We start from the raw sequence: 108,446 nt of genomic DNA, 5'->3' as shown, positions 1-108,446 counted from the left end.
GTTTTTGTGATGAAAGTTATCGGCTCTCTAAGCTACACAACGAAGTGCTTTCAAGGGACGAGACGAGATGCCGATAACGGGTTGTGTTGCTTAGTTTAACTCATTTGAGATATACAAGGGACGGGCCCTGTGCCCGTCTGTCGCAAAGATATTTTTCGGACAGGCACAGGACCTGTCCCTACAGGATAGATTACTATGTCAATTAAAAACGAAAAAATTGCAGTGTTATTTGGTGGCGTTTCTCAAGAACGTGAAGTTTCGCTTAACTCAGGTGCAGCAGTAACAGAAGCATTAAGAAGTCTAGGCTATGATGTTGAAGGTATTGATACCAAAGAGTTTCCGATTGAAAAGCTAAAAGAAAAAGGTATTCAACGTGTATTTAATATTTTACACGGTGGCATTGGCGAAAATGGCGTGCTACAAGGTGCATTAGAGCAAATGGGAATTCCTTATACAGGCTGTGGCGTGATGGCATCAGCAGTAACACTAGATAAATTCCGTACCAAATTATTATGGAATGCGGTCGGTTTGCCAACCGCTGATATGGTCGTAGTTCAACGTGGGCAAGCGGTCGATTTTGATGAAATTATTGCAAAATTAGGTTTACCTGTATTTGTAAAACCATCTTGCGAAGGTTCAAGTGTGGGGGTTTTCAAGGTAAAAATCAGAGAAGAGTTAGAACCAGCTATTCAAGAAGCATTAAAATTTGACTCTATTGTGTTAGTAGAAGAATTTTTAGCCGGTAATGAATATTCTGTGCCCGTGCTAGATGGTCAAGTTCTGCCTGCGGTACAAGTGATCCCAGACGGAGAGTTTTATGATTATCACGCAAAATATGTGTCTGATAATACTCAATATGTTGTGCCAGCTTTGAATAATGAACGTCAAGCTGAAGTGACACAATTAGTGAAAGCTGCTTACGATGTCGTTGGTTGTCGTGGTTGGAGCCGTATTGATGTGATGGAAGATGGTAACGGTAAATTCCGTTTGGTGGAGGTTAATACTAATCCAGGTATGACAAGCCATAGTATCTTCCCTAAATCAGCCGCAACGGTGGGGATTTCATTTGAAGCATTAGTTGAGCGTGTATTGGAGTTAAGTGCTTAATGGGGATTTTCCGCAAAAAAAACAGCACAAATGTGCGGTTTAATGTTATTAACCCAAAAACGTCGGTTTCTTCTCGTAAATGGTTAGTATTCATTAAACCATTAATTGTGTTATTATGTACACTATTTCTATTTGGTGTGTATAGTAATTGGCAAAATATACTTGAAAGTTGGGATAAAACCCCGATTCGAGCCTATGCTCTGACCCATAAAACACAATTTACAACAAATGCGGATATTCGTGAAACTTTATCTGGAGAACCTGCTCTAAAAGGGTATTTCGGGCAAGATATTCAAGAGGTCAAAAATAAACTTTTATCTATCCCTTGGGTCAAAGATGTGGTCGTTCGTAAGCTTTATCCTGATCGTTTAAGTATTACCTTGTTAGAGCATAAACCTGTTGCAGTATGGAACGATGTTAATTTCGTGTCGGATCAGGGTGTTGTATTTAGTTTACCGAAAGATAGATTAGATAAAAATGGTTTGCCTTTATTGTATGGGCCAGATTCACAGGGTAAGAATGTATTAGAGGCTTGGAATAAAATTCGAGCTGATTTAAATGCCCGTAAATTAGACCTGACCTCTGTGTCTGTCGATAATAGAGGCTCTTGGACGATTAAATTATCTAATCAAGTCGAGTTGCGGTTAGGTAGGGGAGAGTGGACGTCTAAAATTGATCGTTTTGTAACAATTTTCCCTGAAATTAATATTCCTGAGGGTAATCGATTGGCTTATGTTGATCTGCGTTATCCGCACGGAGCGGCAGTTGGATTTAGCCCTATAAAAAATTAAACGTTTAGTGAATATAAAATAATATGACAAAAGCAGCAGAATCAAAAATTATCGTGGGTCTCGATATTGGCACATCAAAGGTGGTTGCCGTTGTTGGCGAAGTATTACCTGATGGTGTGATTAATGTAATGGGAGCAGGTGTTTGCCCTTCTAAAGGAGTTGATCGTGGTGGTGTAATCGATCTTGATGCCGCCGTTAATTCTATTCAACGAGCGATTGAACAAGCTGAATCTGTTGCGGACTGTCAGATTATGGGCGTAACTCTTGCGATTTCAGGGCAACATATTGTTGGCTTAAATGAAGCCGGTTCATCAACATTATCGGGTGGAATTGTTACTCAAGATAATATTGAAAGTGCTGTTGATATGGCAAAAGCCATTAAATTACAAGATGGTCTGGAAACATTACATATGATTCCACAGGAATATCACGTAGATAGATTACCTGCGACTAAAAACCCAATTGGGTTATCAGGTATGCGTTTACAAGTTCAAGCCCATTTAATTGCTTGCCATCAAGCGTGGCTTAAAAATTTAAAAAATGCAGTAGAACACGCAAAATTAAAAGTCGATCAAGTTGTTTTCTCAGGGCTTGCATCAAGTTATTCTGTTTTAACAGAAGATGAAAAAGAGTTAGGTGTTTGCTTAATTGATATCGGTGGCGGTACGATGGACGTATTGGTTTATACCGATGGAGCGTTAAGATACAGTAAAGTTATTCCATTTGCAGGAAATAACATTACAGATTATTTAGCTCGTGTATTTACTACATCTCGGCCAGAAGCGGAAAGCCTTAAAGTAACTTATGGTAGTGCGATTTCTCCTCCAACTCATAATGCAGACAAGAAAATTGAGGTAGCAGGGTTGGGTGGACGTATGGCAAGAACTTTTACTCGAGCTCAAGTTGCAACGGTAACATCACAATGTTACAACGATTTATTGAAAGTAGTTGAAGATGAACTTATGCAGCTACGCAATGAATTATTCCAAAAAGGGATAAAGCAAGAACTTATTGCTGGTGTTGTTATTACAGGTGGTGGCTCACAAATTGAAGATATTGTAGAATGTGCTAAATCTATTTTTGGTTCGCAAGTGCGTGTTGGCTATCCTCTCAATATTACAGGTCTAACCGATTATGTGAATAAACCTCAGTATGCAACAGCATTAGGGCTTTTACAGTATAGCCATTATAATTATACTGAACAAAGTACAAATAAAGATTCTAATGAAGATATCTTTGCACCAATTGGGCGTGGTACCAAGAAAATTATCGATTTCTTCAAATCAAAATTTTAATAGTGTTACATAACACGCAGGGAGATAAAAATGTTTGAACCTATTATTGAACAAACGCAAGATGCTATCATCAAGGTAGTGGGTGTTGGCGGCGGCGGTGGTAACGCTGTGGACAGAATGTCACGTTCTGCTGATGATATTAAAGGTGTTGAATTCTTTGATGTAAATACTGATGCTCAAGTATTAAGAAAAAGAACAACACGCCAAACTATTCAAATTGGTGCAGCAACAACCAAAGGCTTAGGTGCAGGTGCTGATCCTACTGTCGGTAAACAAGCGGCTGAAGAAGATCGCGAAGCTATCGCTAATGCATTAAAAGGTGCGAATATGACCTTTATTGCTGTTGGTATGGGAGGGGGGACAGGTACAGGTGCTGCTCCAGTTGTTGCTCAAATTGCAAAAGAACAAGGATCTTTAACCGTTGGGGTTGTAACGAAACCTTTCCGATTTGAAGGTCCTCGCCGTATGCGTTTTGCGGAACAAGGTATTAAAGAACTTTCTCAATACGTTGATTCTCTAATTATCATTCCAAATGATAAATTACGTGGTTTAGGCAAACAAACAACCGCAGTAGATGCTTTTGCTGCAGCAAATGATGTATTAAGTAATTGCGTACTTGGTATCACTAATATGATCACCAGTTCCGGTGGTTCTACTGGTGCTGATATTAACGTAGACTTTGCTGATGTGCGTACTGTTATGTCTGGTAAAGGACACGCAATGATCGGTACTGGTTTTGCTGAAGGTGAAGTAGGCGAAGGTCGTGCAGAAAAAGCAATGAATGATGCCATTTCAAGCCCATTACTTGAAAATGTCGATATTTCAGGTGCAAATGGTATGTTGATTAATATCAGTGCAGGGACAGATTTCTTATTAGAAGAAGTTTATGCTATGATGGATTTAATTTATGGATTTGCAACTGAAGATGCAGCTATTGTATTTGGTTGTAACTACTATCCGGAAATGGACGGAAAAGTAAGTGTTACTCTTGTTGCTACAGGTATTGGGCAGCCGGAAGAAACATTGCCTAAAGTTCCACCGTTATATCAACCGCCTCTAGTGAATAGAACACCACCACAGGTATTGCAAGATCCGTTTAACCAACAACCTTCGGACTTTACTCAGCCACCAGGTTATGGTCAACCTAACCAATTAGATGGTCAGCCACGGGTACAACAACTGGCTGCACAATCGGTTGATACAGCACAAATTTTTAACCCTAGATCAATTCCGGGTTTTATGAGAAATAGTCAATAACTTCCAAAATTTGGAAAGTAAGGACACACTATGATTAAACAAAGAACATTAAAACAAGCAGCAAAAGTAACAGGTATTGGCTTGCATAGCGGTAAAAAAGTAACTTTAACGTTACGCCCTGCACCGGCAAATACTGGGGTTATTTATGCCCGTACCGATTTAGAGCCTGTTGTTTATTTCCCTGCAAACGCAGACTCTATTCGTGATACTAAGCTCTGCACTTGTATGGTAAATGATGATGGCGTTCGTATTTCAACTGTAGAACATCTAAATGCAGCAATATCAGCATTAGGCTTAGATAATGTGATTGTTGAAGTAGATGCGCCTGAAATTCCAATTATGGACGGTAGTTCAAGCCCATTCATCTATTTATTATTAGATGCAGGCATTGAAGAGCAAGATGCACCGAAGAAATTTATTCGCATTAAAGAAACGGTTCGTGTTGAAGAAGGCGACAAATGGGCAGAATTAAAACCTTATGATAAAGGGTTTAAACTTAATTTCACGATTGACTTTAAGCACCCATTGATCTCGAAAAATGTATGTAGCTATTCAATGGATTTCTCGGCTCAAAACTTTATTCAGCAATTAAGTCGTGCAAGAACATTTACATTTATGAAAGATGTTGAATATCTTCAATCTATTGGTCTAGCATTAGGCGGTAGCTTAGACAATGCAATTGTGTTAGATGACTACCGAATTCTGAATGAAAATGGCTTACGCTTTAAAGATGAGTTAGTTCGCCATAAAATGTTAGATTCAATCGGCGATTTATATATGTGTGGCTACAATATTCTTGGTGAGCTTACTGCGTATAAATCAGGGCACGGCTTGAATAATAAATTACTGCGTGCAGTGCTTGCAAATGAAAATGCGTGGGAATTTGTAACCTTTGAAGATAAGCAACAGATCCCACAAGGTTATCAAGTTCAGCAAGAAATTTTTATTTAATTTAGTGAATGATAGAAAAGACGAACAGAAATGTTCGTCTTTTTCTTTTGTAAATTTTTAGACACAAAACGCATTGTGTTTTGAACATTGGATTTGCCAACGGCTCCGTAGGAGCGAACAAAATTGGGAACAATTTTATGAGTAATAACCACCGTTTGTAACTGTGTAAATTTCCAGTTTTTTTATTCTTTTCTCTTTACTGTTCAAAAAAACAGTTGTACTATATGCCCATACAGTTAATTTGTGCAGGGTTTAGTATGCTAACTCAACTTACTATCAATAATTTTGCGATTGTTCGCCATCTTGTTCTTGAACTAAATGAAGGAATGTCTGTAATTACTGGCGAAACAGGAGCGGGTAAATCCATTGCTATTGACGCATTAGGATTATGCTTAGGCTACCGTTCAGAAAGTGGAATGATACGCAACGGTGCAGATAAAGCCGATATTACCGCTACTTTTTTGATGCAAAAAAACAGCCCGGCTTATTTGTGGTTAGAAGAACACGAATTGCTTGATGAAGATAACCCACAAGAATGTATTTTACGCCGTATGATTAATGTTGATGGGCGTTCAAAAGCCTTTGTAAATAATCGAGCATTGCCTGTTTCGCAGCTGCGAGAACTAGGGCAATACCTTATTCACTTAAATGGTCAGCACGCTCCTCAACTACTATTAAAGCAAGAGTATCAGCTTGAAATTGTTGATAACTACGCTTCCATACAGCCTCTATTGGCTAAAATGGCAAAACAATATAGCACTTGGAAGGACTTGAACAAGCAGGTAAGAAATTTCCAGCAGCAATGCCAAGAAAATGAAGCTCGTAAGCAACTATTGCAATATCAAGTCGAAGAATTAGATGAGTTTGTGATTAGAAAAAATGAATTTGAAGAGATGGAAGAAAAATATAATGTGCTGTCTTCTTCCGAAGAACTGACCGAGCTTTCTGATGAAATAATGAATTTGCTCAGTAATGATGGCATTAATGCAAATGATCTGATTTATAAAGCAATACGCAATGCGGAAAATTTAGTGGAAGTAGATAGCCACTATCAAGGTGTGTTGGATATGCTTAATGAAGCCCTAATTCAGGTGCAAGAGGCGAGTTCCGAAGTCGCACAATTAGCGAGTAAAATCGAGCAAGATCCAGAATTATTACACGAATTAGATAATCGTATTGCTCAAGCAATCTCGCTTGCTCGTAAGCATCATATTCAACCAAATGAATTATGGCGATACCACTCAAAATTAAAAAACGAGTTACAGGCGTTACTTGATTTTGAAGATAATGAAGAACAGCTTATCCAAGATGAAAAACAAGCTCATCAGCAATGTTTAGCATTAGCTGAAGAAATCTATCAAAAACGAACAGAAGCAGCAAATAAACTGGCTCAACAAGTTACAAAGCAAATTAAACATCTAGCGATGGAAAATGGCGAGTTCTTTATTAAAGTGGAACATAATGTGAAGAAGCTATCGCCAAATGGAGCAGATTTAGTGGAATTTAACTTATGCAGCAACTTAGGGCAGCAAGCTCAACCCTTATCTAAAATCGCATCAGGGGGCGAACTTTCCCGTATTTCTTTGGCTGTACAGGTATTGACTGCGAATAAGCTCTCGACACCAACTATTATTTTTGATGAAGTGGATGTTGGAATTAGTGGCTCGGCCGCAACAACGGTAGGTAAACTATTGCGTGAATTAGGCAAAAAATGCCAAGTGTTATGTGTTACTCATTTACCTCAAGTGGCAAGTTACGGGAATCAGCACTTCAATGTTCAAAAATATGTTGAAAATAACCAAACTGAAACGCAGATGACATTACTCTCTGAAGATAAGCGTATTCACGCCTTAGCTCGATTATTGGGTGGAAGTAAAATTACTGAAGCCGTATTAGCGAATGCGGAAGAAATGTTAAAGTTGGCAGGAAATAGCTGATTAGAAAACAAAAATCGCATCAACATTTCTGTTGATGCGACTGGAATTTGGGGGTAAACACAACTAAACTAAAGCGATTTTGTATTGAAAATAAAGAATTTTCCATTTTGTTAAATCTTATTTGGGTACTATTTTGGGTACTTTTTTACAAAATCAAACGGGTTTAAATGAATGCAAATGAACGCATATATTAAAAAATCTATGAAACAAAGTACAATCAAACTTTATTAAGTCCGCCAAATTCAACATAAAACAACATAATCCCGCATTTTTGCTATAACACAGTAGGAACGGCAAGGCACAAGCCGAAAAATGCAAAATAGCCCCATTTCGGGGCTAGTTAAGCGGAATTTAGCGGGTCAAGCAATCTTTGATTAGGTAGCCTGCCGATTTACCGACTAAGTGCGGTTTGTGAATGTCCGTGCAACGGATAATTTCAACTTTTCCGCCTTTTTCCTTGTAGGTATCTACAAACAATCCGCCTTTACGGCGAACGGTATAGCCGTATGATGGTTCGTAGATTTTGCCTTTCTTCTCAATCGCTAACGGGGAAACGTAAGCAAGAATAACGCAATCGCTCCAAATTTTCTTTAATTCTCCGCTTTCTTCCTTCATCGCACCGCCAATTTTAACGTATTTCACGCCGATAAGTTCAGCGAACACTTCGGGCGTTAAAATCGCCGTGCGTGTATATTTGATACGTTCTAATAGTGTCTTATTCTGTTTTAGCATTTCCCATACATCGCCGGCAATAATGCAAACGTTGGGCTTTCTACCTGTACCGGTTGAAATAGCATTAATAGCGGTATCAAACACAGGGATTGGGTCGGCTTCAAGGTTGGAGAATTTCGCCTTAGCCGCTAGGCTGATTTTATTCGCCGTGTCGTAGTTATCGGCATTCTGTGCAATGCCTGCAACTTCTAATTCACGCCCTAATGCGATTACATCTTGCGTGACGTTTAAGGCGTATTCTTTCAGTTGATAGCTTGCCTCTTGTTCTTCACGGTAATCAATCGGGTATTCAATATCGTGTTCTTCCAGCTCTACGTTGATAGTTGTAATATCTTCCGGCGTTAAGCGGTTGCTATCGCCGTGCAACTGTCGAACGGTGGATTGTTGGCGGAATGCCAAACGCCCAAATTGTGGAATTTTGCCCGCTTCTTTCGGAATTTCCACTACTGGCATTAACATATCCGCCACTAATTCAGCGTTATGATAGCCTTGTGCAAGCTGATTTAAAATCGGGTCTTGAATGCGGTGTTTTGCGGTTTCTTGTGTCATTAATTAGCTCCTTGAGTAATCATTTTAAATGCAGTGCGATAATCTACGTTTTTGGCGTTCATATACGCCTTGATTTGCTTATCCAGCTCAATCACTTCAAACGGAATATCTTCCGCATAGTCTGCCGTTTCTGTGTGATTTGGGTCACTGCCAAAAGCTCGTTCAGGCGTTGCATATTCGCCAAAGTGAAGAATTTGCGGTTGAGCTTCTAAGAAGGCTTTCACTTTACCGGTTAAGCTCTCGCCCTCATTAAAATCTAACGTTTCCCCATAATCGTAGGCTTCAGCATAATTAAGCAATTCAACGACTTTATCTCTTGCCACAGGGGCTAGAATGCCTTGTGAAATTAGCTTCCCTGTGTAGTCGTGAATATCCGCCTTAGATTGCTCTCTTAACTGCTCCTTTAATTGGAGGTTTTCAGCCTGTAGGCGGTCAATTTCTTCTTGTGTCATTGTGGTTCTCCTAATGGTTAAAAATATGGTGAATAGCCTCTCTATAGCTCATTCCTGTGAGGTTTTGCATATATATGGCTTTTTCGTGGATAGCTTGGGCGGTGAGTTCTTCATTGAAAAACTGCATGCCGTGCTGGTTAAAATTGATATAATCGCCAAAATTGGCGGCTGCCTCTTTGATTGCCTCAATAGGTTTCGGTAAGCCTTTAACGGCTGGGGCTAACGCCCCTAAAAATCCAACGTGGCGTAAATAATAACGGTTCGGCATAGGGCTATTATTTGAGGTTGGCAAATAGAAAGAGGCTGAAATATTGTTATATTCTCCGCTTAAAATATGCCGTTCTAATTGCTCGTTCACTTGGCTTTCTGCAAATAAAACGCCGTCTTGCACAAACATTTTATTTACTTCGCCATAAGCGGGGGCATTATGTTCTGGGTGTCCTAAAACAAGTGGAGCGGTAAAAATGGCTTTGTTGTAATTCTCCGCAATTTGATTTAATTCACTTTCGCCCCAAATGGTTTTTATACCGTTGGCGGAAATATGCGTACCTGTTTTAAATATGGCAAAAATGGCGGTTTTCATTTTAATTTCTTCTTGTGTTTATTAATGATGTTATAAATTGCTTGTAAAGAAAGCCCATATTTTCTTGATAATTCAAAATGATTTGAGCCGTTAAACTCTTCCAGAATTAAAGAATTTCTAGCACTTATTTTAGTGGTGTTTTCGATGGGGATATAAATAACCGTCCCCCCTAGATATTTATATATTCCATTTAAAATGGCGTGTTTGATTTCATTCAAGTTACCGCCTTTTTGAAGTCCTTCCTCAATAGCAACTCCTACTTGTTCAATAAAAAAAGAAAATATTTGTGGGCTATTTTCTTTACTACCTCGCATTTTCACCTCTTTATTTTTCAGCTTTCTATAATAAGCACTTTAAAGCATTTTAAAGAAAATGTATTTTTAAACTCCTTTAAAGAAATTCCCGTTTACAAGCGGTCAATTTTTCTAAAAATTTGCAAAATTCTAAAAAATAAAAATTTGTTGAAAAAACTTTCCCTAATTCCCTAAAAGTGTGTCAAAGCCTTTTCGGATAAGGCTTTAGTCTTGGGGAAAGTTTCAGGGAAACATAGGGGAAAGATGATTTTTAAACTTTCCCTAAACTGTTTTTAGCTACTCAAAGGCAATAAAAAAGGGGCGGAATAGTCCGCCCCTGTACTCTGTTTTTGTTTATCCCTGCCACTCATTTAGCGTGGCTTCTCGATTTTTCCATTGAACATTTATTTTTGGTGTCCCGTTGGTTTTTAGCTGTACTATTTCGCCTTGTTCTCCTGTTTCCCTTAATGCTTCGGGGAAGGCTGTTTTAAAATAATTTAGGTTTAGTGTTTGCTTTAATCCAATACAGTCGCAATAATGCAAATAGGCTTTATATAGTGCATTGTTCACCGTCGTTTTACTGTTTGCATAATTGCTTCCCCATTGTAGCCCTTGTGTGCAACTGCCGATAATTTTAAACGCCTTAGCAAATTCTATTAAGTGGTTGGCTTCCCGTTTCACACTATCGCCCTCTCTGCTTGCTTGATAGTTTTCAAGGAGCTTTCTTGCTGTTTCAGGTTCAGGAAAGAGAGAAAGCAATTTATTTGTAATGCCGTAAATTTCGCCTTTCACTTTGTCAATAAAATTCACGTCTTTTTTATCTTTAGGAATAGCCCTTTCAAACGGAATAATAACCCGTCTTCTGGCTATTCCGCCGTTTTGGTCTCTAAAATCAATCGGGTAGTTTGTACTCATCATAAATACAACAGTCGGCGTAAAATCTTCAAATCCTTTATAATAGATTTGGGCTTTTAAGGTATCGCCACCGGTAAGGCGTTTTAGTCCGTCTGCCGTGCCGGTGTATTTGGCTTGGTCGGGGCTATATGCGAAAGTTTTTCCCATTAAGCCGGCAATGATTTTAGGTTCTTCAAGCCCTTTTATATCAATTACGCTCGTGTTGAACCGCCCGTTTAAGATCGTAGCAATTTCACCAAATACGCTTTTACCTGCCCCTGCTTTGCCGGTTGCTTCAATAAATAGCCCCCACTGATAGCGGTTAGTCAATACCATATAAAGCCCTGCTAAAATGGCATTTCTGCGTTCTGTACTGTCGCTTGATACAAACGCTAACCAATCATCAGGTGTATCTTGGCTTTCGGTATTCAGCGAAAAATCCTCTAATGCTCGCAAAAAATGCGTAGGGCTATGCGGTAAAAATTGCCCGGTTTTCTTATTAAGCACGCCATTCTGAAAGCCGATTAAATCCGGATTTTCAGGCGGTAAGCGTTCTATTTCTAAAATGGCTAAATCGGCTATTTTGCTGATTTTATGCGGCGAGTAATTGCGATCATTTGCGGATTTTAGAAAATTAGCAATTTCCCGCCTAAATTCTTCTTCATTTAGGCTTATCCACGCTTTGCCGTCTTGTAATCTGTAGGTTTCTCGCCTTAATGTATCACGTCTAAGCGGTTGTTCTTGCCATTCTAAAAACGCTTCTACAATATCAAGCGTATTGAGGCTTTTATCACTTAAATCAAGGGCTAAAGGTTGGCGTTTTCGGGTTTCCTCCGCCACCGTTTCCGCTATTGTTTCCCCTGCTCGGGTGCGTTTGATGTAATCGCTTGCGTTTTCCAGCGTTTGCCCTATATTGTCGTAAAATAGCACGGTTTCCGCTTGCGTGTGCTTTGCAAGGTTCGCACAAATGGCGGTTTTATGGGGCTCGCTTAATCCGCCAAACTGATAAATACTAATCACTTTGCGATTTTCAGGGGCTATGCGTAGGCTGTGCAATTCTTCTAGCTGTTTTTCGCCTAAAATTATGGGCGGATTTTTGCTATCTGCCTTTTCTAAATCAATTTCCGCCCATTCAGCTTCTACAGCTTCGTTTGGGCGAACCATTGTTAAAAGTTGGAAATGAATTAGGGCTTTTGTGTTTAGCTGAATATTAGCCTCTGCTATTGTTTGCAGTAGTTCCGGTATTTCTTCAGTTTTAACGTGCGGATTATTCTGTTTTTTGACTTTCTTGAGATTCTTCCCAATTTTAACGCAAGGATTGAAGGGAATAAGCCCGCCATTTACTGCAAAATCAAGAATATTATTGACATAACTCGCCAAACGGTTAGCCATATCATACTTTTTTTGAGCTTCTAATTCTTGCAATGGAACACTAACAAGAGTGGGGACTATTTCGTTGATTGGGTACATTCCTAGAGAGGGCAATAAATGAAGCTCAATACTTCCCCAATATTTATTAATGGTTTCATTTTCTACCTCGCCTTGCTTCTTCGCCCGCCATTTTTCCGCTATGGCTTGAAAGGTGTTTGAGTTGGCTAGCTCTTGTTCTTTTTCTAACTGCTTAAAATGCACTTGCGGATCTATCCTTTGAGCAAGTAAAGCATTGATTTCATCACGTTTAATGCGTGCTTGTGCAATGCTAACCGCCGGATAGTTGCCGATAGTGTGTTTTGTTCGTTTCTTGGTTTGTGGGTGGTTGTAACGAAAACGCCATACTTTTACACCGGAGGGATAAAGCTGTAAAAATAGCCCGCCCCCGTCTGTGTATTCATTCTTGCCGTTTTCGCTATATTTGAGGCGTTCCACTTGCGTATTTGTTAGCTTGTTACTTGCTCTTGCCATAGTTCCCAATTTCTCTAAAAGTACCCAAAATTTTAGGCATTATATCGCTTGGGTACTGTTTTGGGTACTATTTTACAAAATCAAATGAATACAAACGAACGCAAATAAACGCATTAGAAATAAAAAAAGCCTTGAAAATCAAGGCTTCTAAATGGGTTTCAGTTCAAATAAATTTAACTGAATTTATTAATTTGGTGGAGGTAAACGGGATCGAACCGATGACCTCTTGCATGCCATGCAAGCGCTCTCCCAACTGAGCTATACCCCCGATATGGGCGGAATAATATGCTTTCCGCTTGAAGATGTCAATGGCTTTAGGTAATGATAAAGCTGATTGATTAAAAACTAACTATTCGTTTGAATAAAGTGGATTGCTTTTTCAAGGCGGGTTAATGTTTTCTCTTTACCCACTAATTTAGCTGTAATATCCATAGAAGGCGATTGCCCGCTTCCTGTTACCGCTAAACGGAATGGCATACCTACTTTACCCATACCAATTTCAAGTTCAGCCGCTGTTTGGTTCATCGCTTCGTGAATATTCTCAACCGTCCAATCATTACAAGCGGTCAATTTTTCCAATAATTTTCCAAGTGGAGCAACCGCTTCCGCTTTGAAGTTTTTAGCGGTGGCTTTTTCGTCATACGTCTCAAACTGTTCATAGAAATAACGGCTGCTTTCGGCAAGCTCTTTTAAGGTTTTACAACGCTCGCCCAGTACAGGGATAATTTCTTCCAATTTTGGACCGCTTGTGAAATCAATGCCTTGAGCTTGCATATGCCATTCAAGATGTTTTGCCACATAACTTGGGTCAAGACTGCGAATATAGTGCTGGTTCAGCCACTGCAATTTTTCGGTATTGAATGCACTTGCCGATTTGCTTACAGAATGAATATCGAAAAGCTCAATCATCTCTTGACGTGAGAAGATTTCTTGATCGCCGTGCCCCCAGCCCAAACGCACAAGATAGTTAATTAAGGCTTCTGGTAGGTAGCCGTCATCACGATACTGCATTACACTCACTGCACCGTGGCGTTTGGATAATTTTTGACCATCATCTCCGTTGATCATTGAAACGTGAGCATAAGTTGGTACAGGAGCTCCAAGCGCTTTTAAAATATTAATTTGGCGAGGGGTGTTATTGATATGATCTTCACCACGAACAACGTGGGTAATACCCATATCCCAGTCATCAACAACCACACAGAAGTTATAAGTTGGAGAACCATCAGTACGGCGGATAATTAAGTCATCTAATTCACTGTTGCTGATTTCGATACGACCACGCACCGCATCATCAAATACCACAGAGCCTTCTTGAGGATTTTTAAAACGCACAACGTGTGGTGCATCTACCGAATGGGGATGATCGCCTAAACAGTGGCGGTCATAGCGAGGTTTCTCTTTGTTTGCCTCTTGCGTATTGCGTAATTCTTCCAAACGCTCTTTTGAGCAGTAGCAGCGATATGCCGTACCTGCTTCAATCATCTGGTCGATCACTTGGTTGTAGCGGTCAAATCGTTTTGTTTGGAAATAAGGACCGTGCTCCCACGCTAAGCCAAGCCATTCCATACCTTCAAGAATAGCTGCCGTTGCTTCTGGGGTTGAACGTTCCAAATCGGTATCTTCGATGCGTAGTACAAATTCGCCATTATGATGTTTTGCATATAACCAAGAATAAAGTGCGGTACGAGCACCTCCAACGTGTAAATAACCTGTTGGACTTGGTGCAAAACGAGTACGAACTTTTACATTTGGATCTAAAGGGAAAAGAGTTTCAATTTTCATTTTGTATTGCCTAATTATTATTAGTAAAATTTTAAGAAAAACTTGTCTATTTTACTACGCTTGAGGGCGAATAATAGTAAAAAGTTACATTTCTGGAGTAAAAAATCAGCAAACAGGGCGAAAAGCGTAAAAAGGGTTTGACGAAAGAGCAAAAATCTCTATAATTCACTTCCACAACAGCGGGCGATTAGCTCAGTTGGGAGAGCACCTCCCTTACAAGGAGGGGGTCACTGGTTCGAGACCGGTATCGCCTACCACTTCAACTTTAAGTGTTCTGTTGTTGTAACAATCTAGTTATTTGAAAATGGGCGATTAGCTCAGTTGGGAGAGCACCTCCCTTACAAGGAGGGGGTCACTGGTTCGAGACCGGTATCGCCCACCACTTCAACTTTAAGTGTTCTGTTTTCAAATTCCCTTTGATTTGAAGTCTTACATAAACAATAATTTTTGTTTAAAGTGGGCGATTAGCTCAGTTGGGAGAGCACCTCCCTTACAAGGAGGGGGTCACTGGTTCGAGACCGGTATCGCCCACCACTTAAGACTAAAATCATAAACTTCAAACTGCGATTATTCGTATCTGAAGGGCGATTAGCTCAGTTGGGAGAGCACCTCCCTTACAAGGAGGGGGTCACTGGTTCGAGACCGGTATCGCCCACCACTTTTCTTATTAATCAATTTTATAAATAAAAAATCCCTTTCAAGCTGTAACTCAAAAGGGAAGTGTATTATGCTTCTTGCTGCATTTGCATAAATGCTTTTCTGCGTGAAGCAACGAGCCTTTTTCTGTCCTTAATTTGTTTGATCTGGCGTAGGCGTAGCTTCCTCGTTGGTAGGCTTTTCTTTTTCTTCAGTCTTCTCATCAGTCCTATCCTCCTGTTTTATATGACTATCAGATAAATTTTTTTGTTCTTGCTCTAGCTTTTTCTGTTCTTCAATGCGTTGATAATTGATGATACTACCATAATAACGGCGGATGTTTTCAACATATTGTAATGCCTCATAGCCTCTCGCATAGCCATATTTCAGATTAGTATAATAGCGTTTTTCGGCGAGTAGTGGCAGATTTTTTTTCACATCTAACCAATTATCCGGATCACCGCCTAATTGTTTGGTTAATCGACGTACATCTAATAAATGCCCTAATCCCATATTATAAGCAGCTAAGCTATACCAAATTCTATCTTCTTGTGGAATAGTTTCTGGCATCTGTCTCATCAACATATGCAGATATTCGGAACCTGCTTTTATACTCTGAGCAGGGTTAGTTCTATCTGAAATTTTCATTCTATCAGCGGTATCTTTTGTTAGCATCATAATACCACGCACACCCGTTGGCGAGGTTGCATTGGGATCCCAATGAGATTCTTGGTAAGCAATAGCCGCTAGCATTTGCCATTCTAAATCGCCTTTATGGGTCCTAAAAAGTAGTTCATATTTAGGCAAAATGGCTTTAATTGCTCTTAAATAGCTCTGAATATCAACATAATCAAATTTTTCCAAATGATTAAAATATTTCTCCTCAATGCGTGAAATAAGCCCATTCTCTACAGAATCGGACATAAAATCTAATAAAGCAGCTTGTAATTCGCTGTAAGAACTATTTGCTAAATACCATAATACAGGATTTTCATCTGTCAAATCAAAGCCTACTGCGAGATTAGGGTTAATATGCTGTACGGAAGAAATATCAACTGACATCGCTATAGTATGTGGAATTTCGCCTTGAGCGACTTTTAATAACAGCTCTTCTTGAGTAAATTTATCTGAAATTTGCCACTTTAATTGAGGATTTTCTTGCTTGAGCTGATTAAGTATCGGAATAACTGCAGAGCCATTTGGAATAATGACATTTTCTTGTAAATCTGAGAGTCGATATGGTCTTGTAGTGCCTTTCTTATAAACCACTTGCCAAGAAGCAGAGTAATACGATGGTCCGATTTGGAAGGCTTCATTTAATTCTGGATGATAGAGTAAACCTGCGGCTGCAATATCAATCTCATTATTTTTTAATGCTTCAAATAATTTTTCACTACTATCGTAACTTTTTACTTCAAGATTAACCTTTAGATATTGTGCGAAGGCTGTTGCTAAATCATATTCAATCCCGCTTTTACCTTCAGGACCGACAAAATAGGAAAGAGGGTGGTTGATCATTCCCACTTTCAAGTTTTTACTTTGTTGAATTTGCGTGTAGTGATTAGCTTCTGAATGAATAATTTTTTGCCAAGGGAAAATCATATCCCAAGCCCAAAGCAAGAGAGCTATTGCGATAAAAAGGCGAGCAATTAATCCTTTCAATTTAAAATCCTCATTTATTCAACTAAGAGCTAAGTCTAGCTGAAATTATAGCTTAACGGAATAATAGTTTAATTAATTTAGTAATAGAACGGAGAAAAAGAAAGAATTTAAATGAAATGGCGCACCCGAGAGGATTCGAACCTCTGACCGCTCGGTTCGTAGCCGAGTACTCTATCCAGCTGAGCTACGGGTGCGTATTTGAAGATTGTGAGAATTTAGTTTATCAGCGACCATTTTATTTTAGAGTGGAAATAGAATGGCGCACCCGAGAGGATTCGAACCTCTGACCGCTCGGTTCGTAGCCGAGTACTCTATCCAGCTGAGCTACGGGTGCGTGATAAAGTAAATGGCGGTGAGAGAGGGATTCGAACCCTCGATAGAGCTTTTTAACCCTATACTCCCTTAGCAGGGGAGCGCCTTCAGCCTGCTCGGCCATCTCACCACTCACTGTGTCTGTGGGCGACATATTACTAGAATTTAAAAAGATGTCAAATTCTTTTTCCTGAAAAAGTTAAATTCTAGTGTGTTTGCCTATGTAATAAGCAAAACGATGATTTTTTAAGTTTTAGCGGATAAATATTAAACATTTCATAATCTTATAAAAAAATAGAGCGGTAAAATTTTCTGAAAATCTTACCGCTTGTAGTTTAAATCCTATTTTTTCTTACTTTGAGGTTTCTCTTTGTTTTCATCTTCTGCAATAGTTTTTACACAAAGATGCAAAATTTGCTCAACACCATTTTTAATGTAGTCATCGCTGCGCACTTCATTTTTTTGTAAATCTAGCATTGCATCGTGAATACCTTGCGTCATACTTGTTGATTGTACTAAATCCCAGCAGTTTGGATCTAAATGGTTGAAATTACCTTGTAAATCTGCAGCATAAAGCACCCCACTATAATAAGCATAAACATTATGATCTAGCATTCTGTTTATCGTCATTGCACGAATTTGTTCAACAGGTAAGGAAACTTTTTTGGTATACCAATCATTTACGCCATTCATAAATGAATTAATATCATAAGTTTCGTTTACTCTATCTTTATAGGTTTGAGCGGTTGCACCATAAGCAATTGCATAAGATTTTTGATCTACTTCTGCTTCATTTAAGCGCGTCCAACCACCTTTATTTGATGAACAAGCAGCTAAAAATGCCACTACGGTAATCATTAAAATAGATTTAATTGCTTTTTTCATATTTATAACTCCTTATTGTGTTTGTCATAAAGTTTTAGCTATTTTACCGAATAAATGGCAAAATTACTTAAAAATTTTATGAGGGTCAATATGAAACAGTATTTAGATTTATGCCATCGTATCGTAAATGAAGGAAAATGGGTAGCGAATGAACGCACAGGTAAGCGTTGTCTTACGGTGATTAATGCAGATTTAATCTATGATGTTGAGAAAGGCAAATTCCCATTAGTGACTACTCGTCGCAGTTATTGGAAAGCCGCGATCGCAGAGCTTCTTGGCTATATTCGAGGCTATGACAATGCCGCTGATTTTAGAAAACTAGGCACGAAATCGTGGGACGCAAATGCAAACGAAAATGCTGCTTGGCTTGCTAATCCTTACCGTAAGGGTGAAGATGATATGGGCTTAGTTTATGGAGCAGTTGGGCGTAATTTCCCAAAACCTGATGGTGGCTCTGTGGATTTACTTCGTCAAATCGTCGATGATTTGAAAAAAGGCGTGGATAATCGGGGCGAAATTTATACTTTCTATCACCCAGGTGCATTTCATATGGGTTGCTTACGTCCTTGTCTCCACAGCCACCACTTTTCATTGCTTGATGGTACACTTTATCTCAATAGCACTCAGCGTTCGGCAGATGTTCCTCTTGGCTTAAACTGGAATATGATCCAATGTTACACTTTCCTTGCGTTAATGGCACAAATTACAGGGCATAAAGCAGGGAAGGCTTTCCATAAAATTGTAAACGCTCATATTTATGAAGATCAACTTGAGCTAATGCGTGATGTGCAGCTAAAACGTGAGCCGTTAAATGCACCGAAATTAATTATTAATCCTGATATCAAATCACTTGAAGATTTAGAAACTTGGGTAACTTTAGATGATTTTAAAGTGGAAGGTTATGAATACCACCCATCTATTCAATATCCATTCTCTGTTTAATAAAAAAGCCTAGATATATTATCTAGGCTTTCTTTCGGATCGTTAAAAAGAATTATTTTACTAAGTCTTTTAATGCTTTACCTGAAACGAATGCAGGTACTTTAGCTGCTGCGATTTTGATCTCTTCACCAGTTTTTGGATTACGACCAGTGCGTGCTTTACGCTCATTTACTTTAAATGTACCGAAGCCGATTAATTGAACAGGATCGCCTGCTTTTAAACTTGCAGAGATTGCATCAAGAGTTGCTTCTAATGCTGCTTTAGCATCTTTCTTAGTTAAGTTTGCACCTGCTGCGATAGCATCGATTAACTCAGTTTTGTTCATAGTTTTATCCTCTAAGATAGTGTTTTGAATAAATGACGTAAAACGTCTGAAAAGTTATTGAAACCTTGCCATAGCTTAATTCAAAGTTGAGATTTGTCAAAGTATTATTATGCAAGATTTTGTAAATATTTATGTTATTGATTAATATTTAAACCAATATTGCTAATGCCACTGCTTCTGATTTCGTCTTTTAGCTCAAAAATGATATCTAGATCACGGTTTTCACACTCGTTAAGCAATCTATAGATTTGCCATTGCACATCTAACTCTTCTTGAATTTCCTCTGAATTTTTTAACTCTTGCTCGTTGAGTTCTTTGTCTTGTTGCATTTCCAAATAGCTTGCTACTGTGCCTAATGAAATTTGGCTGATACGAATTGCTTGCTCTAACGTTGCTCCTGCAATAATACTATGCAGTAATTCCGAAAGTGCTTCGCAAGCTTCCTGTGCAGGTAAGACACCAAAAAACTCATATTCGTTCACATCAGGGATAATTTCTTCTAATTTTTCCAGCTGATTGTCGAAATTAATTTTTGCCCCTTTTACAGTTAAATATTCCCATACCAAATTTAAAATATTTTGGAATATTCTGGCTTTTTCGGGCTGTTCAGTAACTTCGCAGAAAAGTTGATAGTTCGGGTACATTCTTTCGCATAAACAAGCCATAAAGGTTACGTTCTGCCAAGGCTCGAAGCGTTCCATACGTTTATGAATCGGGTTTCTCATTTTATTTTCTCTCCATACAAGCGACCATTTTATTGCAAATTTTTACACTTTTTTGACCGCTTGTTTGAGTTATTTATGATAGGGTTTTGAGTAGTGATGAATTGCATCAACAAACACTTTCGGACTTCCGACCGGTACGTCTAAGTGAATGCCGTGTCCTAAGTTAAAGACGTGTCCGCTACCATTTCCAAAACCGGCAAGAATGTTTTTCACTTCTTGTTCGATACGTTCAGGGGTTGCATAAAGCACACTAGGATCCATATTGCCTTGAAGGGCTACCTTATCGCCGACACGTTTACGTGCGTCGGCAATATCGACAGTCCAATCTAAACCAATAGCATCACAGCCTGTTTCAGCAATCGCTTCTAACCATAAACCGCCGCCTTTGGTAAAGAGTGTAACTGGCACTTTACGACCTTCATTTTCACGAATTAACCCATCAACAATTTTGTGCATATAACGTAAAGAGAACTCTTTATAATCATTGTGTGCTAATACACCGCCCCAAGTGTCGAAAACCATTACTGATTGAGCACCGGCTTTGATTTGGGCGTTTAAATATAAAATTACGCTATCGGCTAATTTATCGAGTAATTTGTGCAGAATGTTTGGATCAGCGTAAAGCATTTTTTTAATTTTGGTAAATGCTTTACTTGAGCCGCCTTCAACCATATAGGTTGCTAATGTCCAAGGGCTACCAGAGAAGCCAATTAACGGCACTTCGCCTTTTAATTCACGGCGAATGGTACGCACAGCGTTCATCACATATTGTAATTCGCCTTCAGGATCTGGAATTGGGAGATTATTTACATCAGCAAGTGATTGTACAGGGCGAGCAAATTTCGGGCCTTCGCCTGCACCAAAACTTAAACCTAAGCCCATTGCATCTGGAATGGTGAGAATATCGGAAAAAAGAATAGCAGCATCTAATTCATAGCGGCGCAAAGGTTGCAAAGTCACTTCGCAAGCTAAATCTGCATTACGGCAGAGCGACATAAAATCGCCCGCTTCGGCACGGGTAGCTTTATATTCAGGTAAATAACGCCCTGCTTGACGCATCATCCAAACGGGGGTCATATCCACAGGTTCACACAAAAGAGCTTTTAAATAGCGATCGTTTTTTAATTCAGACATTGGTTTTTCCTTTGATTATGAAACGGTCGTTTTTATTGAAAAGTTTGTAAAATATAGATGAAATTTGACCGCTTGTATTTATTAATTTAATTAATGTAATTGTGGCTTTTCTTCTGTTTTAGGCACGCCCAAAGCAAAATGGCTATGTAAGAATAGGGCTAACACTCGTAAGTATTCCAACACTTCTTCGCCTGCTTCAAGCAGTTCTTCGTTGTTATCGTCCTCATTGTACCCTAATTTTGCGATTTCATCTAAATCATCAATAGCCTCGCCTACTTCATCAGTTTCTTGTTGAAGTTTAGGTTGAGCAACGCCTAAACCGAGTAAGAAGTTGTTTGTCCATTCAGAAATACCATCAGCCAGAGCAAAGCCATCTTCTTCGTTTTCAGGTAGCCATAGGCTAAATAGCGTATTGGCTTGAGAAAAACTTTCAGTAAGTTGTTGATAAAATTCGGTGAGTTGTTTTAACGGCTCAACTAAAAATGCGTGTCCGTCATTGGTAAATTGGTAGGTTAAGGTTTTCCACGAATCATCTTGAATACCACCTGCAATCAATCCGCATAAGAAGCCGTGAAACTCCGCAGGAGTGTCTTCAATTTGTAATTGTGTGATGAGTTGTTTAAATTCTTGAGAAGTTGTTATAGCCATAATTGCATTATTGTGATTTTGCTAAAGAATGGCATAATATAGCAAAAATTTTGCGATAAAGTGAGGATTTCGTATTTATGTCGGTAAATAATATCGAACTACAGATTTTCGGGCAGGTATTACGCTTACAATGTCCTGTCGAACAACAAGAAAATTTATTGGCATCAGCACAGCGTTTGGAAGAACGTGTAGCGGTATTGAAAGAGCAGTCCGGCATTATTCAACTTGAAAAGGTGCTAGCGATTGTAGCACTGAATTTAAATTATGAATTAGAGCAGGCTCAACGCCAAAATGCAGAAAATAAGAATGTATTAGTTGCCTGTATTGAGCAGTTAGACAATTCGTTAGGTAAATTGCAATCAAATAGCTGATTTTTAAGCTAAGTGATTAGGAATAGAGCTATGAAATCGAAAATTTGCAATTTATTTGATTAAAGACTAGGAAAAATCATTAAATTCCGCTACTATAAATCTTGCCTGGGGTGTACGTTATTGGTTACGTCCCTGAGCCGATAATTTGAAACTTTGAGTTGGACATCTAATTGTTGGTGAGCAAGCTTGCCTTAAGCTAAAACTTAAGAGTAAGAAGCCTAAAAACGGTTAAGTTTGACTCCCTTGAACCGACTGGTTCAAGGACCATTACTGGTAGCGGCACTTCGGGTACTTATTATGGATAATTCATTAATCTTTTTTCGTCATCAGCTACGGCAATCAATGCGGGCTAAACGCCTCAGTTTAAGTGAAAGCCAGCAAGTTCACTCTTCTCATTCAATTATTCCACACGCAATTTCTCTTATCGAATCTTACCAAGCCTCACATATTGCCTTTTATTTGCCTTTCAACGGTGAAATTTCTCCTCTCCCTTTAATGAATAGCTTGCTTGAACAAGGCAAAAAACTCTATTTACCTATCCTCCACCCTTTTACAAGCGGTCAATTATTGTTTGTAAATTACCATTGCAAAACGTCTTTAAAATTTAACCGCTTGGGCATTCAAGAACCAGTGCTAGATGTCAGAAATATCATTCCATTGCAAGAATTAGAGATGATTTTTACACCATTAGTGGCGTGCGATAATGCAGGTAATCGGCTGGGAATGGGGGGCGGTTTTTATGATAGAACCCTTGCTCAAGCACCGCATATTATTAGCGTGGGATTAGCTCACGAATGTCAGCAAGTCGAACAATTACCGATTGAAAGTTGGGATATGCCGTTAAATCATATTATTTTGGGAGCATCAAAATGAGTGAAAAGAAAGAATCCGCAGGAAACCAAAGTTTAATTCGAGGCTTAACGCTTTTAGAGTTATTGGCAAAATTCCCAAATGGCTGTCCGTTAGCTCACTTAGCGGAGCTTTCAGGCTTAAATAAAAGTACGGTACATCGTTTATTGCAAGGCTTACAGCAAGAAGGGTATATTCGCCCTGCACCCACCGCAGGTAGCTACCGTTTAACCACAAAATGTTTGGCGATTGGGCAACGGGCTTTAAGCTCTATTAACATCTTACACATCGCCGCACCGCATTTAGAGGCGTTGAACTTAAAATTAGGTGAAACTGTTAATTTTGCGATGCGAGAGAAAGATCACGCAATCCTCATTAATAAATTAGAAGCTACTACAGGAATGATGCGTACCAGAGCTTATATCGGGCAGCAAATGCAACTTTATTGTTCTGGTATGGGAAAACTTTTCTTGGCTTATGATTCCGAAGAGTATATCCCTCAATATTGGCAAGCAAAATCCTCTATAATTCAAAAACTGACAGTAAATACCATTACCACGATTGATGGAATGAAGAAAGAGCTGGAAACCATTCGCAAACAAGGCTTTGCGATGGATGCAGAAGAAAACGAATTAGGCGTTTCTTGTGTCGCTTGCCCGATTTTTGACCATCAACAGAAAGTGTACTATGCGGTTTCGGTCTCACTTTCAACCGCTCGTTTAAACCAATTAGGGCGAGAAAATTTACTGCCAGCTATTCAAGATACAGCAGAAAAAATTTCAGCCGAACTAGGTGGACGATAATTTGGTATTGCCATTTTGATTATTTCAGGTAATCTTGCAGCCTTTAGATTAGAAATGATATTTTATACAATTTTGAGGTTCATTAATGTTTGGTTTTGACCCAAAAACAATAATGTTTGTTGTTTATATCTTAGGAATGATAGCAATTGGATTTATTGCTTATCGTGTCACAAATAATCTCTCAGACTATATTTTAGGTGGTCGCCGTTTAGGCAGTTTTGTAACGGCATTATCGGCGGGGGCTTCAGATATGTCGGGCTGGCTGCTGATGGGATTACCTGGAGCAGTTTATGCAGGTGGTTTAATTGAAGGCTGGATTGCCATTGGTTTAACTATTGGAGCTTATCTGAACTGGAAATTAGTAGCAGGCAGATTACGTTCGCACACCGAACACAGCGGCGATGCTTTAACCTTACCCGAATATTTCCACAACCGCTTTGGTGATAAAACAAAATTAATTAAGATTTTATCAGCGGTCATTTTTTTACTCTTTTTTGCAATTTACTGTGCATCAGGCGTAGTAGCTGGTGCGAGAGTGTTTGAAAACCTCTTTGGTTTACCTTACCACCAAGCAATTTGGTATGGGGCAGTAGCAACTATTCTTTACACCTTTATTGGTGGATTTTTAGCAGTAAGCTGGACGGATACCATCCAAGCCTCATTGATGGTTTTTGCCTTAATTCTAACGCCTCTGTTTGTAATGTATAACTTAGGTGGTTTTGATGAAATGCAAGCCTTAATCGATCGTGCAGGCGAAATGGCACAAAAAGATTATAACGATATTTTTACCGGCACGAGCATTTTGGCCGTTATTAGCTTGATGGCGTGGGGATTAGGCTACTTTGGGCAGCCACACATTGTGGTGCGTTTTATGGCAGCGGAAAGTGTGAAATCGCTCGAAAAAGCTCGCCGTATTAGTATGACGTGGATGATTATTTGCTTAGTTGGGGCGATTGGCATTGGCTATTTTGGTATGGCTTATTTCTTCGGTAATCCAGAGCAAGCAGGAAATGTGAGCCAAAACCCAGAGCAAATTTTCATTGAATTAGCAAAATTACTCTTTAACCCTTGGGTGGCAGGGATTTTATTATCAGCCATTCTTGCTGCGGTAATGAGTACACTTTCAGCTCAATTACTGATTTGTTCAAGTGCGGTTACAGAAGATTTATATAAAGGCATTTTACGTCCTAACGCAGCGGATAAAGAATTAGTTTGGCTAAGCCGTTTAATGGTGCTTGCGGTAGCTGCTCTAGCCATTTATATCGCCCAAGATCCGAACAGCAAAGTATTCGGTTTAGTAAGAAATGCGTGGGCGGGCTTTGGTTCAGCGTTCGGGCCTGTAGTGCTACTTTCCCTTTTCTGGAAACGTATGAACGGCTTCGGGGCAATTGCAGGAATGCTAACGGGAGCGTTAATCGTTCACTTCTGGGCAGATATAACACTTAAGTTTGCCTTGCCTGAGGTTTATTCGATGATCCCAGGCTTTATTGCTGCAATGGTAATGATTATTGTGGTATCGCTAATTACGCCAGCACCAAGCAGAGAAGTGCAAGACACCTTTGAACGTGCAAATAAAGCATATTTCGATGAAGTAAAATAAGATAAAAGTGGCTTAGGGCGATCCTTAAGCCACTTTTTTGCAAAATTTTTAGTAAAAATTATTCACAATCCTTGTAAGGATTGTTCACAGCTTCGCTGCCGTTGGCTGAGCCAACGTTCAAAAAGCGATGCTTTTTGTAACCGCTTGTAAACACTATGACAAACCTCCTCCTTGCGATTATTTATCTCTGTTTTATCAGTTTAGGCTTGCCCGATGCTATTTTAGGCTCGGCGTGGCCTTCTATGCACCAAGAGCTTGCTGTGCCGCTCTCTTATGCAGGTGTCGTTTCAATGATTATGTCGATTGGGACCATTACCTCAAGTTTGATGTCAGATAAGCTGACCTACCATCTCGGCACAGGCAAGGTGATGGTCATCAGCGTGGCTTTAACGGCTCTCGCCTTGTGGGGCTTCTCCATTAGTGATTCTTTCTGGATTTTGTGCTTGTGGGCAATTCCTTACGGCTTAGGGGCAGGAGCGGTTGATGCTGCATTAAATAACTATGTGGCAGTCTATTACGCTAGCCGACATATGAATTGGCTACATTGTATGTGGGGCGTTGGGGCATCTATTGGGCCGCATATTTTAGGTATCGCTTTATTGCAAGGCAGAGGCTGGGAAGGTGGCTATTACACGATTTCTCTACTACAAATCGGGCTAACGATAATCCTGTTTTGCTCTCTGCCTTTCTGGAAATCTCGCAAGAAAACCACAGCAGAAATGAATGAATCCGCAAAACCTGTCAGCCTAAAAGAAGCGATTAACATTCCGGGCGTGAAGTACGGCATTTTAGCCTTTATCGGTTATTGTGGCGTAGAGCAAACCGCTGGGCTTTGGGCGAGTAGCTATTTTGTAATGGTAAAAGGTGTCGGCTTAGAGCAAGCGGCTGCATTTGGTAGTATCTTTTTTATTGGCATTACGGTTGGGCGAGGCATTAGCGGATTTCTAACATTAAAATTGAACAATCATCAGATGATTAAACTGGGCTTTGGCTTGATTTTGCTCGGCATTGCAATGCTTTGTTTGCCTTTCGGAAAATATGTTACCCTTGCTAGTTTGATTATCATCGGACTTGGCTGTGCCCCGATTTTTCCGTGCTTAATTCACTCTACACCTGATTTCTTCGGCGAAGACAAATCACAATCTGTTATCGGCATTCAAATGGCAAGTGCTTATGTTGGTGTACTATTAATGCCACCGCTTTTTGGGTTAATAGCTAATGCGATAAGTATTAAATTACTGCCGCTTTATTTGCTCGTGATGTTTGCCCTAATGGCTTACGCCTACAGAGGCTTATTACGCAAAACCGCAAGATAAGCTAACAAGCGGTGGTTTTTTGCAAAAAATTAGCAAAAAACCACCGCTTGTATCTATTCAAAATGCTCTAACCCATACTGATACAACGCATTCTTTTTATAGCCGAAAGTTTCTGCCACAATGGCGGCGGCTTTTTTCAAAGGCAGTTCTTGGCAGAGGCGTTTAAGTAATGTAATTGCTTGGCTGGAAAATGCTTCCTCGAGATTTTGTTGTTTTCCTTCCACAATCAGCACAATCTCGCCTTTAATGCGGTTGCTATCCTCATTCAGCCATTCGATTAAATTACCTAGTTGTTCACCGTAAATGGTTTCCCAGGTTTTGGTAATTTCACGAGCCATTACCACATAACGCTCGTTACCAAAGATTTTTTGCATATCCGCAAGGGTGTCTAAAATACGGTGGGTGGATTCATAAAAAATCAGCGTGCGAGGTTCATTTTCTAATTCGGTTAATTTATCGCAACGGGCTTTTGTTTTGGCAGGCAAGAACCCTTCAAAGCAAAAACGGTCTGATGCAATGCCTGATGCACATAATGCCGTAATTGCCGCACAAGCACCGGGAATAGGAACAACTTTCACACCAGCTTGACGACAATGTCGAACAAGATGGAAACCCGGGTCGCTAATGAGTGGCGTGCCGGCATCTGAAATTAACGCAATATTGTCGCCTTTTGCTAATTTTTCCACTAAAACGACCGCTTTCTGTTGTTCGTTATGGTCGTGTAAGGCAAAAAACGGCTTTTTAATGCCGTAATGGCTGAGCAATAATCCGCTGTGGCGAGTGTCTTCAGCGGCAATTAAATCAACAGAAGATAAGGTATCTAATGCACGTTGGGTAATATCGCCTAAATTGCCAATCGGAGTGGCTACAATATATAAAATTCCGTAGTCTGGATTGATTTCAGATGAATTTTGTCTGTTTTTCATTTGCTTTTAGCTCATTTGATAAGTAAGATTTCACATTAAATTTAGCACATTATATTCTATCGAGGAAAATACAATGGCAACTATTTTAAATTCAACGATGAAAAAGGCGTTTGTGCCTACTGCTATCGCACTCTTCATTTCTGCCTGTACATCAGTAAACCCTATCACCGAATCTATTAAAGATGAGGCTTATTCAAGCTCAGAATTTTATATCAATAAAGCGGATCAAACTAAAGCCAAAGAAGATAAAATTTCATACCAGCTGCTTGCAGTGCGTAAATTAATTGATGAAAACAAAGAATACGAAGCACAAAATACCTTTAGCGAAATTCAAATCGCTGAAATGAATGAAGTGCAGAAATTAGAGTATGAGTTAGTGTCTGCTCAGCTTGCAGCATTACAAGGTAAGAACGAACAAGCAACCAGTCAGTTAAGAGAAATTCAACAGCCATTATTAAGTTCTGCCCAACGTTTACGTTATATTCAAACCCAAGCCCGAATTGCAGCGAATCAAAATGATGCGATCGGCATCGTGCGTGCAAGATCGCAGTTGAATAGTTATTTTAAAATGAATCGTGAACGCCAACAAAATAACGATATTATTTGGCAAACCTTGCGTGATGCTAATCGTGGTATGTTAGAAAAAACAGTGCCTGAAGCGGGCGAAATGGAGCTTGCAGGTTGGTTAGCGTTAATTAATCTCTATAACCAAAATGTGACTACACCTGCTCAAATGCCACAGGCAATTAATAACTGGAAAAATCAATACCCGAGCCACAGTGCAGTTGCGGTTATGCCGACAGAATTACAAGGTGTGAATAACTTCCAACAAACCCAATTAAATGGCGTTGCCTTGTTATTACCACTAAGTGGCGATGCTCAAATTTTAGGCGATATTATTCAGCGTGGTTTTAATGATGCGAAAGCAGATGACCTAACGCTCGTTCAGACGTTTGATACAAGCTCATCTGATGTAAATTCATTAATTGCCCAAGCAAAACAACAAGGGGCGAATATTATTGTTGGGCCATTGCTGAAATCTCGTGTCGATGAAATGCTATTAAGCCCTGAAATTCAAAATATTAACGTATTAGCATTAAATGCAACAGAAAACGCTCGCAATATTGCTCAAGTTTGCTATTACGGCTTATCGCCAGAATCTGAAGCTCAAGCAGGTGCAGAAAAAATGTACCGTGATGGTCATCGAGTGGCTATTGTAGCTGCTCCGCAAGATGATTTCGGCCATCGTTCGGCAGAAGCCTTTTCAAAACGCTGGCGTCAGCTAAGTGGCACTGATGCTGATGTACGTTACTACAACCAACCGCTTGATTCAGTGGCTTCTATTCAAAATGCAAGGGTAACTAAAGCTGGCTTGTATGTATTAGGTGGTGCGGAACAAGTGGTGGAAATTAAACAAGGTATTGATACTTCTAATTTAAAAGATCGCTTGGCAATTTATACTTCATCTCGCAGCAATTCACCAAATAACGGCATTGATTTTTATACTGCAATGGAAGGTGTGAAATTTAGCGAAGTGCCATTATTGGCAGATATGACCTCCAGCGAATATCAAAAAGCGGAAAATTTAGCCAATAGTGATTTCTCAATGATGCGTTTATATGCAATGGGGGCTGATGCGTGGTCTTTGGCAACGAAATTTAACGAGTTCCGCCATATTCCGGGCTATAAAATTTCAGGCTTAACAGGCGAATTAAAAGCAGGGCAAAATTGTAATATCGAACGCAGTTTATCTTGGTTGCAATATCAAAATGGGGCTATTCAACAGGCTTATTAATAGCCAAGTTGTGAGTAAACGGCAACAAGGCTCTATTTATGAACAAAAAGCCCGAGCATTTTTAGAACAGCAAGGGCTTCGTTTTGTTGCCGCTAACCAACATTTTAAAGGCGGAGAGCTAGATCTCATTATGCAAGACGGGCAAACCACTGTTTTTGTGGAAGTCCGCCAGCGTAAAAGCAATCGCTATGGTTCAGCCGTTGAAAGCATTGATTACCGAAAACAACAGAAGTGGCAAAATGCGGCGAATATGTGGCTACTCAAGCAAAATCAAAGTTTAGATACCGCAAATTGCCGTTTTGATGTAGTGGCTTTTGAGGGCAATCAACCCCCATTATGGATTCCTAACTTTTTAGGTTAGATTAAGATGTTAAATAAAATCCAAGATAGATTTACCGAAAGTATTCAAACTCAAATTTCGGCAGCAGAATTATTACCGAATAAATTAAGTGAAGCTGCAAACCGCATTGTGGCGTGTTTATTGCGTGGTGATAAAGTAATTGTGTGCGGACACGGGCGTTCTTACGGCAATGCGGCACTATTGGTTAGCCACTTAATTCATCGCTATGAACTGGCAAGACCGAGTTTTTCAGCGGTGCAATTACAACTTAATGGCATATTAGCAGGCGTTTTTGCACAAGATAATGAGCTGGATTCCGTTTATAAAAAACAGTTACAAGCTGTTGCAAAAGCAGGTGATCTCTTTATTGTTTTTTCGCCTGTGGGTAATGAAGAATGTATATTGCAAGCTATTCATACGGCGAAAAATCAACATTTAGATTTAGACATTATTGCACTTACGGGTAGCAGTAATGACCACACACTCGGATTGTTAGATGAAAGTGATATTGAAATTTCAGCCCCTTCAACCAATGAGTTGAGAGTGATTGAAAGCCATCATTTTTATACTAATTTACTCTGTGAACTTATCGACCATTTACTTTTCTCGTAGGGAGAGATTATGACACATTTAGCAAAAAAACTACTTAAAGCAGGTTTGCTTACTCTAGGTTTTCTGTCTTTACAAGGCTGTATTACCACCGCAGTAGTCACTTCAGCGGCAGTGGCAACCAAAGTGGCGACAGATCCACGCTCAACAGGCACACAAGTTGATGATGAAATTTTAGAAGAAAAAGTGGCTTACAACATCAATAAAGACGAGCAAATTAAAGAAGAAGCCCGCATTAATGTAGTCGCTTACAACGGAAAAGTGTTATTAATCGGGCAAGCACCAAGTATGGACGTAGTAGAAAATGCCAAAAATTTAGCCGCAGGAGCGGAAGGGGTAACAGAAATTTATAATGAAATCCGACAAGGCGAAAAAATCGGTTTTGGACAGATTACACAAGATAGTTGGATTACCACCCAAGTGAAATCCAAACTGCTGGTAAATGGCGAAGTAAAAGCCACCGAAGTGAAAGTGGTCACCGAAAACGGCGAAGTCTTCCTAATGGGCAAAGTAAGCCAAGCTCAAGCTGATGCTGCCGCAGAAGTAGCTCGTAATGTAGGTGGTGTAACAAAAGTTGTTAAAGTATTTAGCTATGCACAGTAATTGATAAGGCGAACCTCAGTGTTCGCCTTATTTCGTTGATTTGTAAATTTTTAGGGAAAATTAACCGCTTGTATTTAAAATCTTAGAGGGAAAATTATGAAAAAAATATCATATTTTTAAACTTTCTGCTATTTCTATTGCTTTATTAGGAGCTGCTTCACAAGGATTTACTGAGGATTGTGGGCTTCCTCTATTGATAGAAAAAGAGCAAAATGGCAATTTGAAATCGTGCATTGTAAGTAAGGAATTAACATCGAATTTCTCTTTAGGACAGCAATCCTTATTAGATATCAGAAATTCCAAGCTAAGACTTGAAGATTCAGATCTAACTCTTTCTGGCGATTTTCAAGGCGATGTTATAGCTATTTCAGATTCTGATGTAGAGATTAAAAACAGCAAAATCACTCGTAAGAATATAGCTGATGGAAATTTCTAATCAGATACAATACGAATCTCAGAAGGAGAAAGTGGTATTTCTAAACTTACCCTGGATAATGTTTCTTTAGCATCAACAGGTGAAGCTCATACTATATCTATTCACGCTACAGAAAAGCAAAGTTCTCTAGCCTCTATTATTGCTAAAGACTCTAGTATATCTTCCGAAGATTCTATTTTTGGCTCTTGGTGGTCAACAAGTAGGAAAGTCAAACAATATGCAAATTTTGATATTAATTTAGAAAACTCTACTATAAAAGCCCCACTGATTATAGCTGTAGGGATACCAAGTGATGATGAAGATGGAATAATTGCTGATGATAAAGTCAATATTGTAGCAAATAACTCTAAACTTTCTGGCCCTATAATTACTCTTGCTGATAGTTCTGGAATATCTAAAAGTGATATTAATCTAACTTCTTCATCTTGGTTTGTTCCAATTGCTAAAGATCCAGTAAGTGGAGATGTTACACATAATAGTGTATCTAATCTTAAATTAGATAACAGCCAAGTTACGTTAGATGATAGTCAAGGTTTTCAAACTTTAACTATTTATGAAAATCTATCAGGCAACGGTCATTTCGATCTCAACACCGATCTTGCTAACCAACAATCTGACAAAATTGTGGTAAAAGGCGATGATAGCGGTAATTTCACATTAGGTATTAAAGATAGCGGAAATGAGCCAAATGCTGCGAATGGTAAAGTAACACTTGTTGAAACGCAAACAGGTCAAGCTCAATTTAGCTTAAAAGATCGTGATTATGTTGATGCAGGGGCGTATCGTTATCGCCTAAATAAAGAGGGAACAAACTGGGTATTAGCAAACCGCCAAGCTGAAAGTGTTACAAATACACCTGTTCAGCCTACGCCCCTTGCCAAGCCTGTAACGCCAGCACCTACTGAACCAACCCCACCAGTTGTTGTTCAACCAACACAACCTCAACCAACACAACCTCAACCAACTCAGCCAGTGGTTCAGCCAAAACCTGTTGTTCCAACTCCGCCAGTTGTTGTTCAGCCGACACAGCCTCAACCGACACAGCCTAGCCAACCTGTTGTTGCACCTGTATTGAAAGCATTAAGTGAGAAAACAAACGCTCTTGTCTCTCTCCGCCAAGCTCAAGGTGCATTGCTTAGCCAAAATTTACAAGGTATTCATCAACGTTTAGGCGAGTTGAAAACCGATAAATTAAGCAATGTGTGGGTAAAAAATAACAATAGCCGTAGTGAAGCCAAAGCCCAGAATGTGGCGGTAGATAGCCGTTCTTCAGGTTTTGAAATGGATTCTCACAGCCTACAACTTGGGGCAGATCGTGCTATTAATGACAACCTTCGTTTAGGTGGATTTGTCGGTGCAAGCCGTGCTGATGTCGATTTTAATGGCGAATACAGCAAAGGTAAATTGCGCTCACAAGCGGTTGGTTTATACGCAACTTTTGCAAATGAACAGGGTTGGTATTTGGATAACATCGCAAAATATGAACATCTAACTGCTAAGTTTGTTGATGAAAAACGTAAATACAATGGGTTTAGCCTTTCAAGCGAAATCGGCAAACGTTTTGCGTTGAGCAATGATTGGAGCGTTACACCACAAGCTCAGCTTGCCTACCATACCATTAACGGCAAAGCCGATGAGAGCCGTTTAAATCTCTTTACTGCCCGTGCAGGTGTGCGTGTAGCAAAAGGTTTTGCATTGAATAATGGTTGGAATCTACAACCTTATGCGGAAGTAAATGCGATTGCGGAAAAAGCAAATAATGCGAAAGTGCGAGTGAATCAATATCAATTTGATGTGGCAGAAAACAAAGGCAGAGTACAAACCGCATTAGGTTTAACAGCAGGCAACAGCAACCACCGCTTAGGCTTAGAGGCTTCGGTTACTTCGGGTAGTAAATTTAAGCAGCCACTTAGTGTATTAGCGAATTATCGTTATCAGTGGTAATAATTTGCAAAAAATCGGGTAAATTCTACCGCTTGTAAAAACATAGGGGCAAATTGTAATTTGCCCCTCTTTTTATCTTATCGACAGAAATGATAAATCAACTTTGTTAATAGCTCTTTTGTCGGTTCAATATATTTGGTTTCTAAAAACTCATCAGGCTGGTGGGCTTGTTCAATCGAACCCGGCCCTAACACCAGTGTTGGGCAGAGTTGTTGAATAAATGGAGCTTCAGTGCAGTAGTTTGCTGAACCACATTCTTCGCCGAGTAGCTTTTCAACCACCTGCACGATTTGAGCAGAATGCTCGCATTCATAGCCTGGAATGCCATCGTGAATTGGGCGGATTTCAATTAAATCGCCATATTGCTCAATCATCGGTTTTAAGTATTCATCAACCATTGCGTATAAATCAGCTAACGGCATATTTGGCAATGGTCGCATATCAAACTGTAATTCACAGCAAGCACAAATACGGTTAATGGCATCGCCCCCACGAATGTTACCGAAGTTCATTGTTGGGTGACTTACTTGGAAAAGCGGATTATGGTATTTCGCTTTCAGGTCATCACGCATTTTCATCAAATAACCGATAGATTCGTGCATTAGCTCAATGGAGTTAATGCCTTTGCTTGGGTCGCTTGAGTGTCCGCTTCTGCCAGTAATTCTGACCGATTCGCCCATATGCCCTTTATGAGCTCGAATTGGCTTGAGTGAGGTTGGTTCGCCGATAATCGCACAATCTGGGCGAATGTGAGTGTGCTGGGCGAAAGTTTTTGCCCCGAGCATTGTGGTTTCTTCATCGGCGGTAGCAAGAATTCGGATCGGCTTTTTGATTTGTGAGAAGTCAATTTGGCTGACCACGTCCACCACAAAGGCGAAAAAGCCTTTCATATCTGCTGTGCCTAAGCCGTAAAGTTTGCCGTTTTGCTCGGTTAGTTTGAACGGATTGAACGTCCATTTGCCATCATCAAACGGCACGGTGTCGGTGTGTCCTGCTAGTAATAATCCGCCTTCGCCCTCGCCGTAGGTGGCAAGCAAATTATATTTATTACGGCTGCCTTCAACTGCTAAAATTTCAGTTTTAAAGCCAAAATCGGCAAGCCAAGTGGCGAGTAGTTCAATTAATGCACGGTTTGATAAATCGTGTTCTGCCACTAAACTGGAAATGGTTGGTAACTCAATCAATTGTGCGTAGCGATTAATAAATGGAATGTTGTGTTTCATAATCTATCCTGTTTTATTCTATATGTTGTGTTAAGGACGGGATTTTTCTTAACCGTTTGATAATGGCAAAACCGGCTAAAATTTCCCACATCATAATGGTGTAAATGCCAGCTCGCTCAATTAATGGGCTGAAAATCGTCGGCAGGAACATAGTAACCAAAATACAAATTGCCCCGATAATACCTGCCGTAATGCTAAAACGTTTGAAAAAACGTATTGTCGGGTGGTAAATATCGAGCCCTGCAATAATTAGCGTTAAGTTGCCAATAAAGAAAGTAATGCTTGCCCCTAAATTATAAATGCCAAATTCGCTGCGTGAAGTAGGCTGAATGCCCGAAATTAATGAGCAACCAATCGCAAAACCGAGAGCTAAGATTAAGCCGATAACACGCAGCTTATTGTGGGTAATGTGGGTAATGCCGATTGCATAAATAAAGAAAAAAACGACCGCTTGTATCACAAACATTGTCCGCATTACGATGGAGAGCGGCGAAAGTTCGGTAACTTTTCCGTCAATCATTGTGCCAACAGGCACAAGCAATTCTAAAGTGCTATGGTGGAAATAGGTGGTAAGCGATCTTTCACTAAATAAAATCGTGATATGTTCTGCCAACAGATAAAATACACCGCTGAAACTAGAAACAATCGCAATGATAGATACTAGAAACGCACAACTTTTGCGAAAGCAAGGGTGCATTAGAAACGGGTAAAATTTCACCCCAAATGAACCGCTGGTAAAATAGTTTTCCACCGCTTTTGAAATTGCGATTAATTTTTGTACGAAGTTTTTAATCCACTCTGTTTTCATAACAACCTTTCATTAATGAGTTGCGTGGGTAATAGTATTGGTTCGCACATCGAACACGTCCATTCCACCGCTAAGGGCAGCTTGTACGCCCAAATCAGCATCTTCAAATACCAAGCAACGATGAGCAGGCACGCCCAGTTTTTCAGCACATTTTAAAAATGTATCAGGGGAAGGCTTGTGGTTGATTACATCGTCGGAATCTACAATAACCGAAACATAATGGCGTAAATTAAATTTTTCATCTAATAATTCCACCATTGCACGGTGCGATCCGGTGCCGATTGCCATTGGCTTTTTGCCGAAATTGGCTTTCACAATCTCAAAAGCGGGCAGTAGCGTGGCATTTTCAGGAATTAATTCCATACCAAATTGGCGTTTTAATTTCACCACTTCATCAAAATAATGCTCAGGCATATTAGCACGCTTCATTGTTTCTCGGGCAATAATAAAGGTGGTTGAGCCGCTAAGTTTCATCATAGCATCAGAAGTGAGCGGATAACCTAAAACGTCACCCACCATTTCCCACGCTTTGGCGTGGCTTGGTATTGTGTCGATTAATGTACCGTCCATATCAAAAATGAGGGCATCATATTGGTCAATAATGGCTTGATCTAACATTGTTTTCCCTAAATTTTGGTTCTAAATTCTGGCTTTAAGTCCACCAAATTCTTCAATCATTTTGGCAGTAAAGGTTTTGAGTTCTTCTGTCATTAGTAAGAAATTGGCATCAAAACGTTGAGCAACATCTTCTTTCAGAATATCGTCATTTTTCTCACGCACTTCATCGGCAAATTTCAGGCGAGAAAGGGTAGCATCTTCATTAAGCACACAAGAGAAATGAGCTTCCCACTCAATGGCAAGTCTTGTGATAAATTTACCCGCTTGTAAGTGCTGGGCGATTTCTTCGGTTTCTAGATCTTGGCGTTTGCAGCGGATAACGCTGTCGGTATCGAAGGATTTCAGCTCTGCTTCTTCTAATAAAGTTAGCCAGCTTGGCGTATGCCCTTTTGCCACCCAGTTTGTCATTACCTCTGCAGGCGGTAATGTGAATGAAATAGGCACAACAGGCAATGAGCCAAGCGTTTTACGCAGTAAGGCAAGCGTGTCTTCCGCTCGTTTGCTTGAAGCGGCATCAACATACACGAGCTGATTGTCTAAATCCAACCAAATAGCGGTAAATTGATGTTTGCTAAAGGCACGAGGCAGCAGGTTCGATACCACTTGATCTTTTACCGCTTGCTTTTCCGTTTTTTTGAGCTTGCGAGCTTCTTTTTCTTCTAATTCTGCAATGCGTTGCTCGGTTTCCGCTTTAACAACATTTGCAGGCAGTAATTTATCTTCTTTATGTGAAACCAGCAAAAATTGGTTACCTTGTGAAAAATGAAGTAAATCAGAGCCTTTCAACGGGCTAGACCAGCCAAATTTACTCATATCAAATTGCGTGCAAGGGGTGAATTTTGTCTCTTGCTGTAAATCATCAAGGCTTTTGCTATCAAGCGAAAGCTCGCTGGTTAATTTATAAATCATCACATTTTTGAAGAAAACCATTTTTGCCTGTCCTTTTAGAGAAATCTTTTAAGGTGTAGAATAGGCTATTCTAACAGAGCCAACCCAAACACAGTAGAGGATTTGCGTATGAACAGTAAAAAACTTGCTTTTATCGGCACAGGTAATATGGCATTTGCGATTATTCAAGGTTTATTGAAAAGCGGTTATCCAGCTTCTCAAATCATTGCGTGTAATAAGAGCAATCTTGCTCGCAGAGAGGAATTACAAGCGGTCGGAATTTTCACAAATTTTGCAAATCGTGAAGCAGTGGAGCAAGCAGAGGTTGTTGTGCTGGCGGTTAAACCGCAGATGATGGCGGAGGTGTGTGCGGAATTTGCTGATGTCGATTTTTCAAATAAATGGGTGATCTCTGTGGCGGCAGGGATTTCAGTTCAACGCTTGGAAGAATTATTATCAACGGCGAAAAATATTATCCGCACAATGCCAAATACGCCGTCCTTGATTGGCGAGGGAGTGACTGGGCTATTTGCAAAAAAATCAGTAAATTCGACCGCTTGTGAATTTGCTCAAACATTGATGTCTGCGGTGGGAAAATGTTATTGGGTGGAAGGAGAGGAGCAAATCAACCACATTATTGCGATTACCGGCTCAAGCCCGGCGTATTTTTTCCGTTTTATGGAGGCTATGCAGCAAAGTGCGATGCAAATGGGCTTCTCCGAGCAAGATGCGAGATTGCTTGTGCAATCTGCGGCACTTGGAGCGGCAAAGCTGGTGGAGGCAAATCCAACCGTTCCACTTTCAACTTTACGAGAAAATGTAACCTCCAAAGGTGGCACAACGGCAAAGGCTTTAGAAGTATTTGAACAACAAAATTTAACTGAAACTGTAGATAAAGCAATGTGGGCGGCAATTTACCGAGCTGAGGAAATGGAGAAATCCTTATGATAGCGGTTTCGCCGTTTAAGTGGACAGCATTTAACTATTTCGGCTTTTTCTGTGCTTATGGCGTGATATTACCGTTTTTGCCTGTTTGGCTAAAACATCACGGCTATTCTACGGAAATTATCGGCTTATTAGCGGCAGTAGGTTATCTGTTTCGCTTTGGCGGCAGTATGTTGGCTTCGCAGTGGGTAAATGCGGTAAATCAGCTCATTCCAACCGCAAGAGCCTTAACGTGGCTGAATATTGCAGTTGCCATTGTGTTGGCATTTTCAGGCAATTCAATTTGGCTGATTTTTCCTGTATTAATGCTGTTTCAAATGTTCAATTCAGGGGCGATGCCGATTGCAGACAGTATTGCGTCTATCTGGCAACGGCAAATCGGTTTAGATTACGGAAAAGCCAGACTTTTCGGCTCAATTGCCTTTGTGGTTGGTTCACTTTGTGGAGGCTATTTTATCGGGCAGTTAGGCGAAGATGTGGTGGTTTGGGTGATTATCGGCTTTTTGGTCTTGTTTGGTATCGGGCAATTCGCTACGCCTACTGTTGGTTTTGAAGACAAAAATGTAGTAACTAATAGCTCTACTGTTACTTATTTAGCCTTATTAAAAGAGCCGTCCACGTTGCGAATGTTGGTTGCCGTCTCGTTAATTTCCGCTTCCCACGCAACCTATTACACTTACAGTACTATTCATTGGTCAAATGCAGGTATTTCAACGGAAATGGCCAGTTTGTTTTGGGGATTGGCGGTGGTATCCGAGATTTTATTCTTTTTGGTCTCTAAGCAGCTGTTTAAGTCCTGGAAAATCAGCCATTTAATGATTTTATCTGCGGTGTTTGCTGTTATCCGCTGGGGAATTATGGGGAGTAGCACAGAGATTACATTGATGATTTTTGCTCAACTTCTACATTCAGTTACCTTTGGGGCTTCTCATATTGCGATGATTCGTTATATTTCAATGCAATCAGCAGAACATATTACGAAGTTACAAGGTTTATATTTTGGTTTAGCAAGCTGTGCATTTATGGCGATATTTACTTTTGTAGCAGGTATGATCTACCAGAATTCGCCAAGCTTAACCTTCTGGTTAATGGCGGCTTTTGTTGTGCCGGCAATGTTTATTGTGCCGAAAAAATTTGACGTGCAGATTTTGAAGTAAGTATAAAAAATGCCGACATTGTGTCGGCATTTTCGTTGAAATCGTATTAATTAGATTGTTTTCACGTTTACGGCTGATGCACCACGTTCTGAATCTTGGATTTCAAATTGAACTTTTGCACCATCTGCTAATGTGCGGTAACCATCGTTTGCTTCAATTGCAGAGAAGTGAACGAACACATCTTTGCCACCTTGATCAGGGGTGATAAAACCAAAACCTTTAGTTGCATTGAACCATTTCACTGTACCAGTAACTGCTGACATAGGATTTTCCTCATATAAATGTAAAAAGTGATAAAAGATAGCTAAACGGGATATTACAGGCGTATCTATCAATCACTTACCCAATATTTATTGAAGAAAATAACTAAAAAGATTCAACTTTAATTAACGCACGAACAGCTTTTGCCATTAGAGCATTTATTCATTTTTTAATCAAATTATTTTTATACTTTTCTGAACATTCAAATGAAAAATAGTCTATCGTTTTTATAATAGGAATATGCGATTTATATGGACGAAGCCTTATAAATCAAATATAGTATCGAGTTAGATTTTAACTTAGCAAATTCTCGAATTTTTATTAACGGAACTTATTATGTCGGAACAACAAGTAGAACAAACTCACAATAAAACAAATCCAAGTACAAAGGAAGTGATTGCGTATTTAGCAGAGAAATTTCCACTTTGTTTTAGTGTGGAGGGTGAGGCAAAACCATTAAAGGTAGGACTTTTCCAAGAGTTAGCAGAAGCGTTAAAAGATGATGAAAAAGTAAGTAAAACCTTATTACGCCAAGTGCTTCGCAACTATACAAACTCTTGGCGTTATTTAGCGGCAAGCCAAGCGAATGTTGCTCGTGTAGGATTACAAGGCGAAGAAGCAGGTGTAGTTACTGAAGAAGAAGCAGATCACGCAGCAGATACTCTAGCAGCAGCCAAAGCTGTTGTTGCAGAACGTAAAGCACAAGAGCGTAAAGAACAACGTAAAGAATTCTTTAAACAAAAAGCTCGTGAAGAGAATGCTAAAAAACGTGCAGAATCTAAAGCGAACAAAGCAAAATCAGATAATTCAGCTAAGGCATCAGAGGAAAAATTAGCGGCTTTAGCAAGTAAATTTGGTCGTAAATAAAATGTGGGGCGTAGTAAATACACCCTTTGCTAATTTTTGTCATTTTATGACCGCTTGTAGATTGGAATAGAAAATGAAATTAAAAAAATTAAATACGATTTTTGCAGTTACATTAGGTTTCTTCGCCGGTAATGCCATTGCTGTGCAACCTGATATGAAAGAAAGTGCAATCGTTATCCCAAAACCAACCGAGCAACATAGCTTATCCACAAAGCGTGTAACGGCTCGTTTAACGCAATCTCATTACCATAAATTCCAGTTAAATGATGAGTTTGCACATAAAATTTTTGATCGTTACATTGATTGGCTTGATGCTTCTCATAATACTTTCCTGCAATCCGATGTAGAAGAAATGCGTAGCAAATATGCAGCGTCTTTAGATGATGATCTTTATGCAGGTAAATTAGATGCCGCATTTGCAATGTATGAATTGATGTCGAAACGCCGTTACGAGCGTTATAGCTATGCGTTGTCTTTGTTAGATAAAGAACCTGATTTGAAAGGTAGTGACCAAATTGAAATTGATCGTGAAAAAGCGCCATTCCCAACTACAGTAGAAGAAGCTAATACACTCTGGGAACAGCGTGTTAAAAATGACATTATCAATTTATATCTGAAAGATAAAAAATGGCCTGAAATCAAGAAAACTTTAACCAAGCGTTATAACTTTGCGATTAAGCGTTTAACACAAGTTAAAGCAGACGATATTTTACAAACTTACTTGAATTCATTTTCTCGTGAGATCGACCCGCATACCAGCTATCTTTCACCTCGTGCAGCTAAAGCATTCCAAGAAAGTATGAACCTTTCATTAGAAGGGATTGGGGCAACGCTTACTCAAGAAGATGATGTAACCAGCATTCGTTCGTTAGTGCCAGGGGCTCCGGCTGCACGAAGCAAGAAACTTGTTGTGGGCGATAAGATTATTGGTGTTGGTCAAGGTGAAAAAGGAGCTATTGAAGATGTTATCGGCTGGCGTTTAGATGATGTGGTCGATAAGATCAAAGGTAAAAAAGGCACAAAAGTTCGTTTAGAAATTGAGCCGGAAAAAGGCGGAAAAACCAAAATTATTACTCTTGTGCGTGATAAAGTACGAATTGAAGACAGTGCGGCTAAATTAACCGTTGAGAAAGTTGATGGTAAAAGTGTTGGGGTAATTAAAATTCCAACTTTCTACATTGGCCTAACTGAAGATGTGCGTAAATTATTAGCAGATATGAATAAGCAAAATGTAGAAGGCTTAATTATTGATCTGCGTGAGAACGGCGGTGGTTCATTAACGGAAGTGATTAATTTAACAGGATTGTTTATTAAAGGTGGACCAGTGGTTCAAGTTCAAGATGCTTTTAACCGCATCAAAGTACACAAAGATCCAGAATCAAAAATCGTTTATGACGGTAAAATTATGGTAATGATTAATCGCCATAGTGCGTCAGCTTCTGAAATTTTTGCTGCAGCAATGCAAGATTATAATCGTGCAATTGTTGTTGGTCAGCAAACTTTCGGCAAAGGAACAGTGCAACAAAGCCGTTCATTGAATTTTGTGTATGACTTAGATAAGGAACCGTTAGGTTTTATTCAATATACAATTCAAAAATTCTATCGTATTAACGGTGGTAGTACTCAGTTGAAAGGGGTTGATGCGGATATTAAATTCCCTGAAATCATCAATGCGGAAAAAACTGGTGAAAGTTTTGAAGATAACGCACTGCCTTGGGATAAGGTACTGGCAGCAACTTATCAAGAAGTGGGAAATGCGCGTAATGCAGTTTCAGCGTTAAAAGCTAAACACGAAGATCGTATTGCAAAGCACCCGGAGTTCATTGTGTTAAACGAAAATATTACAATTCGTAAAGAGCGTGATGGGCGTAAATTCTTATCGTTAAATTTGGAAGAACGTTTAAGAGAAGAAAAAGCTGATGATGAAAAACGCTTGAAAGATATCAATGCACGCTTTGCAAGAGAGGGTAAGAAAGCATTGAAAAATATTGATGATTTACCAAAAGACTATGAAGCTCCTGATTTCTTCTTGAAAGAAGCGGTACAAATGGTTATCGATTGGTCAGAAATTGATAAAAAGCCATAAATATGGTTATAATATACGCATAAATATTACCGCTTAGGTAACTAAGCGGTCTATTTTTTATAAATAATATAATAAGAGGAAGAGTAGGTTGAGAACCTTTAAATTATTACCTATTATGATGGCGCTTTCAGGTGTAGCTTTAGCTGAAACAGCAACAGTAACACTTACTCAGGCTGAAGCACCTTCTGTGCAAGATAATATTTTACCGCAACTAAGTTTTGCTGTCCAACAAGCTCGAGCAGCAGAATTAGTGAAGCAAGCCGATTATGCGCTGGCACAAGAACAAATTCGCCAAGAGCGAGCAAGAAAATTTGCAGAAGCGGAAGCACGAGTAAAACAAGAAATTGGTGCAAATTCATTATTGCTTAACCAAGCAACAACTAAAGTTTATTTAGAGAGTGAATTCTCTACAATGTGGAATGATAAAGCAGCAGAAAAAGTATTTTTAAAAGAATATGCTCTGTTTGCTGCAAGTGGTGTATCGGCTAAATCAGCAAAAGCGTTACAACAAATTTTAAATCAACCTGAAGGTTTAGGGCGGGATATTTTACTGACAGATGGCTTTTTAGATTATCTCTACTACAACAAAAACGTATTTAAAAATGCGAATAGCTGGTTGTATAACTTAGGTAGCTACTCTCCTAAAGCCCCATCGGTAGAGCAAATCGGTAAATGGGTTAGCTCGGTCAAAAATGGTTCTTCAGGTCAATTTGTAACGAATTTAGTGCCTAGAAATCATTTGTATCGTGATACTGCAGATAGAGTATTAGCGATGGCGGGTGAAACATCTTCAGGTAAAACGAAGAAAGGTAAAACAGCAGCAGAAAGTGCTAACGGTTCTTCTTTTTATAAACTGGCATTGAATGCACAGCGTTTACGTATTATTCCAAGTTTTAGTAACGGTATCTTTGTAAATATTCCAAGCTACCAATTATATTACTTCCGTGATGGTCAGCTAACATTACAATCTAAGGTAATTGTTGGACGGGAAGATCGTAAAACACCGGTAATGTACAGTAAATTAAGCAATGTGCTTGTAAATCCGCCTTGGAATGTGCCAACTAGCATTATGACAAAAGATATTGTGCCAAAATTAGCTCGTGACCCTGGTTATGCGGATAGAGCGAGTTTTGAGATTATTGATGGCAGTGGTAATAAAGTAAATCCCCGTAGTGTGAACTGGTCTCAATATTTAAATGCTAAAAGTACTCCTTATCGCATTCGTCAAAAAGCAGGAGATGATAGTGCTTTAGGTCGTTATAAATTTAATATGCCAAGTTCAGATGCTATTTATTTACACGATACACCAAATAGAGGATTATTTGGTAAAACAAACCGTGCTTTAAGTTCCGGTTGTGTGCGAGTCGCTAAGTCGGATGAACTTGCTACTATTCTCTTAAAAGAAGCCGGTTGGAGTGTAGATAAAAAGAACCAAGTATTAGGTAGTAAGAAAACAACATCAGCACAAATTCGCTCAGATAACCCGGTTTACTTATATTATGTAACCTCTTGGGTTGAAGGTGGAAAGGTGCAAACACTCCCTGATATTTATAACTTTGATGCCAAAATTCCTCAATACTCGATTAGTTGGGGTAAATTGAAAAGTATTATTTAATTGATTAAATATAAATTTCCAAGAAGATTTCGATCTTCTTGGAACTTTTTTCAAATTTAGTTTACATAAATTTACGATTCTAAATTTTAGCTGAATATGGTGTATAGAAATTCGCTCAGAATGGAACGACTTTCTATAAATCATTAGCTAACCTATGAGGTAAAAATGAAACAAATTGATGTTCAACGCCGTAAGTGGTTATCACTTGGCGGACTTGTTTTAGGGGCTAGCCTTCTGCCGGGTCAAGTAATGGCAGCACTTTCTACGCCGGCTCCGGTAGCATTGCGTTTTCGTAATGTGAACACGGGTGATACTTATACGGCAAAATTCGGTGCAGCAGGGTTAAATAAGCAGGATCTCGGGCAATTAAACTATTTAATGCGAGATCGCCATATTAATCAAGTTAAGGCGATTGATCCAAAATTATTTGTAAAACTTAACCAGCTACAGCGTCGGTTAGGTTTCCGTAATGCGGAAATTTTAGTGTTAAGTGGCTATCGCTCAGCACAAACAAATGCAAAACTTCGCCGTAGAAGCCGTGGTGTGGCAAGTCAGAGTTATCATATTCTTGGAAAAGCGATTGATTTCCAAGTTTCTGGTGTACCGTTAAATAAAGTACGACAGGCAGCAGAAAGTTTAAATAACGGTGGTGTAGGTTACTATCCACGCAGTAATTTTGTGCACGTTGATACTGGTCCTGTTCGTACTTGGAAAGGCTAACAAGCGGTCATATTTTATGTTTAATTTGCAAATTATTCCTGTTAGCCCATTTCAGCAAAACTGTACTGTTATTTGGGATAACGATAAAAATGCAGCGATTATTGATGCCGGCGATGATGCCGACCGAATCATTCAATTCGTGGAATCTCAAGATCTAAAGGTGCAGAAATTACTGATTACCCACGCCCATTTAGATCATATTATGGCGGTTGAGAAGGTAAGAGATCATTTTAATGTTGAAGTATTTGGTTCTCATATTGCAGACAAGCCGTTATTTGAACATTTACCTGAAATGTGTCAGCAATTCGGCTTGCCAGCAGTAAGTGGATTTTATCCAGATCACTGGCTAGAAGAAGGCTATGTGGTTGAAGTAGGGGCATTGAAATATCATATTCGCCACTTGCCGGGACACGCACCGGGTCATATCGGTTTCTTTGACTTTGAGAATAAAATCGCTTTTAGTGGCGATGTTTTATTCCAAGACAGCATTGGAAGAACCGATCTCTATATGGGAAATTATGATCAACTTTTAGAAACTATTCGTACTAAAATGTTTGATTTAGATGATGATTTCATCATTGTTCCCGGACACGGGTCGCATACCACCATTGGGCGAGAAAAGCAAAGTAATCCGTTTTTGAAATCTTAGAGATACAAAAAGCAGAGTTTTTACTCTGCTTTTTTACTATCTTGCACCGCGTAAATAAAGTCGATAATTATGACTTTCTTCAGTAGGCTTAATTAATGCTACTGTTTGTTTTTGTTTTGGTTGTAGCCATAAAGTTTGCCAGCCAGAGCTTTCAGAGATACCGCCAGGCGATTGGGTTACGCCATCTTTATCGTACCAAAATAGCTTGTAAACCACATTAAGCGGAAAATCAGTTAAGTTTGTGGTACTAAAGGTTTTGCCGTTGGTATTGAGCTCAACTTTTTGTGCAATATCTTCCTCAATATTCACGATCGGCTTTGAGCCTGTGGGTAAATAACTTACGGGCTTACTGGCACAAGCGGTCAAAAAAATCGAGAAAATTGCAAAAGTAAAATAGGATAAACGCATATTATTTCGCCACTAGCGGCCCTAATTTCTGCCCACCAAGTAAGTGCATATGAATATGAAATACTTCTTGCCCAGCGTTTTTATTACAATTCATAATTAGTCGATAGCCATCTTCGGCAATACCTTCTTCTTTGGCAATTTTTGCCGCAACGGTAAATAAACGTCCTAATGCTAACTCATCTTCGGTGATAACGTGATTCACAGTTGGAATAAATTTATTCGGAATAATCAGAATATGGGTTGGTGCTTGTGGAGCAATATCACGAAATGCTGTAACAAGCTCGTCTTGATAGACGATATTTGCAGGAATTTCTTTATTAATAATTTTAGTAAAAATGGTTTCTTGATATTCTGTTGTCATAGAATTTTCCTTCTAATCAATTAAGCCTAATACTTTTTTCACTGGAGCAAAACTTTTGCGATGATAAGGTGTTGCTCCAAATTCAATTAATTTCTCAAAATGTAATTTAGTTGGATAGCCTTTGTGCTTGGCAAAACCGTACTGTGGAAATTGTTTATCCAATTCGTCCATTTCTTGATCTCGTGCTACTTTGGCAATAATCGAAGCTGCACTGATTTCAGCCACTAAACTATCGCCTTTAACTACCGCTTGTGCAGGCACAGAAAATAGCGGTGGTCGATTGCCATCGACTAAGATGAAATCAGGCTGAATATGCAGTCCTTCCACCGCACGCTGCATTGCCAGCATTGTGGCGTGAAGAATGTTTAATTCATCAATTTCAGCAGGTTCAGCTCTGCCAAGTGACCAACTCAAGGCTTTTGTTTTAATCTCTTCTGCTAATGCTAGGCGTTTCTTTTCTGATAGTTCTTTGGAATCCATTAAACCTTCAATAGGATTATTTGGATCTAAAATAACCGCAGCGGTTACCACTGCCCCAACCAAAGGGCCTCGCCCAACTTCATCAACACCTGCAATCAATTTCGCATTTGGATAGATAAATTTACTCATTATTATACTTCTTCTTTTCTAAAATGGCGTTGGCTTTTGGTTTCAGAAAGGCTTTCGATTAAGCGATGGTAATTTTCAAACCGAATTACAGAAATTTGACCATTTTCGACCGCTTGTCTTAGTTCACAGCCCGGATCATTTTTATGCTTGCAATCACGGAATTTACAAGTACCGAGTACAGATTGAAACTCACGATAGCCAAGTGTAATTTGTTCAGGCTCTAAATGCCATAAGCCAAATTCACGAATGCCCGGCGAGTCGATTAATTGACCGCCTTGTGCTAAATGATATAAACGTGAAGCGGTGGTAGTATGTTGCCCTAAACCTGAATTATCGCTCACAGAACCTGTTAGTGCATTAACCTCTGGCAGAAGCTGATTGATTAGGCTCGACTTCCCAACGCCCGATTGTCCAACAAAAATAGACGTGCCTTTTGCAAGATATTGGTGCAATTCTTGCATATTCTCGCCTGTATCGGCAGATAAGCACAGGGTTTCATAACCAATATCTTCATAAATTTTTAACTGCTCTTGAACTTCTTGTCGTTCTGTTTCATTAAGTAAATCAATTTTATTCAGCACAATAAGAGCAGGGATATTAGCGGTTTCGCAAATCACTAAATAGCGGTCGATAATATTGAGCGAAAGCGTAGGCAAAACTGCGGAAACGATGATGATCTGATCGATATTTGATGCCATTACTTTAATGCCATCATAATAATCTGGGCGGGTAAGCTCATTTTTACGAGGGAATACCGCTTCAATCACTCCACTAATACCCTGTAGCTGTTCGCTGCCTTTACGCCAAGAAACCTGATCGCCAACGACTACATTTTTTAACGTACGACGGATATTACAACGAAAGATCTCACCGTTTTCCATTTCAACATCAGCGTGTTTGACGTGTCGGGTTACAACTATGCCTTGCTGCGTTTCGCCCAGCATATCATCTTGCCATTCCACCTCTTTTTTATTGATGCGCTTATGATGATTAGATTTTATTCTACGTTGCTGATTGTGGGTTAGTTTTGGTTTACTCAAAGGAATACTCTGCTATTAAAAATAGTTATGGTACTAGGATACTATAAAACCTATTTTTATAACAGATGAAAATGAAAGAATAAAAAAGCATAAAAGCTAGAATAAATATAACGAATAATATAGAATGGCAACCAATCTTCTATAGTTATTTTAGATAGAAAAAACCGCCCAAAGTGGGCGGTTATAAACCAATACGGTTCAAAATATACAGGAAGTGAAACGAGTAACTTTCGTTACTCTAGTCTAGTTTCCTAGACCAATATGCAAACACAACATCATACTTAAAATTTAGAAATAGAATAAATTCTACGACCATCCATTAAGTACGGAGAGTATTCTATTGTTTCTACTTTCAGCTATCAACCGAATTTTTTTAATTTTAACCATCAGAAAAAATAATGGAATTGCTTTATCTTAGCAGTTCATTATATTTAAATATTATGAACAGAAAACTTCCACCACTCAATGCACTTAAAGCATTTGAATCTGCCGCTCGGCATTTGAATTTTACCAAAGCAGCAGAAGATCTCTTTGTAACTCAAGCTGCCGTTAGTCATCAAATTAAGTTATTGGAAGACTTTTTAGGAGCTTCGTTATTTCATCGCCGTAACCGTTTATTAGAATTAACGGAATTAGGAGCACAATATTTCTACGAGGTGCAACCTTTATTGGAGCAAATTGCATTGGCAACCGATAAAGTTCGCCAGCAAAGTAGCCGTCAAATTCTCACTATCAGTGTTCCACAAACCTTTGGTATGCACTGGCTTGTACCTCGTTTAGCTGATTTCCACGAAAAATACCCTGAGGTTGAAGTTCGTATTAAAGGCGTAGATCAAGATGAAGGATTACTTGGCAAAGAAACTGATGTAGCAATTTATTACGGTACAGGAGATTGGCAAGACTTAGAATCTATCCGTTTAACAGAGTCTCGCATTGTGATTTTAGCCTCGCCAGAGTATTTATCGCAAAATCGTATTCAGTCGAAAAATGATTTAGTTGATAAGCATTTACTACATTCTTCTACTTATAACAAATGGAAGCGAATGGTTGAGCATCTCAATATTGCTGATAAAGTGGATGCAGAAACAGGTTCTATTTTTAGTCATACGTTTATGGTGTTACAAGCAGCTATGCACCAGCAAGGCGTTGCGATTGCGAATAAGGTATTAGCTCAACACGAGATTGAAAAAGGTACGCTAATTGAGCCGTTCCCAACATCACTGTTTGATGAAAAATCGTTTTATGTGGTGTATCCACCGCAATCGGCTCAAGTACCGAAAGTGAAATTTTTTGTAGAGTGGGTACAACAAAAAATGACAGAGTGCGAATAAATCGCCTTATTTGCAAATTTTTTAACAAACGCTTGCGTTTGAACGTTGGCTCTGAGCGGCTCCATAGGAGCAAGCATAGCGAGTAAAAGGAAGATTATGAGATACCAATGGATATTATTTGATGCCGATGAAACCTTGTTTTCGTTTAATTCTTATTTAGGCTTGAAAGCAATGTTAGCTCGTTATCAGATTGATTTCAGTGAGCAAGATTATCAAGATTTCCAAGCCATTAATAAGCCACTTTGGGTGGCTTATCAGAATAATGAAATTACGGCACAAGATATTCAAATCCGCCGTTTTACAAAATTATCGCAACAAACGGGCGTTGAACCATTAAAATTAAATCAAGAATTAATGGCAGAAATGGCATTGGTTAGCCAGCCATTAGTAGGGGTAATTGAGACATTAAATGCCTTGTATGGCAAGGTAAAAATGGGGATTATCACAAATGGTTTTACCGAATTACAGCAAAAACGTTTAGATAACACTCAAACCGCCCATTTTTTTGATATTGTTGTGATTTCAGAACAGATTGGAGCGGCTAAGCCCGATCGCCAAGTGTTTGATTATGCTTTTGCCTTAATGGACGAATTCGACCGCACTAAAGTGCTGATGGTGGGCGATACTCTCGCTTCCGATATTTTAGGCGGAAATAATTCGGGCATTGATACCTGTTGGCTCAATACATTCAATTTGGAAAATGATACTGACATCAAGCCAACTTATGAAATCAACGCAATTAACCAACTTATAGAGATTGTAGAAGGAATATAGAATGAAACTACAACAGCTACGTTACATTGTAGAAATAGTAAACCAAAATTTGAATATTACTGAGGCTGCAGAGGTACTTTACACCTCTCAACCGGGTATTAGTAAGCAGGTTCGTCTGTTAGAAAGTGAGTTGGGTATTAATATTTTTGAGCGTAACGGTAAGCATGTTAAAGGATTAACGCCAGCAGGCGAGAAAATTGTGGCGATTGCTCGAGAGTTATTGGTTAAAGCTCAAAGTATTAAATCGGTGGCAGAGGAGCAAACTCGCCCAAATAAAGGTGTGCTAAGAATTGCGACTACTAATACGCAAGCCCGCTATATGTTGCCTGAAGTCATTGAAAAGTTTAAAGCACGTTATCCTGAAGTGAGCTTGCATCTACATCAAGGTTCGCCAAACCAAATTTATGATGCGTTAATGGCTGGCGAGGTGGATTTAGCCATTACGACAGAAGCACAATACTTATTTGAGGAAGCAATATTGCTGCCTTGTTATTGGTGGAATCGCTCAGTTATTGTTAAACCAGACCACCCATTGGCAACTTTTGTGAACCAAAGCCAAAATTTAACTGTCGAAGAACTAGGTAAATATGATTTGATTACATACACCTTTGGGTTTACCGGGCAATCAGATTTAGATCACGCATTCAATAAAGAAGGCATTTTGCCAAATATTGTGTTTACTGCAACCGATGCAGACGTGATCAAAACCTACGTTCGTTTAGGTTTAGGAGTAGGAATTATGGCATCAATGGCACATACTGAAGCGGATAAAGATTTAGTTGCAATCAATGCAAGCCATTTATTCCAACCAAGTATGACTCAAATCGCATTTAAACGAGGCACATTCCTTCGTAATTATATGTATGATTTTATTAATTATTTTTCGCCACATTTAACACGAGTGCAAGTGGAGAAAGCCGAACAATTGCCAGATAACAATACCATCTCAAGATTGTTTGAACGTGTATCTTTAGAGGAGAAATAGATGAAAATTTGGCAGAAACTGACAACCGTTATTATTGCAACATCAGCGTTAATTTCAACCGCTTATGCAGACAGCTACAATATTAAATATAGTTCAAATTACTTAATGCCAGCCTATATTAAATTTAACAACGGCGGCGGACAATATGATATTCAGGCAAGAATTAACGTACCTTTGTATAAAATCGTGTTTACAGCGAAAGGCACAGAAAAAAACGGTCAGTTTAATATGTTAAGCTACCGAGACAGTCGTAATGGCAAAACCTATGCAATGGCAGAAATTGATTCCAAAACGGTAAAATATGGAAAAGTAAAAGAGCCATTAAAAGAAGAAGCATTAACAATGCCGACTTATGATCTGTTTACTACCGCATTCCAATTGAGCTATTACGATAAATTACCAACAAGTTTTCAAACCACAAATGGTAAAAAACTATACCCGACACCAAATGTACAGTTACGTAAATCACAAAAAGAGGTAAAATCTGGCGGAAAAACCTATCAAGAAATTACTTATAAGTTTAGAACCAGCGATAATAAAGATATTACAGTTAAAAAATATGAGGGCGAAAAATTCCCACGTTATATCTCTTATAGCCGAGATGGCGATAATTATGAGCTAACTTTTGATAGCTTTGTGAAATAACAGGGTGACAAGCGGTTGTAAAATATAAAAATTTTGCAACCGCTTGTTTGCTTTTCCGATAGCTATTTTTCATAATATCCTGTAAACTATTCTCCCGTCCTGATAGTTCTCTTTATCAAATAAAGCGAACTTTTCTGAAATCCAATCAAACCAAACTAGCAAAGGCAATAACAATGACAACGAATTATATTTTCGTCACGGGCGGTGTTGTATCTTCTTTAGGTAAAGGTATTGCGGCAGCCTCTCTTGCGTCTATTCTTGAAGCTCGTGGTTTAAACGTAACCATTATGAAGCTTGATCCTTATATCAACGTTGATCCGGGTACGATGAGCCCAACGCAACACGGTGAAGTTTTCGTTACAGAAGACGGTGCGGAAACCGATTTAGACTTAGGTCATTACGAGCGTTTTATCCGTTCAAAAATGAGCAAAGCAAACAACTTCACGAGCGGTAAAATCTACTCAGAAGTATTGCGTAAAGAACGCCGTGGAGACTATTTAGGAGCAACCATTCAAGTTATTCCTCACATCACTAACGAAATTAAAGCTCGTGTGCTTGAGGGCGGAAAAGGGCGTGATGTCGCTATTGTTGAAGTGGGCGGTACAGTCGGCGATATTGAGTCATTGCCATTCTTAGAAGCATTACGCCAATTAGCGGTGGATATTGGGCGTGAAAAAACCTTATTTATGCACTTAACCTTAGTGCCTTATATTCCAACTGCAGGTGAAGTGAAAACCAAGCCAACACAACACTCAGTGAAAGAACTACTTTCAATCGGTATTCAGCCTGATGTATTAATTTGTCGTTCAGATCGTGCGATCCCTGAAAATGAGAAGAAAAAAATCGCGTTATTCTGCAACGTGCCGGAGCGTGCGGTGGTGTCATTAAAAGATGTTGATTCTATTTACCGCATTCCTGAATTATTAAAATCACAAGGCTTAGATTCATTTGTGTGTGATCGTTTCCGCCTAGATTGTAAAGAAGCGGATCTTTCAGAATGGGAGCAAGTGCTATACCGCCAAGCAAACCCAACAGGTGAAGTTACTATCGGTATGGTGGGTAAATATGTTGAATTACCAGATGCGTATAAATCAGTAAACGAAGCATTAAAACACGCTGGTTTAACCAATCGCTTAACGGTAAATATCAAATATATTGATTCACAAGATATTGAAACCAAAGGCACAGAATTATTAGCTGGCTTAGATGGTATTTTAGTACCGGGTGGTTTTGGTTATCGTGGTATAGAAGGGAAGATCCGAACCGCCCAATATGCACGTGAAAACAACATTCCTTACTTAGGTATCTGCTTAGGTATGCAAATTGCGTTAATTGAATATGCGCGTAACGTAGCAGGGTTAAAAGAAGCAAATTCATCTGAATTTGATAAAGATTGTTCGCAACCTGTTGTTGGCTTAATTACCGAATGGCAAGATGCAGAAGGTAATGTAGAAACCCGTTCAGATGAATCTGATTTAGGTGGTACGATGCGTTTAGGCGCACAAAAATGCCATTTGATTGAAGGCTCAAAAGCACGAGAAGTGTATGGAGCTGAAACGATTGTTGAGCGTCATCGCCATCGTTATGAAGTGAACAACAACTTATTGCCTCAAATTGAAGCGGCAGGTTTAAAAGTAAGTGGTTTATCTGCCGACCGTAAATTAGTGGAAATTGTTGAAGTACCAAATCATCCTTGGTTCATCGCAGCACAGTTCCACCCAGAATTTACTTCAACCCCGCGTGATGGGCACCCATTATTTGCAGGTTTTGTAAAAGCAGCTAAAGATTACCAAGACAGCCGTAAAGCTTAATTGGAATTTTACAAGCGGTCGGGTTTTGTAAAAAAATTGCAAAAAGCGACCGCTTATAAATGATAAAATTAAAAAAGGATAAATCGTTTGATTTATCCTTTTTTGCCTTCTTAATAGTAAGAGTGTTCGCCATGTTGATGTTCGGTAATATCTCTTACACCAACTAATTCATCTGGGAATTGCATTAAGAGCTGTTTCTCAATCCCTTCTTTCAAGGTTACATCAACCATTGAGCAACCATTACAACCGCCACCGAATTGAAGGACTGCATATTTATCTTCCGTAACCTCAATTAAGGTTACTTTACCGCCGTGGCTGGCAAGTTGTGGGTTTACCTGAGTTTGAATCACATAGTCTAAACGCTCGATAAATGGAGCATCATCTGCCACTTTACGCATTTTGGCATTAGGAGCTTTTAGTGTGAGCTGTGAACCCATAGGATCAGTTACATAATCGATCTCAGCTTCATCTAAAAATGGCAGGCTGACATCATCAACAAAGGCGGAAAAACTGTTGAAAGTAAATTCGGTATCTGTTTCCTCTACCGCATTTGGCGGACAGTAAGATACGCCGCATTCTGCACCAGGTGTTCCAGGGTTTACCACAAAAATGCGGATATTTGTACCTTCTTCTTGTTGTTCTAAAAGTCTTGCAAAGTGGGCTTGTGCTGCGTCTGAAATTGAAATATGAGTAGTTTGTTCTTCCATTTTATCTTGTCCTGTCATTAAAAATATTCTACAAAATTTATCAACTATTCTACGCCTGAATTATAAAATTGCCTAGCTAAAATCGCCATCTATTTTTTGAGATAAACTATTTTGATGATAGGAATTGCAAATTAAGAATAAATTTTGACCGCTTGCATCAAAATCTTGTACCCATTCATAGGTATTGTTCAATTTTGTCAGCTAGAAATATTGATTTACTTCAAATTTTAGAAACGGAATAGGGAAAAATTAGGGGGTTTTTCTAGCCATAAGGGGGAGTTTTTAGGTAGAATAGACGATTATATTTTTAGTTAATCTTTTGTTAAAAAATAGCCGAAGATTATAATACAGATTTGAGAACTTAATGTAGCTGTTAAAAATAAGTGGGGGGAATCATCGTTTATTTTTAAATAAGGCTGCGGCTCAATAGAAGCGATTGCGTTTTGCGCAATCATATTTTTAACCCAAAAGAAAAGTAGTGCAAACAATATGATTACAATCAAACAAGGCTTAGATCTTCCGATTGCGGGAAAACCTGAGCAAGTAATCCATAACGGGAATACCGTTACTGAAGTTGCTATGCTTGGTGAAGAATATGTGGGTATGCGTCCTTCAATGAAGGTGCGTGAAGGCGATGTAGTGAAGAAAGGTCAAGTTCTTTTTGAAGATAAAAAGAATCCGGGCGTTATTTTTACTGCTCCTGCAAGTGGTACCGTTACGGCAATTAACCGTGGTGAACGACGTGTTCTTCAATCCGTAGTAATTAAAGTTGAGGGTGATGAGCAAATTACCTTTGCTCGTTATGATGCTAATCAATTAGCTTCATTAACTTCAGAGCAAGTAAAACAAAACTTAGTAGAATCGGGTTTATGGACAGCGTTCCGTACTCGCCCGTTCAGTAAAGTACCAGCATTAGATGCAAATCCTTCATCAATTTTTGTAAACGCAATGGATACTAATCCACTTGCTGCAAATCCTGAGGTGATTATTGCAGAACACCAGCAAGCCTTCTTTGATGGTTTAACGGTGTTAAGTCGTTTATTTGATGGTCAAAAAACGATCCATCTTTGTGGTGGAGAAGATTCTAATATCTTAAATGCAGCACAGAGTCGTCAGATCAACAATGTGCAAACCAACCGTTTTAAAGGTCCGCACCCTGCAGGTCTTATTGGTACACACATTCACTTTATTGATCCTGTTGGTACCAATAAACAAGTTTGGTATTTAAATTACCAAGATGTAATTGCTATTGGTAAATTATTTACTACAGGTGAATTGTTTACTGATCGTGTTGTTGCCTTAGCGGGTCCTCAGGTAAAAAATCCTCGCTTAGTGCGTACTCGTTTAGGTGCAAATCTTTCACAATTAACCAGCAATGAGCTAAGTGCAGGTGAAAATCGTGTGATTTCTGGTTCTGTTCTAAGTGGTGCAACAGCAGTTGGTCCACACGATTATCTTGGTCGCTATGCATTACAAGTATCAGCATTATTGGAAGGTCGAGAGAAAGCATTCTTTGGTATGATCGCACCTTACTCTGATAAATACTCAATTACACGTACAACCTTAGGTCACTTTGCGAAAAAATTATTTAACTTTACAACAGCTGTTCACGGTAGTGAACGTGCAATGGTGCCAACAGGGGCTTATGAGCGTGTAATGCCATTGGACATTATTCCTACATTATTACTGCGTGATTTAGCAGCTGGGGATACTGATTCTGCTCAAGCTTTAGGCTGTTTAGAATTAGACGAAGAAGATTTAGCGTTATGTACCTTTGTATGCTCTGGTAAAAATAACTGGGGACCATTGTTACGCCAAGCGTTAGATAAGATCGAGAAGGATGGTTAAAAAATGGGTTTGAGAAATCTTTTTGAAAAAATGGAACCCGCTTTCCATAAAGGTGGAAAGTATGAAAAATACTACACGCTATTTGAAGCGGCTTATACCATTTTCTATACGCCGGGTACGGTAACGCGTAAAGATGCTCACGTTCGTGATGCGATTGACTCTAAACGTATGATGTTAATCGTATGGCTAGCGTTATTCCCTGCGATGTTCTACGGTATGTACAATGTAGGTCACCAAGGTATTTTGGCTGCCTTAAATCTAGGTACATTAAGCGATTTAATTGCAAATGACTGGCACTATAGTTTCGCTAATAGTTTAGGTTCAGTTACAGAGGCTGGTTGGGGAACGAAAATGTTGCTTGGCGCAACCTATTTCTTACCAATCTACTTAACGGTATTTGCTGTGGGTGGTTTCTGGGAAGTTTTATTTGCAATGGTGCGTAAGCACGAGATCAACGAAGGTTTCTTCGTAACCTCGATCTTACTTGCATTAATTGTTCCACCAACATTACCACTTTGGCAAGCTGCACTTGCAACTACCTTTGGTGTTGTGGTTGCGAAAGAAGTATTTGGTGGTGTAGGTAAAAACTTTATGAACCCAGCATTAGCTGGTCGTGCTTTCCTATTCTTCGCATACCCTGCACAAATTTCAGGTGATGCGGTATGGGTAGCCGCAGATGGTTTCTCTGGTGCAACAGCACTTTCTCAATGGGCAATAGGCGGTGAAGCCTCATTAAAACACGTTGCAACAGGTGAAACTATCACTTGGATGGATGCGTTTTTAGGTAATATTCCGGGTTCGATTGGTGAAAGCTCAACATTAATGCTGATCATCGGTGCTGCAATTATCGTATTTGCTCGCATTGCCTCTTGGAGAATTATTGCGGGTGTAATGATTGGTATGGCAGCAACGGCAACATTATTTAATGTAATCGGTTCTGATACCAATCCATTATTCTCAATGCCGTGGCATTGGCACTTGGTATTAGGTGGTTTTGCATTAGGTATGTTCTTTATGGCTACCGACCCAGTTTCAGCATCTTTTACTAATAAAGGCAAATGGGCATACGGTCTTTTAATCGGCTTTATGTGTGTATTAATTCGTGTGGTAAACCCTGCATATCCAGAAGGTATGATGTTAGCTATCTTATTTGCTAACTTATTTGCCCCAATCTTCGACTACTTAGTAGTAAGAGGGAATATCAAACGTAGATTAGCGAGGGTATCAAACAATGGCTAAATTTAATAAAGATAGCGTTGGCGGTACACTAACCGTTGTTGTTTTATTAAGTTTAATTTGCTCTCTTATCGTAGCGGGTGCAGCAGTAATGCTAAAACCAACCCAAGATATGCAAAAACAACTTGATAAGCAGAAAAATATCTTGCAAGCTGCCGGCTTATTACAAGCGAATACTAATGTACCGGCAACTTATGAGAAATTCATTGAGCCTAAAATTGTTGATTTAGCAACAGGCGACTATGTTGATGGAATGAAAGATTTTGATGCTCGTACAGCAGCAAAAGATCCTCAAACAAATGTTGTTATTGCGCCTGAAGATGATAAGGCTAATATTAAAACACGTGCAAAATATGCAGAAGTCTATTTAGTGAAAGATGAAGCTGGTAAAACAACACAAGTAGTATTACCAATGCACGGTAATGGTTTATGGTCAATGATGTATGGCTTTGTTGCTGTTCAACCTGATGCAAATACTATTAATGGTATTACTTACTATGAACAAGGTGAAACAGCTGGTCTTGGTGGTGAAATTGCTAACCCTAACTGGCAGAAAAACTTTATTGGTAAGAAGTTATACAACGACAATAATGAAGTTGCATTAACTATCGGAAAAGGTGCATCTGCGAATAAAGAGCACGGTGTTGATGGTTTATCCGGTGCAACATTAACCTCTAATGGTGTTGATGGCTCGTTTAAATATTGGTTCGGTAAAAATGGCTTTGGCCCATATTTAGCGAAATTTAAAGCTGAAGCAGGAGCTAACTAATGGCAAGTAACAATCTTAAAAAGTTATTGTTATCTCCAATTGCAGATAACAATCCAATCGCACTACAGATCTTAGGTATCTGTTCGGCATTAGCAGTGACTACTCAGTTACAAACAGCGGTAGTAATGGCAATTGCAGTATGTTTTGTTACTGCGTTCTCAAGTATGTTTATTTCAATGATTCGTAACTATATTCCAAATAGTATTCGTATCATTGTACAAATGGCTATTATTGCCTCTCTTGTAATCTTAGTAGATCAGATTTTGCGTGCGTATGCTTATGAGCTTTCAAAACAATTATCGGTATTTGTAGGCTTAATCATTACGAACTGTATTGTAATGGGACGTGCAGAAGCATTTGCAATGAAATCAGGCCCGGCTGAAAGTTTTGTAGATGGTATCGGTAACGGTTTAGGTTACGGTGCAATCTTAATTATTGTTGCATTTTTACGTGAACTTATTGGTTCAGGTAAACTATTTGGTGTAACTATTATGCAGACTGTTCAAGATGGCGGTTGGTATCAAGCAAACGGTTTATTCTTATTAGCACCAAGTGCGTTCTTTATTATCGGATTTGTAATCTGGGCAATTAGAACGTGGAAACCGGAACAAGTGGAGAAATAAAGATGGAGCATCTGATTAGTATCTTTGTTAAGTCCGTATTTATTGAAAATATGGCGCTTTCTTTCTTCCTTGGCATGTGTACATTCCTTGCGGTGTCTAAGAAAGTTTCAACTGCATTTGGCTTAGGTATTGCGGTAATTGTAGTATTAGGTATTGCAGTACCGGCTAACCAGTTAGTTTATACTCACATTTTAAAAGATGGTGCATTAGTTGAAGGTGTAGATTTAACATTCTTAAACTTCATTACCTTCATCGGTGTAATTGCGGCACTTGTTCAAATCCTTGAGATGATTTTAGACAAGTTCTTCCCTGCATTATATAGTGCATTAGGTATCTTCTTACCACTTATAACGGTAAACTGCGCGATCTTCGGTGGAGTATCATTTATGGTACAACGCGAATATAACTTCGTAGAATCAGTAGTTTATGGTGTAGGTGCAGGTACAGGTTGGATGTTAGCAATTGTTGCACTTGCAGGTTTAACAGAGAAAATGAAATATTCTGATGTTCCGGCTGGTCTTCGTGGTTTAGGTATTACCTTTATCACTGTTGGTCTAATGGCATTAGGCTTTATGTCATTCTCGGGCATTCAGTTATAAGGAGCATATCGTGGATAGTAATTTTATTTTCGGTATTATCGCATTTACTGCTCTGGTATTAGTGCTTGCGGTGATTATCCTTTTCGCTAAATCTAAATTAGTAGACTCAGGCGATATTACAATCTCAATCAATAATGATCCGGAAAAAGGGATTACACTACCGGCAGGTGGAAAATTACTTGGTGCTTTAGCAAGCAAAGGGATTTTCGTATCCAGTGCTTGTGGTGGTGGTGGCTCTTGTGGTCAATGTAAAGTTCAAGTGAAATCAGGCGGTGGTGAAATCTTACCGACTGAGTTATCTCACATCTCGAAAAAAGAAGCAAAAGAAGGTTGGCGTTTAGCGTGTCAGGTAAACGTAAAATCTTCAATGGATGTAGAGCTTCCAGAAGAGATCTTTGGTGTGAAAAAATGGGAATGTACTGTTATTTCTAACGATAACAAAGCAACCTTCATCAAAGAACTTAAACTTCAAATTCCTGAAGGTGAAGAAGTTCCATTCCGTGCCGGTGGTTATATTCAAATTGAAGCAGAACCTCATACAGTTCATTACAAAGACTTTGATATTCCTAAAGAATACCACGAAGACTGGGATAAATTTGACTTATGGCGTTATACTTCAAAAGTGGACGAGCATATTATCCGTGCATACTCAATGGCTTCATACCCAGAAGAGAAAGGCATTATTATGCTAAACGTGCGTATTGCAACGCCTCCACCAAAACAGCCTGATGCTCCTCCAGGGCAAATGTCTTCATACATTTGGTCATTAAAAGCGGGCGACAAAGTAACAATTTCTGGTCCATTTGGTGAATTCTTCGCCAAAGATACTGATGCAGAAATGGTATTTATTGGTGGTGGTGCAGGTATGGCACCAATGCGTTCGCATATTTTTGACCAATTAAAACGCTTAAAATCTAAACGTAAGATGACCTTCTGGTATGGTGCTCGTTCAGAGCGTGAAATGTTCTATACCGAAGACTTCGATATGCTTCAAGCAGAAAACGATAACTTCAAATGGTATGTAGCACTTTCTGATCCACTACCAGGTGACCGTGAAGACTACTTCCGTGGCTTCATTCACAATGTGCTTTATGAGAACTACCTGAAAAACCACGAAGCACCGGAAGACTGCGAATACTATATGTGTGGTCCACCGGTGATGAACGCAGCGGTAATCGGTATGCTGAAGAGCTTAGGTGTTGAAGACGAAAACATCTTATTAGATGACTTCGGTGGTTGATAAACCGTAACTTCATCAAATCACAAGCGGTCGTTTTTGCAAAATTTTTTGTAAAATTGACCGCTTGATTTAGTTTATATTCTTAAATTTTCAGTGTGGTGAATTTAAGAATAAAAATTGTAGGGTGCAACTTGTTGCACCCTACGGAGAAAAAATGAACGTTAAATTTTTCGCTTTTGCTATTTTCTCACTGCTCTTAGCAGCCTGTGAAAAAGCCCCCGAGCAAATAACCTTGCAAGGTAAAACGATGGGAACGACTTACACCGTCAAATATATTGATAATGGTGAAGTGAAAAATCTGTCTAATCCCGAAAAAATAAAAAGCGAGTTAGATCGATTATTAGTAGATGTGAACAACCAAATGTCCACTTACCAGCAAGATTCGGAAATTAGCCGTTTCAATCAGCTAAAAGAAACCAATCAAGCGGTTGAAATTTCGCAAGATTTTGCAAAAGTAGTGGAAGAAGCCATTCGCTTAAACAAAATCACAGAAGGAGCATTAGATGTTACTGTTGGGCCTGTGGTGAATTTATGGGGATTTGGGCCTGATAAACGTTTAAATAAAGTGCCTTCTGATGAGCAGATTAAAGAGCGTTCTAGCTATGTCGGCATTGATAAAATTATTCTTAGAACAGAAGGTAAGCCAATACTTACTAAAAGCGTACCTAATCTCTATTTAGATTTATCCTCTATTGCGAAAGGATTTGGTGTCGATAAATTGGCAGAGCATCTTGAAAAATTAGGCGTGAGCAACTACTTAGTTGAAATTGGTGGCGAGTTGCGTGGCAAAGGCAAAAATTTACAAGGTTTAGGTTGGCGAATTGCGATTGAACAGCCTATAATGGAACAAGCACAATCTGTACAAATTACTGTGCCTTTACATAATTTAGGAATGGCAACATCGGGCAATTATCGTAATTATTTTGAAGATGAAAACGGCAACCGCCTTTCACATATTATTGACCCGCAAAAATTAAGCCCAGTAAGCCATAACTTAGCCTCAATTACTGTACTCGCCCCAACAACAATGACGGCGGACGGATTATCAACAGGCTTATTTGTATTAGGTGCGGAAAAAGCATTAGCACTTGCAGAACGTGAAAAATTAGCGATATTTTTAATTGTTAAAAATGGCGACAAGTTTGAAACACAAATGTCGAGCGAATTTAAAAAATTAACTCAATCACAATAGTTGGAGTGGAAAATGGAAACTGTATTATTAACTTTCGGTTTTTTTGTTGCAGTAATTTTTGCAATGTCGATTGGCTTTATCGTAAAAGGCAAAACCATTAAAGGCAGTTGTGGCGGTATCACCGCTTTAGGTATGAAAAAAATGTGCGACTGCGAAGAGCCTTGTGATAACTTAAAATCAAAAATCGCAGACGGCACAGCCGATCCTGAAGAAGTGGCACGTTTTAATAAAGAACCACAATTTTACGAAGTGAAGTAGTCTTTAACTTCTTTAATTTTATTATTCATCTATAAGCGGTATGATTTGCAAAATTTTTTGCAAATTTAACCGCTTGTTGCTTTTATAACTAACCAAATGTGCTTCGCCTTAACCGAAGTTACGGGAGATTTATGACAACTCAATTAACCTCAAAAACCTACGACACCCATTTCCCTAAATTAACCCCTGAGCAACTTGCTGAAAACGGCAAGAAAAAAGTGATTATTGGTATGTCGGGCGGGGTGGATTCCTCCGTTTCCGCTTTTATTCTTCAACAACAAGGCTATATCGTTGAAGGTTTGTTTATGAAGAATTGGGAAGAAGATGATGATACCGATTACTGCACGGCAGCGGCGGACTTAGTTGATGCACAAGCGGTTGCCAATAAACTCGGTATGAAGCTGCACAAAATCAATTTTGCTGCTGAGTATTGGGATAACGTATTTGAATATTTCCTTGCAGAATATAAAGCAGGACGTACGCCAAACCCTGATATTTTGTGTAACAAAGAGATCAAATTCAAAGCCTTTTTAGAGTATGCAGCGGAAGATCTTGGGGCGAATTATATCGCCACAGGGCATTATGTTCGTCGAAGCGGAGACGATCAAAACGCAAAACTATTGCGTGGCTTAGATGAAAATAAAGATCAGAGCTATTTCTTATATGCTATCAATAAAAAGCAAGTCGGGCAGAGTTTGTTCCCTGTGGGCGAAATTGAAAAGCCGATTGTGCGAGCGATTGCCGAAGATTTAGGTTTAGCCACGGCAAAGAAAAAAGATTCTACGGGTATTTGCTTTATTGGCGAACGTAAATTTAAAGATTTCTTAGCTCGTTTTTTACCCGCTCAACCAGGCGAAATTCGCACTGTTGATGGTAAAGTGATTGGTCGCCACGATGGTTTGATGTATCACACACTGGGTCAGCGTAAAGGTTTAGGTATTGGTGGTGTGAAAGGCTTGAGTGAAGATCCATTTTATGTTGTGGAAAAAGATCTGATTAATAATGTGTTAGTGGTTGCTCAAGGGCACGATAATTCGGCACTACTTTCAACAGGTTTAATTGCCAAGCAGCTTACTTGGGTAGATATGCAGCCACTGCGTGAAAATTTACGCTGTACGGTGAAAACTCGCTATCGTCAGGCGGATATTCCGTGTGAAATCCAAGTCATTGATGATGAAGCCATTCGTGTGATATTTGATGAACCACAAATTGCGGTGACGCCGGGGCAATCTGCCGTGTTTTATTTAGGTGAAGTTTGCTTAGGCGGTGGAATTATTGAAGAAAAATTAAAATAGTTGTAAATAAATATTGAAATATTCTGCATATTTATGCAAAATAGTGGAAAATTAAGGCGGTGAAACGCCTTTTTCATTTTGATAAGATAATAAGGAATAATTATGGCTCTTTGGGGTGGACGTTTTACACAACAAGCAGACGCAAAATTTAAATATTTTAATGATTCACTACGTTTTGATTATCGCTTAGCAATTCAAGATATTGAAGGCTCAATCGGTTGGGCGAAAGCCATTACTTCGGTTGGTATTTTAACCGAAGCTGAACTAGAGCAGCTTATTGCAGCATTGAAAGAGGTGCGTGCAGAGGTGGAATCTAACCTAACCATTATTTTAAAAGATGATGCGGAAGATATTCACAGTTGGGTAGAATCTAAGCTAATCGAAAAAGTGGGCGATTTGGGCAAAAAATTACACACAGGGCGTAGCCGTAACGACCAAGTGGCGGTGGATATTAAAATGTGGTGTAAAGTGCAAGCGGTTGCTTTGCAGGAACGTATCCGAGCGTTACAAGAGCGTTTGGTTTCTGTTGCAGACGAAAATCAGAGCTCGGTTATGCCGGGCTACACTCACTTACAACGAGCCCAGCCTGTTACTTTTGCCCATTGGTGTATGGCATATTATGAAATGCTGGAGCGTGATTTCAGTCGTTTAAGTGATGCAAATAAGCGTATGAGCACTTGCCCACTTGGTTCGGGAGCGTTAGCTGGCACGGCTTATGGCATTGATCGTGATCTCCTTGCCCGTGATTTAGGTTTTGAAGAAGCGACCCGTAACAGTTTAGATAGTGTATCAGACCGTGATCATATTTTAGAGCTGCTTTCAACGGCTGCAATCAGTATGATGCATTTATCCCGTTTTGCCGAAGATTTGATTATTTTCAACAGTGGTGAATCGGGTTTCCTTGAAATGTCTGATCGTGTAACCTCTGGTTCATCATTAATGCCACAGAAGAAAAACCCGGATGCTTGCGAACTTATTCGTGGTAAATCAGGGCGTGTATTCGGGGCATTAACAGGGCTTCTAACTACCTTAAAAGGCTTACCACTTGCTTATAATAAAGATATGCAAGAAGACAAAGAAGGCATTTTTGATGCGTTAGAAACTTGGCAGGCTTGCTTAGAAATTGCAGAGCTTGTGTTAGTTGATATTCAAGTGAACACAGAACGTACTCGTGAAGCGGCTCAACAAGGTTATGCAAATGCAACGGAATTAGCTGATTACTTAGTCGCAAAAGGCGTACCATTCCGTGAAGCACATCATATTGTAGGTGAAGCGGTGGTATATGCAATCAGCAAAAAAGCGCCACTTGAAGCATTAAGCATTAATGAATTCCAGCAATTCCATCATTCAATTGGTGATGATGTTTATCCGATTTTGTCATTAGAATCTTGCTTAGAAAAACGTTGTGCCAAAGGTGGGGTAAATCCACAGCGTATAGCAGAAGCGATTACTGCGGCAAAAGTCTCATTAGCTTCTTAATTATTTTAGATATAAGCGGTCGTATTTTTAACAAAATTTGCAAAAAATTCTGTAAATATGGCCGCTTGCATATTTAATTTTCAAATTTTTGCTCGTTATGATTGCAAAATGGGCATTACCTCTTTAAACTTCCGAATAATTTTTTGAATTTTTATTTCCACTATTTTATTTCAAGAGTGTTGTATGACCGAATCAGTGAACCCTATTCAGGAACAGCCTAATTCAGCTCTCACTTTAGGGCAACAATTAAGAGCAGCTCGTGAGGCATTAAATCTTTCTATTGCCGAAGTTGCTCAAAAAACAAACCTAAAAAAATTACACATTGAGTCGATTGAAAGTGATATTTTTATTTTAAAAAATGTCGCTCCCACCTTTGTGCGTGGTTATGTGCGTAATTATGTGAAATTTTTACGTTTGCCTGAATCGTTGGTTTCTTCTGTGAATTATGGCGAAGTAACCATTCCGAAAGAGATTACAAAGGTTTCGCCTGTAAAACCATCATCAAATTCACAGGGTAAAGCATTGAAATATTTAACTATATTTGTGCTTTTAGCCGCATTAGGTATGACGCTGTTATGGTGGTGGCAGGGTTATCAGAAAGATCAGGAAAACCGTGAACAGCTTGTGAATTCAGGTCCTGTAGTGGAAACAACAAATACAGAGCCTGTTGAGCCTAGCAATCAAGTTTCTGTGCCTGTTCAACAGCCAATTCAAGTGCAAGAGCCTCAAGTTCAGCCACAGCCTGAAACTGCTACAGTTGTAGAACCAAACCAGCAGGAAAATACAGCAGCTCAGACAGTTGAACCGCCAAAACCTGAAACGGAAGTAGCAGTTGAACCTGCAAACGTTCTCCAGCAGATGCAGCCAACAACAGAGGCTGAAGCTACAACAGAGCAGCCAGCAGCGATCAGTAATGATGAGTTACGCATTGAAATCACAGGCTCGCAAAGTTGGATTACGGTGAGAAATGCGAAAAATAAACGTTTAGCTGAAAAGCTCTATAATAATGGCGAAGTATTAACCTTTAATGAAAATGAGCAATATCGTTTAACCATTGGTGCACCTGCAAATGTAAAAATTTATTACAAAGGGCAGGAAGTACCATTAAAAATTGATGGACGTGTCGCTCGTATTCGTTTGCCATTGCAATAATCTTTTTAAGAATAAAAACGCCGTAAGCTAGCAGCTTAGATTGTTATTTTACGAGCGTTTTCTGCTTTATAACTTTTAACGACTATTTAAAAATATGATACATCAATCTCCAATTAAACGTCGGGTATCGAAAAAAATCTATGTGGGTAATGTGCCGGTAGGGGGCGATGCACCTATTTCGGTACAATCAATGACAAATACCCGTACCACTGATGTGGAAGCAACTGTTGCTCAAATTAAGTCTTTAGAGCGAGTAGGGGCGGATATCGTACGTGTTTCTGTACCAACAATGGATGCAGCAGAAGCCTTCAAAGTTATCAAACAGCAAGTGAATGTGCCATTAGTGGCAGATATCCATTTTGACTACCGTATTGCCTTAAAAGTGGCGGAATATGGTGTAGATTGTTTGCGAATTAATCCGGGTAATATCGGTAACGAAGAGCGAATCCGCGCCGTAGTAGACTGTGCTAGAGATAAGAATATCCCGATCCGTATTGGGGTAAATGCAGGCTCGCTTGAGCGAGATCTTCAAGAAAAATATGGCGAACCAACACCAGAAGCATTATTAGAATCGGCACTACGCCACGTTGATCATTTAGATCGTCTTAATTTCGATCAATTCAAAGTCAGTGTGAAAGCGTCAGATGTATTCCTAGCGGTCGAATCATACCGACTTCTTGCAAAACAGATCGATCAGCCTCTGCATTTAGGGATCACCGAAGCAGGTGGTGCAAGAGCAGGTTCAGTTAAATCTGCGGTTGGTTTAGGTTTACTATTAGCAGAAGGAATTGGTGATACGTTGCGTATTTCTTTGGCGGCTGATCCCGTTGAGGAAATTAAAGTCGGTTTTGATATTTTGAAATCACTACGTATTCGTTCACGCGGCATTAACTTTATCGCTTGCCCAACCTGTTCACGCCAAGAAATTGATGTTATTGCAACAGTAAATGAGCTAGAGCAGCGTTTAGAAGATATTATTACTCCGATGGACGTTTCCATTATCGGCTGCGTGGTAAATGGGCCGGGTGAAGCGTTGGTATCAGATTTAGGTGTAACGGGTAGTAATAAAATGAGTGGCTTCTATTTAGATGGTGTGCGTCAAAAAGAGCGTTTTGACAATGCAAAATTAATCGACCAATTAGAAGCTAAAATTCGTGCGAGAGTGGCACAACAAAATAATAGCATAGATGTTGTAAATAAATAGGAAAAAATAGTGGCAAAAACAATTCAAGCAATTCGTGGAATGAACGATTGCTCCCCAACAGAATCCCCATTATGGCAATGGGTGGAAGAAAAAGTGCGTAATGTACTGGCAAGTTATGGCTATTCAGAAGTGCGTATGCCAATTGTTGAAAGTACGCCGTTATTTGCTCGTGCGATTGGCGAAGTCACCGATGTGGTATCTAAAGAAATGTACACATTCTGGGATAATGATGAGCAATTAACCCTTCGCCCCGAAGGCACAGCAGGTTGTGTGCGTGCAGCAATTGAGCGTGGCTGGATTTATAATAACGAACAACGCTTGTGGTATATAGGACCAATGTTCCGCCACGAGCGTCCACAAAAAGGACGTTATCGCCAATTCCACCAGGCAGGTGTGGAAGTGTTTGGCATTCCTAATCCAGAAATTGATGCGGAATTGATTATTTTAACGGCTCGTTTATGGAAAGAGTTAGGCATCGATCAGCATGTTTCTTTACAGCTGAACTCAATTGGCTCGTTAGAAGCTCGTGCGAATTATCGCTCTGCATTGGTAAATTTTTTACAAAATCACACCGCTTTAATGAGCGAAGAAGAGAAAAAACGTTTGGTAAAAAATCCACTGCGTATTTTAGATACTAAAAACGAAGCCTTACAACAAGTGCTAAACGATGCGCCGAAACTGCTGGATTATTTAGATGATGACAGCCGTGAGCATTTTGAGCAACTCTGTGCATTGCTTGACTCAATGGGCATTGCTTATGAAATCAACCCGAAATTAGTGCGTGGTTTAGACTACTACAACAAAACCGTATTTGAATGGGTAACTTCAGCTTTAGGTTCACAAGGCACAGTTTGTGGCGGTGGGCGTTATGATGGCTTAGTTGAACAGCTTGGCGGACACGCAACGCAAGGTGTAGGCTTTGCGATGGGTTTAGAGCGTTTAGTGCTATTAGTTCAAGAAGTAAATAAAGAGATTGATTTACCAAAAGCGGTTGATGTGTATATTGTCTTCTCTGGCGAAGGCTCAACAGTTAATGCGTTCCATCTGGCAGAACAAATCCGCACCGAATTACCACAACTTCGTGTAATGAGCCACTGTTCAGGTGGAAAATTCCAAAAACAATTTAAACGTGCAGATAAAATGGAAGCAAAGATTGCATTAGTAATTGGCGAAAGTGAAGTGGCAGAAAAAAAAGTGGTTATCAAAGACCTGCGTTCAGGTTCTGAGCAGATTACGATTGCACAATCAGAACTAATTGCTGAACTTAATAAACGATTTTAGGAGAAAAAATGAGTAACGAATATTTAAATAAAACCGAAGAACAGCAGTTTGAAGATGCCAAAAATTGGTTTAAGGAAAATGGTACCCCTATTTTAGTCGCAATTATTTTAGTTTGTGCAGCCAGTTTGGGGTGGAATTTTTGGAAAAACCATCAGCTTGAAACGGCACAAAAGACTTCCGCATCATATCAGCGTGTGATGGAGAGCTATTTGCAAAATCCAAATAAAAATCAACCGCTTGTAGAAAAGTTTATTGCGGATAATCAAGATTCAAGCTATGCGACTTTTGCACAATTTGAGCAAGCAAAACAAGCGGTCGAAAAAGGCGATTTTTTTGCAGCTAAAGTAGCGTTACAATCCGCTTTAACTCAATCTGATTCTACATTGAAAACTTTGGCTCGTTTTCGTTTAGCACAAGTGGATTACCAATTAAAATCTTATGATGAAGCACTTGCAGGTCTTACTCAGATTCAAGATAAAGCGTGGGAGTTACGTAAGCAAATCCTAATTGGCGATATTCTTGTTGCAAAAGGTGATAAGCCTGCCGCTAAAATGGCTTACGAACAAGCTAGATTAAATGCGGCTCCTCAAGAGCAAACCTTAATTGATGTGCGTTTGAATAATTTATAAAAATAAAGCCTGATTGAAAATAGAAAGTCAATCAGGCTTTTATATTTTTGATGTTGAGGGTTAATTTTTTCATAGAAAAACAAATTTCTTGCCATAGTGGATGATTAGAAACCTAGAATATTGTAATAATTGTTACAAAAGTAGTAAAAACTTATTAAAAAAACTACTATTAAAAAATAAATTTGATTATAATAGAAGCGTAAAGTGAAAAGGAGAGTATTCTCTTTTTTCTATTGATAGTAATTTATTTTGCTTGAAGTATTTTTAATTGAAAATTTATTTCAATCAATTTTAAAATTTAAATTCAATCAATCGCTTTTTATTTGGTAAATGTATTGAATTAAGATAACGTTTATCAAATGGCTAGCTCATTTGGTTAGCCTAAGTAAATTAATAAGGTTGCTTTTTGGATAAATAAGTAATCCCTATTTCATATTATTTTATTTATTGGTTATTAGGAGAAAATATGCAACATTCATATACAGCAGCTAGACGACCTTCGTGGCGCGGCATTTTGGCTGGGCTTGTTATGGGCTTAGTTGTTAGCATGGTTATGTTTGCTTTAGCATTAGTTGTTGGTTCATTCTTGTCATTGGATTTAAGCGGTGCTGGCATTGCTGCAGGCGTTTATGCTGTTATCACAGCTTTAATCAGTGCTTTTGTTGCAGGCTATTTTGCTGTTAAGGCATCAGCACCTGAAGCTTTATTTGGTGATGGCACTGACATCTTACCAAAAGATGCTGTCTTAACGGGTATCTTGACTGCCGCTACTATCATCGTTATCACTACTTTTTCAACTATGAACGGGCTAGGTAACGTTGCTCGTACTGCAGGTTCTGCGATCAATTCGACAGCTAGTGTAACTACGAGTGTTATCAGTTCAAGTTCTATCGGTTCTATTATTTCTGAAGAACTAGAAGAGGCATCTGCTGGAGAATCAGGTAATGTGATTAATATCATTACCAATAAAGCACAAGAGCTTTATCAACAAGTTACCGGCAACATCAGTCGTGAAGATATTGAACAATGGGTTGCTAAAAACAACGATACATTCTCTAAAGAGCAAATCAGTGCGTCTGCTAATGTGGTAGAAAAAATGGTTAATACCACTAAAAATGAAATCAAAAATATGGACTTTAATAGCATCGAGACGTGGAAAAATCTAGATGATTATGCTAAAAAACGTGCTGCTGAAATTGAGAATGCGTTAACAGGTGATAAAATCATCGTTCAGTTAAAAAATGAAGGTTTAAGCGAAGCTGAAGCTCAGCAAATTCGCAATGAAGCAGTTTCTGCTTATCAAGAATATAAAGCTAAAATTGAGCAAGCTGTTGCTGATGCTAAAGCTAAAGCAGAACAAGCTTTAGCTGCTGCTGAAGAAGCTGCTCGTAAAGCTGCACTATATTCTGGTCTATTTTGGTTAATTAGCACACTATTAACCTTTGTAGCTTGTGTGCTTGGTTCGAAAAAAGCTGCTGCGAACTATCGTTTAGCTCGCCCTTTGGCTCACTAATCAATACGCGTAGTATCGAAAAGCTATACGCTTTGATCTAAAATCTAAAATTTAGGCTATTTTAATTTAAGGACTAAGTTCTGTATTGCACGGGCTTAGTCCTTTTTGTTTTCGCTAGCAGGTGATTGTTATAGTGCTAATGATCCGATTTACTGTTTTGGAGATAACATTGATTTGCTTTTTGAAAGATTAGTTGTATTTAGGCATAAAAAATCTGCACCTTAATCAGTGTTAACTTTTGGGGGCAGATCAAATAGGGGCTTATTATTTAGAGCATCTAGGATTATAGACGCATCGGCATAATTACATATTCTGCAGAGGGGTTATCACAATCTTCAATTAAGCAGCTTGAGCTGGAATCGACTAAGCTGAAACGTACTCGTTGACATTTTAGAGTGTTTAGTACATCTAACACATAGCTTACGTTAAAGCCCACTTCCATTTCAGGGCTGTCGTAGGCTACATCAATAATCTCTTCTGCTTCTTCTTGCTCTGGGTTGTTGGCAGTAATTTTAAGTAGGTTATTGCTTAGTGCTAAACGCACACCTCTAAATTTCTCGTTTGAGAGAATAGCCGCACGCATTAACGCACGTTTTAGTGTTTCAGTATCCGCTTCTAAAATGCGATCTGCATTGCGAGGCAGAACACGGCGGTAGTCTGGGAACCTGCCATCAATTAATTTAGACGTGAACACAATACCGTTCATTGTAATGCGGATATTGCTTGAGCCAATTTCTAAACGAACTTCATCACTCGTTGTTGAAACTAAACGTGAAAGTTCAAGTACGGCTTTGCGTGGCACAATAACCGAATGAGTTAAAAGTTCTTGGTTTAGCACCATTGTGCAAACGGCTAAACGGTGTCCATCTGTGGCAACGGTGCGTAATAAATTGCCTTCGGTCTCAAATTTCATACCGTTTAAAAAATAACGGGCATCTTGATTTGCCATTGAGAATTGGGTGGCGTCAATTAGGCGTGCAAGCGTTGATTGCTCAATCGAGAAATCAACTTCAGGCTTCCAATCCATTAAATTAGGGTAATCGCTGGCAGGTAAAGTGGCTAAGCTAAATTTACTACGACCTGCTTTGATGATCGCTTTATCTTCTTCGAATTCAACGGAGATCACGCTGTCATCAGGTAAACTTTTGCTGATATCTAAGAATTTTTTGGCTGGAATGGTAAATTTTCCTGCAAAATCGACCGCTTGTAGCAGTTGAGCTTGGGTGGTTAATTCAACTTCTAAATCCGTTCCAGTTAAAGATAAACGATCGCCTTCAATTTCTAATAAAATATTGTTAATCACAGGCAAAGTTGGGCGACTGCTTAATACGCCGCATACCTGCTGCAAAGGCTTGAGTAATTGGTCTCTGGTAATCGTAATTTGCATAATCATTCCTTTATTCTTAACAGCTTAAGATGATAATTTACGCGTTAAATTGATATAGTCTTCTTGGATACCGCTTTCGGTATCACGTAATTCATTAATCGTTTTGCAGGCGTGTAGCACAGTTGTGTGATCTCGTCCGCCAAATTCTCTGCCAATTTCAGGCAAGCTATGATTAGTAAGCTCTTTTGCTAATGCCATTGCCATTTGGCGAGGGCGGGCAACACTTCTGGCACGGCTTTTTGATTTTATATCCGCCACTTTAATGCCGTAATATTCCGCTACAATGCGTTGAATATTTTCAATTGTAATTAAGTAATCGAAAGAGGCAAATAAGTCTTGTAAGGTTTCACGCACCGCATCAACCGTAATTGGGCGAAGTGTGAGTTTTTGCCACGCAATCACACGATTTAATGCCCCTTCTAATTCACGCACATTGGTGCGAAGTTTTTGCCCCATCAAATAAGCCGCATCTTCTTGTAAATCTGCCCCCCGTTCTAAGGCTTTTTGGCGAAGAATTGCCACACGGGTTTCCAATTCAGGCGGTTCAATGGTTGCACTAATACCGCCACTTAGGCGAGATTTAATTGCCGTATCAATTTTATCAATATTCTTAGGCAGAACATCAGAAGTTAGAATAATCTGCTTTCTTTGCTCAAATAAAGCATTGAGTAGATGTAAAAATTCTTCTTGTACTTTTGGTTTATTAGCAAGAAATTGAATATCGTCAATCATCAATACATCAAGCGAGCGATAGAATTTTTTGATTTTTTCCGCATCGTTATTTGAGCTGTTAATGGCTTTGATAATATCACGGTAAAAACGCTCAAGGTGGATATAAAGCACTCGCACAGCTGGATTGCGTTTAACCAATTCATTACCGATAGCGTGTAATAAGTGGGTTTTACCTAAACCTGTGCCGGCATAGAAAGAGAGCGGATTACAATGGCTTTCGCCTAAATTATCCACCACTTGTTGAGCCACTAATTTCGCCAGTTGGTTTGAACGACCTTGTACGAAATTATCAAACGTTTGGTGTGGGTTTAACCCCGTTTTAAAGCCTGTATTGCTAAATTCGGAAGACTCGTTTTTTAAGCTGATTTGTGGTTTTGGTTGCTCGGTAGGTTTTATACCCACTCTTAAATTGACAACCAAATTGTCGTTTTTAGATAAAAAATGCGCTAATTCAGTAATTTCCGCTAAAAATTTATCTTTAACCCAATTTTCAACAAATTGGTTTTGAGCATAAAGCGTGAGTTCCCCGTTATCAGAACTGGCTTGCAGAGGACGTAGCCAAGTGCTGTAATCAGTTGGCGATACTTTCGTTTGTAAATGATTAAGGCAATCAGACCAAAGGGAAGACACAATTTGCTCCAAAAATTATTGTTATTAAAGGTGATAATGATACCTGAAAAAAGGGGAGAAATCTTGCAAATTTTTGAGAGATTTGGCAGAAGAAATAAACGAAGAGAATAGTTAAATTATTATCTATTAGCCCTACAAGCGGTCATCTTTTACTAAAAATTTGCAAATCAATTAATAAAAATAAGGGCGAAAAATTTTTCGCCCCTACAGTTACATATCCACATTCTCAGGCAAGAATCCACCACTTTGATGAGCCCAAAGTCTTGCATAAACGCCATTGTGAGCAAGCAATTCTTCGTGTGTGCCTTGCTCAACAATTTCGCCTTTATCTAGCACGATTAATCTATCCATCGCCATAATGGTAGAGAGGCGGTGGGCGATTGCCACAACGGTTTTCCCTTCCATTAGTTTGGTTAGATTTTCTTGGATTGCCACTTCCACTTCGGAATCTAATGCACTGGTTGCCTCATCTAATAATAGAATTGGGGCATCTTTGAGCATTACACGGGCAATTGCAATACGCTGGCGTTGCCCGCCTGAGAGTTTCACACCACGTTCGCCAACGTGTGCATCAAAACCGGTTCTGCCTTTGGCATCTTGCAGGTTTGGAATAAACTCGCTCGCAGCGGCTTGTTCAACTGCTTTAATCATTTCTTCCTCTGTAGCAGTTGGGCGACCATACATTAAATTTTCACGCACGGAACGGTGGAGTAGCGAGGTATCTTGCGTGACCAAGCCAATTTGTGAGCGGAGGCTTTCTTGCGTGATATCCCGCACATTTTGCCCATCAATCGTAATTGAACCGTCTTGAATATCGTAAAAACGCAATAGCAGGTTGGTAAGCGTTGATTTACCTGCCCCACTACGACCGACTAATCCCACTTTTTCTCCCGGTTTGATGATTAAATCAAAATCTTTCAGTAATGGTTTGTTCGGATCGTAGGCAAAATCCACATTCTCAAATTTGATTTCGCCTTTGGTTACGTTTAACGGCTGAGCATTCTCTTTATCTACCACATTGTGCGGTTTAGAAAGGGTAATCATACCATCTTGTACTGTGCCTAAATTTTCAAATAGGCGTGCAAATTCCCACATAATCCATTGTGATAAGCCTTTAATGCGTAAAGCTAAAGCAGTTGAGGTCGCAATCGCCCCTGCGGTTACCACACTTGATCCCCAAAGCCATAAACCGATACCTGCAGTTGAAACAATTAATGCCATTGAAGTTAGGTTAGTGACGGTTTCAATTACAGTAACTAAACGCATCTGTTTGTGTACGGTAACCATAAATTCTTGCATAGACTCTTTGGCATAGGCAGATTCACGGTTGCCGTGAGAGAAGAGTTTGACGGTGGCAATGTTAGCGTAAGCATCGGTAATTCGACCGGTCATTAGACTTCTGGCATCAGATTGTTCTTGAGCGGCTTGGGCTAATTTCGGTACAAAATAGATAATGGTTGCCGCTAATGAGATGACCCATAAAATAAACGGCACGAATAACCAGCCGTCAAGTTGTAATAAAATCACGCTGGAGGTGGTGAAGTAAACCAGCACATACACCAACATATCGGCACAAGTCATAATCACATCACGCACGGAAAGGGCGGTTTGCATTACTTTGGCAGATACTCTACCTGCAAATTCATCTTGATAGAAACCTAAACTTTGCCCGAGCATTAAGCGGTGGAAGTTCCAACGCAAACGCATTGGGAAAACCCCTTGTAGCGATTGAAAACGAATACTACTGGCGAGATAAACAAATACGACGGCGAGTATCGCAATAAAGAACATTCCTACGATTGTCCAGCCTTTTTCTGCCCAAAGCTCAGAAGGGGAGTATTTGCTGATCCAATCGACTAAATCACCCATAAATTGGAATAATATGGCTTCGATAACACTAACGGCTGCCACTAAAATAGTGAGTATGAGAATATAAATTCGCATACCTTTGGTAGCATCAAAAATAAAAGGAATTAAGCCTGATTTTGGCGTTTTCGGCATTACGTTCGGGTAGGTTTCAACCCGTGCCTCAAACCATCTAAAGAGTTTTTCAAACATAAATGAATAATTTCCGAGTGTAGAAAAATGTAGGGGCAAATAACCATTTGCCCCCGAAAAATGTTAAGAAAAATTATGGATTAAGTAATTTTTCGTCTAAGGCTAAATCTTCGTTGCGATTTACACCGATGCCGGCAGCTAACACATTACGGGCAATTTGGTGAGCTTCTTCTAAAGAATGCTCTTTGTAAGAGCCACATTGATATTCGTTCAGCTCAGGAATTGCCGATACATCAGGGATTTTATGTAACGCATCTTCCATTGAAGCCGTCCACGCTTTGACAACCTCTTCTGCTGAAGGTGTGCCAATCAGTGACATATAAAAACCAGTACGGCAGCCCATTGGCGAAATATCAATGATCTCCACTTGTTCGCTATTGAGGTGGTCACGCATAAAACCGGCAAAAAGATGTTCCATTGTGTGAATCCCACGCACCGGTAGAATATCAATATTCGGGCGACAGAAGCGGAGATCGAACACGGTAATGGTATCGCCTTTCGGTGTGGTCATTGTTTTTGCAACACGCACGGCTGGGGCGTTCATTTTGGTGTGATCTACTTTAAAACTATCTAATAAAGGCATTTTTTACTCCATCAATATTATTCCGCAATTCCTTGCTCCCACGCTGGGGCATCTTCAGGAAGTTTGCGTTGTAAGAAAAATCTTCTATTGGCTTGGGCTTGAGGTTTTACCACTTTGGTGTAAGGGGTGGAGAACTCAATACCGCCGTTTAATAATTGCGACATTGTGCCTGAGTTCATACTCACACCTTGTAGGCTAATATCCATCGTATAGCCCGAAGCCTGCCAGAACTGGGTGTTCGTTCTGACTAAGTGCTTGTATTTATTGTTAATTTTAAGATGAATTAACACTCGGTCATTCAGTTCGCTTAAACCTAAGTGGCTTACAATACCGACTTGCATTCCACGATAAAGCACAGGGGCTTCTGGCTGAATACCGTTGGCATTCGTGGTTTCTACAATAATTGGGAAGCCATTTGCATAGGTTGTTTTTACTGTATCAGTTTGCGATAGCTCAAAAGAGTTTTGAGTTTTGCCAGAACCAGCATCAACAGTAATGTAGTTTTGTAATGCAGCATCTAAATTTTTAAAGCCAGCCGTACTAATTTCAGGTGACACCACACTAAATTTTGCCCCAGCTTTCGCAATAGATGGATAATATTTGCCTTGAATGTAAGCGGTCGCTTTTATCTGTTTTTTTGCATTTTGCAATTCCAGCTTTTCAATTTGACCTACGGTTAAGCCCATATATTTAATGTCCATTCCTTCGCTTAACTTACTCGCATCTTTCGCAATCAGCGTGAGGTAAGTATTGCCCGAGGTAGCTTTTTCTTTGCTGGTATAAAGCGTTTTATTGCCTTTTGAACCGCCATTATCAAAGCTGATCGCTCCTTTTAAGGTACGCATTAACGGAGCTGTGGTGATATTCACGCCTTTGAGTGACACATCGACATTGGCTGCCGGTTCAATCCAGAAACGGCTTTTTTCGGTTAATAGATGGCGATAATTTGGCTGAATAAATAGCTCAACCTCAAATTTCTGTTGTTTCGGTGTGATTTTTAACACCTCACCGACCTGAAAATCACGGTATAGCACCACAGAACCTTCGCTAATACCGGATAGTGATTCAGCCGAAAGGGTAGTAGTCGCTTTTTTCTCTAAGGTTGTAACGCCTGATTCCGCACTTTCTACATCTTTATAAAGTGCATATTGTTTTTTCGGGCTGCCATCATTTTTACCGTTAAGTAAGCGAATGCCACCTTTTAACCATTCTGAAGGCGAGCCTGCGTGAACCCGTAAGCCGTCTAATCCAATTGACATATCAATATTGGAAATCGCAACAAACTTGCTGTTACTGCCAATCAGATTGCGATAAGGCGGATAAATAATGACATCAAAACGCACTTGGTCTAACGCTAAGCTACGTTTGACGATTTCCCCGATTTGCACATCGCTATAGTAAATCCCTTGGTTGGTATCGACTCCGTAAGCTTGGGGGGCAACTAGGCTAAAACTGAGTAAATTTGGCAAGCTCAATAGATAATCGGCTTCATTTTGTACGATAAATTCCGATTGAGGTTCTCCTTCCCCTGGGTGAACCTCAAAATAGACACCACGCAGCAGCTCAGCTACTTTCGTCAGCTGCTCTGTGTTTAAGGAGAATTTCGGCTCTTTGAGCAAGATTTTAGTTTGGGAGCGTAGTAAATTTTCATAACTTGGGTCAATTAATAAAACCCCATCAATCTGTTTATGCTGTCCTGATTCTTGCTGTGGCACACCGTTGTCTTTTACTTGTGGTAATTTTAGCTGCGAAAGCATACCAATTTGCACATTTTGGTGAAAAACACCAGTCTCATTAATTTTTAAATTATGTGTAAGCGGTAGTTTTACGTTGATTTCAATTCCACGTTTAGCTGATTTCAAATCCGGATATAGCTCAAATTTCTGTCCTTGCTCGGCAATTTCCATATTATCAGGTGAATCAAAAGCAACCGCACCTTGTACTACCGAGGCAAGGCTGTCCATATTGATTTTAATACCTTGTAAATTTACATCAGCGCTAATACCGCTAATATTCCAAAATCGGCTCTCTTTTTTCACTAAATGAGCGTATTTTTGATTAATGACGACATCAATTTCGATTTTTTTCTGGTCTTTGGTAAAACGATAATCGGCAATATTGCCCACTGGCACTTTACGGAAATAAACACTCGCTCCGACAGTAATAGAGCCTATGTCATCAGAGATTAAACGGATCAGTAAATCTCCATCGCTTACTGTTACCGCAGGTGGATCTTCTTCAGCGATAAACTCATCAGCAAAATCGCCCTCTCCAGGTAGGAGAGTAATATAATTACCAGATACAATTGCATCTAAACCGGAAACTCCAGCTAATGAGGCACTAGGCTGGACTAGCCAAAACTTTGTATCTTGACGTAAAACACTTTTGGCCTCAGGAGTAATTTCAGCTTCTACTTCTACTTCTCTTAGTTCATCAACAAAATATACTCGTTTTACTTGACCAATTTGTAAACCTTGATAGCGAATTACTGTTTTTCCTGCAGTAATACCATCGCCTTTTGCAAATCGGATAGTGATGGTTTCTCCTTGCTCCTTTAAAATTTGGAAAAAAAGCAAAGTGCCGATAATAAAAGCGGTAATTGGTAAGATCCAAAATGGTGATATTTTGCGAGGTTGCCTGATTCTGGCGTCTATTACATTCTGCGTTTGTTCTTCCATAATAATATTAGATTTACAAAACCTATATAGAATAATACCGAAGCCCTATAAAAGGCTTCGGTAAGAGTATTAATAAGTCTAAAAATAAGAAAAGCTATTTTTTTTCATCACAGTTAGTTAAATTACTACATTTCCCATAGAGATATAAACTGTGATTTGTTAATTCCATTCCGTGCTTTTCACTGATTTCACGTTGGCGGCGTTCCATATCTGGGTCTTTAAATTCAAAGACTTTACCGCAATCCATACAGATAATATGGTCGTGTTCGTGATTCATATTCAATTCAAACACCGCTTTATTTGCATCAAAGTTATGGCGCATTAGAATCTCAGCTTCTTCAAACTGATTTAATACTCTGTAAACTGTCGCTAGGCCAATATCTGAACCTCTTTCTAACAGAATTTTATAAATATCTTCTGCTGAAAAATGTTGCATTTCATCACGAATATCTTGCATTAATGCAAGAATAGTTAAACGAGGCTCAGTAACTTTTAACCCTACCTCTTTTAAACGTTTAATATTTGCTTCAGACATATCTGCCACCTAATTATCTTTACTTAAAATCTTATGCAAGTTGGTCTAAACACATTTCTTCTTTTAACTGAGCACACCATTTATTAACACGCTCAGTGGTTAATTCAGGCTGTCTGTCTTCATCAATACAAAGACCAACAAAAGTTGCATCATCAACTAAGGCTTGTGAAACCTCAAAGTTATAACCTTCGGTTGGCCAATGACCAACAATTACGCCACCGTTTGGCTCAATAATATCACGCACTGTGCCCATTGCATCACAGAAATATTCTGCGTAATCTTCCTGATCGCCACAGCCGAAAATTGCCACAACTTTACCGTTAAAATCAATCTCTTTTAAGGTTGGCATAAAATCGTCCCAATCTGCTTGAGATTCGCCATAATACCAAGTTGGAATACCGATCATTACAAAATCGTATGCTTCAATATCTTCTTTTGTGCTTTTAGCAATATCACGAATATCCACTAATTCAGCACCTAAGTTTTTCTGAATCATTTTAGAAATATTTTCTGTATTGCCAGTATCGCTACCGTAAAATAAACCTACAACTGCCATTTTTACTACCTATTTTGGATGTAATTATTTAGAATTATTTCGATTAACTGCCCGCGTGAAATACCCTTTTCAGACGCTTGTTCTTCTAACACTTTGACTAAATCCGAATGCAATTTTAATTCAACTCGTTTTAAGCCTGACGATTTATCTCGCTTTAGCTGATTACGTTTATTAATTCGAATTTGTTGTTCTCTATCAAGAGGATTAGTGCGAGGACGCCCAACTTTTGGTACAGTCGCAAACAGATCTAAAGTGATACAATCTGAATCTTGTTTTGCCATTTCTTTACATATCGGGCTTTTGGGCTTCCATTCACGTTCTGTTTTAATGAGAATGATAAGCTACTTTTCAAAGTGTAAACTATATCAAAAATCCACACATTTGAAAAGTAAATCAGCTAGAAAACAAGCGGTGTTTTTTTGCTAAAAATTTGCAATTAACTCATTGTGAGTATGAAATTAGCCTTGTTATTCTGAATAGCGAAGAAATATAAATTACACTATAATTTCTAAAATGAAGATGATGAAAAAAGGAGAAGATGTGTCGAATATCCATTTAGCCATTGCCGGTGATTTTACTTTAGCTGAAAAAATTCTTGAGGTGTTAGAAAACCAAGATTTAGCTGTTGAAAAAATTTCCGCCGTCGAATTAGAGCCGTTCGGCGAAGAGCAAAACTTACGCTTTGGGGCAAAAGCCGTTGCACAATATGCGTTAGATGAAGTGAATTGGGCGGAATTTACCCACGTTCTCTTTGCAGGCAAAATGGCTCAAGCAGAAGTATTAGCAGAAGCGGTGAAAGCAGGTTGTGTGATTTTAGATTTATATGGCATTACCGCATTAATTGGCGATGTGCCTGTGGTTGTGCCAAGTGTTAATGATGAAAATGTGGCAAATCTGCGTGAGCGAAATATTGTTGCGCTTGCTAATCCGCAAGTTTCGCAACTTGCCTTAGCGTTAAAGCCGTTATTAGCTCAGCCGTTAAATCAAGTTTTTGTTACCTCACTTTTACCTTCCGCTTATTTTGGCGATGAAAAAGTGAAAGAGCTAGCAGGGCAAACGGCTCGCTTATTAAATGGTATTCCGTTTGATGAAAATGCAGAGCGTATCGCCTTTGATGTTGTGCCTGCTAATGTGCAAGGTGAAGAGAAAAAGTTACCTTTCTCCAAAGCCTTTGAATTACAACTTGCAAAAGTTTTACCAAATTTAACCGCTTGTACGACATTCCATTCGGTTCAAGTGCCTGTTTTTTATGGTGTTTCACAAATGGTATCTGTTAAATCAGAATATCAGTTAGATGCAGAAACTATCAGTGCGGAGTGGAAAGCAGAAAATTGGGTTCAATTTAACGAAGAGTCGGTGATTACAGCGGTAAAAAATGGCGAAAACGAAGAGCGAAATGTGCTAGAAATCAGCCAGTTATTAGCAAAATCAGAGCAAGAAATTCAGTTCTGGTCGGTTGCTGATGAACAGCGTTTTAGCCTCGCATTTTTATCCATTGAATTATTAAAATTAGTTTTGGAATATTAATTGCTTGCCAAATGGTTCATTCCGTGATAAAAATCATCAACGCCCGAGCAACCGATTGGATTGCTCGGGCGTTGTCATTTCCAAAATTCTAGTTTTGAAGGTCTTATGTTAGAAAAATTATTTCAGCTTAAAGCGAAAGGCAGTAATGCGAAAACCGAAATCATCGCAGGTATTACTACCTTTTTCACAATGGTGTACATTGTTTTTGTTAATCCGTCCATTTTAGGTGTAGCAGGAATGGATACCCAAGTGGTATTCGTGACCACCTGTTTAATCGCTGCATTTGGCACTATTGCAATGGGCTTGTTCAGTAACTTACCAATTGCCCTTGCGCCTGCAATGGGCTTAAACGCCTTTTTTGCATTCGTGGTAGTACAAAAATTAGGCTATTCTTGGCAAGTAGGTATGGGAGCAATTTTCTTAGGCTCTGTCGGTTTGTTTATTTTAACGGTACTACAAGTTCGCTATTGGTTTATGTCTGCAATTCCACTAGGTTTACGTGTTGGAATTGGGGCAGGTATTGGCTTATTTATTGCATTAATCGGCTTTAAAAATATGGGCATTGTGGTGCCAAATGAAGCAACTTTAGTTGCATTAGGTAACTTACACGATCCTAAAGTATTAATGGGGATTTTAGGTTTCTTCATTATTGTCGTATTAGGGGCAAAAGGAGTTCACTCTGGTGTATTAGTTTCAATTGTTGTTGTAACAGCATTAGCGTTAATTTTTGACCCAGCGGTAACCTTCAATGGTGTAATGTCTATGCCACCAAGTTTAGGTGCGGTTGTAGGACAAGTGGATATTGCTGGGGCGTTTGATGTTGCCTTACTCGGCATTATTTTCTCCTTTATGCTAGTAAATCTGTTTGACTCATCAGGCACGCTGATTGCTGTAACCACTAAAGCAGGTTTTGCTGACGAGAAGGGACGCTTCCCAAAAATGAAACAAGCTCTATTAGTGGATAGTACCGCTGCAATGGCAGGTTCTTATATGGGAACATCAGCGATCTCAACTTACATTGAAAGTGGTTCAGGCGTTTCTGTGGGTGGTCGTACTGGTTTAACGGCTGTGGTTGTTGGTATTTTATTCTTACTCACCATTTTCTTTTCACCATTAGCAGGTTTAGTGCCAGCTTATGCAACCGCTGGTGCGTTAGTATTCGTAGGCATTCTAATGGCTTCAAGCCTGATCGAAGTAAAATGGAACGACTTAACTGAAGCAACACCTGCGTTCATCACAACAGCAATGATGCCATTTACTTACTCGATTACTGAAGGGATTGCCTTTGGTTTTATCAGCTACTGTGTAATGAAAGCATTCACAGGGCGTTGGAAAGAGATCAGCCCGTCTGTGCTAGTGATTTCATTACTCTTTATGATCAAATTTATTTGGGCAGATGCTCACTAACTTTGTAGGTTTCCCTCTCCTGTGAGAGGGATTTTTAAATTATCTATGTGTTTCGTGTATTCCAGAGGTAAAACTATGTCTAATCAAGTTCAAAAATTGCTTTTCATCATCAATTTAGCACCTTACGGTAATGAAACCTTTTTTAGTGCCTTACGCTTAGCATTGCAAATCCAAGAGCAACATAAGGTCAATACGGAAATTAAACTTTTCTTAATGTCCGATGCAGTCACCGCAGGGCTGGCAAAGCAAAATCCGGTAGAGGGATATCACATTCAGCAAATGCTGGAAATTTTAACCGCACAAGGTGCGAGCGTAAAATTGTGCAAAACTTGCACCAATGCTAGAGGGATTACAGATTTGTCTTTAGCTGATGGTGTAGAAATCGGCACATTAATTGAACTGGCAGATTGGACAATTCAAGCAGATAAGGTACTCAATTTTTAATGCAAAAATTTGATGTAATCATTATTGGTGCAGGAGCAGCAGGGCTATTTTGTGCCGCCCAGCTTGGGCAAGCCAGTAAAAAGGTTGCGGTGCTCGATAGCGGTAAGAAAATCGGACGTAAAATTTTAATGTCGGGCGGTGGTTTTTGTAATTTTACTAATTTAGATGTGAGTGCCGGAAATTACCTTAGCCAAAACCGCCATTTCGTGAAATCTGCCCTTTCTCGCTATATGCAATGGGACTTTATATCTCTTGTGGCAAGTTACGGCATAAGCTACCACGAAAAAGAGCTAGGGCAACTTTTCTGTGATGAAAGCTCGCAGCAGATTGTAGATTTATTGCAAGCTGAATGTGAGAAAGGCAAGGTTGAGATCTTGTTACGACAAGCGGTCATTTCTATCGAAAAATTTGCAAAAAATTTCCAAATTTCGACCGCTAGTGAGCAGTTCCAAACTGAGAATTTAGTGATTGCCACAGGTGGATTATCAATGCCAGCATTAGGTGCAACCCCCTTTGGTTATCAAATTGCTGAACAGTTTGGTATTCCTGTTATTGCTCCTCGTGCCAGCCTTGTGCCGTTTACTTGGAAGGAGAGTGATAAACACTTTACCGAGCTTTCTGGCATTGCGATTCCTGTTACCGTTTCTAGCCAAAATGGGAAAAGTTTCAGTAATCAAATGTTATTTACCCACAGAGGATTATCTGGTCCTGTGATTCTGCAGATCTCCAATTATTGGGAGTTGGGCGAAACAGTGGAAATTGATTTACTCCCAAGTGAATCTATTCTTGATGTGTTGAACGAACTTCGTCAATCTTCGCCAAAATTGCAGTTAAAAACCGTGTTATCTCGCTATTTACCAAAAAAGTTGGTCGATATTTGGCTAGAGCAGAAATTGCTGACTGATAAAATCATTGCAGATTTGAGTAAAAAAGATCTCGCTTTCTTAGATGAATTTATCCACCGCTGGCAATTCTTACCAAATGGCACAGAAGGCTACCGTACCGCAGAAGTAACAAAAGGCGGAGTAGATACCGATTATATTTCTTCTAAAACAATGGAAGTGAAAAATGTAGAGGGGCTTTATTTTATCGGCGAAGTGCTTGATGTAACAGGCTGGCTTGGTGGCTATAATTTCCAATGGGCGTGGTCATCAGCTTTTGCGTGTGCGGAAGGGATTATTGAAAAAGGCTAAATTCAAGCTAAAAACAAAGGCGAACATTCAACAGTTCGCCTTTATTTTTTAATTATCTCGCACGGAAAATAATGCGTGCTTTGCTTAAATCGTATGGGGTCATTTCAACGGTTACTTTATCGCCTGTTAAAATACGAATGTAGTTTTTACGCATTTTACCTGAAATGTGAGCGGTTACAACGTGCCCATTTTCTAATTCCACACGGAACATTGTATTTGGTAAGGTTTCTAAAATTGTACCTTGCATTTCAATGCTATCTTCTTTAGCCATTTATTCCTCTTTAAATTTTTAATTTTATGCTGTGCCATTCGGCGAAAAACGGCGGATATTATACGCTTATTCGCTCAAATTACAATCGTTTCTTTGAGAGTACACTATTTCCGCTTAATCCATCGACGCCGTGAATGAAAACGCTGAGTTTGTGTTTTTGCTTCACTCGCTATTGGTTTTGGGGCGATTTGTAGATGATGAATTTTACGGCGGAAGTAATAATGTACGCTGCTTGCTAAGAGTACCCCTGTTAAAAGCAAAATTATCATTTCGCCATAGAGTTGGTGGAATTGTTGTTCCACTCGAGCTTTTGTCGTTTGCCCGTATTCAGCATCAAACGTAACCCGTAAAAAACCAACTAATGCTTGTTGAGAAAAAATAGGCTCAACAATCTGTTGGTTTTTTTCTGCTTGTTCCGTCGTTAATAAGGTTTTTAGATCTTTAGCATTTTGACTTTGTGCGAGCAACACACCTTTAGGCGAGTAAATATTTGCATCAATAATAAAATCTTCTTTAGCAAAGCTATCCAACGCATCAACCAGTTCATCTGTTTTCGCATTTTTAACTAATAAAAACGAAAAAATATTCGCTTGTTGGCGAACCAATAAATGCGAGAGATTTGATACTTGGTTAATACTGGCTAATTGAGAACCTAATTTAAATTGATTGACGCCCGTTAAAATAACCGCCACAATCGCTACGCACAGAGCGGTGATCCCAGCCAGTAAAAGCGTTTTAGCTATTTTTTCACGAGTAATATACATAGCATTCCTCTTAAAATGATGCGTGATTGTAGCACGGTTTTCTGTTAGATTAATGCAGTAAATTTAAACAACCTAAAATAAGACTATGGCAAATACAATTTTTATCTATTCAAAAACCTTAAATGATCGTGAAATTGAGCAATTTTCAACGCATGCAGAGGCTAACTTACTGAAACAAGAGGTCTATTTAGACTATAAAATTGCATTTTTTTCAACAAATTTGACCGCTTACGAATTGCGTGAAACGGCTCAACAAATCAATGCAGATATTAGCGATCTGAATATTATTCCGAACTTAAACCAAGCAGGTTTACTGTTAATGGATATGGATTCAACCGCCATTAAAATTGAATGTATTGATGAAATTGCGAAATTGGCTGGGACGGGGGAGATTGTGTCTGCGATCACTGCCAGTGCAATGCGTGGCGAGCTAGATTTCGAGCAAAGTTTACGCAAACGTGTTGGTACACTTGAAAATGCACCAGAAAGCATTTTGCAAAAAGTTCGAGAAAATCTACCGCTTATGGACGGCTTTGAGCAAATGGTGTCGATTTTAAAAGCGAACGGCTGGAAACTGGCGATTGCCTCTGGCGGATTTGACTATTTCGCCGATTACTTGAAAGAAAAATATGGCTTAGATTTTGCTGTATCGAACCAACTGGAAATTATTGATAGCAAATTAACAGGTAAAGTTTTGGGTAAGGTAGTAGATGCTCAACATAAAGCGGATACGTTACAACAGCTTGCTAACCAATTTAATATCCTACAAAATCAATGGGTTGCGGTAGGTGATGGGGCGAATGATTTACCAATGTTAAAAACCGCCAGTTTAGGCGTTGCTCTACACGCCAAACCAAAAGTACAAGAACAGACGAATTTTGTGGTAAACTTTGGTGACTTAACCGCATTATGTTTATTACTGAATGCGAAGAATTTATTTCAAAATTAATGGAGAACAAAAAATGCCATCATTTGATATTGTATCTGAAATCACAATGCACGAAGTACGTAATGCGGTTGAAAATGCAAACCGTGTGTTAAGTACTCGTTATGACTTCCGTGGTGTGGAAGCGGTGATTGAGTTAAACGAAAAAAATGAATCTATCAAACTAACAACAGAATCAGACTTCCAACTAGAGCAGTTAATTGAAATTTTAATCGGCTCTTGCGTAAAGCGTGGCATTGAGCATAGTTCGCTTGATATTCCAGCGGAAAGTGAACATCACGGCAAACTTTACTCAAAAGAGATCAAGCTCAAGCAAGGGATTGAATCAGATATGGCGAAGAAAATTACTAAGCTGATCAAAGATTCAAAAATCAAGGTTCAAGCCCAAATTCAAGGCGAGCAAGTGCGTGTAACGGGTAAATCTCGTGATGATTTACAGGCAGCTATTCAATTAGTGAAAGGAGCAGATTTAGGGCAACCTTTCCAATTCAATAACTTCCGTGATTAATTAAAATGCGAGTGGTTGTTTTTTGTAAAAAATTTGCAAAATACGACCGCTTGTAACTTGAGGGGAAAGAGATGAGCAAGCAAACCGAAAAGAAAAGCTGGTTTAAAAAAGCGTTAGAAAAATACGATAGTTTCTGTAATGAATTGGGGGTAAATCAAGGTGCGTGCCGAGGTTGTGTGCCGGTGGTTAAGTTTGATCCAGAGCCTGAAAAAGAGCAGAAAGTTGAAAATAATAAAGAATAAAAAAATCCCCTTGAGTCTTATCAAGGGGATTTTGTTTGGATATTAGTAGCGAGTGATTGCAACTAAACCGTGAGTAGGATTAATCTCTTTTAAGCTACCGTTATCGACAAATTTTACTCTGCCTGAGGTTTCCAATACTTTCTCGATCATCTCATCAACAATGTCTTCATAAGTATTTTCTGTTTGCTCGAAAGACCCCTCAAGCTCGTTTAATTTACGACCATCTTCGCTTACTTTAGCTGAAATATGTAAATCTTCCTCAATTACTAGAGTTTCAACTCGTCCGTCAATACAAGCCTGCCATACTTCATTTAAATCACTAACGAAGCGGTTATTGCCTTGTGATGCGCCAATTTCATCAAAGATTTTTTGGCGTTCAGCGTGTAAGGCATCTTTAATTTGTGGCCAAATGGTTTTAGCAAGTTCGTGTTCACTTTCATTACTTAAACCGCTGTTGATATAGAGCATAATATCATCGCTGTTACGAGCACCATCTCTGAAATGACCGATATTGCGATCTACACCTACAACTACAATAGGGGCTGGTGTTGCTTTTTGCGCTTCAACTAACGCATCGCCAATTTCTCTCATATGATCAGTGACGATTTGATCTCTAACGTGGCTGATATCTTGCCCAGGGCTTGCAGTTGCAATCACATTTTCAAGTGAGAATGGGAAACCATAATCTTCAACTTCATCTAAAATATCTTTATGACCGACAAATAAACGTGTTCCGTTTTCACTTAATATCGTTAATAAATATAATGGACTACGATTCATTGCATAAACTAAATCACGCGTTACAAAGTTATCTTCAATACTTGCGCGTTCTGGTAAACGGAATGGTAATTTATATGAAGCACTAAATTCATTACTTGCAAAAATAACTAAACCGTCTAAATTATATTGATGATCTACTTCATCAGCTAAACGTTGAATATTTTCAACAATATTTTGTGTTTCTCGTTTATCAAATTCTGACTCTAAACGATTAACAACATCTTGCACTAAATTTTTTAGACGAATAGCATCTTTTTCATTATCTGGTGCAGTACGATTTGTTGGTAAGGTAATAGTTACACTTGGATAAGAGTGTTTTGCTTGGATTTCCTTAATTTTTTGTAAATTCATTAAATTCTCCTTCCTGAATTTATTTAGTTTATGGACATTTTATTAAAAATAATTGTAAGCGCTTATAGTTATGGACTTATAATATTTTGAAAAGTTCATAAAAAATTGAAAATATTAAAAAATTATTTAATATTTTCAATTTTTATTTATTTTATAATTTTAATTAAATAAAGTTTAATGCTTAAATTTAATATAAATAAGAGCTGAATAATTATCAGCTCTTCTCTTATAATGCTAATTAAGTATCTTTCTTGAAGTTTTGACCTAATTCAATTTCTTCATTTAAAATTGGAATTAAATCTTCTACTTGTTTTTTCTCAAAATCGCTTAATTCACCAATTGGTAGCACTTCTATCAAACCATCTTTACCTAAGCGAATTGGGTAAGCAAAGAATGCTGGCGAGGTTTCTCCGTTGGCATTATCAACATAAGCGTAGCGAATAACGTCTTCGCCAACTAACCCTCTTACCAAGCCAAGAGCAAATTCTGCACCAGCTTGTGCCATTGATAATGTTGCTGAACCGCCACCTGCTTTTGCTTCAACCACCTCAGTACCTGCATTTTGAATGCGATGTGTTAATTGCTCAATTTGCTCCTGGGTAAATTCAAGTTTTAAGCCATTTACCGTTGCTTGTGAAAGCAATGGAAGAATGGTTGTGCCTGAATGTCCGCCAATCACAGGAACTCTTACATATTTCACATTCACATTTTTAGCTTCAGCTACAAAGGTATTGGCACGGATTACATCTAATGTAGTTACGCCAAAGAGTTTGTTTTTATCGTAAACGCCTGCTTTTTTCAACACTTCAGCTACAATAGGAATGATGGTATTAACTGGGTTAGTGATAATTGCGATACACGCTTTCGGGCAAACTTTTGCTGCTTTTTCCACTAAGTTATATACGATAGTTGCATTGACATTGAATAAATCCGCACGCGTCATACCAGGTTTGCGAGCAACCCCTGCAGAAATCACAACTACATCCGCATCTTTAAGTGCATCAGTCGGATCTTCGCCTGCAAAACCTGTTACCTTAACATCTGTTGGGATATGACTTAAATCAACCGCAATGCCGGGTGTAACAGGAGAGATATCATAAAGAGATAATTCAGATTTAGCAGGTAAATTGAGTTTTAATAGAAGTGCTAATGATTGACCAATGCCACCTGCAGCACCTAAAAGAGCGACTTTTTTACACATAAATTTCTCCTAATAAGTTATGGAAGTTTAGACCAATTTAGTGTAAGGCAAATTTTTTGGGGATTCAAATAGCAAATCTCATTTTTGAGACATAGAGCAAATTTTTTATTTGATTTTCACTTGGTTTGTTGATTTATTTGCATAGATAAGCAAGAATGATGAATAATTTTAGCTTTTTTATGAATAAGAGAATGATTGTGGATAAGGTAGATAATTTATCAGAAGCGTTTAAATCGCTGTTGCGAGAAGAAAAATTCAGCTCACAAAGTGAAATTGTAGCCGCATTACAAGAAATGGGGTTTGAGAACATTAACCAATCTAAAGTTTCTCGAATGTTGTCTAAATTTGGAGCAGTTAGAACGCGTAATACTAAAATGGAAATGGTCTATCAACTGCCTGTAGAATTAAGCGTGCCAACAACATCAAGCCCACTCAAAAATTTAGTAATAGACATTGACTACAATGATGCCTTAATTGTGGTGAGAACCAGTCCGGGAGCCGCTCAACTGATTGCTCGCTTACTGGATTCAATGGGAAAAGCAGAAGGCATTTTAGGGACTATAGCAGGTGATGACACTATTTTTATTACCCCAGTTCGTCAGGTTTTAGTCGAAGATTTAATTAAAAATATCACGGAGCTATTTGAAACATCGTTGTAGGTAGCTAGATTGTAAGCAAAGCAGTAGCGTGGCAAGTTTGCCCTTTCTTTATAAGGAGATAACTTATGAATATTCTTATTACGGGTGGTACGGGCTTTATTGGTACTGAATTAATTAAAAAATTAAAACCTGAAAATCATTACTTCACACTTTTAGTTAGGGATAAAGAAAAGAAAAGTGATGATAAACAGATCACATATTGCTACTCACTTGATGAATTTTCTGATTTAAACAACTTTGATGCGGTTATCAACCTTGCAGGCGAGCCGATTTTTAATAAGCGTTGGACGGAAGAGCAAAAGCGTAAACTTATTGAGAGCCGAGTTAAAGTTACCAATAAACTCAGCGAATTAATTAACGCAAGTAGTAATCCACCCCATACTTTCCTCTCAGCTTCGGCAATCGGCATTTATGGCGATTTGCCAAAATCTGCAAATTTTTACACAGAATCGACCGCTTGTTATCAAGACTGCTTCACGAACTACCTTTGCGAGCAGTGGGAAGCCTCTGCATTAAAAGCCGAAAGCGATAAAACCCGAGTGTGTTTAATTCGCACGGGCACGGTATTTTCGCCAGAGGGCGGAGCATTAAAGAAAATTTTACCGATTTATAAATGTGGATTAGGCGGAAAACTTGGTTCGGGCAAACAGTATTGGGCGTGGATTAGTCGCCGAGATCACGTACAAGCGGTCATTTTTTTGCTAAAAAATGCAAATTGTTCAGGAGCTTATAATTTTGTGGCACCAAATCCAGTCAGAAATGAGGAATTTAATCGTATTTTAGCCAATGCTGTTAATCGCCCTGCTTTCTTTACTGTGCCTGAATTTGCCTTGAAATTAGGCTTAGGAGAACGAGCTTGTTTGGTGTTAGATAACCAGCAACTTGTTCCAGAAAAACTACTCGCAACAGGTTTTGAATTCCAAGATCCAATTTTAACGGAGAACATTTTCTTAAACCCATAATTTAGGCTATAATGCTGTATAAAAGCACAGATTAAGGGCGATTATGGATTTCTCATTATTATTAGATGGTTTAAATGATAAGCAGCGAGAGGCGGTTGCAGCTCCTCTTGGCAATTACTTGGTACTTGCAGGAGCAGGCTCTGGTAAAACACGGGTTTTAACTCACCGTATTGCGTGGTTAATTGGCGTAGAAAATGTGCCAGAATCGAACATTCTCGCCGTTACCTTTACCAATAAAGCCGCAGCAGAAATGCGACACCGTATTGAGCATACCCTTTCCCAATCAGGCGATAATCGCCTGTTTGGTATGTGGGTAGGCACTTTCCACAGCATTGCGAACCGTTTACTGCGTTCTCATTATTTAGATGCCGATTTACCCCAAGATTTCCAAATTATGGATACCGAAGATCAGCAGCGTTTGCTCAAACGCTTGCTGAAACTGCACAATATTGATGAAAAACATTTCCCACCTAAACACGTTGCGTGGTATATCAATGCTCAAAAGGACAAGGGCAAACGAGCCAAAGATATCGAACACCACAACGATCCCAATGAGAAAAAGTTGGTTGAGATCTATCAGATCTACCAAGAGGCGTGCGATCGTGCTGGCTTATTAGATTTTGCCGAGCTGCTTATTCGTGCTTATGAGCTATTCAAACACAAACCTGCGATTTTGCAGCGTTATCAGCAACGCTTTCAACAGATTTTGATCGATGAATTCCAAGACACCAACAACATTCAGTACGATCTTATTCGCTTATTAGCAGGCGATGTCGGCAAAGTAATGATCGTAGGCGATGATGACCAATCGATCTACGGTTGGCGTGGAGCTCAGGTGGAGAATATTCAGCGTTTCTTAAAAGATTATGACAAGGCTCAAACCATTCGTTTGGAACAAAATTATCGCTCAACAGGCAACATTTTAAGCTGTGCCAATGAATTAATTGCTAACAACGACAATCGTTTAGGCAAGAATTTATGGACGGACAGCGGCAATGGCGAGCCTGTGGATATTTACTGTGCTTTCAATGAGTTAGACGAAGCTCGCTTCGTTGCCTCCCAAATCAAACAGTGGAAAGAAGATGAAGGTGATCTAGCTGAATGTGCGGTGCTTTACCGTAGTAACAGCCAATCTCGTGTGATCGAAGAAGCCTTAATTCAAGCCAATATTCCATACCGCATTTATGGCGGTATGCGATTCTTCGAGCGTCAAGAAATTAAAGATGCGTTAGCTTATTTACGCCTAATTGCCAATCGCCAAGACGATGCTGCCTTTGAGCGAGTGATTAACACCCCAACCAGAGGCATTGGCGACAGAACCTTAGACACACTTCGCCAAATTACCCGTAACCGCCAAATTACTTTATGGCAAGCTATTCAAGTGGCGGTTCAGGAAGAACAACTTTCAGGCAGAGCGGCTTCTTCGTTACTCCGATTTGTGGAGTTGATTAATGCTCTAGACCAAGAAACCGAGCAGATGTCTTTAGCCGAACAAACCGATTATGTGATTAAAAAATCGGGCTTGTATGAAATGTATAAGCAAGAAAAAGGAGAGAAAGGCGAAGTTCGCATTGAAAACTTAGAAGAGCTAGTAACTGCTACCAAACAGTTTGTGAAGCCTGATGAAGCAGACGATTTAACCGATCTCACTGCCTTTTTAACTCACGCCTCTCTTGAAGCAGGCGAAGCACAAGCCTCTCAACACGAAGATTATGTGGAGCTTATGACGCTACATTCAGCCAAAGGCTTAGAGTTCCCTCGTGTCTTTATGGTGGGCGTGGAAGAAGGGATTTTCCCAAGTGGAATGAGCTTTGATGAAGGCAGATTGCAAGAAGAACGCCGTTTAGCCTATGTAGGCATTACTCGTGCGAAGAAAAAACTGACCATTAGCTATGCCGAATCTCGCCGTTTATACGGCAAGGAAGAACGCCACGTTCCTTCTCGTTTTATTGCAGAGTTGCCAGAAGAACATATCCGAGAGGTGCGTTTAAGAGGCTCAATTAACCGTGCGGCGAGTTTTAATCAATCTTCCACATTTGCAAAAAATCCGCAAAAAACGACCGCTTCCATTTTGAATGATGATAGCTGGAAAATGGGGCAGAAAGTCAATCACGTCAAATTCGGACAAGGCACGATTATTAATGTGGAAGGCTCGGGAGAGGCAACCCGCTTGCAAGTTGCTTTTATCGGTAACGGCATAAAATGGCTGATTGCAAAAATGGCGAATTTAGAGAAGCTATAAACGAAAAGTCCGGAATTTCTGGACTTTTTCTTTAATCATTAAACGGATTTTTGTTTTAGGATAGTGTAAAGCTGATCTTTTAGATGCAGCTTTTCCTTTTTGAGCGTTTCCACTTCTTCGTGAGTGGCGATCTCAATATTGGCTTCCATATTTTTAATACGCTGATCTAGCTCATTATGTTTGTCAAACAAGCGAGAAAAATGTGCATCGCTTTGTTTTAATTCTGTAATTAAATCACGAAATTCGGGAAACATATTTAACTCCTAGTTGTTGTTTGTCATACTCATAGCAAAATACTAGCATTTTTTCGTGATTTTACGCATAAATCTTTCTGATTTTTTGAACTTGATCACAAAATTTATATCGAAAATTAGTATGTGTGATAACCCTATTTAAGGCTATAATAGCCACCATAACTTTTATCTTTAGGATACCAAATAATGCGTTATAAAGCGGTCTTTTTAACACTGTTCTCTCTACTTTTAGGAACAGCAAATGCAACTTGGAAAAAAATTAACGATGTCAATTATACTTGGGGACCGTTTAATATCTACCACATCACGCTTTTTACTGAAACGGGTAGTTATGCGGAAGGCACACGTCCGTTAATGCTTACCTTGCAATATAAAAAGCCGTGGGAAGGACGCGATTTTGCGGCTTCTTTGCCGAGAACTTGGAATAATTTAGGCATTCAGCTCCCTGAACAGCAAGTTGATGGAGTGATTACTCGCCTGAGAAAAACATTCCCTGATATTAAGCCAGAAGATACCTTGCACTATATTGCTTTAGAAGATCGAGGTTACTTTATTTTAAATGATCGAGTAGTATCTGAGGTTTTTAATAAAGAATTTAGCGATGCGATTGCGGCGATTTGGCTCGACCCTAAAATGGACATTAGCCGCCAATTATTAGATCCGTCATATAAACCAAAAGTGGAAGAACAGGACACGGAACAACCTGCGGAGCAAGTACCAACTGAACAAAACTCTGAACAAGTGAATGCGAAAGAAACAAAGGTTGAAGCTCCGCAAATACAAATAGAGAAGCAAACAGAAGATTTAACGAAAAAAGAGATAGACACTAATGAAGTTAAACTGAATTCTCAAGAAATAGATCTGCCTAAGCAAGAACAAGATACAGCTAATAAAAAAGACGAGAGTAGTCCTGAAAATAAAGCAGAAGAAAAGCCAAGAATGTTTAAGATTGAAAATCCTGAAGTTGTAATTTTACCTATTTATGATGATTTTGTAATGCTACAGAAGCATTACGCTTAATAAACAAGCGGTCGAAAAAATCCGATTTTTTGCAAATTTTTTCTAATTACTATGATTAGAAAATAACGTTAAGTTATTGATATATAAATTTATTTTACTATCGAATTAAGGACTAAACTATGAGCGATTTGCGTCAAGCAGCACTTGATTTCCACGAGTTTCCAAAACCGGGAAAAGTTGAAGTTACTCCAACCAAATCTCTAGCAACTCAGCGAGACTTAGCCCTTGCCTACTCACCGGGCGTAGCTGAGCCTTGTCTGGCAATTGAACAAGATCCATTAGCAGCTTACCGCTATACAGCAAAAGGTAACTTAGTTGCAGTAATCTCAAACGGTACAGCGGTATTGGGCTTAGGTAATATCGGCGCATTGGCAGGTAAGCCTGTGATGGAAGGTAAAGGCGTGCTATTTAAAAAGTTCGCAGGCATTGATGTATTTGATATTGAAATTAATGAAACTGATCCTGAAAAATTGGTGGATATTATCGCCTCACTAGAGCCGACTTTTGGTGGTGTAAATCTTGAAGATATTAAAGCACCAGAGTGTTTCTATATTGAGCAAAAACTGCGTGAGCGAATGAATATTCCTGTTTTCCACGACGATCAACACGGCACGGCAATTATTAGTGCTGCAGCAATCATTAACGCGCTGCGTATTGTAGATAAAAAAATTGAAGATGTTCGTTTAGTGGCATCTGGTGCAGGGGCTGCTTCAATTGCGTGTTTGAACTTGCTCGTTTCACTTGGTATGAAGCGTGAAAACATTGTGGTGTGTGATTCCAAAGGGGTGATTTACCAAGATCGTGATGATTGTATGGACGACACCAAAAAAGCCTATGCCATCATTGATAACGGCTGGCGTACACTAGCTGATGCTATGCCAAATTCAGATATTTTCTTAGGCTGTTCAGCGGCGGGGGCATTAACGCAAGATATGGTTCGCTCAATGGCAGCTCATCCGATTATTCTTGCCCTCGCTAATCCGAACCCTGAAATCACTCCGCCTGAAGCAAAAGCGGCACGCCCTGATGCGATTATCTGTACAGGTCGTTCAGACTATCCAAACCAAGTAAATAACGTACTTTGCTTCCCATTCATTTTCCGTGGAGCATTAGATGTAGGGGCAACCACCATTAATGAAGAGATGAAAATAGCGGCAGTGTATGCTATTGCAGATCTTGCCCTAGCAGAACAAAATGAAGTGGTTACTTCAGCTTACGGCGGCGAAGGGGCAACATTCGGAGCGGATTATATTATTCCTCGCCCATTCGATCCACGCTTAATTGTGCGTATTGCCCCTGCTGTTGCAAAAGCCGCAATGGATTCTGGTGTTGCAACTCGTCCGATTACGGATTGGGAAGGTTATATTGAAAAACTAACTCAATTTGTTTACAAAACAAGCTTATTTATGAAGCCAATTTTCAGCCAAGCGAAAGAAGACAAAAAACGTATTGTGCTTGCTGAAGGCGAAGAAGCTAAAGTGCTTCACGCTACTCAAGAGATTGTTTCAATGGGCTTGGCATATCCGATTTTAATCGGTCGCCCTGCGATTATTGAAGCTAAAATCAGAAAATTAGGCTTATACATTGTAACCGGCAGAGATTTTGAAATCGTCAATAACGAACAAGACGATCGCCACGAACACCTTTGGAAGCGTTACTATGCCTTAATGAGCCGTCGTGGTATCACAGAAGCGATTGCAAAACGAGTAACGACCTCAAATACAACAGTAATTGCTTCATTACTCGTTGAAATGGGCTATGCAGACGGTTTAGTGTGTGGATTGTTTGGTTCATATAGCCGCCATTTAGAAGCTATTAAAGATATTATCGGCATTAAAGAAGGCGTGAAAGTACCAGCTGCACTCAACAGCCTTGTGTTACCAACGGGGAATGTGTTCTTAACAGATACCTATGTAAATGCCGAGCCAACGGCTGAAGAGTTAGCGGAAATCACGCTAATGGCAGCTGAGGAGATAAAACATTTCGGTATTGATCCAGCGGTTGCATTACTTTCACATTCAAACTTTGGCTCTAATAACTATCTTGGTGCGCCGAAAATGCGTGAAACCTTACGCATTGTGCAAGAACGTGATCCTAGCTTAAATATTGATGGCGAAATGCACGGCGACTTAGCTCTTAATGAAGAGTTACGTTTAGCTCATATGCCAGATACCACCTTAAAAGGTTCGGCAAACTTATTAGTTATGCCAAATGTGGAATCCGCTCGCATCAGCTATAACCTACTGCGTGCAACCACAACGGCTATCACAGTTGGCCCAATCCTAATGGGGGTGAAAAAATCAGCTCATATTTTAACGCCTGTGGCTTCTGTTCGCCGTATTATCAATATGGTAGCGTTTGCAGCGGTAAAAGCTCAAACGCAAGCTTAAAATCTACAAGCGGTCAAAAATCTGCAAAAAAATGCAAAAATTTGACCGCTTGTAACAATAATAAAAAAATCTGCACTTTAAACAATAAGGTGCAGATTTTTTATATTAAATTAGAGTAGGATTTTTTCTAACTCAGCACTCACTTCTTCAACAGGTTTTGTACCGTCTAAACGCTCATAACGAGTGTTACCTGCTTCCGCTTCTGCGGTGTAATAAGCAATTAATGGTTTAGTTTGTTTGTGATAAATCGCTAAACGCTCTAATACTGTCTCTGCTTTATCATCTGGACGGATAATTAAATCTTCACCTGTTACGTCATCTTTACCTTCTACTTTTGGCGGGTTATAAACCACGTGGTAAGTACGACCAGAAGGTTGATGCACTCGACGACCGCTCATACGCTCAACAATTACTTCATCAGCCACATCAAACTCAAGCACTAAATCAATTTTTACGCCTGATTCTTTTAATGCGTCCGCTTGCGGAATAGTGCGAGGGAAACCATCTAATAAGAAACCTTTTGCACAGTCTGGTTGTGCAATACGATCTTTTACTAAAGCAACGGTTAATTCATCTGGCACTAACTTACCTTCGTCCATTAACGCTTTTGCTTGTTTACCAAGCTCAGTGCCTTCTTTAATTGCCGCACGGAACATATCTCCGGTTGAAATTTGCGGAATACCGAATTTGTTCATAATAAACTGAGCTTGAGTACCTTTGCCTGCACCCGGTGCGCCTAATAAAATTACTTTCATCTGAAACCTCAATAAACTAAAAAATAGAATAAATAACTTAGGCAGTAACCTTACCGATTACTGCCTAAAATTGCAAATTTTTTTAATTTTTTGACCGCTTGTTATACGGAATTAGAATTCATAGCGTAAATTTAAGCGTGTATAGAATGGCTCACCGTAGCTATATTGGCTAAAGCTGAGGGCGTTACGATATTTTTTATCGAATAAGTTATCAATGTTAAGCTGTGCTGAGAAGTTGTCATTAAATTGATAACGAGCCATCAAATTCACTAAAGTGTAAGCTTTTTGACCATATTCGCCATAAGTAGCGTGTTTGGTATAAATTCTGCTTTGCCAGTTTACACCTGCTCCTACCGTTAAACCTTGCACTAAACGGTTCATATCGTAAGTTGCAAAGAATTTAAATTGTTTGCGTGGTTGAGTTGTGTTAATTGGGTTACCTGAAGCATCATCGCCTTTCCACTGAGTATATCCTGCACTGAGTTTTAATTTTTCAGTTACATTTCCAGATGCTTCTACTTCAAAGCCTCGAACTTTCGCGCCTTTGGAGGCTGTGTAGTAGGCTAATAATGTATTAGGGTTAATACCGGCAGATTGAGCTAGATTATCTTGTCTTGTTTCAAATACGCTAATTTGAGTTTGCAAGTTGTCATTGAAATAACTCCCTTTCCAACCTGCTTCGTAGGTTTCGCCCGTAACAGGAGAGAGTAGTTTGTTATTGATGTCCACTTGACTTTGTGGTTTGAAAATATCGGTATAACTTACATAAACGGTATTTTGTGGATTAATATCAAAGGTTAATCCTGCATAAGGTGTCCAAACATCGTTAGCGTGGAAGTTTTGTGTTGAACCATAGAAAGTGCCTTCTGTGCGGTACGATGAAATACGAGAACCTAGAAGCATAGACAGCCTATTCGTAAGACGTAAACGAGTAGAAGCATACACCCCGAACTCTTTTAAGTTTTGGTAGTATTTTTCAGACATACTTCCCCAGTTTGGTCTAGCATAAATGCCATTCCAATTATTAAAGTCGAAAGCTCCGTCAAAGGTGCTGTTATCGGCAGCGTAGGAATTACGATGTGCTCGATTGTATTGAATACCAATTGCCGCATCGTGTTCTAATCCCCAAGCAGAGAATGAGCCAGTCAGATCGAGCTGCACGTTAGATTGCGTATTATCATTTTTAAATTTGCCCGGCCAAGGCGACCAGCCTAATCCATCTTGGCGATTGAGTGATGAGCCGCTGAAATAGAAAAGTTCCGAATTATGTTTGCCTACACGGTAATTGCCTTTTAATGCAAGTTCCCATTTTTCGCCTAGTTTTTGTGTAATATCGGCAAAATAGTTTACGGATTCATTATCCCAGTAAGCCCATTCTGGGCTGGCATTTTTGCTTCTGCTCCAGTTAGTTTCACCACCATCGCTATAGAATGCGGGTAAACCACCCCAAAGTGCTGCATCACGTTTTTCTTTTTGATAACTTACACCTAACCCAAGTTTGGTAGTGTCAGTTAAGTCTGCTTCAATATTGCCATAAAGCGTGGTGTAACGTTCTTTTTCATTTTTAATGAACGTATTACCGTTTTTATGCTCTGCAATAAAGCGGCCTCTTACTGATCCTGAATTATTCAATGCTTGGCTATGGTCAATCATTGTATTGAAATCAGCATAACGCCCGATTCCAGCTTCTAAAATAGTATAACGGGAAGTGCTATTGGCTCGTTTACGAACAAGATTAACACTTGCAGAGGGATCGCCCGCCCCAGTAGTTAAGCCTGTAGCACCACGCACAACTTCTACTCGGTCGTATAACACGCTGTTGCCTGTATTTTCGCCCGTTGTCCATTGGTTATTTACTTTGAGATCCATACCATCTACCTTGACTTTATCAATCCCAAAACCACGAGCACTGAAAGAATAGCGTCCTCTGTCAAGCAAAGAAACAGAAACACCGTGAGTTGCTTCAAGTGCTTTGGCAATCGTATTAAGATTTTGATCTCTGATTTGTTGATGCGTTACAGCCGTTACGCTTTGTGGCGTGTCTTTCGCACTCAATCCCATTCCATTAGAGCCTTTGGCTTTTTTCTGTGCATAACGTCCAGTTTCTTCCGATGAGGCATTTGGCGTTTCGGCGCTTACTTCAACGGTATTAAGATGAGTAACTGTTTCAGCATAAGCTGTTGAGATAAACCCTATACTAGAACCGTATAAGGCAAGTTTTATCGCTTTAGATAGCGTGTTCATAATTTCTCCTAAGTAATGAATAAAAAATTATTTATGTTGTTTGAGTAACAGTAAGAAATAGATACCCCCGAGAATAGAGGCAATAATGCCTGCCCCAATCTCATAAGGGAAAATTAGATAACGCCCGAGCCAATCGGCAATGAGCATTAGCATTGCCCCTAATAATGCCGATATAGGGATCTGTTTCTCCGGTGTAATTGCACCTAAATGTTTAGCTAAATGAGGGGTCATTAGCCCAATGAAGCTCATTGGCCCTATAGCAAGCGTAGAGGCGGCACTCATTAGGGCGATTAAAAGTAATACAATCATCTGCACCTTTTTAACCTCTAACCCTAAGTGGAGAGAAACGGTTTCGCCAAGTGAGATCAAGCGTAAAGGTTTGATAAACAGTAAAGTGGCACTGATAAGCAGGATTGCAACAGATAATAAAATCCAAACTGTATTCGGATTAGCGTAATAGGTTGAGCCAGACAGCCAACTAATAACTGCCGTTAAACGAGGGCTGCCGCTTAGTTGAATAATAGCCATTAAGCCACTGACTAAAGCTCCAATAGCAACACCTGTAATCATTAACGCTGATGGTTGTAATTTACGAGAGAGCCACATAATAAGAGCGAGAACAGTCAAACTCCCTAATACACCAAATAACAAGAAGCCAATGCTAGATAATGTTGGGAAAAGTAAGAATGACAGTACTGCAGCAATAGTTGCCCCTGAACTCACGCCTAATACTTCAGGGCTTGCCATTGGGTTTCTCGTTAAGATTTGTAATAGGCTACCACTTACCGCAAGCATTGCCCCTGTTGCTATCGCACTTAGACTACGAGGCAAGCGGTAGGAACTCATCAGGTTTTCATCAATGCTAATAGCCCAGCCATTCATTGTTGGAGCAATGATTTGTAATAGACAAAATAGGATAACTCCAGCGCATAACAACAATATTGGCAGTTTCCACGAATTGAGGCGTTTAACGGGGAAGTATGCTGTATTGCTTGCTTCAAATTGTGCTTTACGTTGGCGTAATACCAAGAAAATTAATAATGGTGCGCCTAGTGTTGCGGTAAATGCACCAACAGGTAGTAGAGTGTCGTAAATTCTGCTAACAATGCCGATGAGATTATTGGTAAAAAAGAGTAAAAATCCGCCCGCTAGAAAAGCAATCAAGAGGCGAAGTAATAAATGTCGTATTTTGGCAAAATGAGCCAAACTTGCACCTGCAAATCCAATAAAGCCAATTACACCTATTTTGCTTACAACCAATGCTGTAATGGCGGCACAAACAAAAATAACTAAGTAGCGTAGTAAATTAACAGGCGCGCCTAAGCGACGAGCTTGTTCATCATCTAAACTTAAAATTGTGAGTGGACGAGAGAGTAAGACAAAGATAAAAAATGCAACTACTACCGTTATCGCTAAGGTAATAGAAGTTGCCCAACCATCTTGTAAAAGTGAGCCACTTCCCCAAACCATCACGCCAAATAAAAAATCAAAGTAGAAAAGGGTCAGTAAAGAGGCAATAGCTCCAAACAAAATATTAACAATCAATCCCCCTAAAATAAGGGTAAGGGGATTGAGCTTAGAGGCTTTAGCAATAAATAAAACCAGTACGATAGCAGCTAAAGAGCCAAGTAACGCAATCCAGAAACTAGAAAAAAGCTCGGCGGCTGGGAAAAAGATAACCGCAATCATCAATGCAAGTTGAGCCCCGCTACTGACGGCAAGTGTGCTATCTGACGCTAAATTATTTCTGACAATATGTTGTAAGCCACTGCTGGCTATAGCCAATAAACCGCCTGCTAAAAATGACGTTGTCATTTCAGGTAAAAGAGCTGCTTTTACCGCAGCTTGATTAATCGGCAATAAATCAACATTTATGAGTAGCAACTGCCATTCCCACTCCCAGACCATATTTAAACGGATAACAGCTGTTACTAAGGATAAAAGAATACAGCCAATCAATAAGAATGATGATTTCATTACTCTTTTTCTCCTTGTGTCATTGCATTGTGTAAAAACTCAGCAAAGTGCGAGATGGAATCAGCCCCACCAAAGAGCCAAACAGGCGGTAATACTTTCATACAACGGTTTTTACCAAATCCTAAACGTTGCCAAATGTAGCTATTTTCTAAATCTGCTTGCGTCATTTTAGAAAAAGGTGAGATGACAATTAAACAGGTGCGTTCGGGTAATTTAGCTAAATCACTCACAGGAATAAGTTTATTTCCCCAGCGATCTCCCACACCTAAATCAGCTTGTTTTAAGCCCATCAAATCAAAGGCTACACGGAACATTGAATTAGACGCATATATGCGTAACTCTCTCGGAGAGCCAAATTGAACAACAGAGTAGTAATCAATATCTGGATTACTGTTAAGGATTTCTTTCCCCCATTGAGCCAACGTTTGTTCAGTTTTCGTTAAATATGCTTCTGCCGCATTAGGGTTTTTAATCGCTGTTCCAATCATACGAGTGGCTTTTTGGTAAGTATGCCAATGTTGCTGAGGTTCAGTATTGCCACCATCAAATAGCACGTCTATTTGTGGAATTTCTTTCGGGTAAACAGAAGCCAAGTGAGCGTAGAAAAAGTTTGATAGCACCAATTCAACAGGAAGCTGTGCTAATAATTCGCGATTAGGCTGATAACGCGCTCCAATATCTAACACGCTATTAGGCTGAATAGGGCGGTGCGACCATAGCGGATAAATTCGCTTATCCCCCATCGCAATGGGCGGATTTCCCATTTCAGTAAGGGCAGAGGCAATAGACCAATCTGGTGTAAAAATATTAGGTTGAGCAAATGCGGTAGAAATTTGCAAAATAAAGAGAAAAATGAACCGCTTGTATTGCCTAAACATCATAATACCGCCACTTTATGTAAGCCCGCAGGGTGGTTAAACAAGTGCAGTTTTAGCCCGAAGATCTCAAGTAATTTCTGTTCTTGCATAATTTCATCAACAGAACCTTGAATACAGAGTTCGCCTTGCTTTAACGCAATAATTTCATCACAAAATTGGGAGGCAAGATTAATGTCGTGAATAATGATAATGACTGTTAAGCCTTGTTCATTCACTAACTTACGAATAAGCTGCATTACTTCAACTTGATAAACAATATCAAGGGCAGCCAATGGCTCATCTAGCAGTAAATAGGGGGGTTGTTGGGCTAAGCACATAGCAAGCCAAACTCGTTGTTTTTCTCCGCCTGATAGACTATTTACAGGCTGTTTAGCAAACTGAGTAACGGAGGTGCTTTTCATTGCTTGTTCAACAATTTGAACATCAAGCTCTGTTGGTTTGTGTAGCCATTTTTGGTATGGAAATCGCCCTAAAGCAACCAGTTCCTGCACTAAGAAATCCGCCGCTTCAGGTAAACGTTGTGGTAAATAGGCAATATGTTTTGCCGCTTCTTTGGTAGAAAGCTGATGAAGTGGTAATCCATCGACTAAAATTGAACCGCTGGTAGGTGTTATATCTCCGCTTAGTAAACGCATTAACGTTGATTTACCCGAGCCGTTATGGCCTATTACGCCATATAAACGCCCCTTGCTTAAATTGAGGGAAATATTGCTTAGCAGTTTACGGTTTTGTTCAACAGAGTAGCTAATGGAATTTATTTGAATCATAGTGTTGTGTTTTAAGAGCATAAAAAAGGTGGGATTACCTCACCAAATCAATCAAAATGAAAATGAGTAGATGAAAATCTATTATGAAAACGGTGCTAAATATATTTTTATTATAAATGGAAGTCAATATCATTTAGTTTTAGATGAGGGTAAATTTTAGGATAAATAAAAAATAACCGACTAAATTACTAGGTAATTCAATCGGTTGTAAGTGGTCGGATATTTAATAAAAAATCTTATTTTTATGAATAGCTATTCAGCTTGTCCCCAAGGCGCAACCTTAAACAACATCAGCATTCCCGGAATACCGATAAAGAAACAGAGCCAGAAGAATTGGTAATAGCCCATCATTTCCACTAAATGCCCGGTGTATGCCCCTAACATTTTGCTTGGTAGGGCAGCAAGGCTGGTGAAAATGGCGAGCTGCATTGCAGTGTAAGCGGGATTAGTTTCACGAGCCATAAAGGCAACGAAAGCCGCTGTGCCTAAACCCACGCCCAGATATTCACCTGTCATTACTAAACCTAGTTTCCAAAGCTCGGCAGCACCAATAGTTTCTGTTGGAAAATGCCCAAAGCTGGCAAGATAAGCAAAGCCTAAAATGGTTACTAATTGAACTAAGCCAAATAACCACAATGCACGGTTTACGCCTAATTTCAACATCGCAATACCGCCGATAATGCCGCCGCCAACGCTACACCAAAGTGAGGTCATTTTCACAATGCCTGCAATATGTGATTTGGTAAAACCCATATCTAAAATAAATTTAGTTTGCAATGTGGTGGCGAGAGAATCACCCAATTTATAGAGGAAAATAAACAGAATTAACCCGATAGCCCCAGCCACACCTTTACGAGTAAAAAACTCCTTGAATGGATCCACAAACGCCATATAAAACGGCTTGGAACGGTCAATTGGTTTATGGTTAGGCTCAGCTGCGATGAGCGTAACAAATAAACAAGGTACTAAAAAAGCTGAAGTAATCAGGAAAACCGTATCCCAAGCGTAGTGATCCGCTAAAAACAGCGATAAGCCACCGGGAATTAAACCTGCAATACGGTAAGCATTAACGTGAATGGAGTTACCTAAACCTAGTTCTTTATCCGATAAAATCTCACGGCGGAAAGCATCCACCACAATATCTTGGGTGGCAGAAAGAAACGCCAATAGCACTGAAAGAGTAACAATAATCGAAATATCTTTGACTGGGTCAAACAAGCCGAAACTGGCTAAAATCACTAAAAGCCCGATTTGAGAAATAAAAATCCAGCTTCTACGTCTGCCCAAAAATGGCGGAAAATAGCGGTCTAACAACGCAGCCCATAAGAATTTCCAAGTGTAGGGAAGAGAGGTTAGCGTAAATGCTGCGATGGTTTTAATATCCAAATTTGCACTGGTTAACCACGCAGGCATTAGCTGAATTAATACAAATAACGGCAAACCAGAACAAAAACCCGTATAGATACAAAGGAGCATATTTTTTGTGAAAATTTGCTGCCAAATAGAGAGTTTTTGAACGTTATTTTCAGGCGTGTAAGCGGTCATATTTTTCCTAAATTTTGCAAAGTGAGATGCAGAGAAGCTAATCGTAGCCAGCTTTCATAAAGCGTTAAATCTAACCTACAAGTTATTTTGCTTTTCTTCAGCTATCCAAATTTGCCCATTTTTTAATAATAAATAGACTTTATTAGCATAGGCTTTGGTTTGTTTGATCTCAGCCGGCAGGACCATTGGTAATTCTGTGATGTTACCTGTTTTACCTAGTACAATCAATTGTTGATATCCTGCTTTGGGGATAATTGCAAAATGGTCTGTTGCTGCAGCTAAATTGGTTTCATAGTCACCATAGCGGTGGTTGCTTAAGCCGGAGGTAATAAAACGTTCGGTTAAGCGGTTGCCCTTGAGGCTGTATTCGACCAAATTACCTTTTAAATGCGGCATTTGGATGGCATAGAGCTTATTGTTAAAGCTAAATGGCGATTGCCAACGGTTAGTTGGCAGAGACTCACTTTCTATTTCTATCAATAATTTGCCTTCTTTAAGGCTAATTACAGCGGTACTGGCTCCATTACCATCGCCAGCTATTACGGAAATCAATTTGGTTTTTCCATTTTCCGTTAAAGTCGCAAAACGATTTGCCTCAAAAACTCGCCCTTTCTGAGTTAGTTTTTCTGCTAATGGTTTAAGGGTATGGCGTTCTAGGAATTGAATTTCTCCTGCCTCTATATCATCGCCTAATACACCGTGTTGATAGGTGGCATCATCAGGCTTTGCAAGTACAGCAATATGCCCTTGGTTAGGTGTTTCAGAATCAAAATCAATTTGCAGAGGGTGAGTATCAGGCAAGACTTCGGTTTCTGCGCTGGCAGTAATAGTTACTTGGTTTCCTTGCGTTTCAATTCTAGCTAACATAAATTGCCCGTGTTGTTTAGTTACAGCAATGGTAGCAAAATTAAGAGAAACCATTGTTGCTTTTGGAGCAAGTGGAATATCGGAAGTATAGATTTTATCTGCCGTCCACAACATAAAATATCCGTTCTTATCCGCTAACGCAATTCGTTGGTGCTGGGCTTTGGGTTCAATCTCAGTTGAAACGCCATCTGCTAATTTTTGAGCTTGATTAACCATCTTCCATAGTTCATTTTGACGATTAATAAAGATTAATTCGCCTTGTTCTGAGAGATCAAATTGGCTCACTTTCCCGATTTCAGTGAGAGCCAGCGGAGAAAGCTGAACTTCGGCGAATAGCGAAGCCGAGAAAAAGCTCAAGATTAATGGGATAGATTTTTTCATCAGGATTACCTAAAAGAGAATATTAAAATGATAAAGGGAGATATTATCTCCCTTTGTGTTTTAACCTTTATATCCATTCGGATTATTCTTTTGCCAATTCCAAGTGTCTTTCATCATTTGCTCTAAGCCACGCTCGGTTTTCCAGCCGAGTTGTTCGAGGGCTTTTTGAGGAGCAGAGTAGCAAACGGCAATATCGCCCGGGCGGCGGTCGGTAATTTTATATGGAATAGTAATACCATTTGCGTTTTCAAATGCTTTTACCATATCTAATACGGAATAGCCTGTGCCTGTGCCTAAATTATAGATGTGGAAACCAGCATCGCCTTGGTGTTTTTCTAATGCTTTTAAGTGCCCGATAGCTAAATCAACAACGTGAATATAATCACGCACGCCTGTACCATCGTGAGTAGAATAATCGCCACCAAAGACAGAAAGTTGTGGTAATTTACCCACTGCAACTTGGCTGATAAATGGCATTAGGTTATTTGGAATGCCGTTCGGATCTTCGCCAATTAAGCCGCTTTCGTGAGCCCCAACAGGGTTAAAATAACGTAATACTACCGCACTTAATTGTGGGAAGGCTTTAACGGTATCTTCAAGAATGCGTTCCACCATATATTTTGATGTGCCGTAAGGGTTAGTTGTGCCGCCTACAGGGCAAGATTCCACAATTGGAATGATTTGAGGATCTCCATAAACGGTTGCAGACGAGCTAAACACAATCGTATTCACGTTTGCTTTTAGCATTTCTTCTACTAAAACAATCGATCCCGTCACATTGTTTTGATAGTAACGTAGTGGCTCTCTCACGCTTTCGCCTACCGCTTTTAAGCCTGCAAAGTGAATTACCGATTCAATTTGATTTTCCGCGAAAATCTTGCGTAACATATCGCGATCTAAAATATCGCCTTGATAGAATCTTACGCTTTTACCCGTAATCTGTTTTACACGTTCAAGCGAAACCTCAGAGGAGTTAGAGAGATTGTCTAACACCACAATTTCACGGTTTTCGTTTAATAACTCAACTAAGGTATGAGAACCGATGTACCCCGCACCGCCTGTTACTAAAATTGCCATTTTGTGTTCCTTTTTGCAAAGTTTGTTACGAAAGTTACCGCTTGCATTCTAGACGTTTTTTACTATTTTGACGAATATTAATGCTGTGTTAGTTCAATAAAATCTTGCTCAGTTAAAATCTGAATACCCAATTCTTGGGCTTTAGCTAGTTTTGAGCCTGCTTTTTCGCCTGCGATGAGATAGTCGGTTTTGCTTGAAACCGAGCCTGATACTTTGCAGCCTAGACTTTGTAATAAGGCTTTGGCTTCATCACGGGTCAGCTGAGTAAGCGTGCCTGTTAATACCACGTTTTTGTCTTTTAGTGGATTATCGGCAATTTCAGTTTTAACCACGTTTTCCCAGCGTACGCCTTGAGCAATTAAATCTTCCACTACTTCCACATTATGCGGCTCTTGCCAGAAGCTCACAATACGGTTTGCCACCACTTCGCCCACATCTTGTACCTCTTTTAATTGCTCAAAGTTGGCTTGGCGGATTGCTTCTAAACTGCCAAAGTGGTTCGCTAAGTTGAGAGCGGTTGCCTCGCCCACTTCACGAATACCTAGTGAGAATAAAAAGCGAGGAAGGGTAGTATTTTTCGCTTTTTCGATGCTATTTAGTGCATTTTGAGCTGATTTTTCGCCCATTCTCTCAAGTCGCATTAAGGTTGTGTGATCGAGCTTGAATAGATCGGCTGGCGTTTTAATTAACTCACGAGACATTAACTGTTCAATCAGTTTCTCGCCCACGCCGTCAATATCCATTGCTTTGCGAGAAACGAAATGTTTCAATGCCTCTTTACGCTGAGCCCCACAGAATAAACCGCCCGTACAACGAGCCACCGCCTCGCCTTCTACCCGAACAACCGCAGAGTTACAGATAGGACAAGCGGTCGGAAATTCAATTTTTTTTGCATTTTCAGGTCGGCGTTCAGCAACCACCCCTGTAATTTGTGGGATCACATCACCTGCACGGCGAATAATCACAGTATCGCCAATGACAATACCTAAACGTTCAATTTCATCGCCATTGTGGAGCGTGGCATTACTTACTGTTACGCCTGCCACAAATACAGGCTCTAATTTAGCCACAGGCGTGATTGCCCCTGTTCGTCCAACTTGAAACTCGACATCTTTTAAAACCGTCATCTGCTCTTGAGCAGGGAATTTATAAGCAATCGCCCAACGGGGAGAACGGGAGATAAAACCAAGAGGTTCTTGTAAGGCGATATCATTGACTTTTAACACTGTGCCATCAATATCATAGCCTAGCGTTGGGCGTTTAGCTTGAATGTCGGCATAATAAGCTAAGAGTTCCGCTTTGCCTTGAGCTAATCGGATTTCATTATTGACGGGAATGCCAAACGATTTCAGCCATTGCAAACGCTCAAACTGAGTGTTTGGTAATTCATCATCACTTTCATAAACACCAATGCCATAAG

At 39.4% G+C, this 108,446-nt stretch carries 102 protein-coding genes, 8 tRNA genes and 1 other RNA gene (1 of these 111 only partly in view); 62 read left to right on the top strand and 49 right to left on the bottom strand.

Features of this window, described 5'->3' with window-relative positions:
* Nucleotides 1–195 precede the first annotated feature (195 nt).
* The 6 genes from ACERCF_RS01130 (at nucleotide 196) to recN (ending at nucleotide 7,338) form a co-directional block, all read left to right on the top strand.
* A complete protein-coding gene (locus ACERCF_RS01130) occupies nucleotides 196–1,107 on the top strand; it encodes a D-alanine--D-alanine ligase (protein ID WP_373624313.1) in 912 nt (303 codons plus the stop codon).
* Nucleotides 1,107–1,898: a cell division protein FtsQ/DivIB gene (locus tag ACERCF_RS01125; protein WP_373624312.1), complete on the top strand. Its 792-nt coding sequence runs from the start codon at nucleotides 1,107–1,109 to the stop codon at nucleotides 1,896–1,898. Before ACERCF_RS01130 ends, ACERCF_RS01125 begins: the two co-directional genes overlap by 1 nt.
* A gap of 23 nt (nucleotides 1,899–1,921) precedes the next feature.
* Nucleotides 1,922–3,193 carry a cell division protein FtsA gene (gene ftsA / locus ACERCF_RS01120; RefSeq protein ID WP_373610294.1) on the top strand — a complete coding sequence of 424 codons (1,272 nt, stop codon included), beginning with the start codon at nucleotides 1,922–1,924 and terminating at the stop codon, nucleotides 3,191–3,193.
* Nucleotides 3,194–3,223: 30 nt separating this feature from the next.
* Nucleotides 3,224–4,450: a cell division protein FtsZ gene (gene ftsZ / locus ACERCF_RS01115; RefSeq protein ID WP_373624311.1), complete on the top strand. Its 1,227-nt coding sequence runs from the start codon at nucleotides 3,224–3,226 to the stop codon at nucleotides 4,448–4,450.
* A gap of 30 nt (nucleotides 4,451–4,480) precedes the next feature.
* A complete protein-coding gene (lpxC, locus tag ACERCF_RS01110) occupies nucleotides 4,481–5,401 on the top strand; it encodes a UDP-3-O-acyl-N-acetylglucosamine deacetylase (RefSeq protein ID WP_373624310.1) in 921 nt (306 codons plus the stop codon).
* A gap of 257 nt (nucleotides 5,402–5,658) precedes the next feature.
* Complete coding sequence (recN, locus tag ACERCF_RS01105) at nucleotides 5,659–7,338, top strand: DNA repair protein RecN (RefSeq protein ID WP_373624309.1); 1,680 nt, start codon at nucleotides 5,659–5,661, stop codon at nucleotides 7,336–7,338.
* A 351-nt stretch (nucleotides 7,339–7,689) separates the two neighbouring features.
* Here recN and ACERCF_RS01100 read toward each other — a convergent pair whose 3' ends face one another.
* From ACERCF_RS01100 to gltX, 7 genes are all read right to left on the bottom strand, one after another.
* Nucleotides 7,690–8,619, bottom strand: a complete 930-nt coding sequence (locus ACERCF_RS01100; RefSeq protein WP_373624308.1) for a major capsid protein — start codon at nucleotides 8,617–8,619, stop codon at nucleotides 7,690–7,692.
* Nucleotides 8,619–9,071, bottom strand: a complete 453-nt coding sequence (locus ACERCF_RS01095; protein WP_373624307.1) for a hypothetical protein — start codon at nucleotides 9,069–9,071, stop codon at nucleotides 8,619–8,621. Before ACERCF_RS01095 ends, ACERCF_RS01100 begins: the two co-directional genes overlap by 1 nt.
* Before the next feature lie 10 nt (nucleotides 9,072–9,081).
* Nucleotides 9,082–9,654 (bottom strand): hypothetical protein, encoded by a 573-nt coding sequence (locus ACERCF_RS01090; protein ID WP_373624306.1) that lies wholly within the window; start codon nucleotides 9,652–9,654, stop codon nucleotides 9,082–9,084.
* Nucleotides 9,651–9,968, bottom strand: a complete 318-nt coding sequence (locus ACERCF_RS01085) for a Mor transcription activator family protein (RefSeq protein ID WP_373624305.1) — start codon at nucleotides 9,966–9,968, stop codon at nucleotides 9,651–9,653. Before ACERCF_RS01085 ends, ACERCF_RS01090 begins: the two co-directional genes overlap by 4 nt.
* A 333-nt stretch (nucleotides 9,969–10,301) precedes the next feature.
* Nucleotides 10,302–12,743, bottom strand: a complete 2,442-nt coding sequence (locus tag ACERCF_RS01080) for an integrase arm-type DNA-binding domain-containing protein (RefSeq protein WP_373624304.1) — start codon at nucleotides 12,741–12,743, stop codon at nucleotides 10,302–10,304.
* A 192-nt stretch (nucleotides 12,744–12,935) separates the two neighbouring features.
* Nucleotides 12,936–13,011 (bottom strand) — tRNA-Ala (locus ACERCF_RS01075).
* Between the two features lie 77 nt (nucleotides 13,012–13,088).
* On the bottom strand, nucleotides 13,089–14,528 hold the full coding sequence (gene gltX, locus ACERCF_RS01070; RefSeq protein WP_373610307.1) for a glutamate--tRNA ligase: 1,440 nt from the start codon (nucleotides 14,526–14,528) through the stop codon (nucleotides 13,089–13,091).
* Between the two features lie 181 nt (nucleotides 14,529–14,709).
* Between gltX and ACERCF_RS01065 the strand changes: the two genes are divergently transcribed.
* The 4 genes from ACERCF_RS01065 (at nucleotide 14,710) to ACERCF_RS01050 (ending at nucleotide 15,186) form a co-directional block, all read left to right on the top strand.
* A tRNA-Val gene (locus ACERCF_RS01065) sits at nucleotides 14,710–14,785 on the top strand.
* A gap of 49 nt (nucleotides 14,786–14,834) precedes the next feature.
* Nucleotides 14,835–14,910 (top strand) — tRNA-Val (locus ACERCF_RS01060).
* Nucleotides 14,911–14,986: 76 nt separating this feature from the next.
* A tRNA-Val gene (locus tag ACERCF_RS01055) sits at nucleotides 14,987–15,062 on the top strand.
* Nucleotides 15,063–15,110: 48 nt separating this feature from the next.
* Nucleotides 15,111–15,186, top strand: a tRNA-Val gene (locus ACERCF_RS01050).
* 131 nt (nucleotides 15,187–15,317) lie between these two features.
* Here the strand turns inward: ACERCF_RS01050 and mltF are convergent.
* The 5 genes from mltF to ACERCF_RS01025 all read right to left on the bottom strand — a co-directional run bounded on the left by mltF (nucleotide 15,318) and on the right by ACERCF_RS01025 (nucleotide 18,023).
* The gene (mltF, locus tag ACERCF_RS01045) at nucleotides 15,318–16,826 is read right to left on the bottom strand and encodes a membrane-bound lytic murein transglycosylase MltF (RefSeq protein ID WP_373610308.1); all 1,509 of its coding nucleotides are present in this window, start codon (nucleotides 16,824–16,826) and stop codon (nucleotides 15,318–15,320) included.
* 117 nt (nucleotides 16,827–16,943) lie between these two features.
* Nucleotides 16,944–17,020, bottom strand: a tRNA-Arg gene (locus ACERCF_RS01040).
* A gap of 63 nt (nucleotides 17,021–17,083) precedes the next feature.
* Nucleotides 17,084–17,160 (bottom strand) — tRNA-Arg (locus tag ACERCF_RS01035).
* 13 nt (nucleotides 17,161–17,173) lie between these two features.
* Nucleotides 17,174–17,268, bottom strand: a tRNA-Ser gene (locus ACERCF_RS01030).
* A gap of 212 nt (nucleotides 17,269–17,480) precedes the next feature.
* Nucleotides 17,481–18,023 (bottom strand): hypothetical protein, encoded by a 543-nt coding sequence (locus tag ACERCF_RS01025; protein WP_373624303.1) that lies wholly within the window; start codon nucleotides 18,021–18,023, stop codon nucleotides 17,481–17,483.
* Nucleotides 18,024–18,113: 90 nt separating this feature from the next.
* Here ACERCF_RS01025 and ACERCF_RS01020 point away from each other — a divergent pair, with 90 nt between their 5' ends.
* On the top strand, nucleotides 18,114–18,965 hold the full coding sequence (locus ACERCF_RS01020) for a thymidylate synthase (protein ID WP_373624302.1): 852 nt from the start codon (nucleotides 18,114–18,116) through the stop codon (nucleotides 18,963–18,965).
* Nucleotides 18,966–19,017: 52 nt separating this feature from the next.
* Here the strand turns inward: ACERCF_RS01020 and ACERCF_RS01015 are convergent, their stop codons facing one another.
* From ACERCF_RS01015 to ACERCF_RS01000, 4 genes are all read right to left on the bottom strand, one after another.
* The gene (locus ACERCF_RS01015; RefSeq protein WP_279611707.1) at nucleotides 19,018–19,308 is read right to left on the bottom strand and encodes an HU family DNA-binding protein; all 291 of its coding nucleotides are present in this window, start codon (nucleotides 19,306–19,308) and stop codon (nucleotides 19,018–19,020) included.
* Between the two features lie 116 nt (nucleotides 19,309–19,424).
* Nucleotides 19,425–20,015, bottom strand: a complete 591-nt coding sequence (locus ACERCF_RS01010) for a YjaG family protein (RefSeq protein WP_373624301.1) — start codon at nucleotides 20,013–20,015, stop codon at nucleotides 19,425–19,427.
* 69 nt (nucleotides 20,016–20,084) lie between these two features.
* Nucleotides 20,085–21,149 (bottom strand): uroporphyrinogen decarboxylase, encoded by a 1,065-nt coding sequence (hemE, locus tag ACERCF_RS01005; RefSeq protein ID WP_373624300.1) that lies wholly within the window; start codon nucleotides 21,147–21,149, stop codon nucleotides 20,085–20,087.
* A 90-nt stretch (nucleotides 21,150–21,239) separates the two neighbouring features.
* On the bottom strand, nucleotides 21,240–21,797 hold the full coding sequence (locus ACERCF_RS01000; protein ID WP_373624299.1) for a UPF0149 family protein: 558 nt from the start codon (nucleotides 21,795–21,797) through the stop codon (nucleotides 21,240–21,242).
* Between the two features lie 77 nt (nucleotides 21,798–21,874).
* On the opposite strand from ACERCF_RS01000, the gene ACERCF_RS00995 reads away from it, so the two are divergent.
* The 6 genes from ACERCF_RS00995 (at nucleotide 21,875) to ACERCF_RS00970 (ending at nucleotide 26,736) form a co-directional block, all read left to right on the top strand.
* Nucleotides 21,875–22,168 carry a cell division protein ZapA gene (locus ACERCF_RS00995; protein WP_373610314.1) on the top strand — a complete coding sequence of 98 codons (294 nt, stop codon included), beginning with the start codon at nucleotides 21,875–21,877 and terminating at the stop codon, nucleotides 22,166–22,168.
* 99 nt (nucleotides 22,169–22,267) lie between these two features.
* A non-coding RNA gene (gene ssrS / locus ACERCF_RS00990) (6S RNA) lies at nucleotides 22,268–22,463 on the top strand.
* Nucleotides 22,464–22,465: 2 nt separating this feature from the next.
* Nucleotides 22,466–23,041 (top strand): 5-formyltetrahydrofolate cyclo-ligase, encoded by a 576-nt coding sequence (locus ACERCF_RS00985; protein WP_373624298.1) that lies wholly within the window; start codon nucleotides 22,466–22,468, stop codon nucleotides 23,039–23,041.
* A complete protein-coding gene (locus ACERCF_RS00980; RefSeq protein ID WP_373624297.1) occupies nucleotides 23,038–23,820 on the top strand; it encodes an IclR family transcriptional regulator in 783 nt (260 codons plus the stop codon). The genes ACERCF_RS00985 and ACERCF_RS00980 overlap by 4 nt, the downstream gene beginning before the upstream one ends.
* Nucleotides 23,821–23,905: 85 nt before the next feature.
* Nucleotides 23,906–25,420 carry a sodium/proline symporter PutP gene (gene putP, locus ACERCF_RS00975; protein WP_373624296.1) on the top strand — a complete coding sequence of 505 codons (1,515 nt, stop codon included), beginning with the start codon at nucleotides 23,906–23,908 and terminating at the stop codon, nucleotides 25,418–25,420.
* Nucleotides 25,421–25,575: 155 nt separating this feature from the next.
* Nucleotides 25,576–26,736, top strand: a complete 1,161-nt coding sequence (locus ACERCF_RS00970) for an MFS transporter (protein WP_373624295.1) — start codon at nucleotides 25,576–25,578, stop codon at nucleotides 26,734–26,736.
* A 53-nt stretch (nucleotides 26,737–26,789) separates the two neighbouring features.
* Here ACERCF_RS00970 and rsmI read toward each other — a convergent pair whose 3' ends face one another.
* Nucleotides 26,790–27,662: a 16S rRNA (cytidine(1402)-2'-O)-methyltransferase gene (gene rsmI / locus ACERCF_RS00965; RefSeq protein WP_373624294.1), complete on the bottom strand. Its 873-nt coding sequence runs from the start codon at nucleotides 27,660–27,662 to the stop codon at nucleotides 26,790–26,792.
* A gap of 73 nt (nucleotides 27,663–27,735) precedes the next feature.
* Between rsmI and ACERCF_RS00960 the strand changes: the two genes are divergently transcribed.
* From ACERCF_RS00960 to ACERCF_RS00935, 6 genes are all read left to right on the top strand, one after another.
* Nucleotides 27,736–29,457, top strand: a complete 1,722-nt coding sequence (locus tag ACERCF_RS00960; RefSeq protein ID WP_373624293.1) for a penicillin-binding protein activator — start codon at nucleotides 27,736–27,738, stop codon at nucleotides 29,455–29,457.
* The gene (locus ACERCF_RS00955; protein WP_373610321.1) at nucleotides 29,432–29,818 is read left to right on the top strand and encodes a YraN family protein; all 387 of its coding nucleotides are present in this window, start codon (nucleotides 29,432–29,434) and stop codon (nucleotides 29,816–29,818) included. The genes ACERCF_RS00960 and ACERCF_RS00955 overlap by 26 nt, the downstream gene beginning before the upstream one ends.
* Before the next feature lie 6 nt (nucleotides 29,819–29,824).
* Entirely contained in the window at nucleotides 29,825–30,409 is a 585-nt protein-coding gene (locus ACERCF_RS00950; protein ID WP_373610322.1) for a D-sedoheptulose-7-phosphate isomerase, read from the top strand.
* 9 nt (nucleotides 30,410–30,418) lie between these two features.
* Nucleotides 30,419–31,009 (top strand): division/outer membrane stress-associated lipid-binding lipoprotein, encoded by a 591-nt coding sequence (dolP, locus tag ACERCF_RS00945; RefSeq protein WP_373624292.1) that lies wholly within the window; start codon nucleotides 30,419–30,421, stop codon nucleotides 31,007–31,009.
* Between the two features lie 193 nt (nucleotides 31,010–31,202).
* Nucleotides 31,203–31,445, top strand: coding sequence for a hypothetical protein (locus tag ACERCF_RS00940; protein WP_373610324.1), 243 nt, complete (start codon nucleotides 31,203–31,205; stop codon nucleotides 31,443–31,445).
* 9 nt (nucleotides 31,446–31,454) lie between these two features.
* A complete protein-coding gene (locus tag ACERCF_RS00935) occupies nucleotides 31,455–33,389 on the top strand; it encodes an autotransporter outer membrane beta-barrel domain-containing protein (RefSeq protein WP_373624319.1) in 1,935 nt (644 codons plus the stop codon).
* A 77-nt stretch (nucleotides 33,390–33,466) separates the two neighbouring features.
* Here the strand turns inward: ACERCF_RS00935 and argE are convergent, their stop codons facing one another.
* Genes argE through rdgC form a run of 4 tightly spaced genes read right to left on the bottom strand, consistent with a single transcriptional unit; the run spans nucleotide 33,467 to nucleotide 36,968 of the window.
* The gene (gene argE / locus ACERCF_RS00930) at nucleotides 33,467–34,612 is read right to left on the bottom strand and encodes an acetylornithine deacetylase (protein ID WP_373624291.1); all 1,146 of its coding nucleotides are present in this window, start codon (nucleotides 34,610–34,612) and stop codon (nucleotides 33,467–33,469) included.
* Between the two features lie 13 nt (nucleotides 34,613–34,625).
* Nucleotides 34,626–35,420, bottom strand: a complete 795-nt coding sequence (locus ACERCF_RS00925; RefSeq protein ID WP_373624290.1) for a DUF998 domain-containing protein — start codon at nucleotides 35,418–35,420, stop codon at nucleotides 34,626–34,628.
* Nucleotides 35,421–35,432: 12 nt separating this feature from the next.
* A complete protein-coding gene (locus ACERCF_RS00920) occupies nucleotides 35,433–36,038 on the bottom strand; it encodes a beta-phosphoglucomutase family hydrolase (protein ID WP_373624289.1) in 606 nt (201 codons plus the stop codon).
* Nucleotides 36,039–36,059: 21 nt separating this feature from the next.
* Nucleotides 36,060–36,968 (bottom strand): recombination-associated protein RdgC, encoded by a 909-nt coding sequence (gene rdgC / locus ACERCF_RS00915; RefSeq protein ID WP_373624288.1) that lies wholly within the window; start codon nucleotides 36,966–36,968, stop codon nucleotides 36,060–36,062.
* An 87-nt stretch (nucleotides 36,969–37,055) separates the two neighbouring features.
* On the opposite strand from rdgC, the gene proC reads away from it, so the two are divergent.
* Both proC and ACERCF_RS00905 read left to right on the top strand, forming a co-directional pair.
* Complete coding sequence (gene proC / locus ACERCF_RS00910; RefSeq protein WP_373624287.1) at nucleotides 37,056–37,874, top strand: pyrroline-5-carboxylate reductase; 819 nt, start codon at nucleotides 37,056–37,058, stop codon at nucleotides 37,872–37,874.
* Complete coding sequence (locus ACERCF_RS00905; protein ID WP_373624286.1) at nucleotides 37,871–39,028, top strand: 3-phenylpropionate MFS transporter; 1,158 nt, start codon at nucleotides 37,871–37,873, stop codon at nucleotides 39,026–39,028. Before proC ends, ACERCF_RS00905 begins: the two co-directional genes overlap by 4 nt.
* 50 nt (nucleotides 39,029–39,078) lie before the next feature.
* On the opposite strand, the gene ACERCF_RS00900 is transcribed toward ACERCF_RS00905, so the two are convergent.
* On the bottom strand, nucleotides 39,079–39,291 hold the full coding sequence (locus tag ACERCF_RS00900) for a cold-shock protein (RefSeq protein ID WP_373610331.1): 213 nt from the start codon (nucleotides 39,289–39,291) through the stop codon (nucleotides 39,079–39,081).
* Nucleotides 39,292–39,625: 334 nt separating this feature from the next.
* On the opposite strand from ACERCF_RS00900, the gene proQ reads away from it, so the two are divergent.
* From proQ to ACERCF_RS00875, 5 genes are all read left to right on the top strand, one after another.
* On the top strand, nucleotides 39,626–40,156 hold the full coding sequence (proQ, locus tag ACERCF_RS00895) for an RNA chaperone ProQ (protein WP_373624285.1): 531 nt from the start codon (nucleotides 39,626–39,628) through the stop codon (nucleotides 40,154–40,156).
* A gap of 73 nt (nucleotides 40,157–40,229) precedes the next feature.
* Nucleotides 40,230–42,242 carry a carboxy terminal-processing peptidase gene (gene prc, locus ACERCF_RS00890; RefSeq protein ID WP_373624284.1) on the top strand — a complete coding sequence of 671 codons (2,013 nt, stop codon included), beginning with the start codon at nucleotides 40,230–40,232 and terminating at the stop codon, nucleotides 42,240–42,242.
* Nucleotides 42,243–42,330: 88 nt separating this feature from the next.
* Nucleotides 42,331–43,857, top strand: coding sequence for a L,D-transpeptidase family protein (locus tag ACERCF_RS00885; RefSeq protein WP_472853089.1), 1,527 nt, complete (start codon nucleotides 42,331–42,333; stop codon nucleotides 43,855–43,857).
* 165 nt (nucleotides 43,858–44,022) lie between these two features.
* Nucleotides 44,023–44,577, top strand: a complete 555-nt coding sequence (gene mepK / locus ACERCF_RS00880; RefSeq protein WP_373610334.1) for a peptidoglycan L,D-endopeptidase MepK — start codon at nucleotides 44,023–44,025, stop codon at nucleotides 44,575–44,577.
* Nucleotides 44,578–44,593: 16 nt separating this feature from the next.
* Nucleotides 44,594–45,226: an MBL fold metallo-hydrolase gene (locus ACERCF_RS00875; protein WP_373610335.1), complete on the top strand. Its 633-nt coding sequence runs from the start codon at nucleotides 44,594–44,596 to the stop codon at nucleotides 45,224–45,226.
* Nucleotides 45,227–45,262: 36 nt separating this feature from the next.
* Here the strand turns inward: ACERCF_RS00875 and ACERCF_RS00870 are convergent, their stop codons facing one another.
* Genes ACERCF_RS00870 through rsgA form a run of 4 tightly spaced genes read right to left on the bottom strand, consistent with a single transcriptional unit; the run spans nucleotide 45,263 to nucleotide 47,644 of the window.
* A complete protein-coding gene (locus tag ACERCF_RS00870) occupies nucleotides 45,263–45,634 on the bottom strand; it encodes a YcfL family putative periplasmic lipoprotein (protein ID WP_373610336.1) in 372 nt (123 codons plus the stop codon).
* A gap of 1 nt (nucleotide 45,635) precedes the next feature.
* On the bottom strand, nucleotides 45,636–45,995 hold the full coding sequence (gene hinT, locus ACERCF_RS00865; protein WP_373610337.1) for a purine nucleoside phosphoramidase: 360 nt from the start codon (nucleotides 45,993–45,995) through the stop codon (nucleotides 45,636–45,638).
* Nucleotides 45,996–46,007: 12 nt separating this feature from the next.
* The gene (rnhB, locus tag ACERCF_RS00860) at nucleotides 46,008–46,607 is read right to left on the bottom strand and encodes a ribonuclease HII (RefSeq protein ID WP_373624317.1); all 600 of its coding nucleotides are present in this window, start codon (nucleotides 46,605–46,607) and stop codon (nucleotides 46,008–46,010) included.
* Nucleotides 46,607–47,644 (bottom strand): small ribosomal subunit biogenesis GTPase RsgA, encoded by a 1,038-nt coding sequence (gene rsgA, locus ACERCF_RS00855; protein WP_373624283.1) that lies wholly within the window; start codon nucleotides 47,642–47,644, stop codon nucleotides 46,607–46,609. The genes rnhB and rsgA overlap by 1 nt, the downstream gene beginning before the upstream one ends.
* 440 nt (nucleotides 47,645–48,084) lie before the next feature.
* Here rsgA and ACERCF_RS00850 point away from each other — a divergent pair, with 440 nt between their 5' ends.
* The 5 genes from ACERCF_RS00850 (at nucleotide 48,085) to pyrG (ending at nucleotide 53,190) form a co-directional block, all read left to right on the top strand.
* Complete coding sequence (locus ACERCF_RS00850; protein ID WP_373624282.1) at nucleotides 48,085–48,975, top strand: transcriptional regulator GcvA; 891 nt, start codon at nucleotides 48,085–48,087, stop codon at nucleotides 48,973–48,975.
* A gap of 96 nt (nucleotides 48,976–49,071) precedes the next feature.
* Entirely contained in the window at nucleotides 49,072–49,749 is a 678-nt protein-coding gene (yjjG, locus tag ACERCF_RS00845) for a pyrimidine 5'-nucleotidase (protein ID WP_373624281.1), read from the top strand.
* Between the two features lies 1 nt (nucleotide 49,750).
* Complete coding sequence (gene cysB, locus ACERCF_RS00840; RefSeq protein WP_373624280.1) at nucleotides 49,751–50,734, top strand: HTH-type transcriptional regulator CysB; 984 nt, start codon at nucleotides 49,751–49,753, stop codon at nucleotides 50,732–50,734.
* Complete coding sequence (locus tag ACERCF_RS00835; RefSeq protein ID WP_373624279.1) at nucleotides 50,735–51,379, top strand: hypothetical protein; 645 nt, start codon at nucleotides 50,735–50,737, stop codon at nucleotides 51,377–51,379.
* A 173-nt stretch (nucleotides 51,380–51,552) separates the two neighbouring features.
* On the top strand, nucleotides 51,553–53,190 hold the full coding sequence (gene pyrG / locus ACERCF_RS00830; RefSeq protein WP_373624278.1) for a glutamine hydrolyzing CTP synthase: 1,638 nt from the start codon (nucleotides 51,553–51,555) through the stop codon (nucleotides 53,188–53,190).
* 110 nt (nucleotides 53,191–53,300) lie between these two features.
* On the opposite strand, the gene nfuA is transcribed toward pyrG, so the two are convergent.
* Nucleotides 53,301–53,897, bottom strand: coding sequence for a Fe-S biogenesis protein NfuA (gene nfuA, locus ACERCF_RS00825; protein WP_373610499.1), 597 nt, complete (start codon nucleotides 53,895–53,897; stop codon nucleotides 53,301–53,303).
* A 489-nt stretch (nucleotides 53,898–54,386) separates the two neighbouring features.
* Here nfuA and ACERCF_RS00820 point away from each other — a divergent pair, with 489 nt between their 5' ends.
* The 15 genes from ACERCF_RS00820 (at nucleotide 54,387) to ACERCF_RS00750 (ending at nucleotide 70,215) form a co-directional block, all read left to right on the top strand.
* Nucleotides 54,387–55,745 carry a Na(+)-translocating NADH-quinone reductase subunit A gene (locus ACERCF_RS00820; protein WP_373624277.1) on the top strand — a complete coding sequence of 453 codons (1,359 nt, stop codon included), beginning with the start codon at nucleotides 54,387–54,389 and terminating at the stop codon, nucleotides 55,743–55,745.
* A gap of 3 nt (nucleotides 55,746–55,748) precedes the next feature.
* Nucleotides 55,749–56,984, top strand: coding sequence for an NADH:ubiquinone reductase (Na(+)-transporting) subunit B (locus tag ACERCF_RS00815; protein WP_373610345.1), 1,236 nt, complete (start codon nucleotides 55,749–55,751; stop codon nucleotides 56,982–56,984).
* Nucleotides 56,977–57,750, top strand: coding sequence for a Na(+)-translocating NADH-quinone reductase subunit C (locus ACERCF_RS00810; RefSeq protein ID WP_373610346.1), 774 nt, complete (start codon nucleotides 56,977–56,979; stop codon nucleotides 57,748–57,750). The genes ACERCF_RS00815 and ACERCF_RS00810 overlap by 8 nt, the downstream gene beginning before the upstream one ends.
* Entirely contained in the window at nucleotides 57,750–58,373 is a 624-nt protein-coding gene (locus ACERCF_RS00805) for an NADH:ubiquinone reductase (Na(+)-transporting) subunit D (RefSeq protein WP_373610347.1), read from the top strand. Before ACERCF_RS00810 ends, ACERCF_RS00805 begins: the two co-directional genes overlap by 1 nt.
* Nucleotides 58,374–58,375: 2 nt before the next feature.
* A complete protein-coding gene (nqrE, locus tag ACERCF_RS00800) occupies nucleotides 58,376–58,972 on the top strand; it encodes an NADH:ubiquinone reductase (Na(+)-transporting) subunit E (protein WP_025248146.1) in 597 nt (198 codons plus the stop codon).
* A gap of 10 nt (nucleotides 58,973–58,982) precedes the next feature.
* Nucleotides 58,983–60,212, top strand: a complete 1,230-nt coding sequence (nqrF, locus tag ACERCF_RS00795; RefSeq protein ID WP_373624276.1) for an NADH:ubiquinone reductase (Na(+)-transporting) subunit F — start codon at nucleotides 58,983–58,985, stop codon at nucleotides 60,210–60,212.
* A gap of 154 nt (nucleotides 60,213–60,366) precedes the next feature.
* The gene (locus ACERCF_RS00790) at nucleotides 60,367–61,404 is read left to right on the top strand and encodes an FAD:protein FMN transferase (RefSeq protein ID WP_373624275.1); all 1,038 of its coding nucleotides are present in this window, start codon (nucleotides 60,367–60,369) and stop codon (nucleotides 61,402–61,404) included.
* Between the two features lie 12 nt (nucleotides 61,405–61,416).
* Complete coding sequence (gene nqrM, locus ACERCF_RS00785; protein WP_006250397.1) at nucleotides 61,417–61,662, top strand: (Na+)-NQR maturation NqrM; 246 nt, start codon at nucleotides 61,417–61,419, stop codon at nucleotides 61,660–61,662.
* Between the two features lie 131 nt (nucleotides 61,663–61,793).
* Nucleotides 61,794–62,957, top strand: coding sequence for a tRNA 2-thiouridine(34) synthase MnmA (mnmA, locus tag ACERCF_RS00780; protein ID WP_373624273.1), 1,164 nt, complete (start codon nucleotides 61,794–61,796; stop codon nucleotides 62,955–62,957).
* Nucleotides 62,958–63,059: 102 nt separating this feature from the next.
* Nucleotides 63,060–64,436 carry an argininosuccinate lyase gene (argH, locus tag ACERCF_RS00775; protein ID WP_373610351.1) on the top strand — a complete coding sequence of 459 codons (1,377 nt, stop codon included), beginning with the start codon at nucleotides 63,060–63,062 and terminating at the stop codon, nucleotides 64,434–64,436.
* A 183-nt stretch (nucleotides 64,437–64,619) separates the two neighbouring features.
* Nucleotides 64,620–65,588: a RodZ domain-containing protein gene (locus ACERCF_RS00770; RefSeq protein WP_373610352.1), complete on the top strand. Its 969-nt coding sequence runs from the start codon at nucleotides 64,620–64,622 to the stop codon at nucleotides 65,586–65,588.
* A gap of 94 nt (nucleotides 65,589–65,682) precedes the next feature.
* Complete coding sequence (gene ispG / locus ACERCF_RS00765) at nucleotides 65,683–66,792, top strand: flavodoxin-dependent (E)-4-hydroxy-3-methylbut-2-enyl-diphosphate synthase (RefSeq protein WP_373610353.1); 1,110 nt, start codon at nucleotides 65,683–65,685, stop codon at nucleotides 66,790–66,792.
* Between the two features lie 9 nt (nucleotides 66,793–66,801).
* Nucleotides 66,802–68,073, top strand: a complete 1,272-nt coding sequence (gene hisS / locus ACERCF_RS00760; protein WP_373610354.1) for a histidine--tRNA ligase — start codon at nucleotides 66,802–66,804, stop codon at nucleotides 68,071–68,073.
* 8 nt (nucleotides 68,074–68,081) lie between these two features.
* A complete protein-coding gene (locus tag ACERCF_RS00755; RefSeq protein ID WP_176807320.1) occupies nucleotides 68,082–68,702 on the top strand; it encodes a YfgM family protein in 621 nt (206 codons plus the stop codon).
* 466 nt (nucleotides 68,703–69,168) lie between these two features.
* Nucleotides 69,169–70,215, top strand: a complete 1,047-nt coding sequence (locus ACERCF_RS00750; protein WP_373610355.1) for a hypothetical protein — start codon at nucleotides 69,169–69,171, stop codon at nucleotides 70,213–70,215.
* A gap of 283 nt (nucleotides 70,216–70,498) precedes the next feature.
* Here the strand turns inward: ACERCF_RS00750 and dnaN are convergent, their stop codons facing one another.
* The 8 genes from dnaN to ybfE all read right to left on the bottom strand — a co-directional run bounded on the left by dnaN (nucleotide 70,499) and on the right by ybfE (nucleotide 79,655).
* Nucleotides 70,499–71,602 (bottom strand): DNA polymerase III subunit beta, encoded by a 1,104-nt coding sequence (gene dnaN, locus ACERCF_RS00745; RefSeq protein WP_373624272.1) that lies wholly within the window; start codon nucleotides 71,600–71,602, stop codon nucleotides 70,499–70,501.
* A gap of 24 nt (nucleotides 71,603–71,626) precedes the next feature.
* Nucleotides 71,627–72,976 carry a chromosomal replication initiator protein DnaA gene (gene dnaA / locus ACERCF_RS00740; RefSeq protein ID WP_373624271.1) on the bottom strand — a complete coding sequence of 450 codons (1,350 nt, stop codon included), beginning with the start codon at nucleotides 72,974–72,976 and terminating at the stop codon, nucleotides 71,627–71,629.
* A 198-nt stretch (nucleotides 72,977–73,174) separates the two neighbouring features.
* Nucleotides 73,175–75,022 (bottom strand): ABC transporter ATP-binding protein, encoded by a 1,848-nt coding sequence (locus tag ACERCF_RS00735; RefSeq protein ID WP_373624270.1) that lies wholly within the window; start codon nucleotides 75,020–75,022, stop codon nucleotides 73,175–73,177.
* 73 nt (nucleotides 75,023–75,095) lie between these two features.
* Nucleotides 75,096–75,605, bottom strand: coding sequence for an S-ribosylhomocysteine lyase (gene luxS / locus ACERCF_RS00730; RefSeq protein ID WP_373610359.1), 510 nt, complete (start codon nucleotides 75,603–75,605; stop codon nucleotides 75,096–75,098).
* Nucleotides 75,606–75,622: 17 nt separating this feature from the next.
* Complete coding sequence (locus tag ACERCF_RS00725; RefSeq protein WP_373624269.1) at nucleotides 75,623–78,283, bottom strand: PqiB family protein; 2,661 nt, start codon at nucleotides 78,281–78,283, stop codon at nucleotides 75,623–75,625.
* Between the two features lie 94 nt (nucleotides 78,284–78,377).
* The gene (gene fur, locus ACERCF_RS00720) at nucleotides 78,378–78,818 is read right to left on the bottom strand and encodes a ferric iron uptake transcriptional regulator (protein WP_373610360.1); all 441 of its coding nucleotides are present in this window, start codon (nucleotides 78,816–78,818) and stop codon (nucleotides 78,378–78,380) included.
* Nucleotides 78,819–78,849: 31 nt separating this feature from the next.
* Complete coding sequence (gene fldA, locus ACERCF_RS00715) at nucleotides 78,850–79,374, bottom strand: flavodoxin FldA (RefSeq protein WP_373610361.1); 525 nt, start codon at nucleotides 79,372–79,374, stop codon at nucleotides 78,850–78,852.
* A gap of 5 nt (nucleotides 79,375–79,379) precedes the next feature.
* Entirely contained in the window at nucleotides 79,380–79,655 is a 276-nt protein-coding gene (gene ybfE / locus ACERCF_RS00710; RefSeq protein ID WP_373610362.1) for a LexA regulated protein, read from the bottom strand.
* 241 nt (nucleotides 79,656–79,896) lie between these two features.
* Between ybfE and ACERCF_RS00705 the strand changes: the two genes are divergently transcribed.
* The 4 genes from ACERCF_RS00705 (at nucleotide 79,897) to ACERCF_RS00690 (ending at nucleotide 83,945) form a co-directional block, all read left to right on the top strand.
* Nucleotides 79,897–80,901, top strand: coding sequence for an oxidoreductase (locus tag ACERCF_RS00705; RefSeq protein ID WP_192919088.1), 1,005 nt, complete (start codon nucleotides 79,897–79,899; stop codon nucleotides 80,899–80,901).
* Between the two features lie 105 nt (nucleotides 80,902–81,006).
* Nucleotides 81,007–82,308: an NCS2 family permease gene (locus tag ACERCF_RS00700; RefSeq protein ID WP_373624268.1), complete on the top strand. Its 1,302-nt coding sequence runs from the start codon at nucleotides 81,007–81,009 to the stop codon at nucleotides 82,306–82,308.
* Nucleotides 82,309–82,383: 75 nt separating this feature from the next.
* On the top strand, nucleotides 82,384–82,752 hold the full coding sequence (locus tag ACERCF_RS00695) for a DsrE/DsrF/TusD sulfur relay family protein (RefSeq protein WP_373624267.1): 369 nt from the start codon (nucleotides 82,384–82,386) through the stop codon (nucleotides 82,750–82,752).
* Nucleotides 82,752–83,945: a BaiN/RdsA family NAD(P)/FAD-dependent oxidoreductase gene (locus ACERCF_RS00690; protein WP_373624266.1), complete on the top strand. Its 1,194-nt coding sequence runs from the start codon at nucleotides 82,752–82,754 to the stop codon at nucleotides 83,943–83,945. Before ACERCF_RS00695 ends, ACERCF_RS00690 begins: the two co-directional genes overlap by 1 nt.
* Before the next feature lie 52 nt (nucleotides 83,946–83,997).
* Here the strand turns inward: ACERCF_RS00690 and infA are convergent, their stop codons facing one another.
* Nucleotides 83,998–84,216 carry a translation initiation factor IF-1 gene (infA, locus tag ACERCF_RS00685; RefSeq protein ID WP_025217878.1) on the bottom strand — a complete coding sequence of 73 codons (219 nt, stop codon included), beginning with the start codon at nucleotides 84,214–84,216 and terminating at the stop codon, nucleotides 83,998–84,000.
* Nucleotides 84,217–84,320: 104 nt separating this feature from the next.
* Nucleotides 84,321–84,980 carry a YtjB family periplasmic protein gene (locus ACERCF_RS00680; protein WP_373610366.1) on the bottom strand — a complete coding sequence of 220 codons (660 nt, stop codon included), beginning with the start codon at nucleotides 84,978–84,980 and terminating at the stop codon, nucleotides 84,321–84,323.
* Nucleotides 84,981–85,065: 85 nt separating this feature from the next.
* Here ACERCF_RS00680 and serB point away from each other — a divergent pair, with 85 nt between their 5' ends.
* The 3 genes from serB to ACERCF_RS00665 all read left to right on the top strand — a co-directional run bounded on the left by serB (nucleotide 85,066) and on the right by ACERCF_RS00665 (nucleotide 86,676).
* On the top strand, nucleotides 85,066–85,929 hold the full coding sequence (gene serB, locus ACERCF_RS00675) for a phosphoserine phosphatase SerB (RefSeq protein WP_373610367.1): 864 nt from the start codon (nucleotides 85,066–85,068) through the stop codon (nucleotides 85,927–85,929).
* Between the two features lie 13 nt (nucleotides 85,930–85,942).
* On the top strand, nucleotides 85,943–86,434 hold the full coding sequence (locus ACERCF_RS00670) for a YajQ family cyclic di-GMP-binding protein (protein WP_334237072.1): 492 nt from the start codon (nucleotides 85,943–85,945) through the stop codon (nucleotides 86,432–86,434).
* Nucleotides 86,435–86,505: 71 nt separating this feature from the next.
* A complete protein-coding gene (locus ACERCF_RS00665; protein ID WP_373624265.1) occupies nucleotides 86,506–86,676 on the top strand; it encodes a DUF5363 domain-containing protein in 171 nt (56 codons plus the stop codon).
* A gap of 42 nt (nucleotides 86,677–86,718) precedes the next feature.
* Here the strand turns inward: ACERCF_RS00665 and ACERCF_RS00660 are convergent, their stop codons facing one another.
* A complete protein-coding gene (locus ACERCF_RS00660) occupies nucleotides 86,719–87,807 on the bottom strand; it encodes an AOC03_06830 family ribosome hibernation factor (RefSeq protein WP_373624264.1) in 1,089 nt (362 codons plus the stop codon).
* Between the two features lie 238 nt (nucleotides 87,808–88,045).
* Nucleotides 88,046–89,008, bottom strand: a complete 963-nt coding sequence (gene mdh / locus ACERCF_RS00655) for a malate dehydrogenase (RefSeq protein ID WP_373610370.1) — start codon at nucleotides 89,006–89,008, stop codon at nucleotides 88,046–88,048.
* 197 nt (nucleotides 89,009–89,205) lie between these two features.
* On the opposite strand from mdh, the gene argR reads away from it, so the two are divergent.
* From argR to uvrD, 3 genes are all read left to right on the top strand, one after another.
* Entirely contained in the window at nucleotides 89,206–89,667 is a 462-nt protein-coding gene (gene argR / locus ACERCF_RS00650) for a transcriptional regulator ArgR (RefSeq protein WP_373610501.1), read from the top strand.
* A 65-nt stretch (nucleotides 89,668–89,732) separates the two neighbouring features.
* Nucleotides 89,733–90,629, top strand: coding sequence for a TIGR01777 family oxidoreductase (locus ACERCF_RS00645; protein WP_373610371.1), 897 nt, complete (start codon nucleotides 89,733–89,735; stop codon nucleotides 90,627–90,629).
* 43 nt (nucleotides 90,630–90,672) lie between these two features.
* Nucleotides 90,673–92,871 carry a DNA helicase II gene (uvrD, locus tag ACERCF_RS00640; RefSeq protein ID WP_373610372.1) on the top strand — a complete coding sequence of 733 codons (2,199 nt, stop codon included), beginning with the start codon at nucleotides 90,673–90,675 and terminating at the stop codon, nucleotides 92,869–92,871.
* Nucleotides 92,872–92,909: 38 nt separating this feature from the next.
* Here uvrD and ACERCF_RS00635 read toward each other — a convergent pair whose 3' ends face one another.
* Complete coding sequence (locus ACERCF_RS00635; RefSeq protein ID WP_373610373.1) at nucleotides 92,910–93,125, bottom strand: YdcH family protein; 216 nt, start codon at nucleotides 93,123–93,125, stop codon at nucleotides 92,910–92,912.
* Nucleotides 93,126–93,311: 186 nt separating this feature from the next.
* Between ACERCF_RS00635 and ACERCF_RS00630 the strand changes: the two genes are divergently transcribed.
* Together ACERCF_RS00630 and ACERCF_RS00625 are read left to right on the top strand one after the other, a co-directional pair.
* Nucleotides 93,312–94,145 (top strand): cell envelope integrity TolA family protein, encoded by an 834-nt coding sequence (locus ACERCF_RS00630; protein WP_373610374.1) that lies wholly within the window; start codon nucleotides 93,312–93,314, stop codon nucleotides 94,143–94,145.
* 119 nt (nucleotides 94,146–94,264) lie between these two features.
* Nucleotides 94,265–96,535 carry an NADP-dependent malic enzyme gene (locus ACERCF_RS00625; RefSeq protein ID WP_373624263.1) on the top strand — a complete coding sequence of 757 codons (2,271 nt, stop codon included), beginning with the start codon at nucleotides 94,265–94,267 and terminating at the stop codon, nucleotides 96,533–96,535.
* Between the two features lie 110 nt (nucleotides 96,536–96,645).
* On the opposite strand, the gene adk is transcribed toward ACERCF_RS00625, so the two are convergent.
* The 9 genes from adk to ligA all read right to left on the bottom strand — a co-directional run.
* On the bottom strand, nucleotides 96,646–97,290 hold the full coding sequence (gene adk / locus ACERCF_RS00620; protein WP_283386295.1) for an adenylate kinase: 645 nt from the start codon (nucleotides 97,288–97,290) through the stop codon (nucleotides 96,646–96,648).
* A 111-nt stretch (nucleotides 97,291–97,401) separates the two neighbouring features.
* Nucleotides 97,402–99,534, bottom strand: a complete 2,133-nt coding sequence (locus tag ACERCF_RS00615; RefSeq protein WP_373624262.1) for a TonB-dependent siderophore receptor — start codon at nucleotides 99,532–99,534, stop codon at nucleotides 97,402–97,404.
* 27 nt (nucleotides 99,535–99,561) lie between these two features.
* Entirely contained in the window at nucleotides 99,562–101,511 is a 1,950-nt protein-coding gene (fhuB, locus tag ACERCF_RS00610; RefSeq protein WP_373624261.1) for a Fe(3+)-hydroxamate ABC transporter permease FhuB, read from the bottom strand.
* Nucleotides 101,511–102,392, bottom strand: coding sequence for an ABC transporter substrate-binding protein (locus ACERCF_RS00605; protein WP_373624260.1), 882 nt, complete (start codon nucleotides 102,390–102,392; stop codon nucleotides 101,511–101,513). The genes fhuB and ACERCF_RS00605 overlap by 1 nt, the downstream gene beginning before the upstream one ends.
* Entirely contained in the window at nucleotides 102,389–103,177 is a 789-nt protein-coding gene (locus ACERCF_RS00600; RefSeq protein WP_373624259.1) for an ABC transporter ATP-binding protein, read from the bottom strand. The genes ACERCF_RS00605 and ACERCF_RS00600 overlap by 4 nt, the downstream gene beginning before the upstream one ends.
* 231 nt (nucleotides 103,178–103,408) lie before the next feature.
* Nucleotides 103,409–104,701: an AmpG family muropeptide MFS transporter gene (locus ACERCF_RS00595; RefSeq protein ID WP_373624258.1), complete on the bottom strand. Its 1,293-nt coding sequence runs from the start codon at nucleotides 104,699–104,701 to the stop codon at nucleotides 103,409–103,411.
* 75 nt (nucleotides 104,702–104,776) lie between these two features.
* The gene (locus tag ACERCF_RS00590; RefSeq protein ID WP_373624257.1) at nucleotides 104,777–105,949 is read right to left on the bottom strand and encodes a hypothetical protein; all 1,173 of its coding nucleotides are present in this window, start codon (nucleotides 105,947–105,949) and stop codon (nucleotides 104,777–104,779) included.
* Between the two features lie 60 nt (nucleotides 105,950–106,009).
* On the bottom strand, nucleotides 106,010–107,026 hold the full coding sequence (gene galE, locus ACERCF_RS00585) for a UDP-glucose 4-epimerase GalE (RefSeq protein ID WP_373624256.1): 1,017 nt from the start codon (nucleotides 107,024–107,026) through the stop codon (nucleotides 106,010–106,012).
* Nucleotides 107,027–107,103: 77 nt separating this feature from the next.
* Nucleotides 107,104–108,446, bottom strand: the 3' portion of a protein-coding gene (gene ligA, locus ACERCF_RS00580) for an NAD-dependent DNA ligase LigA (RefSeq protein WP_373624255.1). Its footprint extends 715 nt past the window's final position; 1,343 of the gene's 2,058 nt are visible here — the last part of the coding sequence; the start codon falls outside the window, past its right edge — the gene reads right to left on this strand; its stop codon occupies nucleotides 107,104–107,106.

The organism is Mannheimia kashgarensis, from assembly GCF_041807705.1.
In the GTDB taxonomy this organism is placed as follows: domain Bacteria; phylum Pseudomonadota; class Gammaproteobacteria; order Enterobacterales; family Pasteurellaceae; genus Mannheimia.
This window is presented reverse-complemented; position numbering and strand designations above follow the sequence as displayed.

Excerpts from the sequence above, each read along its gene's own strand:
- ACERCF_RS00995 (WP_373610314.1), top strand. The coding sequence starts at position 21,875 with ATGTCGGTAAATAATATCGAACTACAGATTTTCGGGCAGGTATTACGC.
- ACERCF_RS00635 (WP_373610373.1), bottom strand. The coding sequence starts at position 93,125 with ATGTTTCCCGAATTTCGTGATTTAATTACAGAATTAAAACAAAGCGAT.
- ACERCF_RS00875 (WP_373610335.1), top strand. The coding sequence starts at position 44,594 with ATGTTTAATTTGCAAATTATTCCTGTTAGCCCATTTCAGCAAAACTGT.
- ACERCF_RS00590 (WP_373624257.1), bottom strand. The coding sequence starts at position 105,949 with ATGAAAAAATCTATCCCATTAATCTTGAGCTTTTTCTCGGCTTCGCTA.
- ACERCF_RS00750 (WP_373610355.1), top strand. The coding sequence starts at position 69,169 with ATGCAACATTCATATACAGCAGCTAGACGACCTTCGTGGCGCGGCATT.
- ACERCF_RS00835 (WP_373624279.1), top strand. The coding sequence starts at position 50,735 with ATGAAAATTTGGCAGAAACTGACAACCGTTATTATTGCAACATCAGCG.
- fhuB (WP_373624261.1), bottom strand. The coding sequence starts at position 101,511 with ATGAAATCATCATTCTTATTGATTGGCTGTATTCTTTTATCCTTAGTA.
- mdh (WP_373610370.1), bottom strand. The coding sequence starts at position 89,008 with ATGTGTAAAAAAGTCGCTCTTTTAGGTGCTGCAGGTGGCATTGGTCAA.
- ACERCF_RS01100 (WP_373624308.1), bottom strand. The coding sequence starts at position 8,619 with ATGACACAAGAAACCGCAAAACACCGCATTCAAGACCCGATTTTAAAT.
- gltX (WP_373610307.1), bottom strand. The coding sequence starts at position 14,528 with ATGAAAATTGAAACTCTTTTCCCTTTAGATCCAAATGTAAAAGTTCGT.
- ACERCF_RS00790 (WP_373624275.1), top strand. The coding sequence starts at position 60,367 with ATGAACGTTAAATTTTTCGCTTTTGCTATTTTCTCACTGCTCTTAGCA.
- ACERCF_RS00670 (WP_334237072.1), top strand. The coding sequence starts at position 85,943 with ATGCCATCATTTGATATTGTATCTGAAATCACAATGCACGAAGTACGT.
- fur (WP_373610360.1), bottom strand. The coding sequence starts at position 78,818 with ATGTCTGAAGCAAATATTAAACGTTTAAAAGAGGTAGGGTTAAAAGTT.
- ACERCF_RS01020 (WP_373624302.1), top strand. The coding sequence starts at position 18,114 with ATGAAACAGTATTTAGATTTATGCCATCGTATCGTAAATGAAGGAAAA.
- ACERCF_RS00900 (WP_373610331.1), bottom strand. The coding sequence starts at position 39,291 with ATGTCAGCAGTTACTGGTACAGTGAAATGGTTCAATGCAACTAAAGGT.
- ACERCF_RS01095 (WP_373624307.1), bottom strand. The coding sequence starts at position 9,071 with ATGACACAAGAAGAAATTGACCGCCTACAGGCTGAAAACCTCCAATTA.
- ACERCF_RS00595 (WP_373624258.1), bottom strand. The coding sequence starts at position 104,701 with ATGACCGCTTACACGCCTGAAAATAACGTTCAAAAACTCTCTATTTGG.
- ACERCF_RS00690 (WP_373624266.1), top strand. The coding sequence starts at position 82,752 with ATGCAAAAATTTGATGTAATCATTATTGGTGCAGGAGCAGCAGGGCTA.
- ACERCF_RS00810 (WP_373610346.1), top strand. The coding sequence starts at position 56,977 with ATGGCTAAATTTAATAAAGATAGCGTTGGCGGTACACTAACCGTTGTT.
- ACERCF_RS00770 (WP_373610352.1), top strand. The coding sequence starts at position 64,620 with ATGACCGAATCAGTGAACCCTATTCAGGAACAGCCTAATTCAGCTCTC.
- ACERCF_RS00615 (WP_373624262.1), bottom strand. The coding sequence starts at position 99,534 with ATGAACACGCTATCTAAAGCGATAAAACTTGCCTTATACGGTTCTAGT.
- ACERCF_RS00600 (WP_373624259.1), bottom strand. The coding sequence starts at position 103,177 with ATGCTCTTAAAACACAACACTATGATTCAAATAAATTCCATTAGCTAC.
- ACERCF_RS00815 (WP_373610345.1), top strand. The coding sequence starts at position 55,749 with ATGGGTTTGAGAAATCTTTTTGAAAAAATGGAACCCGCTTTCCATAAA.
- ACERCF_RS00700 (WP_373624268.1), top strand. The coding sequence starts at position 81,007 with ATGTTAGAAAAATTATTTCAGCTTAAAGCGAAAGGCAGTAATGCGAAA.
- ACERCF_RS00805 (WP_373610347.1), top strand. The coding sequence starts at position 57,750 with ATGGCAAGTAACAATCTTAAAAAGTTATTGTTATCTCCAATTGCAGAT.
- ACERCF_RS00630 (WP_373610374.1), top strand. The coding sequence starts at position 93,312 with ATGCGTTATAAAGCGGTCTTTTTAACACTGTTCTCTCTACTTTTAGGA.
- ACERCF_RS00660 (WP_373624264.1), bottom strand. The coding sequence starts at position 87,807 with ATGAATTTACAAAAAATTAAGGAAATCCAAGCAAAACACTCTTATCCA.
- ACERCF_RS01125 (WP_373624312.1), top strand. The coding sequence starts at position 1,107 with ATGGGGATTTTCCGCAAAAAAAACAGCACAAATGTGCGGTTTAATGTT.
- ACERCF_RS00665 (WP_373624265.1), top strand. The coding sequence starts at position 86,506 with ATGAGCAAGCAAACCGAAAAGAAAAGCTGGTTTAAAAAAGCGTTAGAA.
- rdgC (WP_373624288.1), bottom strand. The coding sequence starts at position 36,968 with ATGGTTTTCTTCAAAAATGTGATGATTTATAAATTAACCAGCGAGCTT.
- ACERCF_RS00755 (WP_176807320.1), top strand. The coding sequence starts at position 68,082 with ATGAGTAACGAATATTTAAATAAAACCGAAGAACAGCAGTTTGAAGAT.
- ACERCF_RS00705 (WP_192919088.1), top strand. The coding sequence starts at position 79,897 with ATGAAAAAAGGAGAAGATGTGTCGAATATCCATTTAGCCATTGCCGGT.
- ftsA (WP_373610294.1), top strand. The coding sequence starts at position 1,922 with ATGACAAAAGCAGCAGAATCAAAAATTATCGTGGGTCTCGATATTGGC.
- hemE (WP_373624300.1), bottom strand. The coding sequence starts at position 21,149 with ATGTCTGAATTAAAAAACGATCGCTATTTAAAAGCTCTTTTGTGTGAA.
- putP (WP_373624296.1), top strand. The coding sequence starts at position 23,906 with ATGTTTGGTTTTGACCCAAAAACAATAATGTTTGTTGTTTATATCTTA.
- fldA (WP_373610361.1), bottom strand. The coding sequence starts at position 79,374 with ATGGCAGTTGTAGGTTTATTTTACGGTAGCGATACTGGCAATACAGAA.
- ACERCF_RS00680 (WP_373610366.1), bottom strand. The coding sequence starts at position 84,980 with ATGTATATTACTCGTGAAAAAATAGCTAAAACGCTTTTACTGGCTGGG.
- yjjG (WP_373624281.1), top strand. The coding sequence starts at position 49,072 with ATGAGATACCAATGGATATTATTTGATGCCGATGAAACCTTGTTTTCG.
- ACERCF_RS01080 (WP_373624304.1), bottom strand. The coding sequence starts at position 12,743 with ATGGCAAGAGCAAGTAACAAGCTAACAAATACGCAAGTGGAACGCCTC.
- ACERCF_RS00980 (WP_373624297.1), top strand. The coding sequence starts at position 23,038 with ATGAGTGAAAAGAAAGAATCCGCAGGAAACCAAAGTTTAATTCGAGGC.
- serB (WP_373610367.1), top strand. The coding sequence starts at position 85,066 with ATGGCAAATACAATTTTTATCTATTCAAAAACCTTAAATGATCGTGAA.
- ACERCF_RS01025 (WP_373624303.1), bottom strand. The coding sequence starts at position 18,023 with ATGAAAAAAGCAATTAAATCTATTTTAATGATTACCGTAGTGGCATTT.
- ACERCF_RS01010 (WP_373624301.1), bottom strand. The coding sequence starts at position 20,015 with ATGAGAAACCCGATTCATAAACGTATGGAACGCTTCGAGCCTTGGCAG.
- nfuA (WP_373610499.1), bottom strand. The coding sequence starts at position 53,897 with ATGGAAGAACAAACTACTCATATTTCAATTTCAGACGCAGCACAAGCC.
- prc (WP_373624284.1), top strand. The coding sequence starts at position 40,230 with ATGAAATTAAAAAAATTAAATACGATTTTTGCAGTTACATTAGGTTTC.
- ybfE (WP_373610362.1), bottom strand. The coding sequence starts at position 79,655 with ATGGCAAAACAAGATTCAGATTGTATCACTTTAGATCTGTTTGCGACT.
- ACERCF_RS00950 (WP_373610322.1), top strand. The coding sequence starts at position 29,825 with ATGTTAAATAAAATCCAAGATAGATTTACCGAAAGTATTCAAACTCAA.
- ACERCF_RS00695 (WP_373624267.1), top strand. The coding sequence starts at position 82,384 with ATGTCTAATCAAGTTCAAAAATTGCTTTTCATCATCAATTTAGCACCT.
- nqrM (WP_006250397.1), top strand. The coding sequence starts at position 61,417 with ATGGAAACTGTATTATTAACTTTCGGTTTTTTTGTTGCAGTAATTTTT.
- lpxC (WP_373624310.1), top strand. The coding sequence starts at position 4,481 with ATGATTAAACAAAGAACATTAAAACAAGCAGCAAAAGTAACAGGTATT.
- ACERCF_RS00725 (WP_373624269.1), bottom strand. The coding sequence starts at position 78,283 with ATGGAAGAACAAACGCAGAATGTAATAGACGCCAGAATCAGGCAACCT.
- ACERCF_RS00920 (WP_373624289.1), bottom strand. The coding sequence starts at position 36,038 with ATGTTAGATCAAGCCATTATTGACCAATATGATGCCCTCATTTTTGAT.
- ACERCF_RS01090 (WP_373624306.1), bottom strand. The coding sequence starts at position 9,654 with ATGAAAACCGCCATTTTTGCCATATTTAAAACAGGTACGCATATTTCC.
- ACERCF_RS00925 (WP_373624290.1), bottom strand. The coding sequence starts at position 35,420 with ATGAAAACAGAGTGGATTAAAAACTTCGTACAAAAATTAATCGCAATT.
- adk (WP_283386295.1), bottom strand. The coding sequence starts at position 97,290 with ATGAAAGTAATTTTATTAGGCGCACCGGGTGCAGGCAAAGGTACTCAA.
- ACERCF_RS01130 (WP_373624313.1), top strand. The coding sequence starts at position 196 with ATGTCAATTAAAAACGAAAAAATTGCAGTGTTATTTGGTGGCGTTTCT.
- ACERCF_RS01000 (WP_373624299.1), bottom strand. The coding sequence starts at position 21,797 with ATGGCTATAACAACTTCTCAAGAATTTAAACAACTCATCACACAATTA.
- nqrE (WP_025248146.1), top strand. The coding sequence starts at position 58,376 with ATGGAGCATCTGATTAGTATCTTTGTTAAGTCCGTATTTATTGAAAAT.
- ACERCF_RS00625 (WP_373624263.1), top strand. The coding sequence starts at position 94,265 with ATGAGCGATTTGCGTCAAGCAGCACTTGATTTCCACGAGTTTCCAAAA.
- dolP (WP_373624292.1), top strand. The coding sequence starts at position 30,419 with ATGACACATTTAGCAAAAAAACTACTTAAAGCAGGTTTGCTTACTCTA.
- ACERCF_RS00870 (WP_373610336.1), bottom strand. The coding sequence starts at position 45,634 with ATGCGTTTATCCTATTTTACTTTTGCAATTTTCTCGATTTTTTTGACC.
- argE (WP_373624291.1), bottom strand. The coding sequence starts at position 34,612 with ATGAAACACAACATTCCATTTATTAATCGCTACGCACAATTGATTGAG.
- ACERCF_RS00905 (WP_373624286.1), top strand. The coding sequence starts at position 37,871 with ATGATAGCGGTTTCGCCGTTTAAGTGGACAGCATTTAACTATTTCGGC.
- proQ (WP_373624285.1), top strand. The coding sequence starts at position 39,626 with ATGTCGGAACAACAAGTAGAACAAACTCACAATAAAACAAATCCAAGT.
- galE (WP_373624256.1), bottom strand. The coding sequence starts at position 107,026 with ATGGCAATTTTAGTAACAGGCGGTGCGGGGTACATCGGTTCTCATACC.
- argH (WP_373610351.1), top strand. The coding sequence starts at position 63,060 with ATGGCTCTTTGGGGTGGACGTTTTACACAACAAGCAGACGCAAAATTT.
- ACERCF_RS00735 (WP_373624270.1), bottom strand. The coding sequence starts at position 75,022 with ATGTTTGAAAAACTCTTTAGATGGTTTGAGGCACGGGTTGAAACCTAC.
- ACERCF_RS01085 (WP_373624305.1), bottom strand. The coding sequence starts at position 9,968 with ATGCGAGGTAGTAAAGAAAATAGCCCACAAATATTTTCTTTTTTTATT.
- ftsZ (WP_373624311.1), top strand. The coding sequence starts at position 3,224 with ATGTTTGAACCTATTATTGAACAAACGCAAGATGCTATCATCAAGGTA.
- ACERCF_RS00955 (WP_373610321.1), top strand. The coding sequence starts at position 29,432 with ATGGGGCTATTCAACAGGCTTATTAATAGCCAAGTTGTGAGTAAACGG.
- infA (WP_025217878.1), bottom strand. The coding sequence starts at position 84,216 with ATGGCTAAAGAAGATAGCATTGAAATGCAAGGTACAATTTTAGAAACC.
- hinT (WP_373610337.1), bottom strand. The coding sequence starts at position 45,995 with ATGACAACAGAATATCAAGAAACCATTTTTACTAAAATTATTAATAAA.
- cysB (WP_373624280.1), top strand. The coding sequence starts at position 49,751 with ATGAAACTACAACAGCTACGTTACATTGTAGAAATAGTAAACCAAAAT.
- ispG (WP_373610353.1), top strand. The coding sequence starts at position 65,683 with ATGATACATCAATCTCCAATTAAACGTCGGGTATCGAAAAAAATCTAT.
- ACERCF_RS00645 (WP_373610371.1), top strand. The coding sequence starts at position 89,733 with ATGAATATTCTTATTACGGGTGGTACGGGCTTTATTGGTACTGAATTA.
- mepK (WP_373610334.1), top strand. The coding sequence starts at position 44,023 with ATGAAACAAATTGATGTTCAACGCCGTAAGTGGTTATCACTTGGCGGA.
- ACERCF_RS00850 (WP_373624282.1), top strand. The coding sequence starts at position 48,085 with ATGAACAGAAAACTTCCACCACTCAATGCACTTAAAGCATTTGAATCT.
- ACERCF_RS00605 (WP_373624260.1), bottom strand. The coding sequence starts at position 102,392 with ATGATGTTTAGGCAATACAAGCGGTTCATTTTTCTCTTTATTTTGCAA.
- ACERCF_RS00960 (WP_373624293.1), top strand. The coding sequence starts at position 27,736 with ATGGCAACTATTTTAAATTCAACGATGAAAAAGGCGTTTGTGCCTACT.
- proC (WP_373624287.1), top strand. The coding sequence starts at position 37,056 with ATGAACAGTAAAAAACTTGCTTTTATCGGCACAGGTAATATGGCATTT.
- ACERCF_RS00970 (WP_373624295.1), top strand. The coding sequence starts at position 25,576 with ATGACAAACCTCCTCCTTGCGATTATTTATCTCTGTTTTATCAGTTTA.
- uvrD (WP_373610372.1), top strand. The coding sequence starts at position 90,673 with ATGGATTTCTCATTATTATTAGATGGTTTAAATGATAAGCAGCGAGAG.
- ACERCF_RS00820 (WP_373624277.1), top strand. The coding sequence starts at position 54,387 with ATGATTACAATCAAACAAGGCTTAGATCTTCCGATTGCGGGAAAACCT.
- dnaN (WP_373624272.1), bottom strand. The coding sequence starts at position 71,602 with ATGCAAATTACGATTACCAGAGACCAATTACTCAAGCCTTTGCAGCAG.
- rsmI (WP_373624294.1), bottom strand. The coding sequence starts at position 27,662 with ATGAAAAACAGACAAAATTCATCTGAAATCAATCCAGACTACGGAATT.
- pyrG (WP_373624278.1), top strand. The coding sequence starts at position 51,553 with ATGACAACGAATTATATTTTCGTCACGGGCGGTGTTGTATCTTCTTTA.
- ACERCF_RS00985 (WP_373624298.1), top strand. The coding sequence starts at position 22,466 with ATGGATAATTCATTAATCTTTTTTCGTCATCAGCTACGGCAATCAATG.
- recN (WP_373624309.1), top strand. The coding sequence starts at position 5,659 with ATGCTAACTCAACTTACTATCAATAATTTTGCGATTGTTCGCCATCTT.
- mnmA (WP_373624273.1), top strand. The coding sequence starts at position 61,794 with ATGACAACTCAATTAACCTCAAAAACCTACGACACCCATTTCCCTAAA.
- luxS (WP_373610359.1), bottom strand. The coding sequence starts at position 75,605 with ATGCCTTTATTAGATAGTTTTAAAGTAGATCACACCAAAATGAACGCC.